We start from the raw sequence: 113,747 nt of genomic DNA, 5'->3' as shown, positions 1-113,747 counted from the left end.
GTCGGGTCCGTCGTGGTGTTCCCGGCAACGACAGCCATGGTTAGCGGCGGTTGGGGTGGTACGCAATGATGTGACGTACTACCCCACATAGGATGATTGCCTGACTTGCCCGCTTTTGACGCTTTCAGTCCCTGTTCAGGGCGTTCCGTTCCTACGATCCCGGATCGGATGTGATCTGGCTCCTATGGGTGGCGTCACGTATCCAGGGGCGAAATGAGGGACGTGCGGCCGCCGTGCCGTCCGAATCCGCGGGTGGCCGCTATGCGTCGGCGATCCCCGCGTCATGGGCGAGCAGGCCCGCCTGGGTGCGGTTGACGCAGCCCGGTTTGTCCAGCATCCGGGAGACATAGCCCTTGATCGTGGCCTCGGAGAGGTACAGGCGCGTCGCGATCTGCGCGTTCGACAGGCCCTCGCCGAGCCCGGCCAGCACCTGCACCTCGCGCTCGGTCAGCGAGGCGACCCGTTCGCGGGCGCGGTCGCGGGCCGAGAGGCTGTCCGTCGACGCGGCGATGAGCCGACGGGCGGCGGAGGGCGACAGCACGGTGTGCCCCTGGGCGGCGGCCCGTACGAGACCGATCAGCTCCTCCGGCGGCGTGGACTTCACCAGGAAGCCGCTCGCACCTGCCCGCAGCGCACGCAGCACATACTGGTCGGCGTCGAACGTGGTCAGCACCACGATGTGCGGCGGGTCGGCAAGCTCGTTGACGCGCTCGATCGCGGTCAGCCCGTCCATGCCCGGCATGCGCAGATCCATCAGGATGACGTCGGGACGGCTGCGCCGGACGGCCTCGACGCCGGCCACGCCGTCGTGCGCCTCGTCGACCACCTCGATGTCGGAGGCCGAGCCGAGAATGGTGCGCAGGAATCCGCACACCATGGGCTCGTCGTCCACCACCACTACGCGGGCCACGCTCACACCGCCGATTCGGAGGTCGGGACGAACGCGGGCAGCGTCGCCTCGACGCTGGATCCGCCGTCGCAGCAGGGTCCGGCACGCAGGGTGCCGTGCACCAGCTCGATGCGCTGCCGCAGATGGGCGATACCCAGACCGGAGCCGGTGCCGGCGAGGGCGCTGCGTGATGTGCCGTTCGGGGGCGCGTTGCGGACGGTCAGCCGCACCTGTGCGTGGTCGTACTCCACTCGTACGTTCACGCGGGCGCCGGGGGCGTGCTTGCGTACGTTCGTCAGGGCCTCGCGCAGCACGCGGTAGGCGGTGCGCCCGACCACCGGCGAGGCCAGCGCCGGGTCGCCCTCCTCGATCAGCTCGGTCGGTATCCCCACCGCGACGGACTCGGCGATCAGCTCGGCGAACCCCGCCGCCGAGGGGGTGTGGTCGCCTTCCGGGGCGGTGCGCAGAATGCCGACCAGGTCCCGGAGTTCGTCCAGCGCCTGGCAGCCCGCGGCGCGCAGTTCCTCTGCCGCTCGCCGGGTCGCGTCGTCGGCCGCCGTCACCTTCAGCGCCCCGCCTGCAGCACCATCAGGCTCACCCGGTGGGTGACCACGTCGTGCATCTCACCGGCGAGCCGGGCGCGTTCCTCGGCGCGGGCCTGCCCGGCCAGCAGATGACGCTCCCGCTCCGCGCGCTCGGCGCGCTCGACGAGTGCCTGCATCAGCCTGCGGCGGGTGTCGAAGTGCAGCGCCAGCAGCGGCCCGACCGCCGTACGCAGCAGCCCGACCGTCAGGTTCGTGACGGACGGCTCCCAGGGCCGCATGACGACCAGGGTGAAGGCGGCGAGCGCGAAGTACGCCGTCCTGCGGTTCTGTTGGTAGAAGAGCGGGCCGTAGGCGGCCAGCACGGTGGCGAGGGGTGCCCATGCGTTCCCCGGGTGGGCCGGCGTCAGCACACCCGCGGGTGAGATCAGCAGGGTCACCGCGAGGGTGAACGTGCCGAGCATGCCGACGACGGTCAGCGGCGCGATACGGCGGAACGCGACCGAGGCGCAGGCCGGCGCCTGCACGGTGAGCATGACCCAGGCGAACGTGCCCGGACGGTCGGGCCACCATGTGCCGCCGACCAGGGTCAGACCGGTGTCGAGCGACCCGAAGGCGGCCGCGATCGCCGCCTTCGTCGGGTGAGGAACCAACCGCTCGCCCTGCCGCACGGCATGCCCGCCGCCATGGAATGGAGGCATGGATACGACAGACGACACCGTCACGCCACTCCCCGGCTCGGTCGCTACACGATCGACGCGCACGATTCGTCCCTCTCCTTCACGAGCCGGCACCTCTTCGGTCTGCTGCCGGTGCGCGGTGCCTTCGCGATCCGTGGTGGCACGGTCGACGTGGCCGAGCCGCTCTCCGGGTCGCGCGTGCGCGCGGAGATCGACGCGGTGAGTTTTCGCACGGGCAACGCCCAGCGGGACGCCGCCGTACGGTCGGCGAAGTTCCTGGACACCGACCGGTATCCGCTGATGCTGTTCGTCTCCGACCAGCTGGACGCCACCGCGGTCACCGGCACGCTCACCGTGTGCGGCGTGTCCCGGCCGGCCCGGCTTTCGCTCGTGCACCGCGAGGTGCTGGCGGATGCCTTCACCGTCCGTGCCACCACGCGGGTCGACCGCACCGAGTTCGGTGTGACGGCGTCCCGTGGCATGGCCGGACGGCATCTCGATCTGACGTTGGAGATCCGTTGCCGCCGCGTCTGACCCCGGGCGCCGCCCACCGGACAACAGGGGTCTGCCGTGGCTGACGCGGTCGTGGGGAGGGACCCGCACAAGCGGTACGGCGCGGCGCGGGCGGTGTGAAGCATGGCCTGGGCGTGCGCGATCATGCACCCCGGCTGCCGGCCCGGGACCCGGAGCGGCGGACCGGCGGCACATCCGCGGGACCGCTCTCCTCCAGGCCGGACATCACCCGCACACGGTGTGGGGATCAGGGACGCTCTTCGGTCGGGAGTTGGACGGGGTAGGGCTCTTCGTGGTCGGCCGAGCGGCTCACCTTCTCCCACGCGGTCGCCTCCGCGAGCTGGCGGCGGGAGTGGTCCTGCGCCATGGTCACCGCGTTCACACCCAGCAGGAGATGGCCGGGGACCTCGTCGCGGCGTACGGTCCGCACGATGATCTCGGCCGCGCGGCGCGGGTCCCCCGCCGCCCCGGCCGTGTTCTGCCGCACGAGCCGGTTCATCGCGCCCACGGTCTCGTCGTAGGCGTCGGGGATCGAGTGGACCGTCATGGACGAGCCGGCCCAGTCCGTGGCGAAGCCGCTCGGTTCCACGACCATGACCCGTACACCGAAGGGTGCGGTCTCCACCGCCAGGACGCGACTGAAACCGTCGACCGCGAACTTGGCCGCCTGGTACGAGGCGATACCCGGTGATCCACCGACCCGGCCTCCGACGGAGGAGAACTGCACGATGGTTCCCGAACCCTGTCGGCGCAGGACGGGCAGCGCGGCCTTCGTGACGTTGTAGACGCCCCAGAAGTTCGTCTCGAACTGGGCGCGGAAGTCGTCCTCGTCCGCTGTCTCGATGGGCGACACGTTCGCGTACCCCGCGTTGTTCACGAGCACGTCGATGCGCCCGAAGTGCGCCAGAGCCCCCTCGACCGCCGTACGGGCGGCGTCCGGGCTGGTGACGTCCAGGGCGAGGGGGAGGACGCGGTCCCCGTACTCGCCGAAGGCTTCCGCGACCGTCTCGGGGCGCCGGGCGGTGGCGACGACGGGGTCGCCCGCGTCGAGGACGGCGGCGACCAGGGCGCGGCCGAGACCGCGCGACGAACCGGTGATGAACCAGACCTTGGAATCCTGTCGACTCATGCCATTAGTGCAACACCGTTCTCTTAATAGCGCAACACTGTTGCCTTATCGGTTTCTATGATGTCCCCCATGAATGAGCCCGCCTTCCTGCGCGCACGCAGCGCCGAGGCCAAGCAGGCACGCCAGGAGGCGATCCTGGACGCCGCCCGCACACTCGGCCGCCGCAACGGCATTCGCGAGGTGACCCTCACGGACATCGCGGCGGCCGTGGGCATGCACAAGTCGGCCCTGCTGCGCTACTTCGAGACGCGCGAGCAGATCTTCCTGGAGCTGACCGCGGAGGGCTGGCGTGAGTGGTCCGCCGCTCTGCGCGGCGATCTGGGGCGCAGGGAGCAGGCCACGCCCGCCGAGGTCGCCGCCGTCTTCGCGGGCACCCTCACCGCGCGCCCCATGTTCTGCGATCTGCTCGCCCAGGCACCCTTGAACCTGGAGCGGAACGTCTCGATCGAGTCGGTGCGCTCCTTCAAGCTCGCGACCCTGCACGAAGTCGGGCTGATCGGCGCGGAGCTGAGCCGGCTGCTTCGTCTGACCGAGCCCCAGATCCTCGACACGATCGCCACGGCGACCGGCATGGCCGGGGCACTGTGGCAGATGGCCACGCCCGGTCCGCGCCTGCGCGAGCTCTACACGAGCGACCCCCGGCTCGGCCACGCCGTCGTGGAGGTGGAACCCCGCCTGACCCGCGTCCTGACCGCGCTCCTCACCGGTCTCGACGCGCACCCCGCCACGGACACACAGGCGCCCAGCGACGACCGCAGGCCACCCGTCGGCCGCAGGCGCGGCTAGCCCGATCCTCCGCACATAGCCGAGTCGGATGAACTGCTGAGTTGACCGGTACTTCGGTAGGTGTGGGTCGTTGGACTGGACGTGCCGATATCTCGTTCGCGTCGTTCCCGGGTCCAGCGTCCCCGTATGAGGGTGGAGCTGGCTTCCGTGGTGGAGAGGCGTCTGGGCGCTCTGCCTGCCTCTGCCGAGTTTCTGCGCTGGCTGGACGTGGCCGGGATCATCGACGAACTGTGCCCCGTCCGTGAGGTGGCCCATCTGACGCACGGCCAGGTCGTCGAGGCCCTGGTCGCCAACCGCCGCTCTTCCTGGAGCACAACCGGCGCATCACGGCCCTGATCACCGTGATCTGCCTGGCCCTGCTGGTCTACTGCCTGATCGAACGCCAGGTCCGCCAAGCCCTGGGCCCCGACCAGACCATAGCCGGCCTCTACCCCGACAACCGCAAGGTCCGCCCCACCGGACGCATGATCCTCTACCACCTCGAAGACCTCATGCTCCGCCCCGGCACCGCCACCGACCCACCGGTCATCCTCGTCAGCCGAGGAGTCCAAGCACACCTGCTCGAACTCCTCGGCATCGACGAAACCAGACCCCGCTGGCTCCAGACCTAAAACCCCATGTGCGAAGTCACCGGCTAGCCACGACAGGCCGCCGAGATCTGGCCGGCGGGGACGGCGAAGGGCATGTCGAGGGTGGTGCGCACGGCTGACCGGGTCTCAGGCCCGCAGCCGTTCCCGGTCCCCCATCACCACGACGGGATGCCGCGCGGGATCCAGCACGCGCAGCAGGGTCTTCATGCCCGACACGGGGACGGTGACGCAGGCCGACGTGCCGTCACCATGGTCCATGTGGAGCCAGATCCCGCCCCCCTTGTCGGGACCCTCGGGGCGGTTCCAGTCGAAGGGCGGAACACCCTTGAGCCGGTTGTAGTCAATGGCGATGACGTAGTCGAAGTCGTGGTCGTGCGCCTTTTCCGGGATCTGCATGGACGGGAAGGCGTTGCCGTCCTGCCAGTACGTCAGCCGACTGCCGGGGTCTTCGAGCGAGCCGCCCGCATCGGTGAGGCTGAACACGCCGACGGGGCTCTGCTCGTCGTCCATGTGATGGTCCGTCGTCCAGCCCAGTCTGCCGTTGTGCCCCGGCCAGCTGGCCGTCCGCTCCCAGATCGTCCCCCGCTTCTGGTAGAGGACCACCACACTGTCGGGCGATTCCCGGTCCTCGCCGTAGACCACCACCACCTGCCCGGCGCCGGCCGGAACCCGTTTCCACATCCGCGTACCGACACCCGTGGGACGAGTCGGCAACGCCCGGCCGGAAGAGGCCGACGCCGCGCCCGGCGCACCGCCGGGAAGGCTCCGCTCGGTCGTGTGATCACACGCCGTGGCAGCTCCCAGCAGCGCGCTGGAGGCAACAGCCGCGCATATGGCACGCTGCGGGCCTTTCCGCCGCAGTCGCTGACGACTGGAATGGGTCATCATGAATTTCCACATGATCACGATCCTGCGGCCGGACCGACACCACCCGCATCCGGACGCGGCATCCGGCCCAACCCACAGGCCGTACGGCCCGACGGCCCGCACCGGCATGATTTCGGCGAGCCCCGCCCGGACCCGGCCCGTCCCCGTAACCCGCACCGCCGAGGCCCGTTGCGCCCGGCGTGAACGAACTCCTCCACGGCACACCCGACGCACCCGAACCACGCCTGCCCCTGCTCACCCTCTCCGAGGCACAGGAACTCCTCGACGTCCTCCGTCACTTCGGTTCGACCGACCATGACCGGGGCGCGCAGGCCCGCCATCCCGCGGCCGAACTCGCGGCCCGCGTCCCCGCGTACGACGCCTGAGACCGCCATCAGTGCAGCGCGTCGGAGCGCGCTTCACAGCACCCCCAGCGCGGGAACGGCGACATTGAGCGGACCGAACCCGATGGGGCTCACCGCGTTGTCCAGCAGTCCACCGGAGAGCGGCGCGGCAGAGCCGTCACCGGTGGTCGGGGGCGCGAACGGCCCGGGGCCGGGGACCAGGACACCTGCCGGAAGAGAACCGACACGTGGTACGGCGGCAAAGGCGCTGGGCGCGCAGACCGCCAGGCCACAGACGGCGACAAGGGTCACAGCCGCACTACGGCACGACTTCATCATTCGGTTCCTCGCAGCGTTTCGACTTTCCGACGACACAGCACACCTCCCTCCCCGGGAAGGGCCGCCGTGTCAACGCGCGAGCGGGCCCCGGGTGACGCCTCGCACACCTGACGTACGTCAATGTGGAGTAACCGCGCACCCGGGGACGACGGCAGCGAGCGGCTAGCCGGCGAACGCGTCGACGCCCGTCAGTTCCGCCGAGAGCTGCCACAGTCGAGCCGCCTGCTCCGGGTCGGTCGCCCAGTCCTTCACGCCGAAGCGCTCCTCGCCCTCCTGGGCGGGCTCGGCGACCTCGCAGTCCTCCAGATAGAGACCGCCCAGCCCCGCCAGCTGCGGCGAGGTCGCCGCCCACACCTGCGTGGCCGCCCCCTGCTGCGGCGTCTTGAAGCCCTCGGGGTTGAGCGGGTTGCCGTCCTCGTCGATCCAGCCGCGCTCGATCATCTCCGCCTTGGGCAGGTGCCGTTGGAGCGGGGTGATGATGCCGCCGGGGTGCAGGGCGAAGGCGCGGACGCCGGCGTCCCGGCCGAGCTTGTCGAGCTGGACGGCGAACAGGACGTTGGCGGTCTTGGCCTGGCCGTAGGCCTCCCACTTGTCGTAGCCCTGGCGCCAGTGGATGTCGTCCCAGCGGATGCCGGAGAAGTGATGGCCGCGGGAGGAGACGGAGACGACTCGGGCACCGCCCGGTGCGATCGTGGGCCACAGACGGTTGACGAGGGCGAAGTGACCGAGGTGGTTGGTGGCGAACTGGGCCTCCCAGCCGGGCCCCACCCGGGTCTCCGGGCACGCCATGATCCCGGCGCTGTCGATCACGATGTCGATGGTGCGCCCGGAGGCGAGGAACCGCTCGGCGAAGCCGCGCACGCTCTCCAGGTCACCGAGGTCCAGCTCGTCCAGCTCGACGCCGGGGATCTCGGCCAGCGCCTGCCGGGCGGTGTCCGGCCGGCGCGCGGGCACGACCACGTGGGCACCGGCCGTGACGAGCGAGCGGGTGGTCTCCAGGCCGATCCCCGAGTAGCCCCCGGTGACCAGGGCGAGCTTTCCGGTCAGATCGACGCCCTGGAGGACATCGTCGGCCGTGCTGGTGGCGCCGTAACCGGATCCGATCTTGTGCTGTGCAGTGCTCATGTCCGGAACGCTACGAATTGGAGTGCACTTGAAGTCAAGCCGAATCGCCTCCCTCCCCCGATGGCCCCCATGCCGGGGCCCGCCTTCCCGTCACCGGCACCTGACGGCTGCCGCTTCGCTCCTGCCGCTACTCGCCCTGCTCGTCCCGGAGACGTTCTTCGGGCGGCCGGCCGGTGGTCGGCGTACGTCCGTCCCGGCGGCGGTACTCAGTTCCGCTCGCCCAGGAGCCCTTCGAGTGCGGTGAGAACGTGGCCGCAGATCTCATCGGGTTCCGCGCTCGCCAGGGGTTCCTGGCCGACCACGACCCGCATCAGGCCGATGCCGAGCAGCCAGGCCATCGCCAACTGGGCACGCAGCTTGCTGTCGTCGGCCGAGGAGAGGGAGGCGAGCGCGGTGGCGTACTCCTCCCCCAGTGCGCGGACGGTCTCGGGGGCTGCGTCGGCGCTGCCGATGGAGCGCAGATAGACGGCCATCAGCCGGTCCGTGCCGGGTTTGCCGCCCTCCACGAGGACTCCGCGCAGCGCGGTCTCGAACAGCCGGTCCGCCGGCGTGTTGCTCAGCTGTTCCTTCCCGCCCTGCGCCATGACCTCGGTGAGCAGGGCTTTCTTGGAACCGAAGTAGCGGAATATGAGCGCCTGGTTCACCCCCGCGCGGCCGGCGATGTCCCGGACGGTGGCCGCCTCGTATCCACGCTCGGCGAAGACCGCGCCGGCCGCGTGGAGGATGCGTGCGCGGGTCCCCTGGGCGTCCCGCGGCCGTTGCGGGACGTCCTCGCTCGCCGGGCTGCCGCCGGGCCGGTCCTGATGCGCCGGGCTGCCGCCGGGCCGGTCCTTATGCCGCGTGTGCTCGCTGGTGTCCACCGTCTGCTCCCTTGCCGCCGTGAGCCCGCCCGCGCCTGCCGAGGAGCCGTAAGGGTAACGGCCGATTACCGCCGTTGACCGCCCGGTATGTGCGTCTTAGCATTGTAAGCGTCTGCTTACATAAGGGAGGCAGTAGTGACGGCAACAGATCACACCCCCCTCGCCTATCCCTTCAATTCCAGCCGGGACCTGGCCCTGGCCGATACGTACGAACTGGTCCGTGAGACCCCGGGGCTGCTGCGCGTGCAGCTGCCGTACGGGGAGCCGGCCTGGCTCGCCACCCGTTACGCGGACGCCCGGCTCGTCCTCGGCGACCAGCGTTTCAGCCGCGCCCTGGCCCTCGGACGCGACGAACCGCGCTCCTCCGAGGGCAAACGGGACAGCGGGATCCTCAGCATGGATCCGCCCGACCACACGCGGCTGCGCTCGCTGGTGGCCAAGGCCTTCACCGTCCGGCAGGTCGAGAAACTCCGGCCGCGGATCAGGGAGTTGACGTCCACGCTGCTGGACGAGATGGAGGCGGCGGGGCCGCCGGTCGACCTGGTCGACCGCTACGCCCTGCCCATCCCGGTCGCGGTGATCTGCCGGCTCCTCGGGGTGCCGCAGGAGGACCGCCCGAGATTTCGCGCATGGAGCGACGCGGCGCTGTCCACCAGCTCGCTGACCGCCGAGGAGTTCGACCGCAATCGCGACGAGCTGCGCGCGTACATGGCCCAGCTGATCACCGCGCATCGCGAGCAGCCCCAGGACGACCTGATGACCGCGCTGATCGAGGCACGCGATCACGACGACCGGCTGTCCGAGCTGGAGCTGGTCGATCTCTGCGTCGGCATTCTCGTCGCCGGCCATGAGACGACCGCCACCCAGATCCCGAACTTCGTGCTCACCCTTCTCGACCATCCGGGCGCACTGTCCCTGCTGTGTGCCGAGCCGACGCTGATCACGAACGCCGTCGAGGAACTGCTGCGCTTCGTGCCGCTGGGCAGCGGGGCGGGCCAGCCTCGCTACGCCAAGGAGGACATCGAGGTCGGTGGCACGCTGGTGCGGGCCGGGGAGCCGGTGCTGGTCGCCATCGGCGCCGCCAACCGTGACGCACTGCGCTTCACCGAGGCCGGCACACTCGACATCGCACGCAGCGGCAACGCCCATCTGGGCTTCGGCCATGGTGTCCACCACTGTCTGGGCGCTCCCCTGGCCCGCCTCGAACTCCAGGAGGCCATCGGCGCGCTCGTGGCCCGCTTCCCCGGGCTGCATGTCGCGGGTGACATCACCTGGAAGACCGAGATGCTGGTACGCGGCCCTCGTGTCATGCCGGTGGGGTGGTGAGCGGACCATGAGCTGGCAGCTGCACATCGACTCCGGCCGCTGTATCGGCTCCGGGATGTGCGCCGGAACCGCACCGGACCTGTTCGTCCTCGACGGCGACCACTCGCACCCGGTGAGCGAACAGATCGCGGAGGGCGACGAACGCGCCCTGGAAGCGGCCGGCATCTGCCCGATGGTGGCCATCACCGTCCGGGACGCCGACGGAAAGGAGATCGCTCCCCGCGACTGAGCCTGCGCCGGGGCCGGAGCCGGAGCCGGAGCCGGCCGACGGTGAGCACCATCCGGAAGCGGGCCTCCCCGGCCGGCATCTCCTGGCAGGCCTCGTCGTAGGCCTCGTCCGCGCGGTCGGACGCCGTCGGCTACACCGACCACCCGCCGCTGGAGGAGCGAGATCCGCGCCCCGCCAGCCGCACGTCGACCGCCGTGAGCGCCAGGGCCGACGGTCCGGGGGCGAGAACGGCGAGCGGCGGAAGTGCCCAGGCACAGACGGCGGCCGTGGCCAGGGCGCACAGGACCAGACCGGTGCCGCCGGGGTCGCGGACCGTGCCACGGGCGGCGGCACTCAGGGCCGCCCGCCAGTCGGTGAGGGACTCCGGGCAGGCGCACGCGCGCAGGCCCACCAGTACCGCACCGGCCGTGACGGCCATGGCGACCACGGCGAAGAACCGGCCGCTGGGCAGCCCCGTACGGGCCAGGGCGAGGTCGGCGGCGCACAGCAGCAGCACGGCCAGCTGGGCCGCCTGCGCGGGGTGCCCGGTATGGGCCCCGATGCCGAGGAACATCGACGGCTTGAAGTACTGGCCGGGAGTGCCGTCCGTGCCGGACGGCATCGGTGCGAGTGCCACCCCGCCGTCGACGAGGGCGCCGAATCCGCTGGCCGGGGCGTCCCAGTTGACGTCGGAGGCGGCCTCGCCACGGCCGAGCGGGGTGTTCTCGACGGATCCGTCGAGCTGGGTGGTCTGTTCGGCGGACGACACGGCGCCCTCGCGGGGCAGCCGGTCGGTGAAGCTCCACCAGCGGGTGAGGTCGGCGGCGGTGAAGCCGAGCCTGTGGTCCTCGGTGTACAGGGCCTTGCCCTGGCCGCGCAGCCAGACCTCGAAGGCGTCCTCGCTCTGTCCGGGGTCGGTGCCGCCCGGCTTCCCGGTCCTCCGTGCCAGTGCGCGCATCGCGTCGGCCCACTGGTCCCAGGTCCAGGTGCGGCCGGGCAGCGGCGCTCCGGAGCGCCGCCAGGCCCGGACGTCGTAGGCGACGGTCTCGGTGCCCCGGCCCTGCGGCACGGCGTACTGGGCGCCGCGCACCCGGCCGGTCGCCAGCAGTCCGGCGTCGATGCCGGCGGTGCGCAGCTCCCGCCGCTGCCGCCCGAGATCGAGCAGGACGCCGCCCGAGGCGTACTGGTCGATCTGCCGGTAGTCGAGCTGCATCACATCGGGTGCGTCGCCGCCGGCGGCCTGGGTGGCGAGCTTCTGTTTGTAGGCGTCGTAGCCGGAGAACGACGTCCGCACCCGTACGTCCGGATGCCGCTGTTCGAACAGGGCGACGGCCTTCTCGGTGCGCTCGGCGCGGTCGGGGTTGCCCCACCACGTGTAGCGCAGCACGATCGTGCGGCCGCCGGCCTGCTCCCCGGGTCCGCCGCAGCCGGCCAGCACCGCGCACAGGGCGAGTGCGCCGGCCGTCGCGCGGGACCCCTTGGCCGTCCCGCGGAACCCTCTTGTCCTGTGTCCGGGCATGCCGAGGTCACCTCTTCCTCATCACCGGTGTGCCGAAGGGGGCTTCTGGGCCGACAGAACCTAGGCCTGGCCTAGGCCGTCGGCTTGCCGTCGTGCGGCAGCGTCGTCCCGGGCAGCGCGTACTCGTCCCGGCGGCCACACATCCCGAAGCCGTTCAGGCGGCTCGGCTCGCTCTGGTACGCGGTCGCCTCGGCGAGGTAGGAGGGCTCGCCGGACTCCAGGGCGTCGAGCTGGGCGCCGGTGTGTTCGGCGGCGGCGAGGGCACCGGCCCGCCACAGCTCGCGCCAGGCGGGCACCCGGGCGCGCACCAGACGGGCGGCCGCCTGCTGGAAGGCGCGGTAGGGGCCGCCGTCCCCTGCGGTCATGGCCTCGCGCAGGGCGAGATAGCCCTCGACGGCGAGGTCCCGGCGGCGCCGGGCGGCGGTCTCGGTGTCCGCTCCGGTGCCCGGCGGGAGGGTGGCCGCGGCCGCGTACCGTTCGGGGTCGGCGAGCACCTCGGGCGGGAAGGTGAACACGGCGTCCCCGGCCTCGGGCAGACCGCTGTTCTGCATGAGTACGGTGATCCGCAGATCGCTGCCCTGCACCATACGGTGCACGGTGCCCGGCGTGAACCAGGCGAGGGAGCCGGCCCGCAGCGGAATGTCCCGGAAGCCGTCGGGGCTCAGGGTCTGCACCGAGCCGTGGCCACCGGTGACGACGTATGCCTCGGTGCACACCAGATGGAGATGGGGACTGCCGCCGCAGACGCCGTCGGCGGCCTCCCACCCGTAGGCACGCAGATGGGACAGGCCCACGGCGCCGGGCAGCGGATGGGACGGCGTGGACATGGCGTCGCTCACCACGGCAGAGCCTCCAGATGGCGGCCGGCCCGGTCGCGGTCCCAGGCGCCGTCGGCGATCACGACCCGGTAGCGATAGCCGAAGCTCTCGCCCGGCGGCAGGGCGAACTCCTCGAAGAAGGCCCAGGAGAACGCGACGGTGGGGATCGGCTCGGAGCGCACGAACCAGTGCGAGTCATGGATCGCGGACGACCCGTCCAGGTTCTCCGGGGCGTGCGCGAAGACGAGCGTGGAGTGGGCGTCGGTCCCGTCGTGCTCGGTGGTGAAGGCCAGCCACGGCCCCTGACTGCCCATCACCTTCTCGGCGCCGACGCCCGGCGCGGAGTCGGGGGTGAAGACCCCGCCGCCGGTGAAGTCGCGCGGTCCGCGCCACTGCAGCCCGGTGTAGCCGGCCATCTCACGGCCCTCGGTGGTCGGCGAGCCGAACAGCAGCGGCTCGTCACGGATGTTGGTGAGGCGGATGGACCAGTCCAGGGTCCAGGCACCGGCCTCCTCGTCCACTGTGTGCACGGCCAGGCCGCGCACCTCGCGGGCCCACTCCCGGCCGCCGTGCGCGATCCAGGTCAACTCCTCGGTGAGGTCGAGGCGTTCGCCGGTGACGGTGAGGTCGGTGAAGCCGTCGTGGCGCATCGAACCGACCCGCTCGGGCAGCCGGAGGTAGCCTTCGCCGTGCACATAGCAGTTGCCGCCCCAGAAGTTCTGTCCGGAGAGATGACTGGCCGTCATCTGCAGGCCCTTGTGTCAGCGGTGGTCGCTCGGCCGGTATCCGGTCACCGTGTTTCCGGAGAGGGTGCGCACGGGGTGGGCGTAGGGCTTGCGGGCCTCGAAGGCGTCCGGGTCGGGGCGGTAGACGTAGCGGAGGATCTCGGTGCCGTTCGGCGCCTCGACCGCGAGGTGCTCCCCGTGGACGTGGCTGACCCGGATGCTCATACGCGCTCCTTCGGGGCCCAGTCGGGGTGGTCGCCGTGCATGGCCGCGTAGTAGGGGTCGCCGGGGCCGATCTCGCCCGCCCGCACCGGCCGTCCGGTGAACGCCGCCTTGTACAGGGCGGCGGCGAACTCCAGGGTGGCGCGCGCGTCGGGGCCACTGCCCGGCGGCCGCTCACCGTGGTCGAACGCGTCGAGCAGGGCGCCGAGTTGGGCGGTGTGCGAGCTGGGCACGTCGGCGGCGGGGGCGCGCCAGGCCGCCGCGCGCCCGGGGTCGACGTGCGGTGCGGGGGTGTAGACCCAGTCGTCGTTGTCATGGCCGTACAGGTGGGTCAGTTCGAGCGTGGCGTCCGCGCAGTCGACGCGGATGCGGCTGACCTCGTGCGGGGACAGGACGCTGTTGACGACGGTGGCGAGCGCGCCGTCGCGGAAGCGGACCAGGGCCGTGGAGAGGTCCTCGCTCTCGACGTCGTGCACCAGCCGGGCCGCCATGGCCCGCACCTCCGACCACTCCCCCAGCAGGTGCAGCAGCAGGTCGTACTGGTGGATTCCGTGGCCCATGGTCGGCCCGCCGCCCTCGCTCGCCCAGCGGCCGCGCCACGGTACGGCGTAGTAGCCGGCGTCCCGGTGCCAGGTGGTCTGGCAGTGCGCCACCAGCGGGGTGCCCAGCTCGCCACGCGTGATCAGATCCCGGGCGTGTACGGCGCCCGAGCCGTAGCGGTGCTGGAAGACCACCGAGGCGTAGCCGCCGGAGGCCTCCTCGGCGGCGGCGATGTCGTCGTACTCGGCGAGCGACAGACACAGCGGCTTCTCGCACAGCACCCAGGCTCCCGCCTTGAGCGCGGCCACGGTCTGCGCACGGTGCAGTGCGGGCGGAGTGCCGATGAGGACCAGATCGGGGCGTACGGCGTCCAGCATGGCCTCGGTCGAGGTGAACCCGGCGACCCGCGCGCCCGCCACGGTCCGGAATGCGTCCAGTCCGCGCTCGTCCACATCGACGGCGGCGACGAGTTCGACGCGGTCCGCATGGGCGCCGAGCGCGGGGAGATGGCTGCCGGTGACGATGGCACCGGTGCCGACGACGGCGACGCGGCGGCGCGGCGCGGGCAGGGACATACCGCTCCCGGGGTTCGGCGGACGGAGTGCGAGCACACGCAGAAAGCGCTTGCCCCGTACGAGGTGACCCTAGGGGCGGGGGATTGTCAGGACAACCCCCGTGCAGGGAGATTCGCCGGTACGGGGGGCGATGAGGGGAAGACCGGCGCAACGTCACCGTCGGCGGCGTTGCGTGGAGTCACGTCCGGTCACCTTCGAGGATCTTCTTGAGGGTGGCCAGCTCCGTGTCGACCAGGTCGGACTGCTCACGGAAGACGGCTTCGGTCAGAGTCGGCGGCCGATGGAAAGTGATCATGAAATCGGCGCCGTCGCCGTTGGGGACCACGCGGGCCGGCACGCTCCAGGAGGCGGTGTCGTCGACGTAGTCGTGGTCGAGGACGCCGAACTCGGCATGAGCGCGCAGGCGTAGCCTGGCGGGGCCGAGCGGGGTGGACATGCGCCACCAGTCCGGGTCGTCCGTGGGCTCGATGGCGCGGATGTTGACCACGGCCCACCGGGGCCAGTTGGCCGGGTCGGCGAGGAAGGCGAAGACCTGCTCGCAGGGGCGGTCGATGCTGACGGTCTTGGTGACGGAGAGCGAGGTGCTCATCGTTCTCTTCTTTCAGAGGGGTTGTGCGGTGCGGGGCGGGCTTCGCCCACCAGGTTCCTGATCCACTCCTCCAACTGGCGACGCCGGCCGGCATCGAGCGAGCCGAAGTAGTGCGCGTCGTTGCGGTCGGCGAGCTCGGCCAGTTCCGGTACGAGGGTCCGGCCCCGCTCGGTCAGCACGAGCCGGACCGTGCGCCGGGAGGCCGGGTCCGGCTCACGACGGATCAGGCCCTTGCCGGCGAGGCGGTCGACCAGGCGGGAGACGGCCCCCGGGTCGATGTCCATGTGTGCGGCCACGGCCTTGGTGGTGTCATGGCCGTGGAACACACTGACCATCACGCCCCACTGGGAGACGGTGACGTCATGCCGGTCGAGTTCGGCCTCGAACCGGCCGTGGACCTCGTCGGACAGGCGACGGAGCCAGTACCCGAGGTGATCATGGAGTCCACTGGTGTCACTCACACATCCACTATTGTTGTCATGACAACACTTGTCAAGGCACTGGTGTGCGTGTCGGGGCGACGGCGAGTGCCCTCCGGCTCGGTGGTCACTGGTCTCCGGCGAGGCGCCGTTGTTCGAGGTAGATGCCGGTGAACACCGCGACTTTGGCACGCAGGACCCAGGGGTCGAAGGGTTTGCCGATGTAGTCCACCGCACCGGCGGCGTAACCGCGGGCGGAGTGTTCGGCGTCGGTGCCCATGGCGGTGAGGAAGATGATCGGGACGTCATGGGTGCGGGGGCGTCGCTTGATGTGGGCGGCGGTCTCGTAGCCGTCCATGTCGGGCATCTGGACGTCCATGATGATCACGGCGAAGTCGTCGTGGTCCAGCAGGGCCTTGAGGGCCTCGCGGCCGGAGGAGACGGCGACCAGCTCCTGGTCGAGGGTGGACAGGACGGCGGTCATGGCCATCAGGTTGTCCGGCTGGTCGTCGACGATCAGGACCTTGGGCATGACCCGCGGAGCCGCCCGGGTCACGGCGACCACGGGCTGGACCTGTTCGACCGCCTCCAGCTGCCGTTCCAGCAGAGTGCAGCGTTCCTCCGCTTCGTCGCGCAGTTTCTCCGCCTCGTGGAGCTGGGCGGACAGGCGGCTGACCTCGTCCTGCAGTTCGTCGCGTTCATGGAGCAGCTCGGTGACGTCGGTGTTGGCCGCGGCCAGGCGTTCGGCGCGTGCGCGTTCCGCGCTCCACTCGGCCTCCAGCTGGTTCAGGCGCACTTCCAGGTCGGCGATGCGGTGCTTGCGGTCCAGCAGCGCGTCGCTCAGCGCGTCGCCGCGGGCCGTGGAGCGGCGTGAGACCCGGTCGGCTTCGGCGAGTTGCTGCTCCAGCACCTCCACCGCGTGGCGGGGTGAGCTGCTGGTCTCGACGGCGGCCCGGTGCAGTCGGCGGACCAGCTCGATGGCGTCCGGGGTGGCCGCCATGCCGCGGTGCTCGGCGACGTCGGTGAACAGGTCCATCACGACTTCCCAGGGCGGGACACGGGTGCCGCTGAGATAGCGGGAGAAGGTGCCGGCGTCGCGCACACGGCGGGCCGCATAGCGGCGGACGGAGACTTCCAGACCTTCGAACAGCTCCCTCAGCGCCATGGCCAGCGCGCGGGATTCCGGTGTCAGATCCGGGGCGAGAGGGCGCAGCTCACCCACGGGAGCCACCTCCCTTCGCGCCCGCGCCCGCTCCGCCTCCGGGTACGGCCGGCCGGCTGGGGGTGGTGTCCGGGGCGATCGCCTGGTGGAACAGCGGCACGGCGCCGCCCGCGGCGGTGAGCCCGGCGAGCACGGCGCCGCCCGCGGCAGTGAGCCCGGCGAGCACGCCGCCCGCCGTTCCGTCACCGGCCTGCACGAACAGCAGGCCGGCGGCCGCACCGGCCGGCGCGGCGAGTAACAGCAGCGGTGCCGGCCTCACCGACGCCAGCGATCGATCCATCGGACCGTCCATCGGACCTTCCCTTCCTCACCCCACCGGATGCCGGGCGGGGCGGCGCGCCCCGGATGGACCCGCCTGTGCGAACGAGCCACACAATGACGACTGTTGAGACCGTTGCGCCGGGCAATCGGCAAACCGGCAACATCCAGGGTCCGTTGCCACCCCGACCCGGCGGTCCGCAACACTCCCCGTCGCAGGTCAGCACCGACGCGCGGGCAGATGTTGCGGCAACACCCGCATCAGGCCTAGAGGGTCCGTCCGTGCACAACCGCGCACCGTACGACGCGAACAGCGCTTCGCTCCGCGCGGTCGGACACCCGCACTTCGGCTTGCGGAAGCGCGACACTTCCGCGAGCGCAGCCCGCGGGACACCCTGATGTCCCAGACACGGGACGCCCTGATGTCCCAGACACGCGACCACGGCCCGCACACGGGCCAGTACACCGGTCCGGTGCCTCCGTCACCGGTGCAGGGCCGGGATCTCCTCGGCAGGCGTCTCCCCGGCCAATCACATCGACTTGTCGCCAGAACGCCGCCTGGTCGTCTGTGCGGCCTTCGGACCGGGGATGTTCTTCAGCCGGGGGCATGAGACGTACGTCGTGCTGCCGGGGTGCTCGCAGGAAGGGGCCCATGGTCATGCCGCAGGACATCGTGTTCCCTCTCCCCTTCGCGCCGGACGTCGGTGCGGACGTGGACGGCGCTCGGCGGCGCAGTCTCGACTGGTGCCGACGCCAGGGCCTGGTGACCCACCCCGTCGATCAGGAGCGGTTCCTGCGCTGGGACATCGCCGGGCTGATGGCGGCCTGGGTCCCACGGGCCGCCGGCGACCGGCTGGACCTGACGGTGGACGCCGTCGTCGTGGCCACGTTCCTCGACGACCAGTTCGACGGCCCCCTGGCCACCCAGCCACATCGCGTCGCCGCGTCCTGCCGGGCCTTCACCGACGTGATCGCCTCGGGCGGAGTGGCACCGGCCGGCGCGGGGCCGCTGATCGGCACGTTCGCGCAGGTGTGGCGCCGCCTGGCCGACCAGGCCTCGCCTGCCTGGCTGGAGGAGACCGGACGGCATTGGCGGTGGTATCTGAACGCCTACGCCCAAGAGGCGGGCAACCGCGCGCAGCGCCGCATCCCGACCCGCACCGAGCATTTCGCGCTGCGCCGCAGGTCGGGCTTCGTCTACGCGATGCTGGATCTGAGCCAGAAGGCATACGGTTTCGAAGTCCCGCCCCACCTCTACGGGGATCCGACGGTGCGCCGCATGCTCGACATCACCGCCGATGTCGTGGACACCCTCAACGACGTCCATTCCGTGGAGAAGGAGGAGTCCCGCGGCGATCTGCACAATCTGGTCCTGGTCATCGAGCATGAACTCGGCTGCGACCGCGACGCCTCGGTCACCGAGATCCAGCGGCTGATCCACGGCTGGTGCGAGGAGTTCGTCGCGCTGGAGGAGACCATGCGGGCCGGCCGGCCTCGGTGTGACGCCGCGGTCCTCGCACCGCTGGCCGCGTGCATGCGCAGCGCGATGAGCGGCTATCTGCTCTGGAGCCGGGCCTGTCTGCGCTACTCACGCCTGGTGCCTCCCGGTGAACCCGCTCTCGTCACCGATCTCCTGACGGAGCGCTGGTCATGAGCGCGCGGCTGCTCTCCCACCGTCACGGACGCTCCGGCCGGGCCCTGGTGATCGGCGCGGGGATCTCCGGTCTGCTGGCCGCCCGGGTGCTGGCCGATCACTTCTCCCAGGTCGAGATCCTCGAACAGGACACGCTGCCGAGCGAGCCCCGGCAGCGTCCCGGCGTGCCTCAGGGCCACCATGTGCACGGCCTGACCGCCCGTGGCGCGGAGGTGATGGAGCGTCTGTTCCCGGGATTGTGCGGTGAGTTGACGGATGCGGGTGCCCCGGGCGGGGACTTCGGGGAGATCGTGGCGTTCCGGTTCCCGACCTGCTGGTCGCCGCGTACCCCGACCGGAATCCCCCTGCAGACCTTCAGCCGGCCCCTGCTCGAGACACGCCTGCGCGAGCGCGTACTGAGCCTGCGCAACGTCCGCGTCCGTCCGGGGGTACGGATCACCGGCCTCACCGGCGGCCCCGGCCGGGTGACCGGGGTACGCGCACGCGGCGACCGGGGTGCCGGAACCGGCGCGCACGGGCGGCACGGCACCGGAGCCGTCCTGACCGCCGACCTGGTGGTGGACGCGAGCGGACGCAACTCCCGGCTGCCGCACTGGCTGACCGAACTGGGGCTGCCTCCGGTCACCTCGACGGTCATCGACGCGCACGTGGGCTATGCCTCCCGCCTGTACGCGGCCCCCGACCCGCACACGCCGCCGTGGGCCGCGGCCATGGAAGTCGTCCAGGCGCCTCGCGCCGGTCGAGGTTTCATGGCCACCCGCGTGGAGAACGGCCGCCTCCTGGTCACCCTGCAAGGCGCCGGTGGCGACCGTCCGCCCGATCACCCGGACGGTTTCACCGCCTTCGCGGAGAGCCTGCGCACGCCCCTCGCGGACCTTCTCGCCCGGCTCACACCGCTGTCCGCCATCCGCCCCTACGCCCACTGCGCCAACCGGCGCACCGACTACCACCGGCTGCCGGTCTGGCCCGACGGGCTGATCGCACTCGGCGACTCGGTCTGCGCCTTCAACCCTCTCTACGGCCAAGGGATGGGCGTCGCCGCCATGGAGGCCGAACTGCTGCAGACCATGATCGGCCGCGAGCGCGCGCTGCCCGGCCACGGATTCACCCGGACCTACCAGCACCGGGTGGCCGCCCTGACCCGCCGCCCCTGGATCATGTCGACGGTGCAGGACCGTGGCTGGCACCTCGGCCCCGACGCCCGCTCCACCCGCGTCACGCAGGCTCTGCTGACCTGTGCGCAACAGACCATGGCCGCCGACCCGGATGTGTTCCGGCGCTTTCTCGCCGCGATGCACATGACGCGAAGCTCCGCCGTGCTGCTGCATCCACGCGCCGTGCTCGCTCTCGCCACCACCGCGCTACGCCCCGACGCTTCTCTTCACGACGACACCCACCTGTGGTGGGGCGACACACCCCACACTGGGCGAGTCGACCTTGCCAATATGGGTAATCCACCCGTCATGACCGAAAACGCCAGGGACGACAGCAGCGCTCCGGACCATGAGGAGGCGACCCGCCGCTACTACGAGACCGGCGATGTCGACGCCTTCTACGACGCCGTCTGGGGCGGTGAGGACATTCACGTCGGCCAGTACGCCGATGCCCGGGAGGCCATCGCGGACGCCTCGCGCCGTACCGTGCAGCGCGCCGCGGACCGGGTCGTGGACCTGCTCGGCCCGGATGCCACGGTGCTCGACCTCGGCTCGGGGTACGGCGGTTCGGCCCGCGCGCTCGCCGAACGGTTCGGCTGCCGGGTGGTGGCCCTCGACCTCAGCGAGGAACACAACCGGCGGCACCGCGCGGCCAACGCCCGACGCGGGCTGGACGGCCTGATCGAGGTGGTCACCGGCACCCTGAACCACCTCCCCTACGAGGCGGAGCGCTTCGATGTGGTCTGGTCCCTGGAGGTCCTGTGCCATGTGACGGACCGGGACCAGGCCCTGGCCGAGGCGGTGCGCGTACTCAAACCGGGCGGCGCGCTGGTCTTCTCGGACATCATGGCGGCCGAGGAGACCCCGGCGCAGGCCCTGCGGCCGGCCCTGTCCCGGCTCGGCGTGGACACTCTGGCGACGCCGTCGTTCTACCTGGAGCACCTGGCCGGACTCGGACTGAAGACCGACTTCGAGGATCGCAGCCCGGACCTCGCCACCCACTACGCACGCCTCGACGAGGAGGTGCGCCGCCGCGCGGCCGAGCTGCGCGGCGTCATCAGCCCGGCCTACGTCGACGATCTGCTGGCCAACCTGCCCCTGTGGACGGACATCACGCGCCGCCGGCTGCTGCGCTGGGGTCTCTTCCACGCCCGCCGCACCACGGCCGGACCAGCCTCGTGACCCATGGCCGGCACCTTCTGCTCCGGGAACACACCGGCCGGCTCAGACGCCGGACGGAGCGGCGTAGCGAACAGTTCCGGCGGGAAGCGGGTAGTCGCCATCGAGGCTGAGCGCCATCAGGGCGGCGCGGATCGCCGCGGGCCACGAGAGAGAAGCCCTCGATCCAGGCGGTCGGGTCGGCGCGCAGGGCGTCGACGAGGTCGGCCTCCGCGGGCGTGGGGAAGGCGGCGAGGCCGATGTCGTGGATGGCGGGGATGTCGGCGCCGGTCTCGGCGCGCGTGATCCAGGTGTCGGCCATGAGGACGGTCGATCCGGGCCTATCCCTGGTCCGGCCAGACGGCCAGCACGCCGGCGGTGTCCTCGTCGATGAGGGTGACACGCGTGTCCGGCAGGCTGCCGTACTCACCGACCCAGCGCCGGAACTTGTCACGCGCGGTCTCCTCACGGCCCCACCAGCCATGCTGCCGCGGCCGGCCGCCGGAGGAGAGCAGCAGGTGGTAGCGGCCGCTGCCGATGGGGCGGGCGGATCCTTCTGCTCCTTCTGCTCCATGGCTCACCCATCGATTAGGCCACATGTTCGATTTTATGGGCAAGTGCCGACACCGAGGTGTCGCGCTGCCACGATCAATTGGGTTGCGACGGGACCGGTGAGCCCGGTGAGGTACTTCTATGGAAGGAGCCATCGAGCGGGCGCGTCGGGCGAGGACGGGGAGAAGCCGCGCGGTCACGGGGCGGACGGCTCGTCTGCGTGGACCGGCGGTGCTCGTGGCCCTGATGCTGGCCGCCTTCACCTTCAACACGGCGGAGAACCTGCCGGTCGGCCTCCTGAACCTCATCTCCGGCAGCCTTCGCGTGTCACTGCCGGCTGCCGGCCTCCTGATCACCGGTTACGGCCTGACGGTCGCGGTCGCGTCCGTGCCGCTCGCCCATGTCACACGGACCGTGCCCCGACGGCATGTGCTCACGGGAGTGCTGGCCGCGCTGGTCGTGTCCAGTCTGGTCGCGGCGCTGGCCACCTCCTACTGGGTGCTGTTCGCCGCACGCCTGCTGACCGCACTCGGCCAGGCGCTGTTCTGGGCGGTGATGGGTCCTGCGGCAGTGGGCCTGTTCGCCCCCGGGGTCCGCGGTCGCGTCATCGGGGCACTGTCCGTCGCTGGTTCACTCGCCCTCGTGCTCGGCATTCCCGCCGGCACCTGGCTGGGCCGGCACAGCGAGTGGCAGGTGCCCATCGCCGTGCCCGCGGCTCTGGGACTGGCCTCCCTGGTGACCGTCGCCGCTCTGCTGCCGACCTCACCTCCGGAGGAGGAGCCCGCCGCCTACGGGAGCGAACCCGACACCCGCCGGTTCGTGACCGTGCTCGCGACCGGCACCCTGTCCGCCACCGGGGCGTTCACGGGATACACCTACATCGTGACGTTCCTGGCCGATGTGAGCGGATTCTCCCCGGACACCGTCAGCATCCTGTTCGTGGCCTTCGGTGTCGCGTGTCTGGCCGGGGTGAGCATCACCGGGGCGCTGCTGGACCGCTTCGCCCGCTCGGCGCTGACCGTCGCCGTGGCCACGCAGGCGATGGGGATGCTCGGCCTGTACGCGGCCGGCAGCCATCCGGTGGCAGCGGTGGTCTTCCTGGGCTTGATGGGCAGTGCGCTCGGGCCGGTGTTCATGACCACCCAGAACGAGATGCTGAGGTGCGCGCCCGGCCGCACGGACATCGCACTCGCGGCGAACTCCGGTGGCTACAACGCCGGCATCGCGGCGGGCGCCGCGCTCGGTGGACTGATCCTGCCGCTGGCCGACGTGCGGGGCACCTTCCTCGCGGGCGGGCTGCTCACCGCCGGGGCGGGCGCGGTGCTCCTCTGCGGGCGCCTGCCGCGGCGCCACGCACCCCGGTCCCTCGCACAGAGCCGCCGCTGACCGAGGACGTACCCACGGCCGTCGGCTGCCACCGGGCGCACACTGGAAACACAAGGCCATACGCCATGAGCCGCACGCGGAGGTGAGCCATGAGCACCCTCGAACTGCACGTCGACGTCGGGGTTCCGGCCGACAAGGCCTGGGAGGGCCTGCACCAGGTGGAGAACTATCCCCGCTTCGTGGAAGGAGTACGGGGCGCGCATACCGACAAGGGAGGCCGGGCCCAGCTGCAGGTCGAGGCCGGGGGCCGGGCCCAGGAGGTCGAGGCCGAGGTCACCGATCGCGGTGAGCGCGTGATGGAGTGGCTCACCAGGGGCGCCCCCGAGCTGACGGGTTCCTTCTCCGTCCAGCCGGTCGACCAGGGTCACAGCCGGATCCAGGCCAGGCTGCGGTACGACCCCGACACCGTCCGGAACACCTTCGGCGGGCCGAAGGGCTTCGCCCAGACGACCGCGATCGAACGGCTCGTCCGCAGCGATCTGGAGCACTTCAAGGAGTACGTGGAACGCGGCTGAGCAGCGGGAACACGGTGGGCGCGGCACCGCCGGAGTGCGAAAGGCGGGCCGCTCAGCCCTCCATCACGGCATCGCAGTCCGTGCAGACCAGGGGCGCGTACTCCTCTGGGTACCAGCGTGCCCCGGGGTCGTCGGAGGGCGTCCAGTGGGCCGTCTCCATGGCGAAGGTGTCCTTGCCGCACAGGGTCCGCGGTCCCGCGGTGGTGTGTGACCCCGGTGCGGCGGGTGCCGCGTGCACCCGGCGGACTCGGTGTTCCGCCCCGCCGGGTGGCCCCGCGGAGCGCGCGGCCACCGGCTTGTCCACTTCGTAGACGACCATCTCGCTCATGCCTCCACCGTAGGCGCTCCTGCGGTCGGAACGCCCGCGCCCGAGCGGCCCTCAGTGGTGTCCGTGCTGCATATGGCCGCTGTGGCCGCTGTGATCGTGCCCGGTTTCGGGTGAGCCGCCCATCATGCGCAGCATGGCGGGCCCCCCGGTGCGCAGGAACCGCACCAGGAGCACGGCGGCGAGGACGAGGAAGGCGAGGTTGAGCCACGTGGTGTAGTTCCAGCTGATGCCTTCCATGGGGAGCCTGGCGTCGGCCTGGTCGGGGATCAGGCCGAGACCGCCGAAGGCGAACTCCACGACGTATCCCGCGACGACCATCGCGACGTAGAAGGTGCCGAGGAGGAAGGCGGCCGTCTTCGCTCCGTAGTACTTCCGGTAGATGTTGAGGATGGGCAGGATCAGCAGGTCGGCGAAGATGAACGCCACGACGCCGCCGAAGCTGATGCCTCCCTTCCACAGCACCACCGCCAGCGGCACATTGCCGATGGAACACACGAACGAGGCGATCGCCACCAGCGGTCCGACGACGGGCCCCCACAGCTTGGCGGCCAGCGGGTGGCCGTCGAAGAAGAAGGTGCGCCAGAACGAGTCCGGGACCCAGGCGGCGATGGCCCCGGCGATGAGCAGGCCGACGATCAGGTCGCGCAGGATCGCCGCCCATTCCATGACGAACACATGGCTGGTGGCGGTGAAGCCCTCCCGGGAGAACAGCCGGGCGGCGAAGGAGCCCTCGCGCCGCACGGACATATCCATCGCGGCATGGCCCTCCATCGACCCGGCGAGGCCTCGTTCCGCCTGTTCACGGGCCTGGCGCAGCAGCCCCGCGCGCAGGAACAGCCGGAACAGGACGGCCAGCACGACGATCATGACGGGGCCGCCGACGAACTCGGCCGCGGTGAACTGCCAGCCCATCAGCAGCGCCAGAATGACCCCGAGTTCGACGACGAGGTTGGTGGAGGCGATCTCGAAGGCCATGGCGGCGGTGAAGTTCGCGCCCTTGCGGAACAGGGAGCGGGCCAGTGCCACCGCGGCGTAGGAGCAGGACGAGGACGCCACGCCCAGGCCCGCGGCGACGGCGAGGGTGCGGGGCCGGTCGTCGCCGAGCAGGGAGACGACGGTGGACTTGCGGACCACGGCCTGTACGACGGCGGACAGGGCGAAACCCAGGATCAGGGCCCAGGTGATCTCCCAGGTCATGGCCCCGGTGATCGACAGTGCGTGCAGTACGGCGTGCATGTGTGAAGCCTTCCCTCCGGGGTGCGGCGTACGGCCGGCGGGCACGCCCTTTGCCGGGGTGCCCTGGTGCCGGACCGGGGGCGGGGCGCCGCCGCACGGGGCGGCGTCCCGCCCGGGATCAGCCGACGTGCAGGGTCAGGGCGGCGGTGTGCAGCCTGCCGCCGGTCTGGAACTGCAGGAACAGCCGCCAGTTGCCGCTCGTGGGCAGCAGGGCGTGGAAGGTCAGGTCAGGGCCTCCGTGGTCGCCGGTCACCTTGGTGGTCGGGTGGAGGTGGGCGAACGCGGTGTCGCCTTCGTGGAAGGCGGTCAGGTGGGCGTAGGTGTCCAGGTAGGGCTGCAGATCGGTGACGGGCTTGCCGTCCTTGGCGAGGGAGACGGTCAGCGGGTGCGCCATGCCCGCCATGGGCTCTCCCTTGACGGTGACGGTGTACCCGTCCACCTGAGTGCTGCCGGCGGGCGCGGGCAGCGGTGTCTTCGTGGCGTTGCCGGGCACGGTGAGGGTGCGCGACAGCACGAAGTCCTTGCCCTTGCCATCTCCGGTGGCGGGTGTGAAGGAGGCGAACAGCCGCCAGGAGCCCGCGCGGAGGGGGGCCAGGCCGGCACTCCAGGTGCCGTCGGCGGCCATCGTGGGGTGGATGTGCTGGAAGCCGGTCAGGTCGGAGCGGATGGCGTAGAAGTGCAGCCGCTTGGTCTGGTCGACGGCGAAGTCGGTGACCGGCTTGCCGTCCGGCCCCTTGACCGTGAACCGGTAGACGGCCCGCTTGCCCGCCGGCAGGGTCGCGTCGTCGGAGGTGAGGCGATAGCCGTCCTGGGTGTCGGACAGGCCGTTGCCGGTGGCCATGTGGTCCATGCCGGGCATGTCGCCGGATGTCTGCGATGCGCCGGGCGAGGTGGCCGGGGAGGACGTGGTGCCGTGGTCCATGCCGGGCATGGCCGAGGAGCCGCCGGAGGAGCCGCAGGCGGCCAGCGTCAGCGCGAGAGCGGCGGCGACACCGGCCGCGGCGAGCCCGCGACGGCGGACGGTGGGACGGGAGGAAGCGTTCATCGACGTGGGTCTTTCCGGGTGGGCGCACCACACCGGTGGTGCGCGGAGACGAGCAGGGCACGGTGCCGGGGCCGGCGTGGGCCTGGGTCCGGCGGGTGCCTGTCACGTCCGCGCGACGCACACCTGGAGCAGGAGATCTTGTCCGCGGGCCGGTGGCCCGCGCCGTCCCGTCCCGCCGGCCGCCGCCCGCCGCCGGGCCGACGCCCACAGGGCGAGACCCCCGGCACCTGCCACGGCGAGCAGGCTCGGGGCGGGCAGCGGGAACCGCTCGTGGGCCGGGGTGGAGACGCAGAGTGTCCCGCCCGTCCCGGAGGTGGCGGTGGCGGTGGCGGCCGCGGTGGCCGGGCCTACGACGCCGGCGCCGTGCGCGGGTGAGACGGCCATGCCGTTCATGGCGGCGTGGTGACCGTGGCCCGTCGGCGCGGCCACCGTCATGGGTGTGGCGTCGTGGCAGCCCTCCGCGGCCGTGGCCGGGGCGCCGTGCATGAGGAAGAGGCCGACCAGCACCGCGCACACGGCCAGCAGTCGGGCGATGCCTCGCCTGTCTGCCCGGGTGCTGTCCACGGCGCTTCCTCTCTCGCTCGTTCGCTGTCCGTCGCCGACTATACCCCGGGCGGGTATTTGGTGCCCGATCTCGGTTCAGCGCCTGCCGGCCGGGGCGGCCCGTGGACCATGGCCCGGCGCCCGCCGCTCCCCCACGCCCCGTTTCAGGCGAGGGGCGGTTTCAGGACCGCGGGGGTGGGGCCGTCGGGGCGGACGGTGATGCCGTACGCCGCCTTCGTGGGGATGGAGTGGAATACGGGGGTGTGGACCGGCAGCAGGTGTTCGAGCAGGACGGTCGTTTCGCGGACCGCGAATTGCAGACCGAGGCAGGCGCGGGGTCCGATGCCGAAGGGGAAGTAGGCTCCCGGCTGGGTGGGCCGGCCGTCGGGGGCGATGAAGCGCCGGGGGTCGAAGTGCTCGGGGTCCGGCCACAGTTCGGGGTCGCGGTGCGTGAGGTAGGGGCAGACCAGGAGGTCGGTGCCCGCCTCGATGGCGTGGCCGGCGAGGGTGTCGTCCTCGCTCGCATGGCGGGGCAGGATCCACGCGGGCGGGTAGAGCCGGAGTGTCTCGTGGACCAGCGCCTGGATGGCCTGACGGCGCTGCGCCGAGCCTTCCTCGCCGGCGGCGAGCGCTTCCTCGCGCGCGGCGGGGTACCGGTCGAGGAGCAGATGGAGCCAGGTCAGGGTCGTCGCGGTGGTCTCGTGGCCGGCTACGAGCAGCGTGACCAGTTCGTCGCGGATCAGCGGGTCGGTGTACTCGGGATGCTCGGCGGCGGCATCGATCAGCACGCGCAGCAGACCCGGACCGTCCGGGCCCGCGGCTCCACCGCGGGCCGCCTCGATGGCCCGGTGGGCGACCGCGTCGATCCGGGCGAGATCGGCGGCTACGGCCCCCCGGGCGTCGGCGGCATCGGTGGGCAGCGTCGGCAGGGCGGCCGCCACGGACTCCACGGCGGCCAGTTCCCGCTCGGTCTCGTCATCGAGGGGGTGCCCGGTCAGTGAGCGCCAGATGGCGTCCAGGGCGAAGCGGCGCATCTCCTGCCCGACGTCGAAGGTCTGCCCGGTGCGGGCGTAGCCGTCCCAACGCCCGGCGGTGGTCCGGGCGGCCTCGGTGATCCGCTGCTCGTAGCGGCGCATCCCGGTACCGGTGAACTGCGACTGCAGCAGGCGGCGTTGCCGCTTCCAGGCCGTTCCGGTGGCGGAAAGGACACCGTCGCCGATCAGGAGACGGGCGCGGTGGGAGCGCTTGACGTACAGCTCCGGATGGCGGGCGAGTACATGCTGGACCGCCTGCGGGTCCGTGACGAGAACGGTGGGGGTGGAGCCGAGCCGGAACGTGGCGACACCACCGGACCGCTCGCGCACCTGGGACAGCAGCTCGATCAGCTCACGTTCGATACCCATGCACGGACTGTACGGGAGTGTACGGGACCGGTGACAGCCCGCCTCGCCATATGCGACACACCCGGAAGACTCACACCGAATTACCAAGGTAAGGGCGCGCGAAGTAAACCGAACCCAGCTCTCCATTTCATGGAATTTTTATCCGCCGTTTATTCGTCACGGGCGCCACGACGGTTCCGCGACAATTCCAGGAAGACAAAAGTTGCAGGTCAGAGGCAATTGAATCTAAAATTCAACCCATCAAATGGCTTTTCACAGATTCCCACGCAGGGATCCACAGGTCGCCCCATCTATGGTTCTTTTGCAAACCGTATGAGCCCGACCTGAGGGGGATGACCAAAATTGACACCCGAGGTGGCAGCGAGGAAATACGAAGGTCTTGGAGGAGACCGGAGTCTGCCTCTCCTCACCAGCGAGCCGGCCGTGTACCGGTCCGCCCCCGCGCCGGCGGCGAGGATCCCGACGGGTACGGGTACGGGTACGGCGACAGGTACGACGTACGGGCCCGCCCGGCCATCGTCCCGCGCGGTCTGCTGGGCCGCCCGGAACCCGGCGACGACGCCTGGATCATCTTCACCTCCGGCTCGACCGGCAAGCCGAAGGGCGTCGCGATCAGCTATCGTTCGGCCGCCGCCTTCGTGGACGCGGAGGCCCGGCTGTTCCTGCCCCGGGCACCGATCGGCCCCGGCGACCGCGTACTGGCGGGCCTGTCCGTCGCCTTCGACGCCTCCTGCGAGGAGATGTGGCTGGCCTGGGGACATGGCGCCTGTCTGGTGCCCGCGCCCCGCGCCCTGGTGCGGACCGGCGCCGACCTCGGCCCGTGGCTGCGGGAACGCAAGATCAGCGTCGTCTCCACCGTCCCGACCCTGGCCGCGCTGTGGTCACGGGAGATGCTCGCCGCCGTACGGCTGCTGATCGTCGGCGGTGAGGCCTGCCCGCCGGAGGTGGTCAGGCGCTTCGCCTGCCACGGCCGCGAGGTGTGGAACACGTACGGCCCCACCGAGGCGACGGTCGTCTCCTGCGCCACCCGGCTCGTCGACGGCGAACCCGTACGCATCGGGCTGCCGCTGGCCGGCTGGGAACTCGCCGTCGTCGACCCGAGCGGCGAGCCCGTCGCCTGGGGCGAGACCGGTGAGCTGGTCATCGCGGGCGCCGGTCTCGGCCGCTACCTCGATCCCGTCAAGGACGCGGAGCGGTACCCGGCGCTGCCGTCCCTGCGCTGGGACCGCGCCTACCGCAGCGGCGACCTCGTCCGGGCCGGCCCCCAGGGCCTGGAGTTCATCGGCCGCGCCGACGACCAGGTCAAGATCGGTGGCCGACGCGTCGAACTCGGCGAGGTCGAGGTCGCGTTGCTCGGCCTGCCCTCCGTCGCCGCGGCCGCGGCGACGGTCCGGCGCACGGCCGGGGGCCTCGACGTCCTGGTCGGCTACGTCGTCCCGGCCGACGGCGACCCGGCCGCGTTCGACCGGACCGACGCGGCCCGGCGGCTGCGCGAACAACTGCCGGCGCCCCTCGTACCGAGGCTCGCGGTGCTCGCCGAGTTCCCGACCCCCGGCTCGGGCAAGGCCGACCGCGACGCACCGCCGTGGCCGCTGCCGGCACATCCCACCGTCCCGGAGCAACGCGCCGGCGCGGAGCAGGCCGCCGGTGTGGAGCAGGCCGCCGGTGTGGAGCAGAGCGCCGGCTCAGAAGTGAGCGCCGCCGAGGCCACGGTCGTCATCGACCCGGTCGTCACATGGATGCTCGGCGTCTGGAGCGACATGCTCGGCGCGGACGTGACGAGCGAGGACGACTTCTTCGACCTCGGCGGTACCAGTCTCGCCGCGGCCCGGCTCGTGTCCGTACTGCGCGAACGCTTCCCCGAAGTCTCCGTCGCCGACCTCTACCGCCATCCCACTCCCGCCGCACTGCACGCACGCATGATGTCCCTGGCCGTGGCCCCCGACCCCGGCACGCCACCGCGGCTCCAGCCGAGCGAGGACGACCGGGGCACGCATGACGACGAGATCGCGCGGGGAACGCCTTGGTGGACCGGCTGGGTCCAGACCGGGCTGCAGCCGCTGCTGCTCTGCGTTCCCGGGCTGCGCTGGGTGCTCTCCCTCGGACTCGCCGGCGACGTGCTCGCCGCAGCCGGCCGCACCTCCTGGCTGCCGACCGTGTCCTGGTGGCTGCTCGCCCCCGCCTGGCTGGTGATGTTCGCCTCCCCCAGCCGCGTCCTGCTGGCGGCCGGCGGCGCACGTCTGCTGCGCGGCCGGATCAGGCCGGGTGACCACCGGCGTGGCGGCCTGACCCAGCTGAACTGGTGGCTGCGCGGCATGGGCGCGAGGATCGGCCGGGGCGTGTGGTGCGAGACGCACTGGTTCCCCGAGCCGGATCTGATCAGCGTCGGCGACGGCGCGGTCGTGAACCGTGGCTGTGTTCTGCAGACGCACCTGTTCCACGACCGGGTCATGCGGCTGGAGCCGGTCGAGGTGCGCAGCCGGTCGGTGCTCGGCCCGCACAGCGTCGTCCTGCCGGGCAGCGCGCTGGGAGAGGCGGCACGGGTGGGCGCGAGCTCGCTGGTCATGGCGGCGGAGCGGGTTCCGGCGGGCGGCAGCTGGCAGGGCATGCCGATCACCCGAGTCGACTGAACGCCTCTGACCTCACCCGCCCCCGTACATCCCGTACATCCGTACATCCCGTACACAGGAACTGTCAGCTGTATCGGGGAAGCCAGACGGGGGCGCTGCTGCCGCGAGGCAGCAGGACGTCCCGGAAGCGGCCGGGAGTCCTGGACATGATGACCTGGTCGGTGACGCCCTGGTAGTGGCCGCAGGGGGTGTCCGCGGTGAAGGTGTCCGGGTCCAGGTAGGCGTGCGGGGAGTCGGGGTCGGGGTCGAGGGCGACCTCGTGGGCGTAGTCGCGGTCGAAGACGCCGAGGCTGAGGATCCAGGTGGCGATGCGGGTGAGGTTGAGGGTGACGCGATAGCTGCCGCCGTCGACGGCGCGGCGCATCAGCGCGGCGATCGCTCCGGTCGTGGCCAGCCAGGACAGGACGTAGTCGTTGACGACGCTGATGTACGGCAGGGTGGGCGTGCTGGTCGGCCGGGCGGCGACACCGTCCGCGCCCTCCATCAGCATGATGCCGCTGAGCGCGCCGGCCGTCTGGTCGAAGCCGACGCGGTGGGTCCATGGGCCGCTCTCGCCGGCGAGCGAGATGCTGAGGTGGATGATGCCGGGGTGGACTGCGGCGGCCTCTTCGGCGCTCAGGCCGATCTTCGCCAGGTAGCCGGGGCGGCGGTTGGCGTAGAAGACATCGGCGTCGCGCAGCAGTGTGTGGATCTTCGCCCGGCCCTCGGGGCCGTAGGGGTCGATGAAGGTGGAGCGGACGCCGACGTTGGCGGTGTTGTAGGTGGAGTCGTGCTCCAGTTCACCCGGCCGCCAGATGTTCAGCACATCGGCGCCGTGCTGGGCGAGGTCCCTGCCGACTCCGGCGCCGGCGATGATGTGGCCCATGCCCAGGGCGCGTACACCCGACAGCGGCTGGGCGGCCGCGCCGGCGAGCGGTTCGGGTGCGCTGTCGCCGATCTTCTCGATCTTGATGAGGGGTCCCTCGGCGATGTGCTCGTAGGCCGCTTCCCGGAGGAACTCCTCGGTGGTGCGCAGCATCGGCATGACGACGCCGGCCTCGTCGCCGGCCTGCTCCAGGTCGGCGGCGTTCCACTGGGCGACGGCGTCCGCGACGGCCTGCTTCTCGGGCCAGGTCCGCAGCAGTTTGTACACACCGTTCTTGATCTTCGGGTAGGGGTTGAGCGGCATGACCCAGCGGCCGTCGCGCGCCTGGTAGAAGTCGAAGCCGAGGGGATTGGCCGGATCCGCGGGCGTGCCGCCGGGGTAGCCGCCCAGGAGTTCCCACTTCTTGTCGTAGAAGGGGCACAGCCGGTGCGGGGCCTTGCGCAGGTCCATGGTGATGTCCTGGCCCTCGCCGCCGCGGTGTCGCCACAGGGCGGCCAGGGCGACGGACTTGGCGGTCATGCCCAGGGCGGGGACGGCGCCCAGGCGCATGATGCTCGGGACGACCGGGTCGCTGCCGATGAAGGTGATCTTCCCGCCGCTGTCGGCGGGGCACAGGCCGGCCGAGGCGAGGACGTCGCGCAGGGCTTCGTGGGTGTCGAAGCCGTCGTCGTGGGTGACCGGGTCGGCGAGGGCCTTCTGGACGCGGTCGGTGAGTTCGTCAGCGCTCATGGGAGGGGGGAGCCTTTGCGGTGTCGGGATCCCGTGGCGGGGCGGGGTGGGGGTGGGGTGCGGTGGGGTGGGGTGAAGGCAAGGGCGGGGCATGCGGTGTGGTGCGGGGCCGGGGCAGCTGTCGAAGCGGTCGCCGAGGGCGCGCATGACGGCGATCTGTCTGCGGTCGCGCTCGGCGGCGAGTTCGCCGACGGTGCCGCCGAAGTCCTGCGCCTGCTCGGTCAGCAGACGCCTGGTCGGCTCGTCGAAGGCGACCTGTTCCTGGGCCATGTCGGCCCAGCGGCGCTCCATGCCGATGCCGAGGTGGCTCATGAAGTGGGGCAGTCCGCCCTCGCCGCCACCGAGGTGGAAGGAGCGGAAGGGGCCGACGACGGCCCATCGCTGTCCGAGGGACGAGGTGACGATGTCGTCCAGTTCCTGCATCGTGACGACGCCTTCGCCCACCAGGTGCACGCACTCGCGGAAGAGGGCCGACTGCAGCCGGTTGGCGACGAATCCCGGCACTTCCTTGCGCAGCACCTGCGGGCGCTTGCCGAGTGCCCGGTAGAAGGCACGGGCGCGTTCGACCGTCTCGTACGAGGTGTGTTCCCCCGGTACGACCTCCACCAGGGGCATCAGGTGCGACGGGTTGAAGGGGTGGCCGACGACGAGCCGTCCCGGGTCCTTGAGGGCGGTGGCGATCTCGGTGGCGGGGATGCCGGAGGTGGAGGTGGCGAACAGGGCGTCGGCGGGGGCGTTCTCCTCGGTGGTGCGCCACATCGCGTGCTTGGCGGCGAGCCGCTCCGGGCCGTTCTCCTGCACCAGGTCCGCGGCGCGGACGGCGGTGGCCAGGTCCGGCTCGAAGCCGAGCCGGGCGGTCAGTTCGGAGGTGTCCAGCCCGAGCGCCCGCAGCGAGGGCGCGGCCTCGGCGAGGTGCCCGAGCACGGCCTCGTCGATGCCGGGCTGCGGGTCGCTGACGGTGACGGACAGGCCGCGGGCGAGGAACAGCGCCGCCCAGGAGGCGCCGATGACTCCTCCGCCGACCACGGTGACGTCGTGGATTCCGGCGATGCCGGCGTTCTCTGACATGCGGGATCACTTCTCTTCTCGACGTTCTCGGCGTTCTCGGCGGGCGGTCGGGCGGCGGGCCGTCGGCTCCCGAAGAGTCGATAACGGCATAAAACGTCGCACAGATCCCGGCGAGCCGCGTCGATGGACACCCGCCATCGCCGAGGAAACACCGCAGGAGCAGGTCTCCGCCCGAAGGACGGGGACCTGCTCCTGGAGAGGGAAGGAGTTCCCTCACATACAGGGAACCTCGCGGGTCAGCGGAGCGTCCGGGTGAACTGGTAGGCGCTCTGCGGGGTTCCGCTGCAGCTGTCGGAGAGCTGACCGTTCGTCGCACAGGCCTTGTCGCGCCCCAGGGACCAGAAGGACAGCTCCTGAATGCCCTTGGACGCCGCGAATTTGGCCAGTGTGGACGCGTTGGCGGTGCTGAAGACCTCGGACTTGGTGTCGTTCACCCCGATCATCGGGGTGTTCCCCTCCATGGCCCACAGCTGTGCGGAACTCTTGCTCGTCCAGATCCGGCCGAGCTGTGAGTGCAGGGCCGTCGCCGCATCGGTGGCGGCCTTGCCCATGTCCATGGCCGGCCCGTAGTCCATCGTCATGATGTTGACGAGGTTCACGTTCAGCCCGTTGCTCTTGGCGTTGTTGAGCAGGTTGATCGAGTTCTGCTCCAGGCCGGTGGGGTTGACCGGCAGGGTGTACTGGACGTCCAGATGGCGGCCCGCCGTCGCGTACTCGCTCTGCAGCTGCGCCAAGGCCTTGTCGCGCCGGTCGTTGGCAGCGGTGTTGTCGAGCGTCGAGCCCTCGATGTCGAGGTCGACGCGAGTGAGGTTGAGGCTGTCCACCACCCGCTTGTACTGGGCCTTGAGGGAGGAGACCGACGTACACGCGGCACCGAGTTCCGTCCCGGAGGCGCCGCCGAAGGACACGATGACGTCACCCCCCGCGGCGCGGAGCGAGTTGACGGCGGAGACCCACGAGGCATCGGTGACGGACGTGTCCCCGTTGAATGTCGCGTTGCAGCCGTTCCCCGCGATGACGAAGGCCAGGGTGAAGTACTTCTGCCCCGACGCGTTGCGGGCACCCGCGAGAGCCGAGGGGGAGTTCCATGTCTCCGCGTAGGGCGCGGAGTACCGGGCGGGGAAGCCGGGACCGGGATTGGCCGCCGCCGGGACGGCGGATGCCGCGGGGGCGAGGACGGGGGTCACCACGGTGCCGACCGTGGCGGCAATGCCCAGCATGTACCGGCTGATTCGACGCATGTGTCCTCCAGAGGCAGCGCGCGACGCACGCTGGTGGGGGGGGTAGAGGCATGACACACGGGTGTTCAGATGTTCAGATCTGCGAACACCCTTTGCTCACATGAACAAGCTGGTGTCATTAAGGCCTAGACCAATACCTCCGTCAAGCCCTCTCGCGGGAATACGCAGACCTTTACGTCGCCCCCGTCCCCTACCTGACGACCCGACAGAGGACCGAACAGGGTCGCCCTACGCCCAAAGACGCACTGTCAACGAACGTTTCCAGACTCCAAACGAGCGTTGACATCCAGTACCGGACTGCCGTCGGTACGCGTGCCGCACACCACTCTGAATCATCCGCGCAATCGCCTGTCGGACCTCGCCGGCAGCGTCTCCGGTCAGTTGGGCGTCTCGGCGTGCTGGGCCCGGAAGGTGTGCTCCGGCGAAAAGGCCCCCGGCATCGAGCTGTTGCACGGTCTGGTCGGCTTCGCTTCCTCGTCGACAAGGTCTCCGTACAGCTCGCCACGCCCGTGGCGGTTCTCGGCGCCATCGGGTTCGCCCTTCCGCCGGCGGGCCCCCGCGTGGCGGAGACCGCCCGTGTCGTACGGCAGTTGCGGCAGCTGACGCCACTGTGGCGCGCACCGCAGAACGTGCCCACTCCGGGCGCGCTGCGGGCCTCGGTGCCATGGTGGCGTACTCCCCCGGCCGTGCGCTCCTCACCGCACGCAAGACGTTCCTGTACGACGTGATCCTCGCGCTGGACCCCTACTGCGACCCCGCCACGCACGAGGCCGCCTACCAGGCGGCACTGCGCAACGGCGGGGACGAGCCGCGCGCCGCGGTCACCGCCGACGGGGTCATGATCCTCGCCGCGCGGGATCGGCAGCGTGCCCTCCCCGTGCCACCGCACGATGCCGGGCACCCGCCGGAGCGGCGCGCGAAGGATCTGATCCCCCTGTCCCTCGCCCTCGCCTCCCCCGAACTGGCCGACCTGTTGCCCCAGTTGACCCCTTGAGTGAAGGCGGTCCCTCACGACTGATGCCTCGCGCCGTGCCCCCGTCCGTGCGGTCGTCATCGGGGGGGGAGCATCGCCGGCACACTCGCCGCCGCCGCCCTCAAGGGCCGGTTCGATCACGTCGAGATCGTCGAGGCCCACGAACTGCCCGAGGGCCCCGCGCCGCGTACCGGTGTCCCCAGGCCGTCCACTGCCACTTCCTTCAGACCGGCGGCGCCGAGGCGATCGAGGACCTGCGTCCGGGCAGCACCGCCCTGCTGCCGGCCGCGGGCGCCCACCGCGTCCCGGTGACCACGAACATGGTCATCCGCTCTCCCGAGGGCACGCCCACTGACCACAGGGCCTTGTCGCGCTGGGTGACGCGGCCGCGGCCTTCAACCCTGTGTACGGTCAGGGCATCTCGGTGGCGGCCCAGGGCGCCGTCGCGCTGCGCGACCTGCTCGCCGACGGGCTCACGCCGGCGTTCGCCCGGCGGGCCCAGCGCGCCATCGCCCGTCCCATCGGCAGTGCCTGGGCCCTCGCCACCGGGCAGGACATCCACTTCCCCACCACGAAGGACAAGAGCCCCGGTCTCGCCGACCGTCTCCTGCTCCGCTATGTGGGCCGGCTGGCCCGGACCGCGACCGGGTCCTTCCACGCCGACACGGCCCTGACCGATGTGCTCTCCCTCCAGGCCGCCCCCGCGACCCTCGTCAGGCCCGCCGTCCTGCTGACAGCGCCCCTGGGTCCGCTGCGCACGCCCCACGAGCCCCCCCCGTTCACGCCGGCCGAACGCGCCCTCCTCGATACTCTCCAAAGTCTCCAAGAGCCCTCAAGTAACCAGAAGAAGACGACGACTTGATGACGCCTGCGCCTCTCTCGGCCGCCCACGCGGTTCCCGCCGCGACGCCCAACGAGCGGGATCTCGCTGGCCGGATTCCAGATGTGTCGGTAAAGGCGCTGCTGACACCCCCGGTGGCCGTACGCCAGCATGAGGACCATGCCCGAGACGCCGAGCACCGCACGCAGGATCGCCGACGAGCACGTCGCGCAGGTCGCCGCCCTCGACCCCGTGTTCTCGACCCGACTCGGGCTGCGCCCGGAGGACGACCGGCAGCCGGACCTGTCTCCGGAGGGGTTCGACGCGCTCGCCGAACGGGCCCGCCGCACGCTGTCCGCGCTCGACGCGAGCGAGCGCGAGGCGGAGAAGGAGGGCGCGGTGGCGGACGGCGAGGCGGTGTCACGTGGCGCGGTGGTGGAAGGTGGCGATGTGGGGGCGTGCGCCGAGGCGGTGGCGGGCGCCGAGCGCAACTGCGCCCGGCTGCTGCGGGAGCGGCTCACCGCACACCTCGCCCTGCACGAGGCGGGTGACCACTTCCGCGAGCTGCGCAATGTCGGCTCGCCCCTGCACCACGTGCGCGGCATCTTCACCCTGATGCCCACCGACACCGAGGACGACTGGGCTTCTGTCGCAGGGCGGCTGCGCAACGTGCCCGGTGCGCTGGACCGTTACCGGGCGACCCTGAGCGAGGGCATCGCCCGCGGGCTGCTGTGCGCGCCCCGGCAGGCCCGGGCCGTCATCGGTCAGCTCTCCGCCTGGACCGGCCAGGACACCGGCGGCGCGAGCTGGTTCGCGAGGTTCACGGCCGATGGTCCGGAGCGGCTCAGGCCCGAGCTGGACGCCGCCGCAGACCGGGCGACGGCCGCGGTGGCCGGCTTCGCCGACTGGCTGCGCGGTACCTATCTGCCCGCCGCCGAGGGCACCCCGGACGCGGTCGGCCGCGAACGCTATCTGCGCTCGGCCCGCTGGGCCATCGGCGCACAGCTGGACCCGGCCGAGGCGTACACCTGGGCCTGGGAGGAGTTCCACCGGACGGCCGCGGAGATGCAGGCCGAGGCCGCCCTGGTCCTGCCGGGCGCCACCGTCCGGGAGACCATGGACCATCTGAACCGGCACGGGCACGCCATCACCGGTGAGGAGAACATCCGGTCCTGGCTCCAGCAGATCATCGAGGAGGCGATCGACGCCCTCGACGGCACGCACTTCGACATCTCCGGCCCGCTGCGCCGGGTCGAGACGAGGATCGCGCCCCCGGGCAGCTCGGGCGCTCCTTACTACAACGGACCCAGCCTCGACTTCAGCCGCCCCGGACGCACCTATCTGCCGACGCTGGGCCAACAGACCTTCCCCACCTGGGAGATCGTCAGCACCTGGTATCACGAGGGCGTTCCCGGGCACCATCTGCAGACCGCTCTGTGGACCGCCGCGGCAGACCGGCTGAGCCGCTACCAGATCACCCTCGGCGCGGTCAGTGCCGACAAGGAGGGCTGGGCGCTGTACGCCGAGCGTCTGATGGACGAGCTGGGCTTTCTCACCGATCCCGCGCGGCGCCTCGGCTATCTGGACAAGCAGATGCTGCGGATCATCCGCGTGATCATCGACATCGGCATGCACCTGGAACTCGCCGTTCCCGCCGGCTCCGGCTTCCACCCCGGCGAACGCTGGACGCCTGAGCTGGCCACCGCGTTCATGGCCGCCCACCACGGCAGCGAGACCGCCCGCCGCACCAGCGAGATCGACCGCTACCTCGGCTGGCCCGGCCAGGCCATCGGCTACAAACTCGGGGAACGCGCCTGGCTGCAGGGCCGCGAGGCCGCCCGCCGCCGATGCGGCGCCGGCTTCGACCTGCGCACCTGGCACATGAACGCCCTCACCCAGGGCTCCCTCGGCCTCACCGACCTGGCCGACAACCTCGCGTCGCTGTAGCCACCGGCAAGGAACCGGCGCGGGGATGCGAACCCGCGTCACGCTCTTGGTGGCAGAAGGGGCCGCAGCCTGCGCACCTGCACACCATGACCGTGACGCGGACGCGGACGCGGTTCAGCGGACCGTCACGTTGAAGACCGGCGAGGCCGTGTTGCCGCTGACGATGCGCAGGTCGTTCTTGCCCTTCAGGCCGAGCTTGACGCCGAGCGAGTAGGAGCCGCTGCGCAGGACGGGCGTGGACGCGGGCAGGCTGACCCACTTGCCGTGCTGCTTCTGCTGCAGGGTCACCTTGGTCCCGGCCTTGATGCCGGTGGTCTTGCCCGTCACCCGGAACAGCTGCCAGGCACGGACCGAGGTCACCGACGGGGTGGCGGTGATGCCGGCCTTGGCGGCCGGCGCCTTCTGTACGACAGCGACGGGAGACGCGGCGGGGGTGGCCGGGGTCGCGGCCATCGCGGTGCCGGCGAGGGCGAGGGAGGCCGTACCGAGAGCACCGACAACGGCGATACGCAGGGAGCGTCGCTTCGAGACCAACACAGTTATGTCCCTTTCCATGGGAGATCACATTTTTACGCTGAAAGCGCACTACGTGATGATTGGCGTAGTCACTAGAAGTGACGTCACCTCGAAGCAGGGCGTTCATCGCGCTATGTCGCCGTCTTGTAACAGCAGAGCGCCCCCGCGCCGCCGGCAGATGCCAGTCGTCCGCCGTCAATCCGAGAGGAGAGCGTGAACGGTCATGCGCCGGGGTCGTTCGCGTCGGACGGATCCGGCTCGGTCCGCTGCGAGGAGGACGGCGGGAAGAGAAGATCCTCGTACAGGTCCAAGGCCAACAGTACGAAGAACAGCATCACCGGCACGAGCAGGGCGAGCACAACCATGATGCCTCCCGGCACGACAGTGACCACGGGAACGGCAACGGCAATCGGTCCGCTTCCAGCTTGAGCCGAATGGGGGTAAATGGCACGCCGAGCCGGAAAGGATGTAGGCCGGTCGGGTGAGATGTACGGGCCCCCGGGAGTAGGTCCCGCGCCCCATGCGCACTTCGATCATGGCGACTAGCGTCGGCGCCCATGGAATACACCGGGACCGCTCGCCGTCCGGCAGCGGAACGCAAGCGGGACACACTGAAGCGGCTCACCACCGAGCGCGACATATGGGTGTCGACAGCCCATCCGGATCATGGGCCGCATCAGGTGCCCCTGTGGTTCCTGTGGCACGGGCAGGCGGTGTGGATGTGTACCGGAGCCGACTCCGCAACCGCACGGAACGTCCGCGCAGAGCCGCGTGTGCGTCTGGGGCTGCCGGACACCTCCGACGTGGTACTGATCCAGGGTGCGGTGGACTGCTTCCCGGACGACGAGGTACCCGCCGAAGCGGCGGACGCCTACACCGAGAAGTTCGGATGGGACCCCCGCACGGAGGAGGGGGCCTTCCTGTACATCCGCGTGGCACCGAAGACCGTGCGCGCCTGGCACGGCGAACCGGAACTACGCGGCAGAGTCGTCATGCGCGACGGCGCATGGCTGACGTCACAGCCATCCACTGAATGACCGTCAGTTGTCTATTGCTCGCCGGACCTTGTGCACGAGCTTGACGATGCCCCAGACGGCCAGGCCTCCCAGGACGAGCAGCAGCAGGATCGCCTGCCAGAGCGGCATCTTCTTCGTCCCGGAGGACGAACTGCCGTAGCCGTGGCGGTAGGAGGAACCGCCGGAGCCCCTCGACCTCCGGTAGCCGCCGCTCTTGCTGACGCCGCCGCCCTTGCCGATGCCGCCGCTGATTCCGCGCTGCGACGACACCGCGAGATGTGACACGGAGTCACGCGCCGGCGCCGCCTGGGCTGTCGCGGGCGCCGCTCCGAAAAGGGCGCAGATCAGGAGGAGTACGGACGCACAGCGCATGGGGATCCCCGTGGTCGTGGTGGGTCGGGACGATGATCGCGCCGGGGCGCAGCGATGCACCCTAGACATGAACCGGTGCTTTCGTAAACCCGCGAACGCTTGGACGCGTCTGCGGCGGACGCGCCCTGGCTCTGCCGGACGCTGCGGCCCGGAGTCGGTCCGCGTCGCGCCCGGCCCTCGCCGGCGGGTTCTCCGGGCCCAGCGTGACGGGCCCGGGACCGGTCCCGATCGCCCGGTCCTACGGTGCCGCCGGACTCCGGCGGTCCGACCGGGGCGTGGACGGCGATGCAGGGCGGGCGAGGAACGATGACCATGGACGACGGCATGCACTTCCCGGAGTACCGGGCTCCCGGGGGATGCATGGGCGGGCCGGCCGTACCCACAGTGGGGTTGGCCGCGATCAGTGGTGCGCTGACGCAGATGTCCCGGGACGGCGACCCCGATTGGCTGCTCCTGGGGCCTCTCTGCTCCTGCTGTTGCTCCTGACGCGTATCGCCTCCGGTCATGTCGCGACGCTCACCGGGCCGGACGGCATCACGGTACGGCTGCCGGTCGGAGCGCGTCACACGGCATGGCCGGACATCCAGGCCATCGAGATCCAGGCCGATCCATCGGCCGTCGCGGACGCCGGCGTGATCGCGGAGTACGTGGTGATGTACGACCGCCACGGACGCCAGACGCTGCTCCCCCACCTCAACAGCAAGACGGTGTTCACGCTGCACGAGGACGTGACGGAGCTGCGCGCGCTGTGGGAGCGGCTGCGCGGCAAGGACTGGGTGGCGCTGCCGGAGGTCACGGAGAAGATGGCCAGGACACAGCGCCATATGAACCGGCACCGTGGGATCGTGGCCGGGGTGGCGGCCTGGGGGCGGTGTGATGGTGACCGACCTGGTGTTGATCCTCGTACTCCTGCCCACCGGGGCTCTCGACGATTCCGGGGAGAACACGCTCACCGTGGCGGCCTTGGGGTTCGCCGTGTTGGGCGGCGCGGTGGGTGTCGTACTCGGCCGCCGGCTGATGCGACAGGGGGCGAGCGGCCCGCGCCTGCCCGGACGCGCCGAAAGGGCCTGCACGAGTGAACTCCGGCCCCGACGTGGATGAACGGCCGTCGCCGAGCAGTTCCGCACACCGCCCGTACAGCAAAACCCGTTGCCCGCTGTCGAGCCCCGTGAGAGCATCCACCGACATCTGCGAATGACAGGTACCGTTCGATGTACACAACAGAGCTGACAGAAGCCTGCATCGAGGATGCGAGCAACGTCTTGGTTGCGCCTTCGACGTTGCAAGACAATGAACTGATCAGGGACTTCTTCGGGTCCACCATCACACCAGAGGACCTTGCTTCTGGTTCGCTCGACCTCGCGCAGAAGACGGTCTACCTGTGTGGTGATGTATCCGGGATCAGCGGCCGCCAACTGCATGCGGCTGCCCGGGTATTCGTCATCCGGGAGCTGTCACACGGCCACCATGAGGACGTCGACACGCTGTGGACCCTCGTCGACGTCGGCCGAGTTCCCATCCGCGTACATGGCGTCGGCGTGTACTACCGCCGATTTTTCGGACTCGGCGCCGATCATTTCGGACGGATCAGTGCGGAGCACGCGTTCCAGTCCCTGACGGAGTCCACCAAGCCTGGAACAGCCCATCGCAGCGGAATCTATCTGACGCCCGTCACACGAAACGGTGACGAACTACATTTCCGCCTGCTCCGGTGCTCCACGAATCTCTCGGGGCCGACCGAGAACTTTCGCCCGACAGACACGCGCATCGTCGAGGCTCTGAACCGCGAGGCCGGCGCCGTCTTCCGGAACCAGGCACCGCTCAATCACGTCCTCGCTCAGATCTATCACAACACCCTTGCCACGGCCGAGCGCAAGCAGTCCAAGGCCAAGATATCGGCCCATGCCGACAAGACCAAGGACATGCCCGTCAATGGCGTCATGGCCTTCTGCACCTTCTATGACCGCCTTGAGAAGCTGCAGCCCCTGGCCGAAGACGCCTTCGACTATGGCGTGAAGGGCGCCAGCGGGCTGACCAGACTCCACTTTCGCCTCAAGGAGCCGACCGGAGAACGCGACGGGGTCGCGCTCCCTCCGCAGTTCACCCTGACTCTCTACCCGGGCTCCGTGTTCTTCATGCCGCTGTCCACCAACCGCCTGTATACGCACGAAATCCGGCCCTCAATGTTGGACGCCGAGTTGCTCCCGACCCGCCTGGGATACGTGGTGCGCTGTTCGAGCGCCGAAGCCGTTCACAAGAACGATCGCACGTTCCTCAAAGTGGCCGGAGATCTGGTGGAGTTGGGGCCACTCACACCGGCCGGCATGGACAAGCTGCGCAGGCTGTACGCCGAGGAGAACAGGACCTCATCCTTCATCGACTACGGCGACGAATTTTTCTTCAGCATGAACATGGGAGACTACGTTGCCCCCCGAGTATAAGATCTCGGATGAGATCATCTCGTGCGCTTTGCCGACCGAGGGGAATCTCTTTGCGGAGCTGTCCGCGTCGGTTCGTTGGGAAGACGTAGGAAAAGGCCGACGAGGCGCCGTGCTCACCCAGCTCGACGAGGCGGGTGGTGTGCCTCTCGTACGTACCACCACTCGATACAGCAGCCCGGCGCAGCGTTTCGGGACGGTGCACGAACAGCTGGCGCAACAGATCCAAGAATGTGCGGCGCTTTCGGTCGACTTCAACAACGCTCTCATCGAGAGCTACACGAACGCTTACACAACCATGGGCAGCCATTCCGACCAAGCCCTTGATCTGGCCGACGGGTCATTTATCGCCGTCTTCTCCTGCTATCAACATCCCGAAGCGAACCCGCCGAGGAAGCTGATCTTCGAATCAAAGGGGTCCGGTGGCGAGAAGTTCGAGATCCCCCTCGCCCACAACAGTATCGTCGCGTTCTCTGTCGACTCGAATCGACGACTCAGGCACAAAATCGTATGGGACGCGCCCGTCCGGATGACGGACAACCAATGGCTGGGTGTCACGTTTCGAACGTCAAAGACCTTCGTCCGGTTTCGCGACGGACATGTATACCTCCCGCAGGGTGCGCGCCTCATGTCGGCCGACGATGAGCAGAGACGCGAGTTCTACCAACTACGGCGCCGTGAGAACAATGAAACGGACTTCATCTACCCCCTGCTGACGTACACCATCAGCGAGAGCGACCTCATGCCGCCCGTCTGACCTTGAGGGCTTTCGAATGACGACAAAGGCCGCAGCGCCGCCCCCGGCTCCGCCCTCCGCTCCCGGTGACACAGAGGCGCGTCACGGCGAGACGTCGCGTGCCCAGCCGTCCTGCCTCACCCGGTTGGGCGCCCGCGCCGGCCACGGTTGGCGCCGGCCGTGGCTCACGGACAGCGACACCTGCCGCCCAGCGGGTGTTGCCCCCTGCTCCGTGTCGGTTCTTCACCTAGCCTGACCGCGCGGTCGCGGTCCATGACGTGGACGCGGAGACAGGCAGGTGAGCGATGCAGTTCGAGGCCGTTCTCGATGTGCCGGTGCCGATGAAGGACGGCACGGAGTTGTCGACGAACGCTACGCGGTCGCGGTCCAGGACTGCCGCGGGACCTTCGGATCGGCCGGCGTGTTCGTGCCCCATGCGCACGGCGCGGCGGACGGCGCCGACACGGTGTCGTGGCTGGCCGCGCAGGAGTGGTGCGACGGCAGTGTCGGCATGCTGGGTGCCTCCTACCTCGGCATGGTTGCAGTGGCTGGCCGCCGCGTCCGGGGTGCCCGAGCTGAAGGCGATCGCACCCGCGGTGACGTCGGCGGACCTGTACCGGGCCCCCTGGTAGTCCCTCGGCGGCGCGTTGTCCCTGGACAGCATGCTCGGCTGGGCCACCACGATGGCGCTCAACGAGGCGCGGCGGGCGCTCGCCGACAGGCATGACGTCGCCGGGGACATCACCGCGCTCATGGCAGGTCTGGCCGATCGCTCCGTCCTCGCCGACGCCACCCCGGTCGCCGACCGGCCGCTGCTCTCCGCCCACCTGCCGTGGATGGTCGACGTCGCGATCGGGCACCCCGAGCGCGACCAGGTCTGACGAGACCTCTCCGCGCTCGACCGGGTCGACTCGCTCACCACGCCCGCACTGCACATCGGCGGCTGGTACGACATGTCCATCGGTCAGACGCTGCGCGCCTACGGCGAGATGAAGGCACGGCCCGGCACGGCGCGGGCGCGCGAGGGCCAGCGTCTGATCATCGGGCCGTGGAGTCATGATCTCAGCGGCTTCCTGGGCTATTTCCCCAACCGGGACTTCGGTGTCACGGCCGGTACGGACGCCGCGGCGCTGGCCGAGCCGCACCTCGCGTTCTTCGACCGCTGGCTGAAGGGCCGTCGGGACGCGTTGGACGGCCGCCGGCCGGTCCGGTTGTTCGTCATGAGGGTCGACCGGTGGCGGGACGAGCCGGACTGACCGTTGCCCGGCACCGCCTATACGGCTTACTACCTGACGGGCGAGGGCCCGGCGAACAGCGCGGCGGGAGCGGGGCGGCTGTCGATGACCGAGCCGGCCGTCGGTTTCGTCGACAGCTACCTCTACGACCCGCGTCGGCCGGTCCCCTCCCTCGGCGGCACCATGATGAACACCGGCGGCTACGACGGTCCGGCCGACCGGCGTCCGGTGCACGGCCGTGACGACGTGCTGCTCTTCACCACCGAGCCGCTGGAGCAGCCGGTGGAGGTGACGGGGCCCGTCACGGCGCGACTGTTCGTCAGTTCGTCGGCGGTGGACACGGACTTCACCGCGAAGCTGGTGGATGTCCACCCGGACGGCCGGGCGATCATCCTGTGCGAGGGGATCCAGCGGATGCACTACCGCCATTCCCTCACCGACCCCGAGCCGATGACCCCTGGGCATGTCTACGAGATCGCCATCGACCTCGTCGCCACCGCCAATGTCTTCCTGCCCGGCCACCGGATCATGGTCGAGGTCTCCAGCGGCAACTTCCCCCGCTACGACCGCAACTCCAACACCGGCGGTGTCATCGCCCAGGAACACCTGGCCGACATGGTGGCCGCCGTCAACCGGCTCCACCGCGGAGCCGAACACCCCAGCCGCATCGTCCCGCCGGTCGTCCCGCGCTGGGAGTTGGCCCGAACGGGCGGCGGAAGCCGTTGTCTGTCGGAGGCCGGGGAGGGGTTCCGACGAACATGGGCCGGCCGGCCGACGATCAGAGCGTGGTCGTAGGGAACGCCCGTCGCGTCAGAGGACGCCGCCCGCCTCGTCGTGGAAGACCTCCGGCCAGTACCGGTAGTCGTCCGGGCCCTCGGCGGGGCGGCAGGCTGTCGGGTCGACCGAGGCCAGCACCTCGATCATGGTGTCGGCGAGTTGGTGATAGAAGTCGCCGGTCATGTCGTGTTCCTCGTCGAGCGCCTTCTCCCGCTGGTGCAGCCAGAGCGTGAAGGCGAGTGTGGAGATGTCGGCGTTGACCGGGACCACGTGGTCGGCACCGGTCTCGGTGTAGGAGAGGGCGCCGGTCCGACCGTCGATCAGGACGTCGAGGTCGTGGACGAGTCCGCCGAGCACCACCAGGTGCTCCGCGTCGGGCGGCAACTGCCCGGTGCCGTCCCACAGGTGGGCGGGGCGGGGGTCACCCTGTGACGCGGCCCAGGCCTGCGGGAGCGTGGCCAGCGGTGCCGGTTCGAGGCCGTAGAACATGAAGCCGTCGCCGGGCAGGCCCACTTCGGTCAGGAAGCGCCGGGTCGGTGTGTGGACGAGGGCGGACGGCAGCTGATCATCCGTCAGCCGCACCATGTTCTCGGCTCCGAACACCCCGTCCAGCAGGCCTTGCGGCAACTGGAGCGCCACGTCCCGGCCCGGCCCGGCGATCAGGCCGAGCGGGCGTATCACCGCCGCGATCCGCCAGAACGCCGGGATCGGCTGCTCCCAGCCGGACCGTGGACCGGCCGGGCCCCAGCCTTCCTCGCCCCAGGCCTCCTCGGTGAACGCCGCGAGCAGCAGTCGCTCCCCCTCCCGCACAGCCTCGGGGCCGGTCCGCCCGGCCAGGCCGGCGAATCTGCCGCGCAGGCCACGGAAATCGTCCACCGTGGCGAGGAGGCGGGCCAGTGCGCCGACCGACGGGGCCAGCGGGAACAGCTCCGCGCCGCTCGGCCGCTTCTCGTAGAGCCACATGCTGAACACCCGGCCGGTGGCCCCGTCGAGGACGACCTCGTCGGCCTCCTCGTCCCCCTCGACGATCAGATGGCCGATCAGCAGCAGTTCGGCGAGATCCGGATCCAGCTCCGCCGGGTCACCGCCCCGTACGACCAGATGGTCACGGAGCGTCGACAGCGACGGGCCGGTGAGCGGACGGAGATTCACCAGGCCGTGCCCGTCCAGGTGTTCGCCCGGGGCCAGGACACGGCGGGTCGGCTCATGGACGATCGACGGATGCAACGCGTGCCCTGGCATGACGATGCTGGTAGCGACCATGACTCCCCCGTGCGTCGAGGTCGGACGATCAAGTGACTCCTCCACCATAGGGGCGCCCACTGACAATCCCGTCCACAGGGCGGACCGCGGCTCGCCACCGAGCCGGCGACGAGGGTCGTCGCGGACCGCTCAGCCAGTACCGCCGCTGTCGCGCAGCCGGGCGGTGAGCAGGGAGCGCTCGGCGGGGTTTGCGGTGAGGCGGAGGGCCTGCCGGTCGGCTTCGGCGGCCTCCGTGGCACGGCCGAGGTCACGCAGCAGCGAGGCGCGGGTGGCGTGGAAGAGGTGGTAGTGGCCGAGCCGGTCGGAGAGGTTCTCGACCTGGACCAGTGCGGCGGCCGGGCCGCGAGTGTGGCTGATCACGACGGCTCGGTTCAGACGGACCACCGGTGAGGGGTCGACGGCGAGCAGCATGTCGTAGAGCCGCAGCAGTTGGGGCCAGTCCGTCTCTTTCCAGCCGGGGGCCTCACAGTGCACGGCGGCGATGGCGGCCTCGATCTGGTACGGGCCGGTTCTGCCGAGCGAGGCGGCCCGCTCGATGAGGGCGACGGCGCTGCGGATGCGCGGGGCGTCCCACCGGGAGCGGTCCTGGTCGGCGAGGGGGACGAGCCGTCCGTCGGCGTTCAGGCGCGCGGGCCAGCGGGCCGCGTGCAGGCGGATCAGGGCCAGCAGCCCGAGGGGCTCCGGCTCCTGGGGCAGGGCGCCGGCCAGCAGTGCGGCGAGCCACTCCGCGTCGTCGACCAGTTCGCGGCGTACTCCGAGGTCTCCCCCGGTGGTGAAGCAGCCCTCGTTGAAGACCAGGTACACCACGCACATGACCTGGGGCAGCCGTTCGGCGCGCTCCTCGGGCTCCGGGGCGCGGTAGGGGATGCCGGCCGTCGCGATCTTCCGTTTGGCCCGGGTCACGCGCTTGGCGAGGGTGGCCTCGGGCACCAGGAACGCGCGCGCGATCTCGGCGGTGGTCAGGCCCACCACGGCGCGCAGGGTCAGCGCGACCTGGGCGTCGGGATCCAGCGCCGGATGGCAGCAGGTGAAGATGAGCCGCAGCCGGTCGTCGGGCTCGCGCTCGGCCGAGTCGGGTAGCGCCTCGATCCGGGCCGCGAGCTGGGGCAGCCGGTCCTGGAAGCGGGCCTCGCGGCGGATACGGTCGAGGGCCTTGTTGCGGGCGCAGGTCAACAGCCAGGCCCCGGGCCGCCGGGGCGGGCCGGTGCTCGGCCAGCGCCGCAGCGCTTCCACGACGGCCTCGCCGACCATCTCCTCGGCCAGGTCGAAGTCGCCGAGGAGGCGGACCAGGCTGGCGGTCAGCCGGCCCGCCTCCTCGCGGAAGACCCGTTCGATCAGCGACCGGGCGGCCTGGGCGCCGACCGGGTCAGCGCTCGACAATCGGACGCACCTCCACCTTGCCGTCGGGCACCGGGAAACTCGCCGCCAGCGCCAGGGCCGCGTCCAGGTCCGGTACCTCGACGATCGCGTAGCCGCCGATCGCCTCCTTGGCCTCCAGCAGCGGGCGGTCGATCATGGTGGAGCGGCCCTGCTCGACGACCACCGTGGTCGCGGTGTCGGGTTCGCGCAGCTGGTTGGCCTCGACGATCGTCCCGTCGGCGCGGTACTTCGTGAACCATTCCACGATCCCGCCGAACACCTGCGCGCGCTCCTGTTCGGAGCCCTCCTCCTGCCAGGCGCCACGGGTCAGCAGCAGTACGTACTTCATGGTGTCCTCCTTGGTCGTCGTGTCCGTCTACCTTCACGACGAACAAGCCGGCGCCGTCGGGACAGATCCGTCCCGGCGGTTTCAAGGAGACGCCTTCGCCGCGCGCTCCGCCGCCCCGGGCGGCACGGCGGTGGCGGACGGCACCCGGCGGACCGCCGAGAGCGGCGGCCGTTCCCGGAGCGCGCCGTAGCCGATGAAGTACGCGGGAACCCTGCGGACCCAGTGCGACTCGGCGAACAGGCGCGCCACGCGCCGGGCCCGGTCCGCGCTCCCGAGCGGTGGCCGGCCCTGCAGCAAGGGGGCGATGAAGCGGGCGTGGGCCATCCGCTGGAGGGTCTGTGTGGTGACCGTGGTGGGCCGGCGGCGGCGCTGGACCCGACGTACATCGCGCAGCGCCACGGTTCCCCGGCCGAGCGGCTCGATGAGATACCGGGCGGCGGCGACGGCGTCCTGGACCGCGAGGTTGATGCCGATGCCGAAGACCGGGGACATCGCGTGCGCGGCGTCGCCGATGCACAGCAGGCCGGGGCGGTGCCAGCGGCGCAGCCGGTCCAGGCGTACGTCGAGGAGCTTGACCTCGTCCCATGAGCGTAGGGCGTGCACCCGGTCGGCCATCCAGGGGACGGCGGCGGCGAACTCGGCCCGGAAGCGGTCGAGGCCGGCGGCGCGGCGCCGGCTGTCCGTGCCCTTGGGGATGAGTCCGGCGCACTGCCAGTAGTCGCCGCGGTCGATCATGGCGGTCAGGAAGCGGTCGCCGGCGCCGCCGACGAGTCCCTGCGGGTCGCCCTCGCGGCGCGGCAGCCGGAACCACCAGGCGTCCATCGGGCAGGGGAAGCGGCGCAGCCGCAGTTCCGGCCGGGAGCGGGCCAGTGATCCGCGGCCGTCGCAGGCGACGGTGAGCAGGGCGCGCAGCTCACCGGTGCGGCCGTCGGCGGTGCGGTAGCGCACGCCCTGCACGCGTCCGGACTCGACCAGGAAGGCGGTCGCTTCCGTGGTCATCCGCAGATGGAAGGACGGCTCGCGGCCGGCCTCGTCCGCGAGCAGGTCCAGCAGGTCCCACTGCGGCACCATCGCGACGTAGTTGTAGGGAGCGGGCAGCACCGAGAGGTCTCCGACCGTGACGTTCGAGCGGCCGGCTCCGACCGGCAGCTGCACGGTGCGCACCCGGCGCTGCGGCAGCCGGGCGAAGCGCTCGGCCAGCCCGAGGTCGTCCAGCAGCGCCAGGGTGGAGGGGTGGACGGTGTCGCCGCGGAAGTCGCGCAGGAAGTCGCCGTGCTTCTCCAGTACGGTCACGTCGATGCCGGAGCGGGCCAGCAGCAGGGCGAACACCATGCCGGCGGGGCCGCCGCCGACGACGCAGCACGTGGTGTGTTCCATGGCAGTCCTGCCCTTCACAAGAGCAGTAATTCATCGGTCGATGAATATTCTACCCCTTCAGGCGGCCACCGACCCCTCTTGTGGTGCGCTGTCCCGATGGATCGGCGTGTCGGACCCGGTCAGCGGGGCGCCCGTGCCGCCCCGCCGGACGGCGACGATCTCCGCCGCGATCGACAGGGCGGTCTCCTCCGGTGTGCGGGCGCCGAGGTCGAGCCCGATCGGCGAACGCAGCCGGGCCAGTTCCGCCTCGGTCACTCCTTCCGCCCGCAGCCGGCGGTCGCGGTCCTCGTGGGTACGGCGCCGAGCCCATGGCGCCGATGAACGCCGCCGGCATGCGCAGGGCCGCCTTCAGCAGGGGTACGTCGAACTTCGCGTCGTGGGTGAGCACGGCGAGGACCGTGCGGGCGTCGGTCCCGGTGCGCCGCAGATAGCGATGCGGCCAGTCGACGACGACCTCGTCGGCGTCGGGGAAACGGTCCTTCGTGGCGAACACCGGGCGGGCGTCGCAGACCGTCACGTGGTAGCCGAGGAACTTGCCGGCCCGCGCCAGGGCCGCCGCGAAGTCGACGGCACCGAAGACGATCATGCGCGGGGGCGGCACGTTCGACTCGACCAGCAGGGTGAGCCCGCCGGGACAGTGTGAGCCGTCCGCTGAGACTTCGACCGCTTTGGTGCGGCCCGCCTCCAGCAGGGCGCGGGCCTCGGCCGCCGCCGTACGGTCCAGATCCTGGTGGCCGCCGAGCCCGCCCTCGTGCGTGCCGTCGGGCCGGACCAGCAGGGCGCGCCCGAGGAGTTCGGCCGGGCCGCGGGCGACCCGGACGAGGGCCGCCGGCTCGTCACGGACGGCGGCCGAGAGCGCCGACGCCAGGACCGTGGCCGCCGCCGCGGCCACCGGTGTGATCAGCACCTCGATGGTCCCGCCGCAGGTCAGCCCTACGGCGAAGGCGTCCTCGTCGCTGTAGCCGAACCGTTCGACGACGCTCTGCCCGGTCCGCAGCGCCTGCTGGCACAGGTCGTACACCGCGCCCTCCACGCAGCCGCCGGAGACCGAGCCGATGACGGTGCCCGCGTTGTCGACGGCGAGGGCGGCGCCGGGACCGCGCGGCGCGCTGCCGCCGACCGCCAGCACCGTCGCGACGGCGAACTCCCGGCCCTCCTCGATCCAGCGGTGCAGCTCCTCGGCCAGGTCAAGCATCCGGCGCTCCGGCCGGGGCCGACAGGACACGGTCCGGTCGGATGGGCAGGCTGCGGTGCCGTACGCCGGTGGCGTGCCAGACCGCGTTGGCGAGGGCGGCCGCGGCGCCGACAATGCCGATCTCGCCGATGCCCTTGATGCCGACCGGGTCGGCGGGGTCGGGATCGTCGATCCAGTCGGCCTCGATGCGGGGCACGTCCGCGTGCGTCGCCACGTGGTAGCCCGCGAGGTCGGCGCCGACATGGCCGCCCGAGGCACGGTCCCGGACCGCCTCCTCGTGCAGGGCCATGGAGATGCCCCAGATCATGCCGCCCAGGAACTGGCCCCGCGCGGTGAGCGGGTTGACGATCCGGCCCGCCGCGAAGATGCCGAGCATGCGCCGTACACGCACCTCGCCGGTGGCGACGTCCACGGCGACCTCGGCGAACTGGGCGCCGAAGGAGTGCCGTTCGGCGGGCGTCAGCGCGCCGATGGCCGCGGCCGTGTCGGACCGTACGGTGATTCCCTCGGGCGGGATGTCGGCGCCGAGGGCCAGCCGTTCCAGCAGCTCACCGGCCGCGATCTGGACGGCCCAGGACCAGGAGCGGGTGCCCATGGAGCCGCCCGCGATCATCGCCGGTCCGAAGTCGCTGTCGCCGATGCGCACCTGGACGCGGTCCGGCGGCACCTGGAGCGCGTCCGCGGCGACCAGGGTCAGTGCGGTACGGGCCCCGGTGCCGATGTCGGCCGCGGAGATCCGGACGGTGAAGGTGCCGTCCGGGTGCGCGGTCGCGGTGGCGGTGGACGGTGCGGCGCCGGCGTGGAAGGAGGCCGCCGCCGTCCCCGTGCCGAGCAGCCAGCGGCCGTCCCGGCGCACTCCGGGGCGCGGGTCGCGGTCCGCCCAGCCGAACCTGCGGGCGCCCTCCCGGAAGCAGGCGGGCAGATTGCGGCCGGCGAACGGCAGCCCGGAGACCGGCCCCTTGTCGGGTTCGTTGCGCAGCCGCAGCTCGATCGGGTCGAGCCCGCACTTCTCGGCGAGTTCGTCCAGCGCCGCCTCCAGCGCGAACGACCCCGGTGCCTCGCCCGGGGCACGCATCCATGTCGGGGTCGGCACATCGAGCCGGACGATGCGGTTGGCGGTGTGGTGGGCCTCGGCGTCGTACATCACCCGGGCCACCGCGGCGCTCGGCTCGATGAACTCGTACACCGTGGAGCTGAGGCTGAGCGAGCGGTGCTCCAGCGCGCGCAGCCGTCCGTCGGCGTCGGCGCCGAGCCGGACCCGCTGGGAGGTGGGGCTGCGATAGCCGGCCAGCGAGAACATCTGACGCCGGGTCAGAACCACCCGTACCGGGCGCTGCAGGACGGTCGTGGCCATCACGGCGGCCACCTGGTGGGCGCGTACGCCCTTGCTGCCGAAGCCGCCGCCGACGTGCTCGGAACGTACCCGGATCGACGCCGGGTCGAGCGAGAAGAGGTTCGCCAGCTCACCGACGACCCAGGTGGCGCCCTGGTTGGAGTCGATCAGCTCCAGCCGGCCGCCGTCCCAGCGGGCGGTCGTCGCATGCGGCTCCATCGGGTTGTGATGCTCTTCGGGCGTGGTGTACTCGGCGTCCACGACGACGGCCGAGGAGGCCAGGGCGGCGTCGAGGTCGCCCTTCTCGGTCACGGCGGGCATGAAGCCGTCCGCCGGGTAGGCGTCCGGGTGCTCGCCGCCGAACCCGACGTCGTGGGGCTCCTGTTCGTAGTGCACCACGAGCGCCTCGGCGGCCTCCCTGGCCTGCTCGGAGGTCTCGGCGACGACCAACGCCACCGGCCAGCCCAGGTGGGGCACCCGGTCGTGCTGGAAGACGGCGCAGGTCGGGTCCGGCTTGCCCAGCAGGCCGGTGTACCCGGTCTCCACCCGTGGGGCGTTGCGGTGGTCCAGGACGGCGAGGACACCCGGCATCGCGAGGACCGGTTCGGTGTCGAGGGCGCGGATACGGCCGCGGGCGACGGTGGACAGCACCAGCCAGCCGTACGCGAGGTCGGCGAACGGCACCTCTCCGGCGTAGCGGGCCGCTCCGGTGACCTTGTCCCGGCCTTCGATACGGGTGTGCGCGGTGCCGACGGACGTCGTCCGCAGGGGGGCTCCGGGGGTGACGGTGGTCATCGGGCGGCCTCCTCGGCGAGTTCGGACAGGACGGCCACCACGAGATTGCGGATGAGGTCCACCTTGTATCCGTTGTGCGGCAGCGGCCGTGCCGCGGCCAGTTCGGCGTCCGCGGCGGCGGCGTAGGTCGCGGCGTCGGCGGGCGCGCCGACCAGGACCCGTTCGGCCGCGGCGGCCCGCCACGGACGGGAGGCGACGGCGCCGAGGGCGAGGCGCGCGTCCCGGACGACGCCGTCCTGGACGTCGAGCGCGGCCGCGAGGGAGCCGATGGCGAACGCGTACGAGGCGCGCTCGCGGACCTTGCGGTAGCGGGAGTGGGCGGCGACCGGGGCGGGCGGCAGGCTGACGCCGGTGATCAGCGCGCCCGCCGGCAGCGCGGTCTCACGGTGCGGGGTGTCCCCGACGGGGAGGTAGAAGTCCGCGAGCGGCAGCTCCCCCGGGCCGTCCGCGGTCGCGTAGTGGACGACGGCGTCGAAGGCGGTGAGCGCGACGCCCATGTCCGAGGGGTGTACGGCCACACAGTGGTCGGACGCGCCCAGGATGGCGTGGTTGTGGTGTTCGCCGGTGATGGCGGGGCAGCCGCTGCCGGGCGTCCGCTTGTTGCAGGGCTGGGTGACGTCGGTGAAGTAGCCGCAGCGGGTGCGCTGCAGCAGATTCCCGCCGACCGTGGCCATGTTCCGCAGTTGCCCGGACGCGCCGGCCAGCACCGCCTGCGCGAGCGCCGGGTAGCGGCGCCGGACCTCCGGATGGGCGGCCAGGTCGCCGTTGGTGACGGTGGCGCCGACGCGCAGGCCTCCGCCGGGGGTCGGCTCGATCTCGTCGAGCGGGAGTTCACGGATGTCGACGAGCCGGGCGGGGCGCTCGACACCGGATTTCATGAGGTCGACGAGGTTGGTGCCGCCGCCGAGGAAGCGGGTGTCCGGATCGGCGCCGAGCAGTGCCACGGCGCCGGCGACGTCGGACGCCCGCTGATAGTCGAACTCCCTCATGCCACGGCCTCCTTCGCACCCGCGACGGCACCGGCGGGCCGCTCGTCCACACGGACCTCCGCCGCGCGGGCCACCGCCTCGACGATCGAGACGTAGGCGCCGCAGCGGCACAGATTGCCGCTCATCCGCTCCCGGATCTCCTCCGGGGTGAGAGAGGGCGGTCCCGCCTCGGGGCGGACGTCCTCGGTGACGGCGCTCGGCCAGCCCGCCGCGTGTTCCTCGATCACCCCGATGGCCGAACAGATCTGGCCCGGAGTGCAGTAGCCGCACTGGAAGCCGTCCAGATCGAGGAAGGCCTGCTGCACGGGGTGCAGCCGGTCACCGTCGGCCACGCCCTCGATGGTGGTGATCTCGCGGCCCTCGGCCGCCACGGCCAGCTGGAGACAGGAAACGGCCCTGCGCCCGTCCAGCAGGACGGTACAGGCTCCGCATTGCCCCTGGTCACAGCCCTTCTTGGTGCCGATGAGGTCGAGGCGCTCACGCAGGGCGTCGAGCAGGGTGGTGCGGTGGTCGACGGGCAGTGTGTACTTCTCGCCGTTGATCTTCAAAGTGATGACACTGGACGTCGATGAGGCCATGAGTAGCTTCTTTCGCATTTCCAGGACAGCCAGGACAGACGGAAGGGGTCCGGCGGCCGGGTTCCGGGCCGCGCGGGGAGTGCGTCGTGCGGGTCTGTGCCGCGGGTGAGGCGCATATGCGGGATACGGGGGCCGAAAAAGGTGGCATCTGCGGGCTGCCGTAGGGTCGTGTCCACCGCTATCGTGGACGCATCCGGACAGCTGTCCGCTACCTCTGAAAACGTAACGGACAGCTGTCCGGTTAGCAAGGGCGAGGTTCGGCCACGAACCCTCGAGGAGGACGAGTGCCTCAGCAGCAGGACTCACCCCGGCGCTCGGACGCGCAGCGCAACCGCGAGCGCATCCTGGACGTGGCGCTCACCGAGCTGTCGCGGTGCGCGGACGCCCCGCTGAGCGTGATCGCGAAGAAGGCCGGCGTCGGTCAGGGGACGTTCTACCGCAACTTCCCCAACCGCGAATCGCTCGTCCTGGAGATCTACCGCCATGAGATGCAGCAGGTCGCCGACAGCGCGACACAGCTGCTCCGGACGCGGGCACCCGACGAGGCGCTGCGCGCCTGGATGGACCGGCTCGCCGAGTTCGCCATGGCGAAGGCCGGGCTGGCCGGCGCGATCCGGCAGGTCACCGGCGGCCCGGGCGGACCGGCGAAGCCGCCCCACACGCGGGTGACGGCGGCGGCGGAACTGCTCCTGCGGGCCAACGAGGAAGCCGGCACCATCCGGCCCGGAGTCACCGCGGACGACTTCTTCCTCGCCATCGCGGGCCTGTGGCAGCTCGACCCGGCCGAGGACTGGCGAACCCGCGCCACCCGGCTGCTCGACCTGGTGATGGCCGGCCTGCGCACGGGGGCACCCGGCGCCTGACCCTCCGGGTGCGGCGCGGCCGGGAGTCCTCGACCGGGGGCCTTGCCGCAGCCTCTCTGCGGGCGGGCCGAGGGGAAGCCGCCGGCCGGCGCTCAGCCCAGCCACATCGACAGCGCCGAGATCAGGGCCGCGGCGCCGGTCACCCGGAGCACCCCGACCGCCTGCGGATCCCACCAGCCCTGGCGCGGGGCGGTCTCGGAGCTGCCCCACGGACGGCGGGAGACGTCCTCGGTGCGGGTCGGCGCCGGGGCGGAGAACCGGGGGTCGACGGTCACGGTGGTGACACCGAGGGGAGCGGTCAGGGCGCGCAGCGCGGGCTCGGCGAGCCTGATCCATGCCTGACCGGGGCCGAGGGTGGCGGTGAGAGCGTGCTCGGAGGTGAAGGCCACGGCCGTACGCTCGCCGAGCGGGGTGCGGAACAGCCGGGTCGCGCACCCGGCGGGACCCGGCCGGACCGGAACGAACAGGGGGCGGCCGGGAACCGATCGGAAGGCTCCGGGTCTTCGCCGCACAGAAGTTCTGTCATGGGATGCCTCCTGGAGGATCCGGGGTCGTTCGCAGGGCGAGGTCGCGTGCCCCGGACGCGGGAAGGCGCTCGGGACTCGACGACGGTACGCCCGCGGCCCCCTGTCTCCGGACACCCCTGACGGGACGCTGACGGCGAGCGCAGCGACGCTGACGGGATGCTGACACCCCTGGTCACAGGCTCCGTGGGCCCCGTGTGCGGGGAGCGCCGAGCAGCGCTCCCCGCGGGGGTCAGCGGTCGGCGGTGCTGGTCGCGTCCCGGTCCGCCGCGGCGGCCGCGGACTCGGCCGCGTCCACCTTCCTCTGCATCTGGGCAAGTTGCGAGGGCTGGACGGAGGGCGATGCGCCGGACGGTGCGTTCGAGGAGGCACCGTCGTGGTGGGCACAGCCCGCGGTACACGCCACCAGCGCGGCGATCGCCGTCGCCGCGAGAGCCAGGCGCCCGGCCCGCATCAACTGGTCGCCTTCCCGCTGTCGTTGGCCCGGCACCAGGTCTTGACGGACGCCAGGTCCTTCTGGCGCTGCTCCAGATTCGTCCGCAGCGATGTGCGGAAGTCCAGCCGGTTCTGCAGATAGGCGGCGATCTCGCTGTGGCCGGCCTTCTTCGCGTTGTCGACGCGCTTCTGCAGCCGCGCCACCGAGCCACGCGTCCCGGCCCCGGCGTCGATCCGCTTCAGGGCCCGTGCGATACGGCGCTCGATCCTCGGTGCCCGCTTGCACAGCGCGTGCGCCCCGTCCCCGGCCGGCTTCGCGCCGGCCGTGCCGGCGGCCGGCGTGGCACCGGGTGTGGCGTCGGCCGCGGCGGCCGCCGCCGTCGTGCCGGCCAGGACCGCTGTCACGGCGAGCCCCGCGAACAGCGTGCGCGTCCCTCGTCGTACGTCCATCTGCCTCTCCGTTCACTTCCCCGGACGGCCAGGTCGTCCGTCCGTCGTGACGGAGGCTAGGGAGTGTCTTTGGGGAAACTCTGTGACCGGTTCGCCCCGGCTGTGCCGATCAGCCAGTCCCGTCGGTGCGGCAGCCCGCCGCCGTCCGAGGGCAGCCGTGCCTCGAAGCGGGCGCCGAGGCCGTCCGGTCCGTCCGTCACCGTGACGCTGCCCCGGTGCAGGGCCGCCTGCTGCGCGACAAGGGTGAGGCCGAGTCCCGAGCCCGCGCTGTCCGGGCCGCGCCGGAACCGCTCGAAGATCCTCTCCCGGGCCTCGGGCGGCACACCGGGCCCGTGGTCGGCCACGGTGATCAGCACATGGTCCGCCGTCGCGCGCACACCCACCCGGACCCTCGCCCGGCCGCGCGGATCCCGGCCGTGCGCCAGGGCGTTGCCGAGCAGGTTGTCCAGCAGCAGTCTCAGGCCCGGCTCCCAGCCGTGCACCGTGAGTCCGGGGGCGGCGTCCAGGGCGATCTCGGCGTCCGGGGCGCGGCGGCGGGCCTCGGCGACGGCCGCGTCCGCGACATCGGCCAGGTCGACCTGGCCGAACGCCTCCGCCTCCACCAGGTCCCCGCGGCCCAGCTCGCGCAGCATCACCAGCAGGCCCAGCAGCCGGGCGTGTTCGCGGCGCAGATCGTCGAGGACCTCGGTCCGGTCGGGTCCCGGCAGGTCCGGGTGGTCGGCGAGGATGTCGAGGTTGGTGCCCATGCTCATCAGCGGGGTGCGCAGTTCGTGCGCCGCGGCGGAGGAGAAGGACCGGGCGGTGTCGAGGGCCTCGGCGGTGCGGGCGGCCTGTTCGTCGTAGCGGGCGAGGACGGTTCGTACGGTGGCGGACAGTTCGTCGACCTCGGTCACCCCGCTGCGCCGGTCGTCCGGCCGGACGCTGCTGATGCGCGGGTCGAGGCCGGCGGTGCGGCGGGTCAGGCGCCGCAGCGGTGCGCTCACACCGGCGGCCATACCCCAGGCGAGCAGACCGGACAGGGGTGCGGCGAGCAACGCGGTCAGGTTCACCCGGCCGCGCACGAGCTGGAGCTGGGTGCGATCGGCGGTGTCGGGCGAGAAGACCCACAGGGTGCCGGTGGTGCCCCGCAGAGGCCGGGCCAGGGCCCGCCAGCTGCGGGCGCCGTCACGGACGGTGACCGGACCGGCGGTCCGTGCCGGGAGCGTCACGGACGGGCCGGGCTGAGGGCCGCCGCTGAAGTCGGCGTCCGGTGCGACCACGCGTACGCCGACGTCGAGGGCCGCGCTGAACAGCCGGCGTTCCCTGGTGTCGGCGACCTTGGGCCGGCCGTTCTCGGAGGCTCGCAGCAGCGACCGGGCGTCCTTGGCGACGGCGGTGGCCCGCTGCCGCAGATGCTGGTCCTCTGCGCGGTGCAGGTCACGGGCGACCAGATGCAGCAGCAGCCAGCCGGAGCCCAGCACCAGCAGCGGCACGGTGCAGCCGACGGCGAGGCCGATACGGGTGGAGAGTCTCACGGCGTGTCCCGGGGTTCCCTGAGCACGAAGCCGACCCCGCGCACGGTGTGGATCAGCCGGGCCTGTCCGTCCGCCTCCAGTTTGCGCCGTAGATAGCTGACGAATGTGTCGACGGCGTCGGTGCGCACGTCGAAGTCGTAGCCCCAGACGCGTTCGAGGAGCTGGTCGCGGGTGAGGACCAGTCCGGTGTTACGGGCGAGCACCTGGAGGAGTTCGAACTCACGGCGGGTCAGCTCCAGCGGGCGGCCGGCCCGCTCGGCGGTGCGCGCCGCCGGGTCGATCACCAGGTCCGCGACCCGCAGCACCGCTCGGTCGGCGGGTGGCCTGCGGCGCAGCAGCGCGTGCAGCCGCAGCACCAGCTCCTGCAGCGCGAACGGTTTGACCAGGTAGTCGTCGCCGCCCGCCTGGAGTCCGGCGATACGGTCGGCGGTCTCGTCCAGGGCGGAGAGCATGAGCACCGGCAGGTCGCGGCCGGCGCCGCGCAGCCGGGCGCACACCTCGATTCCGCTCATGGCGGGCATCGACACGTCGAGCACCAGGACGTCGGGCGGGGTCCGCTCGATCGCGGCGAGCGCCTCGGGTCCGTCGGCGGCGGTCCGCACCACGAAGCCGTTCAGTCTCAGGCCACGCTCCAGCGAGCGCCGGATCGCCGCGTCGTCGTCGACGACCAGCACCGCCCCAGGGCACGCGGTGTCCTTCATGCGCCCTCCCACCCTCCTCATCGCCCGGTCAGAGTACGTCCCGTCCGGTCCCGGCCCGGGCGTGGCGGGAGCGCGGTGTGCCGGTCACTTCTCCCGGTGCTGGCTCCGGATCCGTGCCGCCACCTCGTTCTGCTCGGTCTCCCACCAGGGCCGTACGCGTTCGGGCGCCGGATCCTGGCCGTGGTCCGGCGCGGGCGTCACGACGGGGGCGAGTTCGGCGTCGAGGCGGCGGTCGAGGGCCGCGGTCTGCACGCGCTCCGCGCGCGCCCACTGGAAGAGCAGGGCCAGCAGGAAGGGCAGCGCGACCAGTTCGGCGATGCTGAGCATCGCCCCGCCGCCGAGCTGCTGGTCGTGCCGGACGTCCGGGGACCAGGTGGGCGCGTGATGCAGGTACCAGGCGCCCGCGATCAGGGTGCCGTGGGTCATCACCACCACTCCCGGGACGGCGTCGACGATGCCGTCCAGGAAGACCAGCGCCGCCCGCACCGGGTGGGTGCACCAGCGGGGCAGCGCCTCTTCATGGGTCAGCATCGGTACGACGAAGAGACAGCCGGCCACGAGCAGGTGCAGATACATCAGCTCGTGCAGCCAGCCCACGCGCAGGGCGGTCTCGAAGTACGGCGTGAAGTACACCGTCAGCTCGGTGGCGAGCACCAGGGCCGTACTGACCAGGGGAAACGTCAGGATCCGCACCGGCCGCCCGGTCATGGCCCGGCGCACCCGCCCCGCGGCCCGTTCCGGCAGCGCCTCGACCGCGAGCCGGAGCGGGTCACCGAGGGCCAGGCCCAGGGGGGCGACGAGGTCGAGGAGGATGTTCTGCACGGCCGCCGGCCAGAACAGCTCATGGTCGTAGACGGCCAGGGCGGACATCGTGGCCACCACGAGCCCGCCCAGCCCGAGCAGCGCGAACGCGAGGACCCGGGCGGGCGGCCAGGGCTCGCCGCGTCGGCGCAGCCGCGCGACGCCCCAGCCGTAGAGCGCGCCCAGGGCGATGACCAGCAGCAGCGCGGGGACGTCCAGGTGCCATGTGGTCAGCAGACGTCCCGTGGTCAGCTCCGGTAGCCGGCCGGCCGACAGTTCGGTCATCGCGCGACCATCCATGCAATCGTCCTCCTTCGGCCCGACACGGAAGAACCCGTTCGGATCCACAACGGGACGACGCTAGTCCCCCGCGTCCCGGAGCCGGGCATCGGGGTGCCGCGCGGGTCGGTCAGTACACGTCGCGCACGTAGCGTTTGTCGGCCGCGAGCTGTTCGACATAGGCGGCCGCCTCGGCCTCGTCCAGGCCGCCGTGCACGGTGACGATGTCCCGCAGGGCCCGGTCGACATCCTTGGCCATGCGGGAGGCGTCGCCGCAGACGTAGAAGTGGGCGCCGTCGCGCAGCCAGGACCACAGCTGGGGACCGTGTTCGCGCATCCGGTCCTGGACGTAGACCTTGGCGCGCTGGTCGCGGGAGAAGGCGGTGTCCAGGCGGGTGAGTGTGCCCTCGGCGAGGAACGCGGTCAGCTCCTCCTCGTAGTAGAAGTCGCTCGCGCGGTGCTGTTCGCCGAAGAACAGCCAGTTCGGTGCGCGGTGGCCGCGGGCCCGGCGTTCCTCCAGGAAGCCCATGAAGGGTGCGATGCCGGTGCCGGGGCCGATCATCACGGCCGGTGTGGCCGGGTCGGCGGGCGGGCGGAAGTGCGGCGCCCGCTGGACGCGGACGGGCACCGGGGTGCCGGGCTCGGCATCGGCGAGGAAGGGGGAGCACACACCGTGACGGGGCCGGCCGGCCGGGTTCTCGTAGCGGACGACGGAGACCGTCAGTGACACCAGGTGGGGGTCGGTCAGCGGGCTGGAGCATATGGAGTACAGGCGGGGCTGGAGCCGCCCCAGCAGGTCGGTCCACTCCTGGGCCCCGGCCCGGATGCCGAACTCGGCCAGTACGTCGACGGCCTGGCGTCCCCAGGACCAGCGCGCCAGCTCGCCCTTGTTGTCCGGCCGCAGCAGCTTGCGCAGCTCGCGCGGGTCCCGGGTGCGGTCGGCGGCGAAGCGCAGCAGGCCGGGGGCGACGCGGGTGATGTCCAGGTGGCGCAGCAGGGCCTCGGCGAACGGTACGGCGCCGGGGCCCAGGACCTGAACGGTCGCGTCGGCGTCCAGGCCGGTCACGGCGAGCCACTCCGTGACCAGCTCGGGCCGGTTCACCGGGTGTACGGCCAGGGCGTCCCCGGCCTCGTAGACCAGTGGCGTGTCGCTGTCGCGGGTGTCGAAGGTGAAGCGCCGGACCTCCTTGCCTGCGCCGGGCAGACTCAGCAGGCGATTGCCGGTGAGCCGGGCGGTGACCGGGGCCGGCCGGCTCGGCCGGGCGGCGGCAGCGGGTGCGGGGACGGTGGCGTGGGGTGCGGCGGCGGGAACGGCGGTGGCGGGCGTCGGCTGCCCGGTGTCTTTGAGCGTGGTGAGTATCTGGTCGAGCCAGGCTCCCGCCGCGGTCTCGTAGTCCGGCTCGCAGTCGGTGCGCGGGGCCAGCGGTACCGCGTCCAGCTCTGCCATGCGCCGGTCCAGGCGGCGGCCGTGGCCGCAGAAGTCGTCGTAGGAGGAGTCACCGAAGGCCAGTACGGCGTAGCGCCTGCCCTGCAGGCGTGGGGCGTCCGGCGAGGCGAGGGCGTCCCAGAATCCGGAGCCGTTGTCCGGGGCGTCGCCGTCGCCGAAGGTGCTCGTGATCAGCAGCAGATCGGATGCGGACGGCAGTGTGCGCACGTCCGCCTCCGCCATGGGCAGGAGGGAGGCGCGATGGCCGTGCGCGCCGATCCGCTCCGCCGCCGCGGCCGCGAACTCCTCCGCGTTTCCGGTCTGCGACGCCCACAGGATCACGACCTGGCGGCCGGGGGCGTCCATGAGCGGGACGGATGGCTGCGGGGAGCCGCCGGCGCCCGGCGCGATGGCGGGGGACGTCTCGGACCTAGAGTACATCCCGGCCAGTACGCCGTTCACCCACAGGGCGTGCTCGGGGCTGAACGGGGCGTCGGGCGGCAGCACCGGTACGCCGGGGGCGCCGGACGGGATGCCGGCGAGGAAGCCGACCAGATACCGGCGTTCATGTGCGGCGAGGACCGGCGGTGACACGGGATCCAGCCCGAACGGCGCGAGAGTGGACGCGTCGGCGGACGGGGTGACCTCGGTGGCCGTGTCCGCCGGAGCCGCGATGCTCACCGGAGCCGCGATGCTTTCCGAAGCCGCCGTGCTCACCGGAGCCGCGGTGCGGACCGTCACCGGGGTGGCGACCTTGGTCAGCGCGACCGCGCACACCTTGAACTCGGGCTGGAACGACAGCGGGTCGACGGCGTCGCTGGTCACCGCGTTGACGCTCAGATACTCCCCGAACAGGTCGTTCCAGTGGAACGGCGCGAAACAGCAGCCCGGCCGCACCCGGTCGGTGACGACCGCGGGCAGCACGGCCCGCCCGCGCCGGGAGGCGACCTCCACCGAGTCGCCCTCACTGAGGCCCAGGGCGGCCGCGTCCTGCGGGTGCACCTCCACGAAGGGGCCGGGGTCGAGCTTGTTCAGCTTGGCCACCTTGGCCGTCTTGGTCAGCGTGTGCCACTGGTGCTGGAGCCGGCCGGTGTTGAGGACGTACGGGAAGTCGTCGTCGGGCAGCTCCGCCGCCGGGAGGTGCGGACGCGCGTGGAAGACCGCGCGTCCGCTCGGGGTCGGGAAGACGGGCGAGCCGTCGTCCGTGACATACCGGATCGGATTGCGGTCGGGTCCGTCCTGGGTCGCCGCCGGCCACTGCACCGGGGTGGCACGCAGCCTCTCGTAGGTCACACCGCGCAGGTCCCAGCCGGTCGCCGGGTTCCAGGCGCGTTTGATCTCCTCGAAGACCTCCTCGGCGCTGTCGTACGCGAAGCCCTGCTCGTACCCCATGGCACGGGCCACGGCGGCGATGATCCGCCAGTCCGCCGTCGCCTCGCCGGGCGGATCGGCGGCCGGCCGGGCGAGGGTCACATTGCGCTCGCTGTTGATCAGGACGCCCTCGGTCTCGGTCCACAGCGCGCCGGGCAGGACGACGTCGGCGTACGCGTTGGTCTCCGTCTCGGCGAACACATCCTGGGTGACGACGAACTCGGCGGCCTCCAGGCCCTCGATGACCGTCTTGCGGTTCGCCACGGAGGCGACCGGGTTGGTGCAGATGATCCAGCACGCCTTGATGTCGCCGTCGGCCAGCTTCCGGAACATCTCGACCGTGCCCTTGCCGACACCGTCGGCGCGTAGCGCGCCCGGCTCCAGCTCCCACAGCTCCTCGACGAAGGCGCGGTCGGCGTCGGCGAGGACGGAGCGCTGCCCGGGCAGTCCCGGCCCCATGTAACCCATCTCCCGGCCGCCCATGGCGTTGGGCTGCCCGGTGAGGGAGAAGGGGCCGCTGCCGGGACGGCAGATCGCGCCGGTGGCCAGATGCAGGTTGACCAGGGCGTTGGTGTTCCAGGTGCCGTGTGTGGACTGGTTCAGGCCCATCGTCCAGCAGCTCGTCCACTCCTTCGCCTCGCCGATCAGCCGTGCCGCTTCCCGGATGTCGTCCTCGGGGATGCCGGTGATCTCCGCGACGGTGGCGGGCGGGTAGTCGGCGAGGAAGGCGGGCATCGCCTCCCAGCCCTCGGTGTGCGCGGCGACGAAGCCGGGGTCGATGTGGCCGTCCGCGTGCAGCAGGTGCAGCAGTCCGTTGAGCAGCGCGAGGTCCGTGCCCGGCTTGAGCTGCAGGAACAGATCGGCCTTGGCGGCGGTGGCGGTGCGCCGCGGATCCACGACGATCAGCCTGGCGCCCGCCGACTTCACCCGGTCCATCATCCGCAGGAAGAGGATGGGATGGCAGTCGGCCATGTTGGAGCCGATGACGAGGAACACGTCGGCCTTGTCGAGGTCCTGGTAGGACCCGGGCGGCCCGTCCGCGCCCAGCGACAGTTTGTAGCCGGTGCCGGCGCTCGCCATGCACAGCCGGGAGTTGGACTCGATCTGATTGGTGCGGAGGAAGCCCTTGGCCAGTTTGTTCGCCAGGTACTGCGCCTCCAGGCTCATCTGTCCGGAGACATAGAGGGCGACCGCGTCGGGCCCGTGCTCGTCGACGATCGCGCGCAGGCGACGGGCGGTCTCGGCGACGGCGGCCGCGAGGGGCTCGGGCCGGGGCTCTTCTCCACGGTCCGGCCGGACGAGAGCGGTGGTCAGCCGGCCCGGGGCGGCCAGCATGTCCGCGGTGGTCGCGCCCTTGGTGCACAGCCGCCCGAAGTTCGCCGGGTGCTCTTTGTCGCCGCTCGCCTTCAGCACCGTACGCCGTCCGTCCGGTCCCCTGCCGATGTCGAGGACCATGCCGCAGCCCACCCCGCAGTACGAGCAGACCGTTCGCACCTTCGTCGTGCCCTCGCTCCGCGAGCCCGGCGCGGCCACGGGCGCCTCCCTGTGCTGTGCTCGACCTGATCTGACCCTTCGTGACGGTACGAAGCGCTCATTACGCCGGTGTCTCCGCACCTGATCATCAGGGGTTACGCCCACCGCACAGGGACCGGGAGGCGGGTGTGAGCACGACGACGGCTGTCAGGTGGAGGGAGCGGAAGAACCTCTGGACCATGTCATGAGGTAGGGACGGTAGCCGTTGGCCACGACGACCGAGGCGACGCTTCCCGTCTCCGTCCGCCCCAGCCAGACGACGGCATTCCCTTCGGCGATGAAGGTCACGAGGTCCGCTTCGAGCACGTCGTCGCCGACCCGCTCGAAGTCGCCGTCGAAGAGGTCCTCGGTGTCGCGGCCGTTCTGTCTGCCTGCCTCGGCGTCCTGCCAGAACGCACGGAACGGCTGGGTCAGCGGCGCCCAGGCCGTGGCATCGGCGAAGCACCCCATGTTCTGCTCGGAGTAGAACTGGATCCGCTCCCCCGGGCTGATCCGTTCGATGTCCTCCCCGACGCCCAGAGCCATCTCCCAGCAGGTCACGGGGGCGTCGCGGATGCGCAGCCGTATCGCGGCGACTTCCCTGCCGTCGAACTGCTCGCCCCCGTACTCGTACGGCGCCTCGGTCCACGCCGCCTCCGCCGGGAACGCGCCGGACGGGAGCCGTTCCTTCAACTCCCTCCCGGCGCGCAGGCTCAGCTCGGGATCGTCGTCGTCCGGCCATGGTGAGTCCACGATGAGCCGACCGCTCGGCACGCGGACGGTGGTCACCTCTCTCACCTCGACCACCCGGACGACCGTCGCCGGTTCGTGGGTGTGCGCTCCCAGTCGGGTCCCCGGAGTGAACACCGTGTCCAGGAACCAGCTCTCCTCCGGCGTGGCCACCGTGCGTTCATCCGCTGCGTATCCCATGCCCCGAAGGCTATAGAGCCCCACTGACATCGCCGCCGGTCTCCCCGGCCCGCGCCGGCGGGCGGGCCGAAGAGATGCGCGGCCGGCGGGCCTGGGGCCTGTCCGGCGGAGGAGGGAGTCGACGATGGGGGCGCCCCCGCGCAAGCGCAGCCGAGCGTGGGGGGGCGTCGGCGACCGACGACAACGCCACAGATGGGCGTGCCATGCCCCGCGACTCCGGCATGATCCGCCGGACAGGCCCTGGGACGCGTGGGTCAGCGCCCCGAGCGGCCCGCTGTGAAAGCGCTGTTCACGGTGCCGAAGTCGGCGGCTCCCTCCATCGCGTCGTAGGTGCCCGCGCCCAGCACCTCGGCGGCCGCACGCTGGGCGGCACCGTACGCGGTCTGGGCGAGCGCGGTGCCCACGCTGACGCGGCGCACGCCGACCGCTTCGAACGCCTTCACCGGTGGCGCGCCCGGACCCGCCATCACATTGACGGGCAGCGGGCTGCGGCGGACCAGTTCGGCCACCGTGTCCACGTCCACGAGCCCGGGCACGAAGAGGCTGTCGGCGCCAGCGTCGGCGTAGGCCGCCGCCCGGGACAGCAGGTTCGCCATGCGCTGCTCGGGAGCGCCGATACCGAACAGGAACACGTCCGTGCGCGCGTTGATCCACAGGCCGGGCAGCCCCGCTTCCGCGGCGGCGGAACGGGCCGCGCGCAGCCGTACGGCCTGGGCGGGCAGGTCGTGCAGCGGGCCGCCCGGCGCGAGCGAGTCCTCAAGATTGACACCGACCGCGCCCGCGCCGATCACCGCGCGGACGGTGGCCGCGACATCGTCGGCCCCGGGTCCGTAACCACCCTCGATGTCGGCGCTCACCGGCACCTCGACGGCGTCGGCGATACGCCGCACGGCCTCGGCCATCTCCTGCCGGGTCAGGCCGTGGCCGTCGGGACGTCCCGCGGACCAGGCGACGCCTCCGCTGGTCGTCGCGATCGCCCGGGCGCCCGCCCGCGCGATGAGTGCCGCGCTCGCCGCGTCCCACGCGTTGGGCAGCACCAGCGCGCGGCCGTCGGCGGGCGTGTGCAACGCACGCAGGGTGTCGGCCAGTTCTCGCTGGGCGGTGTCCATGTTCGGTCCCCTTCGGTAGTGATGGGATTCGGTGGTGATGGGGTTCGGTAGTGATGGGATGCCGGCACGGAGACGTCGACGGAGGTCGGGCCGTGTCCGGTCAGGCTGTCAGCGCGGCGAGGTCGGCCGCGGCCAGGTGGGTCGCCGCGAAGGCGCGCCAGGGTCGCCACGCGGCGCCGGCCTCGGTGCCCGGGGCGAGACGGAGGCCGGTCCCCGCGTCGTTGCCGGTCTCGGCGCCCGGCTCGCCGCGGGTCCGCGCGTCGGCGCGGTCCACGACTGGGAAGGCGTCGTCGTAGCCCAGTCGTAGCGCGATCCGCTGGGCCGTGTCCCGCGTGACGCCGGGCACGGCGGTCACCTCGCGCAGGAAGTCCGTCAGTGGTGAGCCGCCGTCGAACAGCGTGTCGTCCCGGGCGGCGGCGAGGGCCAGGGCCCTGAGGGTGTCGGCCGTGTCGGCCGGCAGTCCGACGCCGCGCAGATCGGCGGCGGCCACCGTCGCGGCGGACGGGAAGAGGTGGGTCAGGCCGTGGTCGAGCCCGGGGACCGGCTGTCCGATGGCCTCGACGAGGGCGGCCAGCCGGCCGCGCGCCCGTGGCCGGGCGGTGTACTGGGCGAGGACGGCGTCCACGGCGATCTCGAAGGCTCCCCAGGCGCCTGGCACCCGGAGCCCCGGTCGGGCCGCGATGAGGGGGCCGACCAGCGGATCACGGGCGAGGGCGGCCTCCGCCGGGGCGAGGTCCGCGTCCACGCCGAAGATCCGGCCGACGCGCTCCACGACATGGATCAGCCCTTCCCAGAAGGGCAGATGGGCCCGCAGCAGCAGATGGTCCGGGCCACCCGCGAGCACCTCCAGCAGCCCGGCCGCACCGTCCAGGCTGATGGTGCGTCGGTACACGCCGTCCCGCACCGACTCCACACCCGGTACGGCCCGCTCGCCCAGAAACGTCAGCAGTGCAGGCCAGTTGAGCGGCGGGGCGAACGGCAGGCGCATCACCAGTCCGCCGTCCGCCACGAGGCGGTCCGCTCGCCGGCGCCGGTTGCGCAGTTCCACCGGCGAGGCCCGGAACACCAGCCGCATGTCCCGGTTGAACTGCCGCACGCTGCCGAACCCGGACGCGAACGCCACATCGGCCACCGGCAGATCGCTGTCGTCCAGCAGCCGGCGGGCGAAGTGCGCGCGCCGCGAGCGGGCGAGCTGGTCCGGGGTCACCCCGAGGTGCTGCGTGAACAGCCGCCGCAGATGCCGGGGCGAGACGGCGAGCCGGGCGCCGAGCGCGGCCTCGGTACCGCTGTCCAGCGCCCCGGCGACGATCAACTGCACGGCCCTGCAGAGCAGTTCGGGGACATCGGCGGCGATCGGCCCGGCCACCCGGTACGGACGACAGCGCAGACACGCCCGGAATCCGTGCGCCTCGGCCGCCGCCGGGTGCTCGAACGTGCGCACGTTCTCCGCGAGCGGCTGTGACCCGCAGCCCGGCCGGCAGTAGATGCCGGTGGTGACCACGGCCGAGTAAGTCGTCATGTCCCCAGTTCTAGGCCATCGACCGCCCCCGATGCTGGCCAGATTCGGACATGACCGTGAGCATCGCGGGAACCGCCCGGATCACTCGCCTCCGGTCGCCCGTACCGCGGCCTCCGTCAGGGTCGACGCGGTGCGTACGGCGCTGGCGACCGCCTCGTCGGGAGTGAGGCCGCACAGGTCGGTGAGGGAGAACAGGGCCTCCGCGCTGACGACCACCGCGAGATCCCGCTCCAGCTGGGTGAGGGCATCCGGATCCGTCGTCCCGAGGGTGTCCTTGAGGGGTTCGAGCGCGTGGTCGATGAGGCCGAAGCGGACGCCCGGACGCGTCTTCGCCGACTCGGGGTGGGTGATGGTCGCGGCGATCATCGCGCGCACCGCGCCCTGACGCGCGAGTATCCCCCGCAGCAGGAACTCACAGGCGTAGGAGACACGGGCGACGGGGTCGGGCGAGTCGGCGACCGGCCGCAGCGCCTCGGCCGGGGCCGGCCAGGAGCCGGCCAGGGCCTCGCTGATCAAGGACGGGAGATCCGGGAAGTACCGGTAGGCGGTCGCCTCGGACACCAGGGCGGTGCGGGCGATCGCGGGCATGGTCACATCGGCGCCCGTGGCGATGAGTTCGCGGGCGGCCTCGACGATCGCCGTCCGCGTGCGTTTCTTCTGGTTGCTGCGGCCCGCGTCGAGCTGCGCCGTCATCGTTGAGCCTCCTCCGTCGGATCCAGACCCATGATACCGGTCAACTCTCTTCATGAGAGTGCTCTTGCATAAAGAGAGCCGATGACCTAGATTCATGAGAGCCAGCTCTCACGAAGGAGGCCGACATGGCCGAGCTTTCCCTGGTCGGCCCGCAGGACGGCGAGACGATCCGTCTGGGCCCCACGCTGATGCGCATCCTCGAAGACGGCAGCACGACCCAGCACCGGCTCGGAATCGGCGAGATCACCCTCGCGCCGCACACCCAAGGCCCCCCGCAACACCGTCACGCCCAGCACGACGAGGGTTTCTATGTCGTCTCCGGCACCGTGCACTTCACCGTCGGCGACACCACCCACGCCGCCCCGGCCGGCACGCTCGCCATGATCCCGCCCGGCGTCCCGCACACCTTCGCCAACCTCGGCGACGAGCCCGCGCTGCTGCTGAACACCTTCACGCCCGACCTCTATGTGCAGTACTTCCGCGATCTGCGGGACATGATCGCCGGAGGCCAGGAGCTGACCCCCGAGTCGACCATCGGCGTCATGAGCCGCTACGCCACGGTCCCCGCCACCGACTTCGCCTGACGACAGGCACACCCACCCCTCACGACGGCACCTACGGAGTCCTCCGATGACCAACACCGTCCACACCCTCGCCCTCGACTCCGGCGGTCTCGACGTCACCGTCGACGACCGGGGAGAGGGCCGCCCCTTCCTCCTGCTGCACGGGGGCGCCGGTCCGCAGACCGTCGGCCCGTTCGGCGGCCGGCTCGCCGACGAGCGACCGGCCAGAGTCCTCACTCCCGTCCATCCCGGCTTCGACGGCACGGCCAGGCCCGACTGGATCACGGACATCCCCGCCCTCGCCCGGGTCTACGGCCACCTGCTCGACGCACTCGGACTCACCGACGTCACCGTGGTCGGCAACTCCATCGGCGGCTGGATCGCCGCCGAACTGGCCCTGCTCGGCAGCGACCGCATCAGCGGCGTCGTCCTCGTCAACGCCGCCGGAATCCAGGTCCCCGGCCATCCTGTGGCGGACCCTTTCGCACTCACCCCGGCCGAGCTGTCCGCTCTCGCCTTCCACGACGCCGCGCGGTACGCCGTCGACCCCACCGCCCTCCCGGAGGCCGCCCGAGCGGCGATGGCCGCCAACCGCGCCGCTCTGCGGGTCTACTCCGGCGACCACGCCATGCAGGACCCCACCCTCCGCGAGCGCCTGGCCAAGGCCACCCATCCGGTGCTCGTCGTCTGGGGCGAGAGCGACCAGGTCGTCGACGTCGACTACGGCCGCGCCTATGCGGCGGCCTTCCCGGACGCCCGCTTCGAACTCCTCCGGCACAGCGGCCATATGCCCCAGATCGAGGCCCCTGCAGAACTGCTCGATCTGATCTGGGAGTTCGCGACCGGACCCGGGCACGAGGGACGGGGTATACCGGGGCGATGAGCGCAGGACCGCCCGCGAGGGGCCGGCGACCCGCGTGCCGCTCAGCTGGTGACCATGCCCGCGACCAGGTTGAGGGTGGTGGCAAGGATGCCGGTACCGAAGACGTACGACAGCAGTGTGTGCCGTAGCACCATCGCGCGGATGACGGAGCTGGAGACATCGGTGTCGGAGACCTGGTAGGTCATGCCGAGGTTGTAGCTGAAGTACAGGAAGTCCCGGTACGCGGGCGGCTGATCGGAGTTGAAGTCGATGCCGCCGGCCGCGCCCTCGTAGTACAGGTAGGCATAGCGGGTGGCGTACATCAGATGCAGCGCCGCCCAGGCCAGGAACACACCGGCCAGTGCGGTCAGGGCCGCTGCGTGGCCGGTGTCGGAGCCGTTCAGGAGGAGCAGCAGCACGATCCCGATCAGTCCGCACAGCGAGGCGGCCACCACCACCAGTTCCTCGAGGACCGGCCGCAGGTCCTCGCGCCGGGCGTTGTCGTGGGTGGCGGCGGCGTCCAGCGGCCAGAGCACCAGCCAGCCCGTGACGACGAAGACGGCTCCCGTCATCGCCGTTCCGGCGAGAATCCCGAGCGGCGGGCCCGCCGCCATCCCGACGCCCACACCGACGGCCGCTCCGACGGCCACCGCGCCGGTCAGCCTGGGGACCGCGGACAGCGGCAGCCAGTTGCTCATACGACGCAACGGTAGTGCGCGCCCCCCTGGTCAGCCCGGTACGGCGTGCTGGGAAGCGGCAAGGAGCGGCCTCATGGGCGGGCGCGCGCCTCTTCCGCGCGTGTGCGCGCCCGCCGGGTGCGCCTACATCCGCTGCGGTGCCGAGACCCCGAGCAGGCACAGGCCGTTGCGCAGGACCAGGCCGGCGGCCTCCGCCAGCCACAGCCGGGCGCGGGTGAGGTCGTCCGGGGCCTCGTCGGCCCGGGGCAGGATCCGGCAGGCGTCGTAGAAGCGGTGGTACGTGGCGGCCAGCGACTCCAGGTAGTACGCCACCCGGTGGGGCTCGCGGAGTGCGGCCGCCACCGCCACGACCTGCGGGAACTCGGCGAGCGTGGCCAGCAGGTCCACTTCCCGCCCGTGCGTGAGCAGGGCGGGGTCGAAGTCCTCCGGACGGCCCTTGGCGATCCCGGCTTCCGCCGCCCTGCGCAGCACGGAACAGAGCCGGGTGTGCGCGTACTGGACGTAGTAGACCGGGTTGTCGTTCGACTGCCGGGTCAGCAGGTCGATGTCGAGGTCGATCATCACGTCCACGCTGGCCCGCGCCAGCGCGTACCGTGCCGCGTCGACACCGACCGCCTCGGTCAGGTCGTCGAGGGTGAGGACCGTACCCGCCCGCTTGCTCATCCGCACCGGGGTGCCGTCCTTGACCAGATTGACCAGCTGGCCGAGGAGGATCTCCAGATGCCGGTCCGGGTCGTCGCCGAAGCAGGCGGCCATGGCCCGCATCCGGCCCACATAGCCGGCGTGGTCGGCGCCGAGCATGATGACGACCCGTTCGAAGCCCCGGGACCGTTTGTTCAGGTAGTACGCGCAGTCCGCGGTGAAGTACGTCCAGGATCCGTCGCTCTTGACCAGGACCCGGTCCTTGTCGTCGCCGAAGTCCGTGGTGCGCAGCCAGACCGCGCCCTGGTCCTCGAAGACATGGCCGCCCTCGCGCAGGCGGCTGACGGCGGCGGTCAGATCGCCCCGGTCGTGCAGGTCCTTCTCGTTGAAGTAGGTGTCGAAGTGGGTTCCGAACGCGGCGAGGGACGTCTTGATCTCGTCGAACATCAGCTCCGTGCCCACCGACCGGAACACGGCGTGGCACTCGGTCTCCGGCAGGTCCAGGGCGTCGGGCCGCCGGCGCAGCACGGCTGCCGCGATCTCCTCGATGTACGCGCCGCTGTAGCCGTCCTCGGGCACCGGCGCGCCGTGGGCCGCGGCGAGCAGCGAGCGGACGAAACGGTCGATCTGTACGCCGGCGTCGTTGAAGTAGTACTCCCTCGACACCTCCGCGCCCGCGGCCTGGAGGAGCCGGGCGAGCACATCGCCGACGACCGCCCAGCGGGCTCCGCCGATATGGACCGGGCCGGTGGGGTTGGCCGAGACGAATTCCAGATTGAGCCGCAGGCCGCCGAGCCGGTCGGTGCGGCCGTAGGCGTCGCCGGCCTGGACGATGTCCCGGGCCAGGGCGCCGATCGCCGCGTTCTCCAGCGTGATGTTCACAAATCCGGGGCCCGCGACCTCGGCCTTCGCGACTCCGTCGGCCGCGCTCACCAGCGGTGCCAGCACCTCGGCGACGGTGCGGGCGGACAGACCGGCCGACTTGGCCAGTTGCAGGGCGACGTTGGTGGAGTAGTCGCCGTGGCCGCGGTGCCGGGGGCGCTCCACGCGGATCTCCTCGGGCACCTGTGCCGAGAGCTGTCCTGTCCGGATGGCCGTGTGAATGCCGTCGGAGACGACGGCCACGAGGTCTGCGGGAGTCATGGCGCCGACGTTAGCGGAGCCGCCGACGTCGCTGACATCGAATTTCGCCGGGCCCGGTGGCATGCGCCGCTCGCCGGGCGGCGGTTGAGAGGCCGATGCTCACCAGCCGCTGACGCGCTCCCAGAACGCCTCGGTCGCCGGTCCAGGGCCGCCGAGCAACCGGGTGCCGTCGATGACGTGGTAGCCGCGGTGCTGGGCGGCGGTGGCGCAGGCGTGGTTGGGCAGGATGCGCAGCCGGGTGCCCACCGGAAGCTCGGGCAGGACAGCGCCGTCGCGGGCTGTCAGGGTGCCGTGCTCCTGGCTCGCGGCCGTCATGACCAGGCCCGGGAGCAGGTTGCCGGCGAGGTCGGTGACCAGGCCGTAGCCCTGGTCCTGTACCTGTGCGGCGGTGCCGCGGTCTCGTGACATGGCCATCCAGCCGCCGTCGGTCATGATCCAGCCGTGTTCGGGGCGGTGTCCGATGACGGTCACGACCACCGAGAGGGCGATGTCCTCGACCCGGCAGACTCCCAGACCGGCCATGACCAGGTCGAAGAAGACGTAGTTCCCCGCCCGCAGTTCGGTGACGCCGGTGAGGTCCTCGGCCGCGTGGGCGGTGGGGGTGGAGCCCACGCTGACGACGTTCACCGGCAGGCCGGCCCCGCGCAGTCGCTCGGCGGCGGCGACGGCGGTGTCGCGTTCGTTCTTCGCGGCCAGGCGCTGTTCCTCGGCGGTGCGGGCGAAGTAGGACTCGCCGGCGTGGGTCAGGACGCCGTCCAGACAGCGCGCGTCGTGCAGGATGCGGCCGATCTCGACGAGCCCGGGGGCGTCGGGTTTCAGTCCGCCGCGGTGGCCGTCGCAGTCGATCTCGATCTGGGCGGGCAAGGGGATGCCCGCCTCGCGGGAGGCTTCGGCGACGAACGACGCCTGTTCGTAGCTGTCGAGGAGGAGGCGCAGGGTGACACCGCGCCGCGACAGCGCGATGACGCGGGGGAGTTTGTACGGCTCGATACCGACGGCGTAGGTGATGTCGGTGTAGCCGCCGTCGGCGAAGGCCTCGGCCTCCGCCAGCGTGGAGACGGTGACCGGGCCGGGCGCGCCGGGGTGCAGGAAGGCGGCGACGTCGAGGCTCTTGGTGGTCTTGACATGCGGGCGCAGGGTGACCGCGAGCCGGTCGGCGCGGTCCGCGAGGCGGGCGATGTTGCGCCGCATCGTGGCGACGTCGACGACGGCGCACGGGGTGTCGACGTCGGCCAGGGTGCCTGCGACGGGGGCGCAGACGCTGCTCTCCCCGGTGTTCACGGGCGGGTTCGCGGAAGCGTTCACAGCGGGAGGTCCGTCTTCTTCACAAGGGTGGGAGCCATGACGTGGTGTCGTCACTTGGCGTAGTTGTAGACGGTCGCCCGGGACACACCGAGCAGGTCCGCGATGGTCTGGGCGGCATCGCGGGAGGCGAAGTACCCGTCCCGCTGCAACTGCCGTACCAGTGCCCTCTTGTCCTCCCGGCTCAGCGAGCGGGGGGTCGCCGCGCGCTCGGCGGCATGGGTCTCGACCGCCTCGCGCAGTTCGCGCGCGTTGCGGTCCTTGAGGGTCTCCAGGGGCTGTTCGCGGTGCTCGGTGTCCGTGGCCACCAGGTTGGACAGCGCCAGAGTGACCGGTGACAGGACAGACACGTCCAGGTTGAGGCAGAGGGCAGCGATGTACTCCCCCGCGGCGTTCTTGATGCCGATGGATGTGCTCTTCGCCGGGCGGCCGTCGGGGAACTGGTTGGGGTAGTTCTGGATGACGCTGGGGTAGTCGGGGTCCCCGATGCGGGCCAGGCCCAGCTCGGTGGCGGAGTCGCCGACCTGCCGACCGGAGAGGTTGTTCTCGATCACCCGGATCGCGTGGTCCGGGTCGCGCAGGTCGTGCAGCACCACTTCGCACAGTCCCGGGAACATGCGCCCCAGCGCTACGGCGATCTTCTCCGCCTCGTGGATGAGGTGCTCGTCGGTCTCGCCCACGGGAAACCTCTCCCCACTCCATGACCATTGGATTGACTGTCCAACTCTGGATTTACAGTCTAGAGGGGGGTGCGTGTTTGTCCAGCAGGTCACGAGGCTGTGGGCCCGCGGGTCACCTCCCGGGGTGGGCCCGCCCAGCTCCTGAGATGTGGTCGGCCGGTGACGACGCGCACACGCAGGGCTGGGCGGGGCCGGGCTACAGCGCGCGTTCCAGGCGATCCGCCATGAGCTTGACGAAGCGGGACGGATCCTTGGGCTGGCCGCCCTCGGCCAGCACCGCCAGGCCGTGCAGGAGTTCCGCGGTCTCGGTCAGCGCCGTACGGTCCTCGCGCTCCTTGTAGGCCTGGTTGAGGCCCTTGACCAGCTGGTGGCCCGGGTTGAGTTCCAGGATCCGCTTGGCCCGGGGCACCTCCTGGCCCATCGCCCGGTACATGTTCTCCAACGCCGGCGTCAGGTCACCCGCGTCGGAGACCACGCAGGCCGGGGAGACGGTCAGCCGGGAGGACAGACGCACTTCCTTGATGTCCTCGTCCAGCTGCTCGGTCATCCAGCCGAGCAGGGCGGCGTACTCCTCGGTCTGCTTCTCCCGCTCGGCCTCGGCGGTGTCGTCCTCCTCGGCGCCGAGGTCGATCTGTCCCTTGGCGACGGACCGCAGCTTCTTGCCCTCGTACTCGCCGACGGCATCGGTCCACACCTCGTCGACGGGGTCGGTGAGCAGCAGCACCTCGATGCCCCGGTCCCGGAAGGCCTCCATGTGCGGGGAGTTCTCGATGCTCTGCCGGGACTCGCCGGTCAGGTAGTAGATGTCGTCCTGGCCGTCCTTCATCCGCTCCACATAGCCCTTGAGCGTGGTCGGCTCGGTGTCGTGGCGGGTACTCGCGAACGACGCGATACCGAGAACGGCGTCGCGGTTCTCCGCGTCGGTGACCAGCCCCTCCTTCACGACGGTGCCGAACTCCCGCCAGAACGTGGCGTAGCGGTCCTGGTCCTTGGCCATCATGTCCTTGACCGTGGACAGGACCTTCTTCGTCAGCCGGCGCCGCATCATCTCGATGTGGCGGTCCTGCTGGAGGATCTCCCGGGAGACGTTGAGCGAGAGGTCGGCCGCGTCGACGACACCCTTGACGAAGCGGAGGAACGGCGGCAGCAGCGCCTCGCAGTCGTCCATGATGAACACGCGCTTGACGTACAGCTGCACACCGCGCCTGGAGTCCCTGGTGAACAGGTCGTGGGGGGCGTGTGCGGGCAGGAACAGCAGGGCCTGGTACTCGAAGGTGCCCTCCGCCTGGAGCCGGATCGTCTCCAAGGGGTCGCGCCAGTCATGGCCGATGTGCTTGTACAGCTCGTGGTACTCGTCGTCGGTCACCTCCTCGCGCGACCGTGCCCACAGTGCCTTCATCGAGTTGAGCGTCTCGGGCCCGGGTGCCTCGTCGCTCTCGGCGGCTGCGGCGGGGGCCTCGGGGGCCATCCGGATGGGCCAGGTGATGAAGTCCGAGTATCGCTTGATGATCTCCCTGATCTTCCAGGGGGAGGTGTAGTCGTGGAGTTGGTTCTCCGGGTCGGCCGGCTTCAGGTGGAGTGTCACCGAGGTGCCCTGCGGCGCGTCGCCGACCGGCTCCAGCGTGTACGTGTCCTCGCCCCGCGATGTCCAGCGGGTGCCCCGGCTCTCGCCCGCGCGCCGGGTCACCAGGGTGACCTCGTCCGCCACCATGAAGCCGGAGTAGAACCCGACGCCGAACTGGCCGATGAGCCCTTCCTCCCCGGCCGCGTCCTTGGCCTCCCGCAGCTCCTGGAGGAACGTCGCGGTACCGGAGTTGGCGATGGTGCCGATGAGCTGCCCGACCTCGTCGTACGACATCCCGATGCCGTTGTCCCGCACGGTGAGGGTGCGGGCGTCGCTGTCGACGTCGATCTCGATGTGCGGATCGGACACATCGGCGTCCAGCGCGTCGTCCCGCAGCTTCTCCAGACGCAGCTTGTCCAGCGCGTCGGAGGCGTTGGAGACCAGCTCGCGCAGGAAGACGTCCTTGTTCGAGTAGACCGAGTGGATCATCAGCTGCAGCAGCTGACGCGCCTCCACCTGAAACTCGAGCGTTTCAGTCGGCATGTTCGCGTATTCCTCACAGGTGTTTGCATCGGAACTGATGCCAGCCACTGTAAAACACCATGTCAGGGCACCGGCCGGGATACGCCGGTGGTGGCTGGATCCAGACCCTGCGGGCCCTGGGCGCCGTACGACGCCCAGGGCCCGGTCCCGGTTCAGCAGCCCATGGTCCAGGTGTGGGAGCCTCCCGCGTCATTGGCCGCGGCGTTGTAGCCGACCTCCTGGCCCGGGGCCAGGCAGATGGTCACATGCCCCAGCAGTTCGCGCGCGGAGTAGACCTGGACATGGTCCTTGACTCCGGGTCCCGAGATTCCGTGGTTGGCCCAGGAGGAGTCGTGCCAGGCCATGTCGCCCTCCCACCAGTGGTCGTCACCGCTGTGCTCGATCTTCAGTCCCGTGAAATCGGCGTCCGTCCATACGCAGAAGTTCCCGCTGCCGCACGGCACCGCCTGCGCGGAGGCGGAAGTGGCGAGCACGGCCCCGGCGGACAGGGCGGTGGCGGCGAGCAGGGCGGCGAGGCGCTTGATCATGACAGTGGTTTCCTTTCGATGTGGTTGTCACCGGGCGCGGCGCGCCGATGTCATCGGTGACGGGTGAGGAGGAGGGTGGCCTGGCCGACGGCGTGTGTCCGCAGCCGCTGCCACTCGGTGATCTCGGCGTGGTGCCGGGCGCGGACTTCGGCCAGGGACCGGTGGGTCGCGGTGGCTTCCGGACCCAGGTTGTCCACGACCACCGAGGTGCGGAACCAGCGGACCTGGTCGCCGTACAGCCTTCGTTGGGCCGCCGCGAGACAGCCGTCGGTGTGGGCGCGCACGACATAGCCGGTGGGCAGACGAAGAGACAGTTGCGGACGGCCGGCCCCGAACAGGGCTGCGGCGACCCGCTGTTGCCCGGCGATGGAGGGGGTGGGGCCGCCGGGTCGGGGCGGGGTGAGACCTCGGTGCATGAGGCAGTCGTCGGTGAGCTGCCGGGTGGCGGCCTTGACCACGTCGTCGGGGGACAGTCGGTGGGCTGTGTCCGCCCTCGCCGTGCAGGCGGTCAGGGCGAGGCCGAGCAGCAGGAGCGCGGCACCGGCCGTCGTGAGCGGTCGCATCGGCGGGTCAGCCCCGCTCGCATCCCATCGCGGTGTCACTGACTCCGTCGAACCTCTGTGCCCACTCCCAGGAGTCGGAGTAGTCGTCGGGGTAGATCGCGCGGTACAGGCAGTTGCCGCCCGGCTGATAGCTGATCGCGTAGACGGTGACGGACGCGTGTGAGTCGAAGGAGTACGCGTGCCGCTTCACCCGGGGGTCGGCCTCCCTGTATCCCGGCGGCACGTAGTCCCAGGCGCCTCCGGATCCCATCTGGTTCGGCTCGGGCCAGACATACACATGCCCCGCAGGCACTGCGGCGGCGGTATGTGTGGCGGGGGCGGCGGCCGGGGCGAGGGCAGCGGCCAGCGCGGACCTGATCAGGAGGGAACGCATGGGCAGGGCATGCCCGAGCGGTGGTGACCACATGCGGCTGCCGGGTCCGGTTCACCTCTTCCGGCGATCATGGAGTGAAGCCCGGCGGGCAATGCGCCTGCGCGCGCTGCCGGAGCAGTGGCCGCGCAAGCCGAACTCGCCGCGCTTTGAAGGGCGTTCACGCCATGCGCACGCCCCGGACCGCGCTGCGGCGAAGGCCGCCTCCTCCCGGATGCCGGTCACTTACCTCGACGCCATGTGCGGTTCTCCAACCATGTTTCACGCGCCCTTACTTCACCTCTTGACGCAAGTGGTCCATACCTTTAGGTTCACCGATGAGCGGCGCCCCTGTCCGGCGCGCTCGCCCTTCATGAGGTGAACGCGCACCGCTGCTCCCCCGACCTCCGCGTGAAAGGCCACCCCCCACTCATGGCCAAATCCCTCTCCCCCGCCGTCTTCACCGCTGCGATCGCCCTGTCCGCCTGTCTGTTCACCGGCTCCCCCGCTCATGCCGCCCCACACGCCGTCGTCGCCCGGCAGAGCGCCTCCGCGCATGCCGGCCAGGCGATCCAGGCCGATTTCGTGGTGAGCGAGGCGCAGTTCGACCAGATGTTCCCGAACCGGAACAGCTTCTACACCTACGGCGGGCTCGTGGAGGCGCTGAACGCCTACCCCGGCTTCGCGAACACCGGCAGCGACACCGTCAGGAAGCAGGAAGCCGCCGCCTTCCTCGCCAACGTCAGCCACGAGACCGGCGGACTGGTCTACATCGTCGAGCAGAACACCGCCAACTACCCCACCTACTGCGACTGGAGCCAGTCCTACGGCTGCCCCGCCGGACAAGCCGCCTACTACGGACGCGGTCCGCTCCAGCTCTCCTGGAACTTCAACTACAAGGCCGCCGGCGACGCCCTCGGCATCGACCTCCTCGACAACCCCTGGCAGGTGGAGAGCGACGCCGCCATCGCCTGGAAGACCGGCCTGTGGTACTGGAACACACAGTCCGGACCGGGCACCATGACCGCGCACGACGCCATGGTCGACGGCGCCGGCTTCGGCCAGACCATCCGCTCCATCAACGGCTCCCTCGAATGCGACGGCAAGAACCCCGCCCAGGTGCAGAGCCGCATCGACGCCTACCAGCGCTTCACCCAGATCCTCGGCGTCGCGCCGGGCGACAACCTCTCCTGCTGACGCGAACCGCTCGACAAGGAGCCGTCATGCGCACTGTGAAGTCCCTTGCCAAGGTCCTCCTCGGGGCGCTCGGGGCGATGACGCTCGTCGTGGCGGTCCCGGCGAGCGCCCACGCGAACGTCCTCACCCTGCTCCCCCAGAACGCCGACGGCCTGGAACAGACCTTCTCCCCCGCGTACGACTACGACCGAGACGGCTGCTACGCCACGGCCGCCATCGGGGCGGACGGCACGATCAATCCCGGCCTGAGGCTCGGCGGCGACGTCAACGGCCACTGCCACGACTACGCCCAGCTCGCCAACGCCAACACCTACTCACGCGAGAAGTGCAACAACGGCTGGTGTGCGGTCATGTACGCCAGCTACTTCGAGAAGGACCAGGCGACCTACGGTCCCGCCGCCATCGGGCACACCCACGACTGGGAGCACGTGGTCGTGTGGATCAACGGCGACGAGGCCACGTACGTCTCGGTGTCCCAGCACACCGGCTACCAGGTGGCCGACCGCTCGGCGGTCCGCTTCGACGGCACCCACCCGAAGATCGTCTACCACAAGGACGGCCTGTCCACGCACGACTTCCGCTTCGCCAACACCGACGACGAGCCCCCCGAGAACGTGACCGGCGGCTGGTTCTACCCCCGGCTGGTGGGCTGGGACGGCTACCCTCCGGGCTTCCGTGACAGGTTGCTGAGCGCCGACTTCGGAGCAGCCACCATCAAGATCAAGGACGGTGACTTCGCCTACGCGCTGGCCCGCTCCATGCCCTCGGGAATCCCCTTCGACCCCAACGCCTGACCGGGCCGATCCACGGCGCGTAGCCTGGGGTCGTGACAGTCACCTATGTGCTGGACGGCGCGCGGATCGCGACCCTTGAGGACTTCTGGAGCGTCATCGGTGAAGCGGTCAACGGACCCGAGGGCTACTTCGGCAGGAACCTCGACGGTTTCGCCGACTGCCTCAGCGGCGGCTTCGGAACGCCGGACGACCGCGACTTCGTGGTGGAGTGGCGGGACCATCAGCTCTCCCGGGAACACCTGGGACATGCGGAGACGGCCCGCCAGCTGGAGATCCGGCTGACGCGCTGCCACCCCGACAACCGGCCTCATGTGCGGGCCGATCTGGCCGAGGCCCGCGACGGGCGCGGACCGACCGTCTTCGACTGGCTGACCGAGATCTTCGAGCAGCGCGCACCGGGTGTGCTGCGGCTGCGCTGATATCCCGTTGAGGGTCCGCGGGCGGACACATAGGGTCGACCGCATGTCTCTCCGTCTCCAGCTGCGTCAAGCCCTCCGGGACGCCATGCGCGCCCGCGACAAGGTCGCGACGAGCGCCCTGCGTTCCGCGCTCGCCGTGCTCGACAACGCCGAGGCGGTGCCGGTGGGGGCGGCGGAGCTGCGCGGTGCGGCCATCGAGGAGGCACCGGTCGGCGTCGGCGTCACCGAGGCCGCCCGGCGCGAGCTGAGCGAGGAGCACATCACCGATCTCGTGCGCGCCGAGGCCGAGGAACGGCTCGCGCTCGCGGCGAGGTTCACCGCCCCCGCCCAGGCCGACCGGGCGGCCCTGCTCCGCGAGGAGGCCGCCGTACTGCTGCGACTGCTGGACCAGCCCGGCACCGCGTAGCGACGACGAGGGACCCTAGGGCGTGTTGCGAAAGTCCCGTCGTCCGCCCGGAGGGCGGGCCGAGCGGCGTCTGGTGCGTGCTCTGGGGGTCCCCCCGGCCGGAGGCTGGGGGAGTGCCGGGCGGAAGCCCTCGTACTGGTTGTACGTGGGTTTTCGCCCGGTGCGGCGAGAGTGCGTGCCAGGCGTCGGGCGGCAGGCGGGACTTTCGCAACACGCCCTAGGACAGGCCCTGAGGCTTGTCGAGACCGGTGAGGGAGGCGCGGGCCTGCTCGACCCAGCGGGTGGCGTGACGGCGGTCGTGGCGTCGTGCCTGTTCCTCCAGCGTGCGCAGCGCCCCCTGCACCGACTCCGCGTCGCCGCGCACACCGTGGAGCACGACCGGTGCGGACAGCGCCCGCAGATAGCGGTCCACGAGGTCTTTGCGCCGGTGGTCGACGACCAGGGTGCGGTAGGCCTCGATCCCCTGGGCGAGGCCGCTCAGGGCGGCCGCGTCCCGGCCGCACATCATGGCGAACGTGCCGAGGCGCAGTGCGGCCTCCCCGTACAGCTGCTCCGCGCCGGCACCGGGGTGTCTGGCGGTGAGCCACCGGAGCTTGCCGACGAGTTGTTCGAGCAGGACAGAGGCCTGCCTTCGCTCTCCCTGGGCTCCGATGTCGCCGGCGGAGCGCATGTCCCGCTCGTATGCGGCGAGTTGACCGCGCAGGCCGGCGGGTGTGACGGCGAGCAGCTGCTGCAGCTCCTGATGCCGGCCGCCGAGCGCCTCGCGCAGGAAGGCGTGCAGTTCGCCGCCCCTGTTGTGGCTCGCCTCCGCCGAGTCGGGCAGCCATCGGCGGGCGTGGCGGACGGCGCGGCCCAGAGCGGGATCGTCGGCGGCCAGGGCCGCGTGCTGGGACAGCATCCGTGCCAGGGCGTGCTCGGCGCCTTCGATGTCGCCGAGGGCCGTCAGTGCGGTGGCGAGCACACCGGTCACCCGGGACGCCTCCATGGCGAGGTCGTCCCGGCCCTCGGCGATCAGCGCGGTGTACTGGTCGATGGCGGTGCGCGCCGCCTCGGCCGCGCCGGCCGCCAGGCCGTACTGCAGCCGGGCATTGGCCACCCGCTGTGCGGCCTGCGCGAGCAGTGCCGACGGCGCCGGGCGACCGGCGGACCGGGCGAGCGCGTCGTACGACTCCTCCTGTGCGGCCAGGGCCCGTTCATATGCTCCGAGGTCCCCGTACACGGCGGACACGGTCTCCAGGATCAGCACATACACATCGGTCGTCCCCGGTCCCGGACCGGTCTCGTGGTCGCCCGTCCCGCCCGCCCCGTCGCCGGGTGCACGCAGGGCGTCGAGGGCCCGACGGCATGCGTCCAGCGCCTCCTCCGGCCGGGACGTGCGGCGCAGCCAGACGGCCCGGCTGCGATGGACGAGCGCGGCTTCCAGGTCGGGCGCCGGCGCGCTTCCGGCGTACTCGGGCGCGGCGAGGATCCCGAGCGCCTCGGTGAGAGAGCGCTCGGCCTCTTCCGTCGCGTCGGCGTCGAGCGCGATCTGGGCGAGTTTGGACAGAGCGTGCAGGAACCTGCTGCCCCAGGCGGCCAGGCCGTCCGCCGCGACGAGCCGGCGCCACAGGTCGAGCGAGGTGCGCCCGTGTGCCAGGCCGCGCTCCGGATCCTCCAGGACGCCGATGAGATTGGCCAGGTTGTCCATGGCCCTGGCCAGGTGGTCGGCATCGGCGGCGGCGCCGCCCCGCAGTACCGCCTGCTCCAGGTGGTGCACGGCCTCGGCGTAGCTGTCGCGGGCGGCCCGGACCCGGCCGGTGCGTTCCTCGTCCCGGCCGCGCAGGATCAGCGCCTCGCCCAGGCGCCCGGCCAGTTGGTGGACACCCTCGTCACGGACCAGCGGGGTGAGCGCCGCGACGGCGTCTGCCGCATGTCCCGGCGCTCCAGACTGGGCCCGCTGGAGGAACAGGGTGGCTCGCGTCTCGCGGGCGTGCCGGTCGCCCGGCGCCCGCTCCAGCCGCACGTCGAGGGCGGTGTGGGCGCGGTGCCACAGGTCGGCGGCACGCTGCTCGTTGCCGCGCCGGTACTCGACGGCGGCGAGGTTCATCAGGGTGGGTACGACGTCGAGCGGGTCGTCGGACCGCGCGAACTCCTCCGCGGAGGCCTCGTACAGCCGCACGGCCCGCTCCGCCACGGTGGCGCGGCTCGGTCCGGAGTCCGCATGGCTCATGTCGCCGAGGACGTTGGCCTCCAGCAGCAGGGCGTGGGCCAGGATGTTCCGCTCCTGCGGCCCGTCCGGCAGGTCCTGGGCGAGGGCGACGGCGCGTTCGGCGCTGTCGAGGGCGGCGGGCAGGTCGCCGGTGCGGCGCTGCAGGCGGCATAAGGAGCCGAGGACGGCGCACAGCAGGTGGACATGGTCGTCGCAGAGGCCCGCGGCCGTGCGGTACTGCGCGAGGGCGCCGTCCATGTCGCCGAGCGCTTCGAGCACGCGGCCGGTCTCCGACACGCACCGTGCGCGCGCGAATCCCGTTTCCGCGGTGTCCCGTTGCTGTCCGGGCAGGCCGTCGAGGACCCGCCGGGTCTCCCGCAACGCCCCGAGATCGCCGAGGAGCTGGGCGCGCGGGCCACCGGCGTCGGGCGGCCAGAAGGCCACGGCGTCACGTTCGTCCAGACCCGCCGTCCGGTAGGCGTAGTGCAGCAGCCCGCGCGGGTCGTGCCACGGGCCGCCGCCGGGGACCCGCCGCTCGTACAGCGGCTCCCGTCGGTCCGCCTCGGCCGTGGTCCGCGCAGACGGGGGCGGGGGCGCCGCGAGGGGCTCGCCGGTCTCCTCCTCCGCGATCCGCAGCACCGTCTCGGCGATCTCGCCCAGCGCGTACGGGCGTTCGCCGGGCTCCTTGTCGAAGCAGCGTTCCAGCAGGTCGGCCAGTGCGGGCGGCATCCGCAGCGACGTCGGGGTCAGCGACTGGGTGCGGGCGGCCCGCAGGACCAGGCCTGCCACGGTTCCCGACGGCCAGGTCCGCTCGCCCACCAGCAGTTCCAGTACGGTGACCGCCCAGCTCCACACGTCCGCCGGAACACCGACCCGCCGTCCCTCGGCCTGCTCTGGGCACGCGTAGGCGGGTGTACCGGGGGCGGCGCCGGAGACCTGCAGGGAGGCTTCGGAGCCGGGCCGGGGCGGATGCAGCTCCTGGCGCAGGATGCCGCGCATCAGCTCGCGGTCCTCCTCCGTGGTGCCCGGGACATCGGTGATGTACCGGATCACCGCTTCGAGTTGCCCGCGCTTGTCCCGACCCCATCCCGGTGCCGCGGCCAGTCCGAAGTCGGTCAGCCGTACCCTGTCGTCGGCGTCGACGAGCAGGTTGGCCGGCTTGATGTCGAGGTGCAGCAGGCCGGCCCCGTGTGCGGCCGCGAGTCCCCAGGCGGACTGGGCCGCGGCCCGCAGGACGCGGCGCAGCGCGGCCCGGGTACCGCCCGCGTACAGCTCGCCGGAGCGGAGCCGGTCGGCCAGCGAGCCGCCGGGGGCGTACTCGCTGAAGACGACGACCTCGTCCCCGAGGCTGCGGGCGAACCGGCAGGGCGTGATGTGCGGGTGGTCCGGCAGGTCGATCCAGCGCTGGACCTCGGCGAGGAGTCTCGCCTGATGTGCCGGGTCGGCGCGGTGCAGCCGCTTGACCGCGTACCGCTCGCCGGTGCGCCGGGAGCGCACCAGGACGACACCGGCGAACCCGCCGCTGCCCAGCGGCCGTTCGACCGTGAACTCCTCCAGGAAGGTGCTGCCCGCCTCCATCTCAGCTCCCGTCCAGCGCGGCGCGCAGTTCCTCGGCGGTGCGGAAGCCGACGCCGGGTTCGTCGCTGAGTGCCCGGTCGAGGACCTCGCACAGCCCCGACGGTAGAGCGGTCCCGCGCTTGCCTGCCGGTACGACGGGGCTGGTGGCGACGGCCAGCCAGGGGTCCTGGCCGGGCGGCAGGTCACGGGGCGTCGTACCGGTGAGGACGAAATAGAGTGAGGCGGCGGTGGACCACACGTCGACCTCGGGGGTCGCGTACTTGTAGTTGATCAGTTGCGCTCGCGGCATGAAGGCGGGCGTGCCCATGACGACGCCGGTGCGGGTCAGTCCGCTCAGCCCCGCGCCGTCGTACGCCTTGGCCAGGCCGAAGTCCGCGAGTTTGGCCGTGACGCGGCCGTCGGAGCCTTGGCTCAGCAGGATGTTGTGGGGCTTGATGTCACGGTGGACGAAGCCGTGTTCCTGGTGCACATGGCCGAGTCCGGCGAGGACACCGTCGAAGAGTTCCACCGCCCGGTGCGGCGGAAGCGGGCCGTCGCGGCGCACCCGGTCCGCGAGACTGCCGCCGTCGCACAGCTCCAGGACCAGGCAGCAGGGTTCTGTGTGCGCGCGTGCGCCGCCGTCCTCCGGTCCGGTGCGCTCCACGCCCAGTACCCGCACCACATGCGGGTGGCTGAGCGCCATGCACACCTGGACCTCGCGGGAGAAGCGGGCCACCGCCTCCTCGGCGCCGTCGGGAGCGCGGATCACCTTGAGGGCGCGGCGCTCGCCGCTCTCGTCGTGAACGGCCGCGTACACCACGCCCATCCCACCGCGTCCCAGCTCGCCCTCCACGACCCACGCGCCGAACCGCACCCGGACATCCCCTCCCGACCGGCCGGCCCCATCGCCCGCCCATCACTCGATTCAGGCTACTGGCAAGGGAGTTCGGGTGCAGCCCCGCGAGTCTCGGGCGCGGTCACCTCAGGATGTTGACCGCACGGGCGACCACGAGGACCACGGTCACCAGGGACACCGCGGACTGCAGCATCATCAGCATCTTCGACCACCGCGACAGCGGCATCACGTCGGTCGGGCTGAAGGCGGTGGCGTTGGTGAAGGAGAGATAGAGGTAGTCCAGGAACGCCGGTTCCCAGTCCTGCGGGGCGAACTCCGGGTTCTGCATCTGTACGAAGAGAAAGTCGGCGTACTGACGTTGTCCCCGGACCCGGGCCATGGGGCCGCCGCGGTCCCACTCCCAGTACCACAGGGCGAAGACGATGACGTTCGTCAGCCAGATGGCACCGCCGGTCAGCAGCAGCGGGACCGCGCCGTGTTCCCCTCCGCCGTTCAGCAGATCGCCGACCAGCCGGACCGCCGCCCAGCCGTTGGCCACCGTGATGACACCGGCCAGGACCAGGCCCAGATACCGCATGAGCCGGGTATGAGGCTCCACACGCCGGGGATTGGCCACGAACAGTGCCGTCAGCAGTGCCAGCTCCAGTGCGGGCAGGGCCCAGGCGGGGTGCAGCAGGATGAGCCGGTGCGGCAGGGTCAGCTGCAGGGCGACGGCCATGAGGATCACGGCGGTCACCGTCCAGCGCGGCTCGCCCCGGGTCGCCCTGCGCCAGGCGGGGACCAGTTCGCGCTCGCCGGTCTCCAACAGCCGCTCGATCCTGGCCAGCCGGCTCCGGGCGTCATCCATGTCGTCGTTCATGTCGAGGATTGTCCCGGCCGGATGTCCAGCGATGAGAGCGGGGACCGGGCGAAGGACGCGGAGGGGGTGGGGACACGTCGGTGACCTGCGCACTGGGGCCGGTCCGGCGCGGGGCGGGTCCACGGCGGCCTGAGCGGGGGCGCCGACGTGGGCCCGCGGCTTCGGGCGGCGGCCGGGCCTGCCTCAGGCGGGTCGCTCCTCGGGAGCCTTCGGGGCCGTGCCGGGCGGTCGCGGGCCCACGGGGAGCACGGTGCGGTCGTGTGTGTCGTTGATGACGGTCGCCGCCGACGCGTACCAGGCGGCGAGCCCCGTCGCGATGCCGAACCATCCGCCCGCCTGGGTCATGGCGTGCGGCTCCGCCCCGGTCTGGAAGGCGCCGATCGCCAGGAAGAGGAAGGTGAGCGTGAGCAGTTGTTCCGGTCAGGGCTCGCGGTGTTCATGTGCCGCCTGTTCCAGCGCCGCCGCCTCGGCCTCGGCCAGGCGTGTCTCGGCCGCGACGTCGATCGAGCGGGTCAGCCACCAGTAGAGCAACGCGGAGACCGGCAGCCCGATGAACAGCGAGATGTCGGCGCCGCCGAGGGCCCTGGCGGCGGGGCCGACGTACAGGGTGCCGACGGAGAAGAAGGGGATCATGACGGCGAAGCCGACCAGGTAGGCGATGATGCCGTGCCAGCCCCAACGGCCGTAGATGCCGTGCGGGTTGAAGATCTCCGCGATGGCGTAGTGCCCGCGGCGTACGACGTAGTAGTCCATCAGGTTCACCGCGGTCCACGGGATGAACAGGTAGAGCACCAGCAGCAGGAAGTTGTTGAAGTTCTCAAGGAAGTTGGAGGTCGCCGCCAGTGCGCCGATCAGGGAGAGCGCGGCGGTCAGACCGATGGTCAGCAGACGTACGCCCAGTGTCGGCCGCACCCGCTTGAAGGAGTCGATGCCGCTGATGAGCGTCAGCGAACCGCCGTACATGTTCAGTGCGGTGACGGACACCAGGCCCAGGGCGGCGAAGAGCAGCACGACGGCGCCGAAGCCGTCGAAGATCTTGTCGCCGGCGGCGTCGATCGACTTGATGGTGTCGAAGTCCTGGCCCGCCCAGGCGGCGAGCAGCGTGCCCAGCACCATCAGCCAGATACCGCCGAGCGCGGAGCCGAAGTACGTCCAGTAGAAGGTCTTGCGGACCGTCACGTCCGGCGGGAGGTAGCGCGAGTAGTCGGAGACGTAGATGGCCCAGCTGATCTGGTACCCGGCGACCACGCCGAACTGGGCGAGGAACGGGGTCCACTTGAAGGCACCGAGGTCGAAGGAGCCCGCCGGATAGTGCAGGGTCACGAGGACTCCGACGGTGAAGACGCCGAAGACGACCAGGAAGGTGTACGTCAGGATCCGCTCCGCCTTGTGGATGATGTCGTAGCCCACCAGCGCGATGACGAGCGCGACCACGGTGACCACGACCACCCACAGCTTCACGGAACCGTGCAGGGTGGCGTGCAGGGAGTCGGCCGCGAGGACGCTGTTGAAGACGTTGAACCCCGCGTACTGCACATAGGCGAAGAACCACACCAGCAGGGCGCCGACGTAACCGAACTGGGGGCGCGACTGGATCATCTGCGGCAGGCCCAGCTGAGGTCCCTGCGCCGAGTGGAAGGCCATGAAGAAGGTGCCGATGACGGTGCCGGCGACGATGGCCAGCAGGGACCAGATCAGATTGCCGCCCTCGGTGATGCTGATCAGCCCCACGGCCAGGGTCGCGATCTGGGCGTTGGACATGAACCACAGCGGGCCCAGATGCCAGAGCTTGCCGTGCCGCTCGTCCAGGGGGACGTAGTCGATGGACCGGACCTCCAGGCCGGACACTCTTGGCTCCGCTGATGTGCTCATCACGCCTCCCGGCGGCCGGCCTGCCTGTGGGACACATTGTTCTCCGAGGCGGGCGGGGTGACGAGCGCTGAGACACAGGTGAGACACAAATGCCGTGAGTGCCGCCGCCGGGGAGGCGCTCAGGCGCGGTGCAGGGCGTCCGAGAGGCGGACGAAGCGGTGGCCTCGGGCCAGGAGGCGGGGGACGGCACCGGCGATGCCCCGGGCGGTGCCGCCTTCGGGGTGGTTCATGTGGCACAGGACGATGGAGCCGGCCCGTGCCGCGGCGACGGTGGTGTGGACCTGCTCGGCGGTGAAGGTGGCGCCGCCGTCGCCGTTGACGGAGAAGCTCACGAAGCGTTCGCCGAGGTCGGTGACGATCCGCGCCGCGACGTCGTCGCAGTAGGCGGTGCCGGATCGGAAGAAGCGCGGCGGGGTGCCCAGCAGCCGGGTCAGTTCGGCCCGGTTGCCGGCGATCTCGTCGTACACCTCGCCCGCGCCTCGGGTGCCGGGGATGCCGTAGGCGGAGCGGCCGGTGACCGACAGCGGACGGTGCCGGGTGCCATGGTTGGCGATCTCGAACAGCGGATCGGCGGCCAGCCGGTGGAACACCGCCGGGTTGGCATCGATCCAGCGGGAATTGATGAACAGTGTCGCCGGGATGTGCCGGGCGCGGAGGAAGTCGAGGAGCGCCCGGTCGTAGCCGTCGCCGCCGCGGCCGCCGCATGCGTCGAAGGTCAGGGCGATGTCGCGGGTCGTACGCGGCAGGGAGTGCACCACTCCCGGGGCGTCGAAGCCCCAGGAGTGCGGCACGCTACGCCCGTAACGGGCCACGATCTCCTCGCGGGTGACGGGCGGCAGGGTGCCGGACGCCGTCGGCGCAGGCGGCGCCGTGCGGGTCGGCGCGCCCGCGTCCGCGCCCGGATCCGGCGCGCCAGGTGAGGCGGGGGTGCCGCGGTCCCTGTCCGGGCCCGCGCAGCCGGCGAGCAGTCCTGTGGCCATGGCGGCCAGCACCGCACGGCGACCAGCCGTCATCCGCTTCCCCACGCTCGGTCGAGGGCCGCCACGGCCGACGACCGCCCAGGACGGCAACCGTACGCAGCGCACCTCCGACGACCGTGAAGACAGCGGTAAGAGGACGTCCAGAATCCGCCTGTGTTCCCGGCGCCGGGTGGGATGAGCGGCACGGGCGAGCCCACGAATGTGTCGGGCCCCTGGCGCGCAGAACCGCCGCGGTCAGGGAAGTGAGAGGGAAGCGACCGTCACGAACAGGGAAGCAGGAGCGATGAGCGAACCCACCCACCACGACCCCCTCCACTTCGACGCGGAGCGTTCCGCGGAGATCGTCACCGCGAGTTTCGCCGGCGCGACGGACGAACGTCTCCAGGAGATCCTCGCCTCCCTGGTGCGGCACGCGCACGCGTTCGTCAAGGACGTCGGGCTCACCGTCGAGGAGTGGGCGGCGGGTATCCGCTTCCTCACCGAGACCGGACACGCGTGCGACGACACCCGGCAGGAGTTCATCCTGCTGTCCGATGTGCTGGGGGTGTCGATGCTGGTGGATTCCGTGAACCGGCCGTCCGACGGCCGGTTCACGGAATCCACCGTGGAAGGCCCCTTCCATCTGGTCGACTCGCCGGCGCGGGCCCTCGGCGACAGCATCGATGAGGCCGGGCGGGGCGGTGAGCCCTGTCTGGTCACCGGCCGGGTCACCGACGGCGACGGCCGGCCCGTGGCGGGCGCGAGCGTCGATGTGTGGCAGGCCGACGCGGAGGGTTTCTACGACGTGCAGCGGCCCGGTGAGGTCCCGGAACGCAATCTGCGGGGCCTGTTCACCGCCGACGAGGACGGCCGATTCCGATTCCGCACCATCGTGCCCCGGTACTACCCCATCCCCTCCGACGGGCCGGTCGGCGCCCTGCTCAAGACCACCGGACGCCATGCGAACCGGGCCGCGCACATCCACCTCGAAGTGTCGGCGCCGGGCATCCGCACCCTGACCACACATCTCTTCGTCGAGGGCTCGCCGTTCCTGGACTCCGACGCCGTGTTCGGCGTGAAGGAGAGCCTGATCCGGAGCTTCGCCGAGGTGGACGATCCGGCCCGCGCCACCGAGCACGGGCTGCCCAACCCCTTCCGCCATGTCGACTTCCCCATCACCGTGCGGCGCGGGGCACAGCCGTGATCGAGCGAGCGGGGCGCGACGTGCGCGGGCCCGGACTTGGGCCTGGGCCTGGGCCTGGGCCTGGGCTCGGGCCTGGGCCTGGGCTCGTCAGGTGTGCGAGAAGCGGGACGGTGGCATGCCGAAGGCGCGGGTGAAGGCGGCGGTCAGCGCGGCGGGCGAGGCATAGCCGAGGCGGCCGGAGACCTCGGTGACCGACGCCGTGCGCAGCAGCGGCACGGCGGCCAGCAGCCGCGCCCGGGTGCGCCAGACGGCCGGGCTCTCCCCCGTCTCGGCACGGAACCGCCGGGTGAAGGCCCGTTCGCTCATGGCCGTCCGCGCGGCCCATACGGCATTGGTGACGCCGGCGTCCGGGGCGGCCAGGTAGGCACGGCAGAGCGAGGCGAGATCCGCGGCGGCGGGGATCGCGACATGGAACGGGAGCGGGGTGCGCGCGGCGATCTCGTGCAGGAGGAGCGCCACGACACAGCCCTCGCGGCCGGAGAGACTGTAGTCGGCCTCGAACTCGACCGCCGCCAGCAGCAGTTCACGCAGCAGCGGCGGAACGTCCACGACCGTACAGGCCGCGGGCCACCACGGCACGGCGTCCGGCTCGATGTACAGGCTACGGGTGCTCACCCCCAGCATGCGGACCCGGTGCCGGATGGCCGCCGGGATCAGGACGGCCCGCTCGGGCGGCACGGTCCAGGTGCCCTCGGGGGTGTCGACGACCATGACGCCGGTGGCGCCGTAGAGGAACTGCGCGCGCCGGTGCCGGTGCCAGTCGAGCACCAGGCCGGACGGATAGTCGGTGCCGATGGGCAGGACGGCCCGGTCCACATGGTCGACCTCGTCCAGCGAGACGTTCTTCACGCGCCCACGGTAGTGGCCGGGTCTCGAAAGAATGGTGCCGGGCATCGCATGCGAGCCGCTCGCTGTGGCTGATGGGGTGTCCCTGTGAACGATGTGGCACTTCTCGGCATGGCACTTCTCGGCATCGGAGTCCTCACCGGGGTGACGACCGTCCTGTTCGGCTTCGGCGGCGGGTTCGTGGCGGTCCCGGTGGTGATGTGGGCGAACACCGCCCTCGGCGCGGACGCGATACGGGTGGCGACGGCCACCTCGGCCCTCGTCATGCTGGTGAACGCGGCGTTCGCCACCGCCGTCACGCCCCGGCGCGTCCTCGCCGCCCTGCGCGGCAGCGGTCCGCTGCTGGTCCTGCTGGCGGCCGGCGGGGCGGCTGGCGCGCTCGCCTCCCGCCACGCCCCGGCCGCCCAGGCCCACTGGGGCTTCGTCGGGTACGTCGCGCTCACCCTCGTCGATCTGCTGCTGCGTCCCGGATTCCTGCGGCCGCACGGGCCGGGCGGACCAGGCGGGCCGGACGGACCGGGAGGACCGGGAGGACCGGGAGGACCGGGAGGGCAGCGCCGCGCGGGACAGGGGGTGCGGACGCGAGAGGGACAGCGCGACGTCCCCCGTCCCCTGCCGGCCGTGCTCGGCGCGCCGATCGGTGCCCTCGCGGCATTCCTCGGCGTGGGCGGCAGCGTCCTGACCGTTCCCGCGCTGCGCCGCGCCGGGCATCCGATGCGCAGGGCGACGGCGCTGGCCAATCCCCTCACCCTCGCCATCACCCTGCCCGCCGCCGCGCTGTCCCTGAACGCCACGGGCGTCACCGTCGCCCACGCTCACCCGCAGCTGGCCGGGCTCGTCGACCTCCGTGCCGCCGGGGCGCTGCTCCTCGGCGCCCTGCCCGTGATCGCGGTACTGCGGCGGCGCCCGCCCCGGATCCCGGACCGCGCCTACGCCTGGTCGTATCTCGCGCTGCTCGGCGTCGTGGAGGTCGCGATGCTGCTGGTGGGCTGAGGCGGGCTCCGCGGGCCCTCAGGACACGGTCAGGAGGCCCGGCGCCGGCGCCGGATCGGTTCTCCCACCCGGTGCATATGGGTGAGGGCCTCGCGGTAGGACTGGATCAGTCCGGTCTCGTGGTAGGGCACGCCGACCTCCGCGCAGTACGCGCGCACGACGGCCTGAGCACGCCGCAGATGAGGGGTGGGCATGCTCGGGAACAGGTGGTGCTCGATCTGGTAGTTGAGCCCGCCGAGCATCACATCGGTGAGCCGGCCGCCGCGTACGTTGCGGGAGGTGAGGACCTGACGACGCAGGAAGTCGGGGCGTTCGTCACCGGTGAACGTGGGCATGCCCTTGTGGTTCGGTGCGAAGGTGCAGCCGAGGTAGACGCCGAACAGGCACTGGTGCACGAAGAGGAACGCGACCGCCTTGCCGGGCGAGAGCACCAGGAACAGCGCGGCGGCATAGCCGGCGAGATGGAGGAAGAGCAGCCCGGCTTCCAGCAGGCGGTGTTTCATGGCCGGCGAGCGCAGCGCCCGGACGCTGGAGACGTGCAGGTTGAAGCCCTCCAGCGTCAGCAGCGGGAAGAACAGCCACGCCTGGTGGCCGCCGATCAGACGGGCCAGGCCACGGCTCTCACTGGCCTGCGCGGTGGACCACACCAGGATGTCCGGGGCGACATCCGGGTCGAGTTCCTCGTGGTTGGGATTGGCGTGGTGGCGGGTGTGCTTGTTCATCCACCAGCCGTAGCTCATGCCGATCCCGAGGTTCCCGAAGAGCCGGCCCCACGTCTCGCTCGGCCGGCCGCGCCGGAAGACCTGACGGTGCGCCAGATCATGGGCGACGAGGGCGACTTGACCGAACATCAACGCCAGGAAGGCGGCCACGGCAAGCTGCCACCAGGTGTCGCCGAGCGCGAGGAAGGCCCCCCAGCCGGCCGCCAGCAGCCCGGTGACCAGAGTGAGCCGTGCCGTGTAGTAGCCGGGGCGCCGGTCGAGAAGCCCAGCCTCGGCGATACGCCGGGACAGCCGGGCGAAGTCACTGCCGGCTCCGGAACCGGACGTACGGGAACGGGCGTCGTCCGGTGCCCCGGCGGACGCCCCGGCGGCGACCGAGGCTTGCGTGGAAATCGTCATGCCGTCGAGTCTCGGCATGGCCGCGGCGCGGCAACAGCCAGCCAGTCACCGGTCCCGACGGGGGGATTTCCCTACGGCGCCCCGGGGTGCTTTCACCACTCCGAGGCGCCGGCCTCCCTCTTCCCTGCCGTGCGCGCCCGCTGGTCCGGCTACGCCCGGCGTCCGGCGAGGAGTTCGAGCGTGTCGATCACCCGGTGGGAGAAGCCCCACTCGTTGTCGTACCAGGCGACCACCTTGACGTGCCGGCCGTCGTCGACGCGGGTGAGGGCCGAGTCGAAGACCGACGAGGCCGGGTTGCCGGTGATGTCGGACGACACAAGCGGGTCGTCCGAGTACTCCAGGATGCCGGCGAGCGGCCCCTCGGCCGCGGCGCGGTAGGCCGCCAGTACCTCGTCGCGGGTCACCTCGCGTGCGACGGTCGTGTTGAGTTCGACGATCGAGCCCACCGGCACGGGCACCCGGATGGAGTCACCGGACAGCCTCCCGTCGAGGTTCGGCAGGACGAGGCCGATCGCCTTCGCCGCGCCGGTCGTGGTCGGCACGATGTTGACGGCGGCGGCGCGGGCCCGGCGGGCGTCACGGTGCGGGCCGTCCTGCAGGTTCTGCTCCTGGGTATAGGCGTGCACCGTCGTCATGAACCCGTGCTCGATCCCGGCGAGTTCGTCCAGTACGGCGGCGAGCGGCGCGAGCGCGTTGGTGGTGCAGGAGGCGTTCGAGACGATGGTGTGCAGGGCCGGGTCGTAGGCGTCGGTGTTGACGCCGTAGGCGAGGGTGACGTCCGCGCCGTCGGACGGCGCGCTCACGAGGACCTTCCCGGCGCCCGCGTCGAGATGTGCGCGGGCGGCTTTCGCCGAGGTGAAGCGGCCGGTCGCCTCCAGCACGACGTCCACACCGAGTTCGGCCCACGGCAGCCGGGCCGGCTCGCGCTCGGCGAGGACCGTGATGCGCCGGCCGTCGACGACGAGGGCGTCTCCGTCGACGGTGACGGGACGGCCGAGCCGGCCGGCCGTGGTGTCGAAGGCGAGCAGCCGTGCGAGGGTGGCGGGCTCCGTGAGGTCGTTCACGGCGACGACGTCGAGGGCGCTGTCCCGCTCCAGCAGCGCGCGCAGCACATTGCGTCCGATACGGCCGAATCCATTGATGGCGACGCGAGTCATGCGTGGTGCCCCTTCGGTGACTTCGGTGAGTTCGGTGAGTTCGGTGAGTTCGAATTCCTTGGGTTCCCCACCAGCGTCGCGTGCCGACTTCGTTCATGGCCGTGTCGAGAGCGCCATGGTTCGCAAGGATCGCGCCAACGCGCCTCGGCTGCTCGTCCGTGGTGCCTGCCGGCTATTCGCCCTGGGTGAAGGTGCGCCGGTATTCGCTCGGGGTGGTGCCGAGGATCCGCTGGAAGTGGGTCCGCAGATTCGTACCGGTGCCGAGGCCGACGTCGGCGGCGATCTGCTCGATGCTCCGTTCCGAGCGTTCGAGCAGCTCACGGGCCAGGTCGATACGGGCGCGCATCACCCACTGCATCGGCGTGTACCCGGTGTCCTCGGCGAAGCGCCGGGAGAACGTGCGCGCCGAGACCGCCGCATGCCGGGCGAGCACCGTGAGGGTGAGGGGCTCGCCGAGGCGGTGCAGCGCCCACTCCCGAGTCGCGGCGAACCGCTCGCCCAGTGGCTCGGGTACACTGCGGGGCACGTACTGGGCCTGGCCTCCGCTGCGGTAGGGGGCGGCGACCAGGCGCCGCGCCGCGTGGTTCGACACGGCCACGCCGAGGTCCGTGCGCAGGATGTGCAGACACAGATCGATGCCGGACGCGGCACCGGCCGACGTCAGCACACTGCCCTCGTCCACGAAGAGCACGTCCTCGTCGACCTGGACGAGCGGGTGCTTCGCCGCGAGGGCACGCGAGTAGTGCCAGTGGGTCGTCGCGCGCCTGCCGTCGAGGAGCCCGGTGGCCGCGAGCGCGAAGGCCCCCGTCGAGATGGCGGCGAGCCGGGCACCGCGGGCGTGGGCGGCGCGCAGCGCGGCCACGACGGACGGGGGCGGGTCCTCGCGGTCCGGATGGCGATATCCGGGGAGGAAGACGATGTCCGCCCAGGCGAGCGCGTCCAGGCCATGGGCGACGTGGTACGACAGCCCGTCACCGCCCGCCACGAGTCCGGGCGCGGCCCCGCACACCCTCACCTCGTACGGCATGCTCGCGCGGGTCGTGAACACCTGCGCGGGAATGCCGACGTCGAGCGGTTTCGCGCCGTCGAGGACCAGGACGGCGACGCGTTGCGGACGGGGGGACGGCACGGGACTCAGGGTACGAGAGCCGGTCCGGGCGGCGTACGACGGCGGGCCCCGCCGGTGGGTACCGACGGGGCCCGCTGCCCGAGGTGGACGGCCGGTGCGCGGCGTCAGTCCGTACCGGACTCCATCGCGGCGCGGTCCAGCAGCTCGTCCTCCTCCGAGACCTCGCCGCGGGAGGCGATCGCCTCGGCGCCGCCCTGGGGCATCGCGCCGATCAGGCCCGTGGAGGCGGCCTGGGCCGCGCCGATCAGAGCCGGGTGCTCGGTGCCGACCATGCCGAGGTCCGCGTACTGCTCCAGGCGTGCCCGGGAGTCGGCGATGTCGAGGTTGCGCATGGTGAGCTGGCCGATGCGGTCCGAGGGGCCGAACGCGGAGTCCTCGGTCCGCTCCATGGACAGCTTGTCCGGGTGGTAGCTGAAGGCCGGGCCCGTGGTGTCGAGGATCGAGTAGTCCTCACCGCGCCGCAGCCGCAGCGTGACCTCGCCGGTGACCGCGGCGCCGACCCAGCGCTGCAGCGACTCGCGGATCATCAGCGCCTGCGGGTCCAGCCAGCGGCCCTCGTACATGAGGCGGCCGAGGCGGCGGCCCTCGTTGTGGTACTGGGCGAGGGTGTCCTCGTTGTGGATCGCGTTGACCAGGCGCTCGTACGCGGCGTGCAGCAGCGCCATACCGGGGGCTTCGTAGATGCCGCGGCTCTTGGCCTCGATGATCCGGTTCTCGATCTGGTCCGACATGCCGAGGCCGTGCCGGCCGCCGACTGCGTTCGCCTCCATGACGAGGTCGACCGGCGAGGCGAACTCCTTGCCGTTGACCGTCACCGGGCGGCCCTGGTCGAAGCCGATCGTCACGTCCTCGGCGGGGATCTCGACCTCGGGGTCCCAGAACCGCACGCCCATGATCGGCTCGACGGTCTCGACGCCGGTGTCCAGGTGCTCCAGGGTCTTGGCCTCGTGGGTGGCGCCCCAGATGTTGGCGTCGGTGGAGTACGCCTTCTCCGTGCTGTCGCGGTACGGCAGCCCGTGTGCGAGCAGCCACTCGGACATCTCCTTGCGACCGCCGAGCTCGGTCACGAAGTCGGAGTCCAGCCAGGGCTTGTAGATCCGCAGGTGCGGATTGGCCAGCAGGCCGTAGCGGTAGAACCGCTCGATGTCGTTGCCCTTGAAGGTGGAGCCGTCGCCCCAGATCTGTACGTCGTCCTCGAGCATGGCCCGGACCAGCAGGGTGCCGGTGACGGCGCGGCCGAGGGGCGTGGTGTTGAAGTAGACACGCCCGCCGGTGCGGATGTGGAACGCGCCGCAGGCGAGCGCGGCCAGCCCTTCCTCGACGAGCGCCGCACGGCAGTCGACCAGGCGCGCGATCTCGGCACCGTAGGCCGTCGCGCGGCCGGGCACGGAGGCGATGTCGGGCTCGTCGTACTGGCCGATGTCAGCGGTGTAGGTGCACGGGACGGCGCTCTTGTCGCGCATCCACGCGACGGCGACCGACGTGTCGAGGCCGCCGGAGAAGGCGATGCCGACGCGCTCGCCGACCGGAAGGGAAGTGAGGACCTTGGACATAGGAAGAGTATGCATCATTCCGCATGGCCATGCATAGCCCCGGTGGCAAAAGAGCTCTCGTGCGCGCCGGCACGGAGCCTGGAGACGGAGCCTGGAGGTGGAGACCCGGACATGACCGGAGGTCCGTGCGGATCCCCTGCGCCCGGCGGCGAACCCGCCGGCCGGGGCCTGGACGCCCGGCCCGGCAGCCGGCACGTCGCCGTCGAGATCGACCACCACACCGGATGCCCCTGCACAGGCACCGCCGCGTACTGGTCCCGGCGCGGCGAGCCCGGTGGGCAGGGCACGACGGACGTCCCGTGGCCCTCGGGCCGGCCGGCTCAGCCGTCGGCCAGCTCGCCGAGCAGCTTCCAGGTGCGGCGCCGATCCGCCTCGCCGCCCAGGTCGGTCGAGATGAGCACCACCTCGGTCGCGCCGGCGTCCCGGTAGCGGCGCACCTCGGCGGCGACGGTCTCCTCGTCGCCGATGACGGCGAGGTCGACGGCCCGGGTGCCGCCGGACTGCGCGATGACGCGCTGATAGGACGGGAACCGCTCGTAGAAGGAGAGCGAGTCGGTGGCGGTCCGCCGCACCGCCTCGACGTCGGCGGTGACCACGCCGGGAACGAAGGCGACGATCCTCGGTGCCGGCCGGCCCGCCGCCTCGGCCGCCGCGGTGACGACGGGAACGATGTGGTCGGCCAGGGCGCGCGGTCCCGCCAGAAGCGGAAGGATGCCGTCCGCGAGTGCGCCGGAGACGCGCAGGGCCTGTGGCCCCATGGCGGCGACCAGGATCGGCACAGGTGGTTCGGCGCCCGGCACGGCCGCCGGCAGCGGGGTGGTGACCGTCAGCAGTTCGCCGTGGAAATCGACGCTGCCCGTCTCCACGAGGGGACGCAGGGCGGTGAGGAACTCGCGGAGCCGCGCGACGGGACGCTCATGGGGAATGCCGAAGCCGGTTTCGGTCAGGTGTTTGGTGCCGAGCGCGAGCCCCAGGTGGTAGCGGCCGCCGGTGGCGGCCTGGGCGGTCTGGGCCTGCGCGGCGACGAGCAGCGGGTGCCGGCCGAACACCGGGATCGCCGCGGTGCCGACGTGCAGGCCGGGGACCTCACGGCCGACGATCGCGGCCAGCGTCGGGGAGTCGTAGGAGAAGGTCTGCCCGAACCACGCGGCGCGCAGCCCGGCCTCCCGGGCCTCTCTCGCGAGCCGCACCAGGGTGTCGATCGGCTGATGTAAGGGGAGTGCTACTCCGATGGTCATACCGGAGCAACCGGCGACGGCCGAACGGCATTCCGGCTCCCGCGCACCGGCCCTGTCGTCAGCGCCTGCCGCCGAACGTCCAGGCGTGGACCTCGATGTGCGCATACCGGTCCGGGGTGAGGACGGCTCGTGCCGTCTTCGGGTCCGGCGCCCGCAGCAGCGCGGCCGTGCCGAGCCAGCGGGCGCCGTCGTCGGACAGCAGCGGACCGTACGCGATCAGCTCGTCCCGCTCCGGCGGCAGCGCGTCGAGGTCGGCCTCGGCCGTCGGTCCGCCGCCGAGACCGAGCACCAGATACCGGTCGCCCTCGGTCGGGCCGCCGGGGAACTCCCACATGGTGCGTCCCAGCGCGTTGTGCCACCGGCGCAGCATCACGTCCCGGTACACGCCCGCCTGGTAGGTGGGTTCGTCGAAGGCGAAGGCCCGCGCGGCGGCGGAGTCCGGCAGATCCACGATGTGCACGCTGCCGGTGGGTGTCTCCGCGTCGTCGGCCAGGGTCGGGCCGCGGGCGATCATCTCCTCGGCGTACTGGTCCATATAGCCCCAGTGCCGTTCCAGCATCTCGTCCCGCAGACTCAGGGAGCCGGGCCGGTCACGGTGGTAGCAGAAGAACTCCATGATCCCAGACCCTCCCGGATCACGGCCCGACGCCTCAACTCCTTTTGTCCGGCGGAGCGGACACCTCGGCCGGCGGCGCCCAGGCGGGCGCTCAGCCGCCCGTGAGCAGCTGTCGTACGACGTATCCCGCCGAGTCCACGCCCGAGCTGCCTCCCTCGACGAGTGCCGCCACCGAGACCCGGGAGCCGTAGGCCGTCAGCCAGCCGTTGGTGTGGTCCCCCTCCTCGGCGGTGCCGGTCTTGGCGCCGACGCCCGCCAGTCCGCCCAGCCGTGGCGCGGCCGTACCGCTGGTGGCCGCACCGCGCATCATCGACTGCAGATAGCCGGCCGTGCGGGCGGAGATGGGCCGCGGCGCGGTGTCCTGGTGCTGCCCCGGCAGGATGACCGGTTGCTCGAAGCCGGCGTTGCGCACGGTGGCCGCGACGGACGCCATGAACAGCGGCGTGGCGGTGACCTTGCCCTGGCCGATGAACTGGGCCGCCTGGTCGCCGCCCTGGACGTCCGGCGGGATGCTCGGGTCGGTGGTGGAGACCCCGCCGCCGATGGACCAGCTGCCCATGCCGAAGACGTTCACCGCCTCGTCGTTGAGCGCGGAGGCGTCGCCGTCGTGCACCAGGTGGTGGAAACCGTCCTTGATGAAGGCGGTGTTGCACGACACCGTGAACGCCCGGGCGAGGGAGGAGCCGGGTTCGGCGGGTACGCCGGAGTCGTTGTGGAACAGCTGGCTGTTGGCCACCAGCGAGTCCGTGCACGGCGCCGGGCTGTCCGGGGTGAGGCCCGCCTTGTCGAAGAGGGCCGCCGCGGTGATGATCTTCATCGTGGAGCCGGGGGACTTGATGCCGTTGACGGCGATGTCGCCGTCGCCGCCCGTGTGCGCGATCGCGAGGATGTGACCGTTGCGCCAGTCGAGCGCCACCGTCCCCGCGGGCTTCTGCTGCAGGTGGGCGTCGCGCACCGCGCGTTCGGCCACCCGTTGGAGGCCGGCGTCGATGGTGGTCCGCACGACCGCCGGCTTGCCCTTGGCGAAGACCTTCAGGGTCTCCACGCCCGCGCCGCCGGCGTCGACCACGGCCACCCCCGTGCCGGGGCTGCCGCCCGTGGGCTCGGCGTTCTTGGCGATCGTCCCCGCGATGTCCCGCAGCGACGAGAACGCGGCCAGGTCGGTCCTGCCGTCGCTCGCGACGACCTTCGTGTCCCCGGCGCCGGCCGGGAGGCTGCCCGCGGTCAGCGACTGGTCGTCGCCCAGGCCCGGATGGAGGACCGAGTTGTTCCAGTGGACGGCCAGATGGCCGTTGGTGCTCTTGCGCACCGCCACCGCGCTGGGGTAGTTCCAGGTGCCGCCCGCGACCTGGGCGGACACGTCGAAGGTGACCTTGGCGGCGCCCGGTGTCACCGACGAGGGCCCCGCGGACAGGATGTGATCGAAGGTCAGCTTCTTCAGGTGCAGGCCGTCGGCGTAGCCGCGCAGTGCCCGCTGGGCGGCGTCCGGGGTGTCGGTGTCGCGCGCCGCGCCGTCCAGGTGGCGCTGGGACCAGCTGTCCAGGAACGCGCGGACCAGCTTCGTCGCCTCTGCCTCCGAGGGGGGCGTGCTCGATACCGCGGAGGGGTCGAAACCGCGCGCGTCCTGGGACGAACCGTCGCCCGACGAACCCGAGGCCAGGCCGTGCACGATGTTGTAGGTGCCGATTCCCCCGAGGACGAGCAGCGCGGTGCAGGTACCGGCGAGGCCGATCTTCACTGCTCTGTTCATGTGCATGATCGTATGTACGTTCCATGAAGACGGGCACACATCGTCAGCAGATCGTTACCGGAACGTACGGCCGAGTCCCTGGCAGCTCCGCGACACCATGCAGGAGCCGGGCACCGGCCGGATCCGCTTCACCGTGCCGCACGGCCGGGTCCAGGACCATCGCCCGGAGTTCGGCTGGGGGTGCCCCCACGCCCTCAAGGCAGTGGGGGAGGCTGGGGCACCTGCCGGCTGCCGGCTGCCGGCTGCCGGCTGCCGGCTGCCGGCTGCCGGTCGGGCATCTCACCCGGGATCCGGTCGGCACCGTCACCGCCGTCGACTGGCGGCTGAGTCTGTGGAACGCCGAACTCACCGGCACCGTCACCACCACCGCCGGCACCCTCACCCTGTCCGCGCTGATCCACGACGAGGTCTTCGCGGCCCGGGTGACCGCGGCCGGCGGCGAGAAGGTCACCTGGACGTTCCACCCCGAGGAGGCCGTCAGCCCCCGGCACATCAGCGAGGCCCCACCCGCCGGCTGCTACGCCAACCCGCCCTGGTCCACCCGCGCCCTCGCCGACGGCACCGCGCAGGTGCTCCAGCCCCTCACCGGCGGCGGCCAGACCGCGACCTCCTGCCGCCGCGGCGGCGACGGCCTCCTGCTCGGCGTCGGGCACAGCTTTCCCTCCGCCACCGCCGGCGCGGCCGACTCGCTGCGCCACCTCCGGCGCGCACCGTCGTACGACGTCCTACGGCGACGGCACACGGGCTGGTGGCGCGCGTTCCACCGGAAGAGCTTCGTGTCGTTCCCCGACCAGCGGCTGCAGAGCTTCCACCGGATCCAGCTCTACAAGGTCGCCTCGGCCAGCCGCGCGGGCGGCCCCGTGATGGCCACGACCGGGCCCTGGCTCGAGCCCACGCCCTGGCCCGCGGTCTGGTGGAACCTCAACGTCCAGCCGGAGTACTGGCTCATCCAGGGCTCCAGCCACCCGGCTGGACTCGCCCGCCACCACGGTGCGCCAGAACCAGGAGCAGCTCGCCGCCAATGGGGCCGGCCGCCTACCGCGCGGACGGCTCCGGCATCGGCCGCAGCTCCGGCATGTTCGCCGACCGCGGTGTGGGAGAACCGGGCACCGGCGCCGGGACCGGCGACCTCACCTGGGCGCTGCACAACGTGTGGCTGTCGTACCGGCACTCCATGGACAAGGCGCTGCTGCGCGACACCGTCCACCCGGTGCTGCGCCGTGCCCTCTCCGCCTACCTGCACTTCCTCACCCCGGGCAGCGACGGCAAGCTCCATCTGCCGAGCACGCTCTCGCCCGAATATCCCGTCGTGCCGCCGCGGGACACCACCCACGACCTCGCCCTGATCCGCTGGGGCTGCCAGACACTCGTCGAGTCGGCCGAACTGCTCGGCATCGACGACGCGTTGACACCACGCTGGCAGGAGGTGCCGGCCAGGCTCACACCGTGCCCGGCCGACCACAACGGCGACCTGATCACGAAGTCGGTGACCCGCCGACACGCGCTGACCGGGGCGCACCGGGGGTACAGCTACACCGGCGCCGCCTCGGTCTGCGCGACGACCGGCGACGGCGACACCGCGATCGGCTATCTGCGGAAGTTCTTCGACCCGAGCACCCGCTTCCCCTGCCGCGCCAACACGCATCACACCGAGGCCGGACCGGTCATCGAGACGCCGCTGTCCGCCTCGCAGTCCCTGCACGACATGTTCTGCCAGAGCCGGGGAGGTGTCGTCCGGGTGTTCCCGGCGTTCCGTCCGCCTGGGCCGACGTGACCCTGCACAACTTCCGTACGCAGGGCGCCTTCCTGATCAGTGCCGTCCGCAAGGCGGGAGCCACCCGGTTCATCCGGATCAGGAGCCTGGCCGGCGAGCCACTGAAGCTCCGGCACGGTCTGACCGGTTCTCTCACCGTGCTGCTCGACGACGGCACCCCGGCCCGCACCCGGGACCTGGGCGACGGCACCCTCGCCATCGACCTGCCCGAGAACCGAGAGGTCCTCGTCCACTGCGGCGCCCGGCCCGACCTCGTCATCCCTCCCGTCACCGTGAGCGAGCCGGGCCGGGCCCGGCGTGGGGCCTGCCGTAGCGACCGCACCACACCGCCCGGTACGGGGGAACCGCCCTGCGGCGACAGGGCAGTTCAGTCCATCGAGGGCACCCTGCCAGAACGCTGCCGACGCATCCGTGCCGCGTCCGCCGCGCGCGTTCTACGCGCCCGAGGTGACGGCCTTGAGTTCGGCCAGTGACTCCCGGATCAGCTCCCGCATCGGGCGTTCCTCGGCCGGGACGATCCAGCGCTCGAAGGCGATCTTGAAGACGGCGACCGCCGCCTCGGCGGCCAGGCCGGCGGCCGGCTGGGCGACACCGCGGCCGCGCAGGGTGCCGGTGAGTGCGGCGGCGAGCGAGGCGAGCTTGATCAGTTCGCGCTCCCGCAGTTCCGCGTTGGCCGTGATCACGGCCTGCCGTCGGCACGCGAACTCCCGCCGGTCGGCGAACATCTCGGCGACGGCGTCCAGCCCGAGGGTGAGCGCGTCCAGCGGCGCCGCGGACTCCGGCGCGCCGGCCACCGCGCCGACGAACAGGCCTTCCAGCTCACCGGCGCCGGCGAACAGCACCTCGCGCTTGTCGGCGTAGTGCCGGAAGAACGTCCGCTCCGTGAGTCCGGCCCGCTTGGCGATCTCCGCCACGGTCGTCTGCTCGTACCCACGCTCGGCATAGAGCGCCAGTGCGGCCTTGGCCAGGCGTCCGCGCGCGTCCGGCTCCCATCTACCCATGCGGAGATCCTACGTGATGACAGGAGCTGACATCAGGTGTAGCGTCAACGACAGTCACTGACATCGATTCTTTGGGGTCTCCCATGCGCTTCTTCGTCACCGGTGCCTCCGGCTGGATCGGATCCGCCCTCGTACCCGAACTGATCGAGGCGGGACACCAGGTCGCCGGGCTGGCCCGCTCCGACGCCTCCGCCGCCGCGCTCACCGCGGCGGGCGCGGCCGTCGTCCGCGGCACCGTCGACGACCTCGACGTCCTGCAGGAGGCGGCCGCCGCATCGGACGGCGTGATCCACCTCGCCTTCAAGCACGACATCGCCTTCACCGGCGACTTCCAGGGCGCCGCCGAGGCCGACCGCCGCGCCGTCGACGCCTTCGGCGAGGCGCTCGCCGGCACCGACCGTCCCTTCGTCCTCGCCTCCGGGCTGGCCGGCCTCGCCCCCGGGCGGGTTTCGACCGAACTGGACACACCCGTCGTCAACGACTCGCCGGTCACGCTCCGCGCGATCACCGCGCGGGCGGTGCTCGGCCTCGCCTCGCGGGGCGTGCGCTCGTCCGTGGTGCGGCTCTCGCCGACCTGCCACGGCGACGGGGACAAGGGATTCATGGCGACGCTGGTCGCCATCGCCCGTGACACGGGCGTCTCCGGCTACCTCGGCGAAGGCGTCAACCGCTGGCCGGCCGTTCACCGCCGCGACGCCGCGCACCTGTTCCGGCTGGCGGCCGAGCAGGCGCCGGCCGGCTCGGTGCTGCACGGAATCGCGGAGGAGGGCGTCGTGATCCGTGACGTGGCCGAAGTGATCGGCCGGCACCTCGATATGCCGGTGGTCCCGGTGGCGCCCGACGCCGCGGCCGAGCACTTCGGCTGGCTGGCCCCCTTCATCGGCCTCGACACCCCCGCGTCGAGCACCATGACCCGTGAACTGCTGGGCTGGAAGCCCACCCGCGCGGGACTCCTCGAGGACATGGACGAGGGGCACTACTTCACCGCCCCTGCCGCCGGCGCCTGACGGGGCGCCCGGCCGGAGGCCCGGCGGGAGGCCCGGCGGGAGGCCCGGCGGGAGGCCCGGCGGGAGGCCCGGCGCGACGCGGCGTCTCCGGCCGGGTCCGACGGCACGCCCACGGGCAACTGCGGGCTGCCTGCCCGGGAGAGAAGCGGATGCTCTACGGCCGTACGCCGCCGGACACGGACGATTGCCGCGTCGCCGGCCTCACCGCCCCGGCCGCGCGGTGTCAGACGTCCCGTGGCGGAAGCCCGGCCAGCCCGGTGTCACGCATGATGCGCGCGACCGTCTCCGCCAGCGAGCTGTCGGCCCCGATGACCGTCTCCACTCCCCCGGGCAGCAGGTCACGCCCCCGGTACCAGTCCCGCAGCTCGGCCTCGCCGACCTCGCCGGCGATCGGCTTGGTCGCATGCCGGGCCAGGGTCTCGCCGAACGGCACATCGAGGTAGTAGCCGTGGGTCGGCCCCCGGTGGTCGGCACGCAGCCCGGTAAGCATGTCGCCATAGCGGTCGGCGTACAGAATGCCCTCGACCACCACGTGATAGCCGGCGTCGAGGGCATACCGGGCGACGGTGTCGATCAGGCCGATATTGGCCGCACCCGGCCGGTCCCGCTCCCGCAGGACGATCCGGCGGAGCTGATCCTGTTCCACCAGGGCGAGTCCGCGGCCGAAGCGGTCGCGCATGCCGGCCGCGACGGACGACTTGCCCGAGGCGCTGTTGCCGCGCAGCACCACCAGCCGGGTCTGTTCGGTACCGACACTCATCGCTCTCCCCTGCTCTCCGGCACGCGCCGGTCAGCGGACCTGGGACAACTCGCCTGTCAAAGGTTCCAGTACACGGGGTGAGCGGGGCAAACGGAGGTGGACGACCGTGCCGAGCCCGCCGCGGCGCCGTCGGGCCGCACAGGTGACCGACGCCGCAAGCCTGCCGGGCGGGCGGCCCGGTGGTCCGTAGGGTGGGGCCATGACCGGCGAGACTGATCTGCGCACCCTGCTCGACGACATGCGTCCGGAGCTCAATCCGGGCCGCTATGTGTTCACCATGGCGGAGGGCGGCGTGCCGTCCGGTGTCACTCCCGTGGTCATGGTCGCCGAGCAGGAGGGCCTGACCCTCGTCGTACCGCAGGCGGAGGCGGACTCGGCGGGGATGGCGTACGACTACGTCGCCGGATGGATCACTCTGCGGGTGCACTCCGCGCCGGCCGCGGTCGGACTGACCGCCGCGGTCTCCCGCGCGCTGGCCGACGCGGACCTGAGCTGCAACGTCGTCGCCGGCTTCCATCATGACCACCTCTTCGTGCCCCACGAGCACACCGAGCGGGCCATGGAGGTCCTGCGGCGACTGGCGCGAGACGCTTCCTGACCCCGCGGGGCCCGACCGGGACCGGGCACACCTCGACGCGGCCCGGGCCGGCTTGACCTTGCCCCGGGGGGCAAGGTCTGGCGTGTGAGCGAGGTGAACGGCCTGAAGATCGGTGAACTCAGGTCCTGACCCGGCTGCGCGACAACCCTCTTCAGCCGCGGGACCGGTCCGCGTCGCCCAGCCGGGGGAAGTGTCCGGCGGCCGGTTGTCGAACTGCTCGTCCTCCGCCGCCCTGTAGGCCTCGGCCACCTCTTCCCAACGGCCGTGGGAGAACGGTGCGATGGCCCGCCACGTCAGCCTCCGGTGCGCCGTCAACCCTTCCAGGTCACCCAGACAGGTCGACTGTCCGAGGCGGGGCCGAACACGGAGCGGGATACGGGAATTCACCGGATCCGCTGCCTCTTCTCACGTCCTGAACCGCGCAACGCACAGGATTCACTGAGTAGAAACAGACCGGGCCATCCGTATCATCCATGTGTCGGGACATCCCGCCGGACAACCTCCACACTGCGGGGAACCCGCGCCACAACTCCCGCCCACCGCTTGCCGCAACCGCAGGCCGTGGGGCACTTCATCTTCACGAACGGAGCGACAGATGCCCGAGCCCAGCGCACCCGTCACCGAGTTGACCTCGCAATACGTCAGCCAGGTGACCAACGATCTCGAGCGCAACGTCAAGGAACAGGAACGCATCACCCAGGAAATCGCCTCGCTGCAAGAGCAGTTGGCCGCGCTGCAGCACGATCACACCATTCTGGTGAGCATGCAGGAGGCGCTCGGCGTCGTGACCTCGGTGGGCGCACCCACCGCCACCACCGAGGCCCCCGTCGTACCCGCTCCGCGGCAGCAGACCACCACCACGCCCAGCACGCGCCGCGCCCCCAAGAAGGTGGTGACGGAGCCGTCCGAGCCGAGGAAGCGGGCCGCCAGGAAGCCCGCGACGGCCAAGCCCGCGGCGAAGAAGGCCACCGGCCCGACGGCTCAGCCCACTCTCGTCGAACTCGTCCGCCGCCATCTCACGGAACAGCAGGAGCCCCGCTCCGCGGCGGAGGTCACCGAGGCCCTGGGCAAGGCACATCCCGACCGGGAGATCCAGACCAAGGTCATCCGCACCACGCTGGAGAACCTCGTGGCCCGCAACAACGCCCAGCGCTCCAAGCAGGGCTCGTCCGTCTTCTACACCGTTCCCGTCCCCTCGGTGCCCGCACCGGCGACCGCGGAGGAGTCCCGGCCGGGCGCCGGCGAGTGAGTCATGACCGCATGGCCCCGTCCTGGCCGTGCCTGGGGACACCAGGACTGACACGGTCCGCTCGGGGCCGGTGCCGGCCGGCCCGACCGGGCGCCGCCGCGTTCCGGACGGGGCTGATGTGTTCCTCGTGGCGGGGACCGCGATCAGCTGAATTGATGATGTGTCTGACCCGGCCGCCCACGCTCACCTGCCGACAGTCGCCTTCTGCCGCGCCTGGTCGAACTCCGTCACCGGGTCACCGCCGGTCTGCCAGGGCCAGGCGGTGACGATGCCGCCGACCGTCTCGAAGACGGCACGCGCCTCGCCACGCCGGTCCGCGGCCATCAGCGCGTAGGCCAGGAGGTTGAGGTCGGCGAGCGCCCTGGCGTGCCGGAGGAAGCCGGGCTGGCCCCAGGTGTGCGCCGCGCGGTCGAGGGCCTGTGCGGCCATGGCCTGGGACCAGTGGTTGCGCGCGACCAGCGCCTCGAATCCACCGCGGTCGAGGATGGCGTGGTACTGGAGGACCTGGGCGGTGAGTTCGGTCGCCGCGCACGGCGCGTTGGCGGGCATACGGGCACGCAGGCTGTCCACGAAATCCAGGACCTGGACGCGTGAGCCCGCCTCCTTGGGGCTGAGGTAGGTCAGCATGCTCAGGTATGCCTCGCGGTTCCAGCGATCGCGTGCGAGCACCTCGTTCCACACCCCGAAGATCTGGGACTGCTCCCGGCGTTCCAGGCGTGCCACTGCGAGGAGGGCCACCCAGGGGGTGGGATCCTCCGGGGCGAGTTCGGCGGCCCGCAGACAGGTCTCGATGGCGGCGTCCGGGTCTTCCAGGCGCCCCTGGGCGCGGCCCTGTGCGAGCTGGGTCCAGGCGTGCAGGACGAGTGCGTCCGCGCTGCGAGGCTCTCGCGTGGCCCAGGAGCGCGGCAGATGGGAGCCGGCGAGGTAGCCGGCGAGGACGTCCACACGATGCGTACGGCGGTCCCAGTCGCCCGGGTCCTGCTCCAGGAGGCGGGACATCTGCGCCACACACAGCTCGGTGGTCGCGATGGTGCCCGTCCTGGTCGTCGCCACGAGCGACTTCAGCAGCCTGCCCAGGTCCTGGTCGTCGAGCTCCGAGGCAAGGCGGGCCCGTCTGCGGCGACTTGAAAGAAATGCCATGGCCGGAGGCTAGGGCAGTTCGGCGGGGACACAAGGGCTGGGATGAGATCGTTATGGATTACACGCATCATCCGACATCTGTCCGATCCTCCGGTATGCGGCTCTCGGGCCGCCGATCCTCCGGTATGGGGCCGTCAGGCCGCCGATCCTCCGGTATGCCGCCGTCGGGTCGCTGATCCTCCGGTATGTGTCAGTGCCGTCCGACGGCGCCCAGCGGTACGGCGAAGAAGGCCGGTACCGCGAGCGCCGCGACAGCCGCCGCCACGGCCAGGGTGCCGGGCAGGGTCCAGGTGGCGAGCGGGCCGGCGAGGGCCGCGCCCGCCGCGAATCCGGTGATCTTCAGGCTGGCGCCCGTGGTGAAGATCTGGCCGCGCAGCTGATCCGGGGCCTCTCGGTGCCGTATCGCGAACAAGGCCGTGAGCTGGGGTCCTTCGCCGATTCCGGCCAGCAGCAGGGCCAGGACGAGCGTGGCCGGGCGTCCGGTCGCCGCCAGGGCGAGGGCTCCGGCCTGGACCAGGGCGGCGGCCCAGATGACCGAGTCGGGGGTGAGGGCCTGCGGAAAGCGTGCCAGTACGGCGTTGGCCGCCAGCGCGGAGACGGCCGCGCAGGACAGCAGGAGCGCGCCGCGGCCCGCTCCGCCGAGGACGCGTGCGCCGAGCGGCGGGACACACGCCGTCAGCATGCCCTGTGCCGCACAGCAGACGACCGAGGCCAGGGTCGCCCGCGCCAGCCGGGGCCTTTTGACGATGACCCGTGTCCCGGCGGCGAGCTCGCCGATCAGCGAAGTCCGCCGGGCTTCCCGCGCCCGCGCGGTGCGCCCCGGCAGGGTCCACGCGGCGGGTGCCGCCGAGCCGATGAGCGCCGCCGAGACCACGACGGCCGTCGACGCGCCCAGCGCCTGGGTCAGACCGCCGGCGAGGACCGGGCCGGTCAGGCTCGCCATGCCGAAGGTCATGGCGTCGAGCGCGGTGGCCCGTGGCAGCCGCTCGCCCGGCACCACCCGAGGCAGTTGCCCGGTCCAGCCGCCCGACAGCGCCGGTCCCAGCAGCCCGGTCAGTACGGCGATCAGGAGGGTGACGGTGAACGGAAGCCGGCCGAGGCCCATGAGGATCGCCACCAGGCCCGTCGCGTACAGGACCAGCGCCGCGGCCAGCAGCCGCCCCGGCCGCCGCTGCCGGTCCAGCACCGCCCCGAGCACCGGGCCTCCGGCCGCCGCCGCGGCCATGACGGCCGCGAGCAGCGCCGACGCCCTGGACGCCGACCCTGCGACGGCGTAGCCCGCCAGCATGAGCGCCGGTCCCGACATCTCGTCCCCGGCACGGGCCGCCACCGCGCCGGCGGCATACGAGGCCATCGCGTAACGCCTTCTCATCTGAGTGACGTTACGCAGGTAACTCAATCCTTCACAATATGCGTTACATTGCGGTGGTGTCCTCCAGCAACGACGCCTCCGGCGACTGGTCCACCCGGCACTCCGTCCTGACCATGGCACGCCGCACCGCCGCGCTGGTCAACGTCCTCGCCGAGGGCCCGCAGGGACACGCCGAGCCCGGCCGTGTGGCGGAGGTGCTGCGGGCCTACGGCGAGCGTGGCCCCCTCGACCTCGCCTGCCTCGATGTCACGCGGATGCGGGACGCCGCCGACCGGCTGCGGGAGGTCTTCGCCGCCGAGCACGCCGACGAGGCCGCCGCCGTCCTCAACCGCCTGTTGCAGGCCCACACCGGACCGCTCCGCCTCAGCTCGCACGGCGGAGGCACGCCCTGGCACCCGCACGTCGACCGTGATGACGACGCCCCCTGGGACGAGTGGTTCCTCGCCTCGTCCTGCCTGGCTCTGACCGTTCTCCTCTGGGACCGCCAGCTCCCGCCCGGAAGGGTCTGCGCGTCGGCCGCGTGCCCGAATGTGTTCATCACCCAAGGGCCGGGCCCCGAACGCCGCTACTGCTCCCGGCGCTGCGCGACCCGTGAGCGGGTCGCAGCCCATCGGCGGGCCCACACCCGCGGATGACCGGCCGAGCGGCCTCGTGGGCGGGCGGCGGGGACAGCTGAGGCGCCAGGCTGTCGGCGTACCACGTGCGGATGAGAGTGAACCCGTGCAGTGCGGAAAGACCGGCGGCACGCCATGGGCCGTTCTTCCGTGCCCGGCGGACTGAGGCGGCGTTCAGTGGCGCCGCAGTGATCGGGCGATGGTCCGGCTTGTCTGCCGGATCCTCCGGCACCCAGGGAATCCGAGGAGGCGCGATGTCCGATGCCGCAGCGCCGGTGCAGCCCGTCCTGGAACCCGCGGCGGCCGAGTTCGCGAAGGCGACCGCCAACCCGCCGTACCTCGTCGATCTGCCTCCCGCGGAGGGCCGTAAGGCGCTCGACGAGCTGCAGTCCGGCGACATCGACAAGCCCGCCGTCGACGAGGAGTGGATCACCGTCTCGGGCGGTCCGACCGGCAGCGTCCAGGCCCTGATCGTCAAGCCCGCCGGAGCCGACAGGACCCTTCCGGTGATCCTCTACATCCACGGCGCCGGCTGGGTCTTCGGCAACGCCCACACCCATGACCGCCTCGTAAGGGAACTGGCCGTCGGCGCGGACGCCGCCGTCGTGTTCCCCGAGTACGACCTCTCCCCCGAGGCCCACTATCCGGTCGCCGTCGAGCAGAGCTTCGCCGTCGCCCAGTGGGTCGTCGAGCAGGGCGCCACCAGGAACCTGGACGGCGCGCGGCTGGCCGTGGCCGGGGACTCCGTCGGCGGGAACATGGCGGCCGCGCTGACGCTGACGGCCAAGGAGCGCGGCGGCCCCGCGCTGGTGCAGCAGGTGTTGTTCCATCCCGTCACCGACGCCGCCTTCGACACGCCGTCGTACCAGCAGTTCGCCACCGGCTACTACCTGCGCCGCGACAGCATGCGGTGGTTCTGGGACGAGTACACCACCGACGAGGACGAGCGGGCCCGGATCACCGCCTCCCCCCTGCGCGCCACCACCGAGCAGCTGTCCGGTCTGCCGCCGGCGCTGGTCATCATCGGCGAGGCCGATGTGCTGCGCGACGAGGGCGAGGCCTACGCCAACAAGCTGCGCCGGGCCGGTGTGCCGGTGACGGCCGTGCGTTTCCAGGGCATCATCCACGACTTCGTGATGCTCGACGATCTGCGCGGCACTCATGCGGCCCGGACCGCGACCGACCTGGCCGTGCGAACCCTGCGAGCGGCCCTGCACGCCACCTGAGAGCACGGGCCCCGGCGGCCGGCCCGCTACGAGCGGCTGCCGTCGCACACCGACCACACCTCCCGCAGCAGGCTCGGGTAGGCCTCGCCGTACGTGTGGATGCCCGCGTACACGGCGTCCAGAGCCGCCTGCAGCGGGTCGGGGGCGGCGGCTCCGAGCAACGCGGGGACGGCCATGTGCGGCTGGGATACGGGCAAGGAGCGGTCCGGCTCGCCGATCGTGGCACTCAGGATGCGTTCCGCCCCTGCGCCGGCCTCGGGTGCCGGCGGCTCGGTGGGTGTCAGCCCCTGGGCCCACGCGGTCGCGGGGCCCACGATCAGTGCGGTCGGACCGGCTTCGGGTATCGGCAGCGACACCTCCTCCCAGGCGCGCGGTGCCTGGAAAGGCGGGCGCTCGGGAGGCACCGCACGGCCGACGGTCCGGTCCGGGACCCGCGGATCGGCTGCGAGGGCCTGCCACACACGGTCCTCGGCGTCGAGCGGCGGCGGCAGCGGCCGTCTCTCGGTGACGGCGGTGAGTGCCGCGGCGATCCAGTCCAGCTCTGCCAGACCTGCCTCCTCGCAGGCGCGGCGCGCGGCCAGCAGGGCCACCGCCCGCTGTACTTCGGGACCGGCGGCGTCGATGGCGTGTACGAGCGCCGCGTCGAAGTCGAGCACACCCCGCACATTTCCATCGACGTCGCGCAGCGCCTGGCTCGGGGGCCGCCCGCCCCATTCCCAGAGTTCGCAGGCCAGTGCGCGTTCGGTTTCCGCCGCTTCCTCCGCGAGGCGGGCCTGGCGCAGGGCCTCGGCGCGCTCGGCCGGTGTGGGAGGCGGGGGCAGCCGACGGGCGTAGTCATGCCAGTACGCCGCCATCGCCGAGGTCTGTTTCACGAACCGGTCGGGTGCGGGTGGTGCCGGCCAGAACTGCAGGAGGTAGCAGTCCAGTCGAGGCTCGCCGTCCAGCCGGGTGTCGCCCTCGTGCGCGGCGTCCATGCCCGTGGCGCAGTACCGCACCCGGTAGTCGGTCTCCGCCAGACCCAGCTCCCAGGAGCCGTCGCCTCCCCACAGCACCAGCTCGGCGTTGCCCGAGACAGGACGGAAGGACACTTCCACGACGTCCTCCCAGCTCGGCTCCAGCGGTGGAGCCTCGTCGTGCACTTCGACCGTGAACCCCACGTCTCCGGTGTGCAGCCCGGTGGAGAGCCACAGTGTTCCGGGGCTCGCCGCGCCGCACAGTCCGCTGGACTGCCCGGCGAACGCCTCCGCGAGGTCCGGGCCGTAGCTGTCCGGATCGCTCTCGACGTACAGCTGACCGTAATGGACGTGGACTTCCCCCTCGACCGGCCTGCGCACCCTCACCACCCCCATCGATTCCCGGACCCCATCGATTTCCGGAACGGGCCATGCTCGGCCGAATTCCGGAACGGGCCATGCTCGGCACACTACGGCCCGGCACTGACAACACCCCGTTCCACGCCCTCCGCGCTCGCTCCCGCCGCTCGGCGAACGTGGTTTCACCCCTGGGGTGGAGACCATTTCCACCCGTGGGTGCGTGCCTTCCGGGCCGGTGACGGGCCATCGTGGGTGCTGACATCGCCGAAGGTGAGGAGCGTGCGCGATGGCTCTCCCCAGTCTGTTCTCCGTGCTCGGCATCCTGTGCTGGGTCGGGTACGAGGTGCTGTTGCGCCGCCGGGGTCGTGGTGTCCTTCGGTCAGGCCTCGGTCGGCCCGCTACCCCCGGCGGCGCGCTGGCTCGGGGTCGCCGTGCTGGCCGGCGGTCTGGCGCTGCGCGCCTGGGGCATGCGCACGCTGGCCCAGTACTACACACGTACGTTGCGTACGGTCACGGATCAACGTGTGGTCCAGGAGGGGCCGTACAGACTGATCCGGCATCCCGGGTACTGCGGCAGTCTGCTGGTGTGGATCGGATACGCGCTGGGCCTGGGCAGCTGGCCGGCGACCCTGATCGTCACAGCGCTGCTCACGGCCGCCTATGTCTGGCGTATCACCGCGGAGGAACGGCTGCTCATAGCCGCGTTCGGCTCCGCGTACACGGACTATCGCGCGAGAACGAAGCGTCTGGTGCCGT

105 protein-coding genes and 7 pseudogenes (1 of these 112 running past the window's edge) are annotated in these 113,747 nt (G+C 71.5%); 38 read left to right on the top strand and 74 right to left on the bottom strand.

Annotated elements, in window-relative coordinates:
* Positions 1-259 precede the first annotated feature (259 nt).
* From IE277_RS28185 to IE277_RS47540, 3 genes are read right to left on the bottom strand one after another with little or no spacing between them, the layout of a single operon-like run.
* Positions 260-916: a response regulator gene (locus IE277_RS28185; RefSeq protein WP_229882007.1), complete on the bottom strand. Its 657-nt coding sequence runs from the start codon at positions 914-916 to the stop codon at positions 260-262.
* Entirely contained in the window at positions 913-1,452 is a 540-nt protein-coding gene (locus IE277_RS47545) for a sensor histidine kinase (RefSeq protein WP_229882006.1), read from the bottom strand. The genes IE277_RS28185 and IE277_RS47545 overlap by 4 nt, the downstream gene beginning before the upstream one ends.
* 2 nt (positions 1,453-1,454) lie before the next feature.
* Positions 1,455-2,132: a histidine kinase gene (locus tag IE277_RS47540; RefSeq protein WP_229882005.1), complete on the bottom strand. Its 678-nt coding sequence runs from the start codon at positions 2,130-2,132 to the stop codon at positions 1,455-1,457.
* Here IE277_RS47540 and IE277_RS28175 point away from each other — a divergent pair.
* Complete coding sequence (locus IE277_RS28175; RefSeq protein ID WP_189956508.1) at positions 2,118-2,645, top strand: YceI family protein; 528 nt, start codon at positions 2,118-2,120, stop codon at positions 2,643-2,645. The genes IE277_RS47540 and IE277_RS28175 overlap by 15 nt on opposite strands.
* A gap of 226 nt (positions 2,646-2,871) precedes the next feature.
* Here IE277_RS28175 and IE277_RS28170 read toward each other — a convergent pair whose 3' ends face one another.
* The gene (locus tag IE277_RS28170) at positions 2,872-3,753 is read right to left on the bottom strand and encodes an SDR family NAD(P)-dependent oxidoreductase (RefSeq protein WP_189956507.1); all 882 of its coding nucleotides are present in this window, start codon (positions 3,751-3,753) and stop codon (positions 2,872-2,874) included.
* Positions 3,754-3,822: 69 nt separating this feature from the next.
* Here IE277_RS28170 and IE277_RS28165 point away from each other — a divergent pair, with 69 nt between their 5' ends.
* The 3 genes from IE277_RS28165 to IE277_RS28155 all read left to right on the top strand — a co-directional run bounded on the left by IE277_RS28165 (position 3,823) and on the right by IE277_RS28155 (position 5,150).
* Positions 3,823-4,539 carry a TetR/AcrR family transcriptional regulator gene (locus IE277_RS28165; RefSeq protein WP_189956506.1) on the top strand — a complete coding sequence of 239 codons (717 nt, stop codon included), beginning with the start codon at positions 3,823-3,825 and terminating at the stop codon, positions 4,537-4,539.
* 126 nt (positions 4,540-4,665) lie between these two features.
* Positions 4,666-4,875, top strand: a complete 210-nt coding sequence (locus tag IE277_RS28160; RefSeq protein WP_189956505.1) for a hypothetical protein — start codon at positions 4,666-4,668, stop codon at positions 4,873-4,875.
* A 5-nt stretch (positions 4,876-4,880) separates the two neighbouring features.
* Positions 4,881-5,150, top strand: a complete 270-nt coding sequence (locus IE277_RS28155; protein ID WP_229882004.1) for a hypothetical protein — start codon at positions 4,881-4,883, stop codon at positions 5,148-5,150.
* 105 nt (positions 5,151-5,255) lie between these two features.
* On the opposite strand, the gene IE277_RS28150 is transcribed toward IE277_RS28155, so the two are convergent.
* Positions 5,256-5,810, bottom strand: a complete 555-nt coding sequence (locus IE277_RS28150) for a hypothetical protein (protein ID WP_308433431.1) — start codon at positions 5,808-5,810, stop codon at positions 5,256-5,258.
* Positions 5,811-6,196: 386 nt separating this feature from the next.
* Between IE277_RS28150 and IE277_RS28145 the strand changes: the two genes are divergently transcribed.
* Positions 6,197-6,382: a hypothetical protein gene (locus IE277_RS28145; protein WP_189956503.1), complete on the top strand. Its 186-nt coding sequence runs from the start codon at positions 6,197-6,199 to the stop codon at positions 6,380-6,382.
* Positions 6,383-6,415: 33 nt separating this feature from the next.
* Here the strand turns inward: IE277_RS28145 and IE277_RS28140 are convergent, their stop codons facing one another.
* The 3 genes from IE277_RS28140 to IE277_RS28130 form a co-directional block, all read right to left on the bottom strand.
* Positions 6,416-6,652 (bottom strand): hypothetical protein, encoded by a 237-nt coding sequence (locus IE277_RS28140; RefSeq protein WP_189956502.1) that lies wholly within the window; start codon positions 6,650-6,652, stop codon positions 6,416-6,418.
* 189 nt (positions 6,653-6,841) lie between these two features.
* Positions 6,842-7,804, bottom strand: a complete 963-nt coding sequence (locus IE277_RS28135; RefSeq protein WP_189956501.1) for an SDR family NAD(P)-dependent oxidoreductase — start codon at positions 7,802-7,804, stop codon at positions 6,842-6,844.
* A 206-nt stretch (positions 7,805-8,010) separates the two neighbouring features.
* The gene (locus IE277_RS28130) at positions 8,011-8,664 is read right to left on the bottom strand and encodes a TetR/AcrR family transcriptional regulator (protein ID WP_373310891.1); all 654 of its coding nucleotides are present in this window, start codon (positions 8,662-8,664) and stop codon (positions 8,011-8,013) included.
* A 135-nt stretch (positions 8,665-8,799) separates the two neighbouring features.
* Here IE277_RS28130 and IE277_RS28125 point away from each other — a divergent pair, with 135 nt between their 5' ends.
* Together IE277_RS28125 and IE277_RS28120 are read left to right on the top strand one after the other, a co-directional pair.
* The gene (locus tag IE277_RS28125) at positions 8,800-9,990 is read left to right on the top strand and encodes a cytochrome P450 (RefSeq protein ID WP_189956500.1); all 1,191 of its coding nucleotides are present in this window, start codon (positions 8,800-8,802) and stop codon (positions 9,988-9,990) included.
* A gap of 7 nt (positions 9,991-9,997) precedes the next feature.
* Positions 9,998-10,219 carry a ferredoxin gene (locus tag IE277_RS28120; RefSeq protein ID WP_189956499.1) on the top strand — a complete coding sequence of 74 codons (222 nt, stop codon included), beginning with the start codon at positions 9,998-10,000 and terminating at the stop codon, positions 10,217-10,219.
* 130 nt (positions 10,220-10,349) lie between these two features.
* On the opposite strand, the gene IE277_RS28115 is transcribed toward IE277_RS28120, so the two are convergent.
* The 8 genes and pseudogenes from IE277_RS28115 to IE277_RS28080 all read right to left on the bottom strand — a co-directional run bounded on the left by IE277_RS28115 (position 10,350) and on the right by IE277_RS28080 (position 17,107).
* Positions 10,350-11,717, bottom strand: coding sequence for an ABC transporter substrate-binding protein (locus IE277_RS28115; RefSeq protein ID WP_229882003.1), 1,368 nt, complete (start codon positions 11,715-11,717; stop codon positions 10,350-10,352).
* A gap of 71 nt (positions 11,718-11,788) precedes the next feature.
* Positions 11,789-12,544 carry a cupin domain-containing protein gene (locus IE277_RS28110; protein ID WP_189956523.1) on the bottom strand — a complete coding sequence of 252 codons (756 nt, stop codon included), beginning with the start codon at positions 12,542-12,544 and terminating at the stop codon, positions 11,789-11,791.
* Between the two features lie 8 nt (positions 12,545-12,552).
* Positions 12,553-13,485, bottom strand: a pseudogene (locus IE277_RS28105) (DUF6807 domain-containing protein).
* Entirely contained in the window at positions 13,482-14,597 is a 1,116-nt protein-coding gene (locus tag IE277_RS28100; protein ID WP_189956498.1) for a Gfo/Idh/MocA family protein, read from the bottom strand. The pseudogene IE277_RS28105 and the gene IE277_RS28100 overlap by 4 nt, the downstream one beginning before the upstream one ends.
* Positions 14,598-14,775: 178 nt before the next feature.
* Positions 14,776-15,186 carry an SRPBCC family protein gene (locus IE277_RS28095; protein ID WP_189956497.1) on the bottom strand — a complete coding sequence of 137 codons (411 nt, stop codon included), beginning with the start codon at positions 15,184-15,186 and terminating at the stop codon, positions 14,776-14,778.
* A complete protein-coding gene (locus tag IE277_RS28090; protein WP_189956496.1) occupies positions 15,183-15,647 on the bottom strand; it encodes a MarR family winged helix-turn-helix transcriptional regulator in 465 nt (154 codons plus the stop codon). Before IE277_RS28090 ends, IE277_RS28095 begins: the two co-directional genes overlap by 4 nt.
* 85 nt (positions 15,648-15,732) lie before the next feature.
* Positions 15,733-16,827 carry a response regulator gene (locus IE277_RS28085; protein ID WP_189956495.1) on the bottom strand — a complete coding sequence of 365 codons (1,095 nt, stop codon included), beginning with the start codon at positions 16,825-16,827 and terminating at the stop codon, positions 15,733-15,735.
* A complete protein-coding gene (locus tag IE277_RS28080) occupies positions 16,820-17,107 on the bottom strand; it encodes a hypothetical protein (RefSeq protein WP_189956494.1) in 288 nt (95 codons plus the stop codon). Before IE277_RS28080 ends, IE277_RS28085 begins: the two co-directional genes overlap by 8 nt.
* Before the next feature lie 636 nt (positions 17,108-17,743).
* Here IE277_RS28080 and IE277_RS28075 point away from each other — a divergent pair.
* Together IE277_RS28075 and IE277_RS47535 are read left to right on the top strand one after the other, a co-directional pair.
* Positions 17,744-18,739 carry a terpene synthase family protein gene (locus IE277_RS28075; protein ID WP_189956493.1) on the top strand — a complete coding sequence of 332 codons (996 nt, stop codon included), beginning with the start codon at positions 17,744-17,746 and terminating at the stop codon, positions 18,737-18,739.
* A complete protein-coding gene (locus tag IE277_RS47535; protein WP_229882002.1) occupies positions 18,736-21,075 on the top strand; it encodes a methyltransferase domain-containing protein in 2,340 nt (779 codons plus the stop codon). Before IE277_RS28075 ends, IE277_RS47535 begins: the two co-directional genes overlap by 4 nt.
* A gap of 112 nt (positions 21,076-21,187) precedes the next feature.
* Here the strand turns inward: IE277_RS47535 and IE277_RS49640 are convergent.
* Both IE277_RS49640 and IE277_RS28065 read right to left on the bottom strand, forming a co-directional pair.
* A pseudogene (locus IE277_RS49640) lies at positions 21,188-21,373 on the bottom strand (GNAT family N-acetyltransferase); the annotation flags it as partial.
* A gap of 19 nt (positions 21,374-21,392) precedes the next feature.
* On the bottom strand, positions 21,393-21,632 hold the full coding sequence (locus tag IE277_RS28065) for a hypothetical protein (protein WP_189956492.1): 240 nt from the start codon (positions 21,630-21,632) through the stop codon (positions 21,393-21,395).
* Positions 21,633-21,849: 217 nt separating this feature from the next.
* Here IE277_RS28065 and IE277_RS28060 point away from each other — a divergent pair, with 217 nt between their 5' ends.
* Both IE277_RS28060 and IE277_RS28055 read left to right on the top strand, forming a co-directional pair.
* Entirely contained in the window at positions 21,850-22,989 is a 1,140-nt protein-coding gene (locus IE277_RS28060; protein ID WP_229882012.1) for an MFS transporter, read from the top strand.
* An 89-nt stretch (positions 22,990-23,078) separates the two neighbouring features.
* Entirely contained in the window at positions 23,079-23,504 is a 426-nt protein-coding gene (locus IE277_RS28055; RefSeq protein WP_189956490.1) for an SRPBCC family protein, read from the top strand.
* 52 nt (positions 23,505-23,556) lie between these two features.
* Here IE277_RS28055 and IE277_RS28050 read toward each other — a convergent pair whose 3' ends face one another.
* From IE277_RS28050 to IE277_RS28030, 5 genes are all read right to left on the bottom strand, one after another.
* On the bottom strand, positions 23,557-23,832 hold the full coding sequence (locus IE277_RS28050; RefSeq protein WP_189956489.1) for a hypothetical protein: 276 nt from the start codon (positions 23,830-23,832) through the stop codon (positions 23,557-23,559).
* 51 nt (positions 23,833-23,883) lie between these two features.
* Complete coding sequence (locus tag IE277_RS28045) at positions 23,884-25,068, bottom strand: permease (RefSeq protein ID WP_189956488.1); 1,185 nt, start codon at positions 25,066-25,068, stop codon at positions 23,884-23,886.
* Positions 25,069-25,186: 118 nt separating this feature from the next.
* Positions 25,187-26,113: a DUF8832 domain-containing protein gene (locus tag IE277_RS28040; RefSeq protein WP_189956487.1), complete on the bottom strand. Its 927-nt coding sequence runs from the start codon at positions 26,111-26,113 to the stop codon at positions 25,187-25,189.
* Positions 26,114-26,215: 102 nt separating this feature from the next.
* The gene (locus IE277_RS28035; RefSeq protein ID WP_189956486.1) at positions 26,216-26,677 is read right to left on the bottom strand and encodes a hypothetical protein; all 462 of its coding nucleotides are present in this window, start codon (positions 26,675-26,677) and stop codon (positions 26,216-26,218) included.
* 143 nt (positions 26,678-26,820) lie between these two features.
* The gene (locus tag IE277_RS28030) at positions 26,821-28,059 is read right to left on the bottom strand and encodes a cytochrome P450 (RefSeq protein WP_189956485.1); all 1,239 of its coding nucleotides are present in this window, start codon (positions 28,057-28,059) and stop codon (positions 26,821-26,823) included.
* A gap of 521 nt (positions 28,060-28,580) precedes the next feature.
* On the opposite strand from IE277_RS28030, the pseudogene IE277_RS50110 reads away from it, so the two are divergent.
* Positions 28,581-29,957 (top strand): annotated as a pseudogene (locus tag IE277_RS50110) (non-ribosomal peptide synthetase); the annotation flags it as partial.
* A 796-nt stretch (positions 29,958-30,753) separates the two neighbouring features.
* On the opposite strand, the gene IE277_RS49270 reads toward IE277_RS50110, so the two are convergent.
* Together IE277_RS49270 and IE277_RS28010 are read right to left on the bottom strand one after the other, a co-directional pair.
* Entirely contained in the window at positions 30,754-33,351 is a 2,598-nt protein-coding gene (locus IE277_RS49270; protein WP_308433430.1) for a 3-hydroxyacyl-CoA dehydrogenase NAD-binding domain-containing protein, read from the bottom strand.
* 236 nt (positions 33,352-33,587) lie between these two features.
* Positions 33,588-34,592, bottom strand: a complete 1,005-nt coding sequence (locus tag IE277_RS28010) for a chitinase (RefSeq protein WP_189956483.1) — start codon at positions 34,590-34,592, stop codon at positions 33,588-33,590.
* 664 nt (positions 34,593-35,256) lie between these two features.
* Between IE277_RS28010 and IE277_RS28005 the strand changes: the two genes are divergently transcribed.
* The 3 genes from IE277_RS28005 to IE277_RS27995 all read left to right on the top strand — a co-directional run bounded on the left by IE277_RS28005 (position 35,257) and on the right by IE277_RS27995 (position 38,332).
* Complete coding sequence (locus IE277_RS28005; protein ID WP_189956482.1) at positions 35,257-35,586, top strand: DUF6545 domain-containing protein; 330 nt, start codon at positions 35,257-35,259, stop codon at positions 35,584-35,586.
* Between the two features lie 382 nt (positions 35,587-35,968).
* On the top strand, positions 35,969-36,427 hold the full coding sequence (locus IE277_RS28000) for a hypothetical protein (RefSeq protein ID WP_189956481.1): 459 nt from the start codon (positions 35,969-35,971) through the stop codon (positions 36,425-36,427).
* Between the two features lie 138 nt (positions 36,428-36,565).
* Positions 36,566-38,332 (top strand): DUF885 domain-containing protein, encoded by a 1,767-nt coding sequence (locus IE277_RS27995; RefSeq protein ID WP_189956480.1) that lies wholly within the window; start codon positions 36,566-36,568, stop codon positions 38,330-38,332.
* A gap of 114 nt (positions 38,333-38,446) precedes the next feature.
* Here the strand turns inward: IE277_RS27995 and IE277_RS27990 are convergent, their stop codons facing one another.
* A complete protein-coding gene (locus IE277_RS27990; RefSeq protein WP_373310893.1) occupies positions 38,447-38,866 on the bottom strand; it encodes a hypothetical protein in 420 nt (139 codons plus the stop codon).
* 203 nt (positions 38,867-39,069) lie between these two features.
* Entirely contained in the window at positions 39,070-39,213 is a 144-nt protein-coding gene (locus IE277_RS27985) for a hypothetical protein (protein ID WP_189956478.1), read from the bottom strand.
* Positions 39,214-39,405: 192 nt separating this feature from the next.
* Between IE277_RS27985 and IE277_RS27980 the strand changes: the two genes are divergently transcribed.
* Positions 39,406-39,885, top strand: coding sequence for a pyridoxamine 5'-phosphate oxidase family protein (locus IE277_RS27980; protein WP_189956477.1), 480 nt, complete (start codon positions 39,406-39,408; stop codon positions 39,883-39,885).
* Between the two features lie 3 nt (positions 39,886-39,888).
* Here IE277_RS27980 and IE277_RS27975 read toward each other — a convergent pair whose 3' ends face one another.
* On the bottom strand, positions 39,889-40,134 hold the full coding sequence (locus IE277_RS27975) for a hypothetical protein (RefSeq protein ID WP_189956476.1): 246 nt from the start codon (positions 40,132-40,134) through the stop codon (positions 39,889-39,891).
* Between the two features lie 578 nt (positions 40,135-40,712).
* On the opposite strand from IE277_RS27975, the gene IE277_RS27970 reads away from it, so the two are divergent.
* From IE277_RS27970 to IE277_RS47510, 6 genes and pseudogenes are all read left to right on the top strand, one after another.
* Positions 40,713-41,315: a hypothetical protein gene (locus IE277_RS27970; protein ID WP_189956475.1), complete on the top strand. Its 603-nt coding sequence runs from the start codon at positions 40,713-40,715 to the stop codon at positions 41,313-41,315.
* A 132-nt stretch (positions 41,316-41,447) separates the two neighbouring features.
* A complete protein-coding gene (locus IE277_RS27965; RefSeq protein WP_189956474.1) occupies positions 41,448-42,677 on the top strand; it encodes a hypothetical protein in 1,230 nt (409 codons plus the stop codon).
* Positions 42,661-43,431, top strand: coding sequence for a hypothetical protein (locus IE277_RS27960; protein ID WP_189956473.1), 771 nt, complete (start codon positions 42,661-42,663; stop codon positions 43,429-43,431). Before IE277_RS27965 ends, IE277_RS27960 begins: the two co-directional genes overlap by 17 nt.
* 277 nt (positions 43,432-43,708) lie before the next feature.
* Positions 43,709-43,900 (top strand): annotated as a pseudogene (locus IE277_RS47520) (CocE/NonD family hydrolase); the annotation flags it as partial.
* Between the two features lie 157 nt (positions 43,901-44,057).
* Positions 44,058-44,291, top strand: coding sequence for a hypothetical protein (locus tag IE277_RS47515; protein ID WP_229882014.1), 234 nt, complete (start codon positions 44,058-44,060; stop codon positions 44,289-44,291).
* A 21-nt stretch (positions 44,292-44,312) separates the two neighbouring features.
* Positions 44,313-45,440 (top strand): annotated as a pseudogene (locus IE277_RS47510) (CocE/NonD family hydrolase); the annotation flags it as partial.
* A gap of 15 nt (positions 45,441-45,455) precedes the next feature.
* On the opposite strand, the gene IE277_RS27950 reads toward IE277_RS47510, so the two are convergent.
* The 8 genes and pseudogenes from IE277_RS27950 to IE277_RS27915 form a co-directional block, all read right to left on the bottom strand.
* Positions 45,456-46,685, bottom strand: coding sequence for an SUKH-4 family immunity protein (locus tag IE277_RS27950; RefSeq protein ID WP_189956472.1), 1,230 nt, complete (start codon positions 46,683-46,685; stop codon positions 45,456-45,458).
* 129 nt (positions 46,686-46,814) lie between these two features.
* On the bottom strand, positions 46,815-48,065 hold the full coding sequence (locus tag IE277_RS27945) for an RNA polymerase sigma factor (protein WP_189956471.1): 1,251 nt from the start codon (positions 48,063-48,065) through the stop codon (positions 46,815-46,817).
* Positions 48,052-48,393, bottom strand: a complete 342-nt coding sequence (locus IE277_RS27940; protein ID WP_189956470.1) for a YciI family protein — start codon at positions 48,391-48,393, stop codon at positions 48,052-48,054. The genes IE277_RS27945 and IE277_RS27940 overlap by 14 nt, the downstream gene beginning before the upstream one ends.
* Before the next feature lie 81 nt (positions 48,394-48,474).
* Positions 48,475-49,770 carry an FAD-dependent oxidoreductase gene (locus IE277_RS27935; RefSeq protein ID WP_189956469.1) on the bottom strand — a complete coding sequence of 432 codons (1,296 nt, stop codon included), beginning with the start codon at positions 49,768-49,770 and terminating at the stop codon, positions 48,475-48,477.
* A 57-nt stretch (positions 49,771-49,827) separates the two neighbouring features.
* Positions 49,828-50,965 (bottom strand): annotated as a pseudogene (locus IE277_RS27930) (XdhC family protein).
* Positions 50,958-53,093, bottom strand: coding sequence for a xanthine dehydrogenase family protein molybdopterin-binding subunit (locus IE277_RS27925; RefSeq protein ID WP_189956468.1), 2,136 nt, complete (start codon positions 53,091-53,093; stop codon positions 50,958-50,960). The pseudogene IE277_RS27930 and the gene IE277_RS27925 overlap by 8 nt, the downstream one beginning before the upstream one ends.
* A complete protein-coding gene (locus tag IE277_RS27920) occupies positions 53,090-54,082 on the bottom strand; it encodes an FAD binding domain-containing protein (RefSeq protein WP_189956467.1) in 993 nt (330 codons plus the stop codon). The genes IE277_RS27925 and IE277_RS27920 overlap by 4 nt, the downstream gene beginning before the upstream one ends.
* Positions 54,079-54,660 (bottom strand): (2Fe-2S)-binding protein, encoded by a 582-nt coding sequence (locus tag IE277_RS27915; protein ID WP_189956466.1) that lies wholly within the window; start codon positions 54,658-54,660, stop codon positions 54,079-54,081. Before IE277_RS27915 ends, IE277_RS27920 begins: the two co-directional genes overlap by 4 nt.
* A 284-nt stretch (positions 54,661-54,944) precedes the next feature.
* Here IE277_RS27915 and IE277_RS27910 point away from each other — a divergent pair, with 284 nt between their 5' ends.
* A complete protein-coding gene (locus IE277_RS27910; RefSeq protein WP_189956465.1) occupies positions 54,945-55,523 on the top strand; it encodes a TetR/AcrR family transcriptional regulator in 579 nt (192 codons plus the stop codon).
* Between the two features lie 92 nt (positions 55,524-55,615).
* Here the strand turns inward: IE277_RS27910 and IE277_RS49635 are convergent, their stop codons facing one another.
* The 11 genes from IE277_RS49635 to IE277_RS27855 form a co-directional block, all read right to left on the bottom strand.
* Positions 55,616-55,912, bottom strand: a complete 297-nt coding sequence (locus tag IE277_RS49635) for an SAV_915 family protein (protein WP_373310887.1) — start codon at positions 55,910-55,912, stop codon at positions 55,616-55,618.
* A gap of 367 nt (positions 55,913-56,279) precedes the next feature.
* Positions 56,280-56,501 (bottom strand): hypothetical protein, encoded by a 222-nt coding sequence (locus IE277_RS27900; protein WP_189956464.1) that lies wholly within the window; start codon positions 56,499-56,501, stop codon positions 56,280-56,282.
* Positions 56,501-56,932 carry a hypothetical protein gene (locus IE277_RS27895; RefSeq protein WP_189956463.1) on the bottom strand — a complete coding sequence of 144 codons (432 nt, stop codon included), beginning with the start codon at positions 56,930-56,932 and terminating at the stop codon, positions 56,501-56,503. Before IE277_RS27895 ends, IE277_RS27900 begins: the two co-directional genes overlap by 1 nt.
* A gap of 56 nt (positions 56,933-56,988) precedes the next feature.
* A complete protein-coding gene (locus IE277_RS48910) occupies positions 56,989-58,446 on the bottom strand; it encodes a sensor histidine kinase (RefSeq protein ID WP_189956462.1) in 1,458 nt (485 codons plus the stop codon).
* A complete protein-coding gene (locus IE277_RS27885) occupies positions 58,443-59,147 on the bottom strand; it encodes a response regulator transcription factor (protein ID WP_189956461.1) in 705 nt (234 codons plus the stop codon). The genes IE277_RS48910 and IE277_RS27885 overlap by 4 nt, the downstream gene beginning before the upstream one ends.
* Positions 59,148-59,231: 84 nt before the next feature.
* Complete coding sequence (locus IE277_RS27880) at positions 59,232-60,248, bottom strand: cytochrome c oxidase assembly protein (RefSeq protein WP_229882001.1); 1,017 nt, start codon at positions 60,246-60,248, stop codon at positions 59,232-59,234.
* Between the two features lie 109 nt (positions 60,249-60,357).
* Positions 60,358-64,557 carry a bifunctional nitrate reductase/sulfite reductase flavoprotein subunit alpha gene (locus IE277_RS27875; protein ID WP_189956460.1) on the bottom strand — a complete coding sequence of 1,400 codons (4,200 nt, stop codon included), beginning with the start codon at positions 64,555-64,557 and terminating at the stop codon, positions 60,358-60,360.
* 147 nt (positions 64,558-64,704) lie between these two features.
* On the bottom strand, positions 64,705-65,466 hold the full coding sequence (locus tag IE277_RS27870) for a DUF4241 domain-containing protein (RefSeq protein WP_189956459.1): 762 nt from the start codon (positions 65,464-65,466) through the stop codon (positions 64,705-64,707).
* A 254-nt stretch (positions 65,467-65,720) separates the two neighbouring features.
* On the bottom strand, positions 65,721-66,575 hold the full coding sequence (locus IE277_RS27865; protein WP_189956458.1) for an isocitrate lyase/PEP mutase family protein: 855 nt from the start codon (positions 66,573-66,575) through the stop codon (positions 65,721-65,723).
* Between the two features lie 100 nt (positions 66,576-66,675).
* Complete coding sequence (locus IE277_RS27860; RefSeq protein WP_189956457.1) at positions 66,676-68,094, bottom strand: bifunctional transcriptional activator/DNA repair enzyme AdaA; 1,419 nt, start codon at positions 68,092-68,094, stop codon at positions 66,676-66,678.
* 81 nt (positions 68,095-68,175) lie between these two features.
* Positions 68,176-68,787, bottom strand: a complete 612-nt coding sequence (locus IE277_RS27855; protein ID WP_189956456.1) for a TetR/AcrR family transcriptional regulator — start codon at positions 68,785-68,787, stop codon at positions 68,176-68,178.
* A gap of 125 nt (positions 68,788-68,912) precedes the next feature.
* Here IE277_RS27855 and IE277_RS27850 point away from each other — a divergent pair, with 125 nt between their 5' ends.
* The gene (locus IE277_RS27850; protein ID WP_189956455.1) at positions 68,913-69,371 is read left to right on the top strand and encodes a cupin domain-containing protein; all 459 of its coding nucleotides are present in this window, start codon (positions 68,913-68,915) and stop codon (positions 69,369-69,371) included.
* A 46-nt stretch (positions 69,372-69,417) separates the two neighbouring features.
* Positions 69,418-70,233 carry an alpha/beta fold hydrolase gene (locus IE277_RS27845; protein ID WP_189956454.1) on the top strand — a complete coding sequence of 272 codons (816 nt, stop codon included), beginning with the start codon at positions 69,418-69,420 and terminating at the stop codon, positions 70,231-70,233.
* 41 nt (positions 70,234-70,274) lie between these two features.
* On the opposite strand, the gene IE277_RS27840 is transcribed toward IE277_RS27845, so the two are convergent.
* The 8 genes from IE277_RS27840 to IE277_RS27805 all read right to left on the bottom strand — a co-directional run bounded on the left by IE277_RS27840 (position 70,275) and on the right by IE277_RS27805 (position 78,247).
* Positions 70,275-70,910 (bottom strand): DUF1345 domain-containing protein, encoded by a 636-nt coding sequence (locus IE277_RS27840; RefSeq protein WP_189956453.1) that lies wholly within the window; start codon positions 70,908-70,910, stop codon positions 70,275-70,277.
* Between the two features lie 123 nt (positions 70,911-71,033).
* Positions 71,034-72,695, bottom strand: a complete 1,662-nt coding sequence (argS, locus tag IE277_RS27835; RefSeq protein ID WP_189956452.1) for an arginine--tRNA ligase — start codon at positions 72,693-72,695, stop codon at positions 71,034-71,036.
* Between the two features lie 99 nt (positions 72,696-72,794).
* The gene (locus tag IE277_RS27830; protein ID WP_268252660.1) at positions 72,795-73,976 is read right to left on the bottom strand and encodes a DSD1 family PLP-dependent enzyme; all 1,182 of its coding nucleotides are present in this window, start codon (positions 73,974-73,976) and stop codon (positions 72,795-72,797) included.
* Positions 73,977-74,050: 74 nt separating this feature from the next.
* Positions 74,051-74,677, bottom strand: coding sequence for a helix-turn-helix transcriptional regulator (locus tag IE277_RS27825; RefSeq protein WP_189956451.1), 627 nt, complete (start codon positions 74,675-74,677; stop codon positions 74,051-74,053).
* A 196-nt stretch (positions 74,678-74,873) separates the two neighbouring features.
* Entirely contained in the window at positions 74,874-76,784 is a 1,911-nt protein-coding gene (gene htpG, locus IE277_RS27820; protein ID WP_189956450.1) for a molecular chaperone HtpG, read from the bottom strand.
* 152 nt (positions 76,785-76,936) lie between these two features.
* Positions 76,937-77,308 (bottom strand): peptidase inhibitor family I36 protein, encoded by a 372-nt coding sequence (locus IE277_RS27815; protein WP_189956518.1) that lies wholly within the window; start codon positions 77,306-77,308, stop codon positions 76,937-76,939.
* Positions 77,309-77,361: 53 nt separating this feature from the next.
* On the bottom strand, positions 77,362-77,874 hold the full coding sequence (locus IE277_RS27810; protein ID WP_229882000.1) for a hypothetical protein: 513 nt from the start codon (positions 77,872-77,874) through the stop codon (positions 77,362-77,364).
* Between the two features lie 7 nt (positions 77,875-77,881).
* Positions 77,882-78,247, bottom strand: coding sequence for a hypothetical protein (locus IE277_RS27805; protein WP_189956449.1), 366 nt, complete (start codon positions 78,245-78,247; stop codon positions 77,882-77,884).
* A gap of 408 nt (positions 78,248-78,655) precedes the next feature.
* On the opposite strand from IE277_RS27805, the gene IE277_RS27800 reads away from it, so the two are divergent.
* The 4 genes from IE277_RS27800 (at position 78,656) to IE277_RS27785 (ending at position 81,039) form a co-directional block, all read left to right on the top strand.
* Entirely contained in the window at positions 78,656-79,420 is a 765-nt protein-coding gene (locus tag IE277_RS27800) for a chitinase (protein ID WP_189956448.1), read from the top strand.
* 26 nt (positions 79,421-79,446) lie between these two features.
* Complete coding sequence (locus IE277_RS27795) at positions 79,447-80,214, top strand: NPP1 family protein (RefSeq protein ID WP_189956447.1); 768 nt, start codon at positions 79,447-79,449, stop codon at positions 80,212-80,214.
* Positions 80,215-80,246: 32 nt separating this feature from the next.
* Positions 80,247-80,633, top strand: coding sequence for a barstar family protein (locus IE277_RS27790; protein WP_189956446.1), 387 nt, complete (start codon positions 80,247-80,249; stop codon positions 80,631-80,633).
* 85 nt (positions 80,634-80,718) lie between these two features.
* A complete protein-coding gene (locus IE277_RS27785) occupies positions 80,719-81,039 on the top strand; it encodes a GatB/YqeY domain-containing protein (RefSeq protein WP_189956516.1) in 321 nt (106 codons plus the stop codon).
* Between the two features lie 217 nt (positions 81,040-81,256).
* Here IE277_RS27785 and IE277_RS27780 read toward each other — a convergent pair whose 3' ends face one another.
* From IE277_RS27780 to IE277_RS27755, 6 genes are all read right to left on the bottom strand, one after another.
* Complete coding sequence (locus IE277_RS27780; protein ID WP_189956445.1) at positions 81,257-84,805, bottom strand: serine/threonine-protein kinase; 3,549 nt, start codon at positions 84,803-84,805, stop codon at positions 81,257-81,259.
* Between the two features lies 1 nt (position 84,806).
* Positions 84,807-85,658, bottom strand: coding sequence for a serine/threonine-protein kinase (locus IE277_RS27775; protein WP_189956444.1), 852 nt, complete (start codon positions 85,656-85,658; stop codon positions 84,807-84,809).
* Positions 85,659-85,761: 103 nt separating this feature from the next.
* Positions 85,762-86,499 (bottom strand): DUF1345 domain-containing protein, encoded by a 738-nt coding sequence (locus tag IE277_RS27770; protein WP_189956443.1) that lies wholly within the window; start codon positions 86,497-86,499, stop codon positions 85,762-85,764.
* A gap of 183 nt (positions 86,500-86,682) precedes the next feature.
* Positions 86,683-86,910 (bottom strand): GPR1/FUN34/YaaH family transporter, encoded by a 228-nt coding sequence (locus IE277_RS27765; protein ID WP_189956515.1) that lies wholly within the window; start codon positions 86,908-86,910, stop codon positions 86,683-86,685.
* Positions 86,911-86,919: 9 nt separating this feature from the next.
* The gene (locus IE277_RS27760) at positions 86,920-88,371 is read right to left on the bottom strand and encodes a purine-cytosine permease family protein (protein WP_189956442.1); all 1,452 of its coding nucleotides are present in this window, start codon (positions 88,369-88,371) and stop codon (positions 86,920-86,922) included.
* A 119-nt stretch (positions 88,372-88,490) separates the two neighbouring features.
* Positions 88,491-89,384: a polysaccharide deacetylase family protein gene (locus tag IE277_RS27755; RefSeq protein ID WP_189956441.1), complete on the bottom strand. Its 894-nt coding sequence runs from the start codon at positions 89,382-89,384 to the stop codon at positions 88,491-88,493.
* Between the two features lie 250 nt (positions 89,385-89,634).
* Here IE277_RS27755 and IE277_RS27750 point away from each other — a divergent pair, with 250 nt between their 5' ends.
* A complete protein-coding gene (locus tag IE277_RS27750) occupies positions 89,635-90,534 on the top strand; it encodes a dioxygenase family protein (RefSeq protein WP_189956440.1) in 900 nt (299 codons plus the stop codon).
* An 87-nt stretch (positions 90,535-90,621) separates the two neighbouring features.
* Here IE277_RS27750 and IE277_RS27745 read toward each other — a convergent pair whose 3' ends face one another.
* Complete coding sequence (locus IE277_RS27745) at positions 90,622-91,383, bottom strand: AraC family transcriptional regulator (protein ID WP_189956439.1); 762 nt, start codon at positions 91,381-91,383, stop codon at positions 90,622-90,624.
* Between the two features lie 108 nt (positions 91,384-91,491).
* On the opposite strand from IE277_RS27745, the gene IE277_RS27740 reads away from it, so the two are divergent.
* Positions 91,492-92,373: a sulfite exporter TauE/SafE family protein gene (locus IE277_RS27740; RefSeq protein WP_189956438.1), complete on the top strand. Its 882-nt coding sequence runs from the start codon at positions 91,492-91,494 to the stop codon at positions 92,371-92,373.
* A 29-nt stretch (positions 92,374-92,402) separates the two neighbouring features.
* On the opposite strand, the gene IE277_RS27735 is transcribed toward IE277_RS27740, so the two are convergent.
* From IE277_RS27735 to IE277_RS27705, 7 genes are all read right to left on the bottom strand, one after another.
* Positions 92,403-93,494: a fatty acid desaturase family protein gene (locus IE277_RS27735; protein ID WP_189956437.1), complete on the bottom strand. Its 1,092-nt coding sequence runs from the start codon at positions 93,492-93,494 to the stop codon at positions 92,403-92,405.
* Positions 93,495-93,643: 149 nt separating this feature from the next.
* Positions 93,644-94,651 (bottom strand): type I glyceraldehyde-3-phosphate dehydrogenase, encoded by a 1,008-nt coding sequence (gap, locus tag IE277_RS27730; protein ID WP_189956436.1) that lies wholly within the window; start codon positions 94,649-94,651, stop codon positions 93,644-93,646.
* Positions 94,652-94,823: 172 nt separating this feature from the next.
* On the bottom strand, positions 94,824-95,780 hold the full coding sequence (locus tag IE277_RS27725; RefSeq protein ID WP_189956435.1) for a GlxA family transcriptional regulator: 957 nt from the start codon (positions 95,778-95,780) through the stop codon (positions 94,824-94,826).
* Positions 95,781-95,884: 104 nt separating this feature from the next.
* Positions 95,885-97,333 (bottom strand): argininosuccinate synthase, encoded by a 1,449-nt coding sequence (argG, locus tag IE277_RS27720; protein ID WP_189956434.1) that lies wholly within the window; start codon positions 97,331-97,333, stop codon positions 95,885-95,887.
* Positions 97,334-97,653: 320 nt separating this feature from the next.
* Positions 97,654-98,571, bottom strand: a complete 918-nt coding sequence (locus tag IE277_RS27715) for a TIGR03564 family F420-dependent LLM class oxidoreductase (protein WP_189956433.1) — start codon at positions 98,569-98,571, stop codon at positions 97,654-97,656.
* Positions 98,572-98,629: 58 nt separating this feature from the next.
* Positions 98,630-99,187 carry a YciI family protein gene (locus IE277_RS27710; RefSeq protein ID WP_189956432.1) on the bottom strand — a complete coding sequence of 186 codons (558 nt, stop codon included), beginning with the start codon at positions 99,185-99,187 and terminating at the stop codon, positions 98,630-98,632.
* A gap of 91 nt (positions 99,188-99,278) precedes the next feature.
* Positions 99,279-100,937, bottom strand: a complete 1,659-nt coding sequence (locus IE277_RS27705) for a penicillin-binding transpeptidase domain-containing protein (RefSeq protein ID WP_189956431.1) — start codon at positions 100,935-100,937, stop codon at positions 99,279-99,281.
* Between the two features lie 100 nt (positions 100,938-101,037).
* Between IE277_RS27705 and IE277_RS27700 the strand changes: the two are divergent.
* A pseudogene (locus IE277_RS27700) lies at positions 101,038-103,024 on the top strand (glycosyl hydrolase family 95 catalytic domain-containing protein); the annotation flags it as partial.
* A gap of 121 nt (positions 103,025-103,145) precedes the next feature.
* Here the strand turns inward: IE277_RS27700 and IE277_RS27695 are convergent.
* Complete coding sequence (locus tag IE277_RS27695; RefSeq protein WP_189956430.1) at positions 103,146-103,712, bottom strand: TetR/AcrR family transcriptional regulator; 567 nt, start codon at positions 103,710-103,712, stop codon at positions 103,146-103,148.
* A gap of 83 nt (positions 103,713-103,795) precedes the next feature.
* On the opposite strand from IE277_RS27695, the gene IE277_RS27690 reads away from it, so the two are divergent.
* A complete protein-coding gene (locus IE277_RS27690) occupies positions 103,796-104,719 on the top strand; it encodes an SDR family oxidoreductase (RefSeq protein ID WP_189956429.1) in 924 nt (307 codons plus the stop codon).
* Positions 104,720-104,942: 223 nt separating this feature from the next.
* Here IE277_RS27690 and IE277_RS27685 read toward each other — a convergent pair whose 3' ends face one another.
* Positions 104,943-105,479 (bottom strand): P-loop NTPase family protein, encoded by a 537-nt coding sequence (locus IE277_RS27685; protein WP_189956428.1) that lies wholly within the window; start codon positions 105,477-105,479, stop codon positions 104,943-104,945.
* Between the two features lie 199 nt (positions 105,480-105,678).
* Here IE277_RS27685 and IE277_RS27680 point away from each other — a divergent pair, with 199 nt between their 5' ends.
* On the top strand, positions 105,679-106,077 hold the full coding sequence (locus tag IE277_RS27680) for an ACT domain-containing protein (RefSeq protein WP_189956427.1): 399 nt from the start codon (positions 105,679-105,681) through the stop codon (positions 106,075-106,077).
* A 595-nt stretch (positions 106,078-106,672) separates the two neighbouring features.
* Positions 106,673-107,326 carry a hypothetical protein gene (locus IE277_RS27675; RefSeq protein WP_189956426.1) on the top strand — a complete coding sequence of 218 codons (654 nt, stop codon included), beginning with the start codon at positions 106,673-106,675 and terminating at the stop codon, positions 107,324-107,326.
* Positions 107,327-107,509: 183 nt separating this feature from the next.
* On the opposite strand, the gene IE277_RS27670 is transcribed toward IE277_RS27675, so the two are convergent.
* Together IE277_RS27670 and IE277_RS27665 are read right to left on the bottom strand one after the other, a co-directional pair.
* The gene (locus tag IE277_RS27670) at positions 107,510-108,466 is read right to left on the bottom strand and encodes a hypothetical protein (protein WP_229881999.1); all 957 of its coding nucleotides are present in this window, start codon (positions 108,464-108,466) and stop codon (positions 107,510-107,512) included.
* Positions 108,467-108,656: 190 nt separating this feature from the next.
* Entirely contained in the window at positions 108,657-109,838 is a 1,182-nt protein-coding gene (locus tag IE277_RS27665) for an MFS transporter (protein WP_189956425.1), read from the bottom strand.
* 38 nt (positions 109,839-109,876) lie between these two features.
* Between IE277_RS27665 and IE277_RS27660 the strand changes: the two genes are divergently transcribed.
* Both IE277_RS27660 and IE277_RS27655 read left to right on the top strand, forming a co-directional pair.
* Complete coding sequence (locus tag IE277_RS27660; protein WP_189956424.1) at positions 109,877-110,473, top strand: CGNR zinc finger domain-containing protein; 597 nt, start codon at positions 109,877-109,879, stop codon at positions 110,471-110,473.
* Between the two features lie 233 nt (positions 110,474-110,706).
* Positions 110,707-111,678: an alpha/beta hydrolase gene (locus tag IE277_RS27655; protein WP_189956423.1), complete on the top strand. Its 972-nt coding sequence runs from the start codon at positions 110,707-110,709 to the stop codon at positions 111,676-111,678.
* A gap of 26 nt (positions 111,679-111,704) precedes the next feature.
* Here IE277_RS27655 and IE277_RS27650 read toward each other — a convergent pair whose 3' ends face one another.
* Entirely contained in the window at positions 111,705-113,012 is a 1,308-nt protein-coding gene (locus IE277_RS27650) for a hypothetical protein (RefSeq protein ID WP_229881998.1), read from the bottom strand.
* A 347-nt stretch (positions 113,013-113,359) separates the two neighbouring features.
* On the opposite strand from IE277_RS27650, the gene IE277_RS27645 reads away from it, so the two are divergent.
* Positions 113,360-113,747 carry the 5' portion of a methyltransferase family protein gene (locus IE277_RS27645; protein ID WP_229881997.1) on the top strand. 11 nt of this gene lie beyond the right edge of the window, so 388 of the gene's 399 nt are visible here — the first part of the coding sequence; the start codon lies at positions 113,360-113,362; the stop codon falls past the right edge of the window.

The sequence above is a fragment of the Streptomyces alanosinicus genome, assembly GCF_014650595.1.
Lineage (GTDB): Bacteria > Actinomycetota > Actinomycetes > Streptomycetales > Streptomycetaceae > Streptomyces > Streptomyces alanosinicus.
The sequence above is the reverse complement of the archived record's forward strand: the minus strand, read 5'-3'. Positions and strand labels throughout refer to the sequence as shown.

Coding starts and splice junctions, on each gene's coding strand:
- IE277_RS28175 (WP_189956508.1), top strand. CDS start 2,118: ATGGAATGGAGGCATGGATACGACAGACGACACCGTCACGCCACTCCC.
- IE277_RS47540 (WP_229882005.1), bottom strand. CDS start 2,132: ATGCCTCCATTCCATGGCGGCGGGCATGCCGTGCGGCAGGGCGAGCGG.
- IE277_RS28170 (WP_189956507.1), bottom strand. CDS start 3,753: ATGAGTCGACAGGATTCCAAGGTCTGGTTCATCACCGGTTCGTCGCGC.
- IE277_RS28165 (WP_189956506.1), top strand. CDS start 3,823: ATGAATGAGCCCGCCTTCCTGCGCGCACGCAGCGCCGAGGCCAAGCAG.
- IE277_RS28160 (WP_189956505.1), top strand. CDS start 4,666: ATGAGGGTGGAGCTGGCTTCCGTGGTGGAGAGGCGTCTGGGCGCTCTG.
- IE277_RS28150 (WP_308433431.1), bottom strand. CDS start 5,810: ATGTGGAAACGGGTTCCGGCCGGCGCCGGGCAGGTGGTGGTGGTCTAC.
- IE277_RS28135 (WP_189956501.1), bottom strand. CDS start 7,804: ATGAGCACTGCACAGCACAAGATCGGATCCGGTTACGGCGCCACCAGC.
- IE277_RS28120 (WP_189956499.1), top strand. CDS start 9,998: ATGAGCTGGCAGCTGCACATCGACTCCGGCCGCTGTATCGGCTCCGGG.
- IE277_RS28115 (WP_229882003.1), bottom strand. CDS start 11,717: ATGCCCGGACACAGGACAAGAGGGTTCCGCGGGACGGCCAAGGGGTCC.
- IE277_RS28110 (WP_189956523.1), bottom strand. CDS start 12,544: ATGTCCACGCCGTCCCATCCGCTGCCCGGCGCCGTGGGCCTGTCCCAT.
- IE277_RS28100 (WP_189956498.1), bottom strand. CDS start 14,597: ATGTCCCTGCCCGCGCCGCGCCGCCGCGTCGCCGTCGTCGGCACCGGT.
- IE277_RS28095 (WP_189956497.1), bottom strand. CDS start 15,186: ATGAGCACCTCGCTCTCCGTCACCAAGACCGTCAGCATCGACCGCCCC.
- IE277_RS28080 (WP_189956494.1), bottom strand. CDS start 17,107: ATGGATCGATCGCTGGCGTCGGTGAGGCCGGCACCGCTGCTGTTACTC.
- IE277_RS28075 (WP_189956493.1), top strand. CDS start 17,744: ATGCCGCAGGACATCGTGTTCCCTCTCCCCTTCGCGCCGGACGTCGGT.
- IE277_RS47535 (WP_229882002.1), top strand. CDS start 18,736: ATGAGCGCGCGGCTGCTCTCCCACCGTCACGGACGCTCCGGCCGGGCC.
- IE277_RS28060 (WP_229882012.1), top strand. CDS start 21,850: ATGCTGGCCGCCTTCACCTTCAACACGGCGGAGAACCTGCCGGTCGGC.
- IE277_RS28055 (WP_189956490.1), top strand. CDS start 23,079: ATGAGCACCCTCGAACTGCACGTCGACGTCGGGGTTCCGGCCGACAAG.
- IE277_RS28050 (WP_189956489.1), bottom strand. CDS start 23,832: ATGAGCGAGATGGTCGTCTACGAAGTGGACAAGCCGGTGGCCGCGCGC.
- IE277_RS28045 (WP_189956488.1), bottom strand. CDS start 25,068: ATGCACGCCGTACTGCACGCACTGTCGATCACCGGGGCCATGACCTGG.
- IE277_RS28040 (WP_189956487.1), bottom strand. CDS start 26,113: ATGAACGCTTCCTCCCGTCCCACCGTCCGCCGTCGCGGGCTCGCCGCG.
- IE277_RS28030 (WP_189956485.1), bottom strand. CDS start 28,059: ATGGGTATCGAACGTGAGCTGATCGAGCTGCTGTCCCAGGTGCGCGAG.
- IE277_RS49270 (WP_308433430.1), bottom strand. CDS start 33,351: ATGTCAGAGAACGCCGGCATCGCCGGAATCCACGACGTCACCGTGGTC.
- IE277_RS28010 (WP_189956483.1), bottom strand. CDS start 34,592: ATGCGTCGAATCAGCCGGTACATGCTGGGCATTGCCGCCACGGTCGGC.
- IE277_RS28005 (WP_189956482.1), top strand. CDS start 35,257: ATGGTGGCGTACTCCCCCGGCCGTGCGCTCCTCACCGCACGCAAGACG.
- IE277_RS27995 (WP_189956480.1), top strand. CDS start 36,566: ATGCCCGAGACGCCGAGCACCGCACGCAGGATCGCCGACGAGCACGTC.
- IE277_RS27985 (WP_189956478.1), bottom strand. CDS start 39,213: ATGGTTGTGCTCGCCCTGCTCGTGCCGGTGATGCTGTTCTTCGTACTG.
- IE277_RS27980 (WP_189956477.1), top strand. CDS start 39,406: ATGGAATACACCGGGACCGCTCGCCGTCCGGCAGCGGAACGCAAGCGG.
- IE277_RS27965 (WP_189956474.1), top strand. CDS start 41,448: ATGTACACAACAGAGCTGACAGAAGCCTGCATCGAGGATGCGAGCAAC.
- IE277_RS27950 (WP_189956472.1), bottom strand. CDS start 46,685: ATGGTCGCTACCAGCATCGTCATGCCAGGGCACGCGTTGCATCCGTCG.
- IE277_RS27940 (WP_189956470.1), bottom strand. CDS start 48,393: ATGAAGTACGTACTGCTGCTGACCCGTGGCGCCTGGCAGGAGGAGGGC.
- IE277_RS27935 (WP_189956469.1), bottom strand. CDS start 49,770: ATGGAACACACCACGTGCTGCGTCGTCGGCGGCGGCCCCGCCGGCATG.
- IE277_RS27925 (WP_189956468.1), bottom strand. CDS start 53,093: ATGACCACCGTCACCCCCGGAGCCCCCCTGCGGACGACGTCCGTCGGC.
- IE277_RS27920 (WP_189956467.1), bottom strand. CDS start 54,082: ATGAGGGAGTTCGACTATCAGCGGGCGTCCGACGTCGCCGGCGCCGTG.
- IE277_RS27915 (WP_189956466.1), bottom strand. CDS start 54,660: ATGGCCTCATCGACGTCCAGTGTCATCACTTTGAAGATCAACGGCGAG.
- IE277_RS27900 (WP_189956464.1), bottom strand. CDS start 56,501: ATGCGGGCCGGGCGCCTGGCTCTCGCGGCGACGGCGATCGCCGCGCTG.
- IE277_RS27895 (WP_189956463.1), bottom strand. CDS start 56,932: ATGGACGTACGACGAGGGACGCGCACGCTGTTCGCGGGGCTCGCCGTG.
- IE277_RS27885 (WP_189956461.1), bottom strand. CDS start 59,147: ATGAAGGACACCGCGTGCCCTGGGGCGGTGCTGGTCGTCGACGACGAC.
- IE277_RS27880 (WP_229882001.1), bottom strand. CDS start 60,248: ATGGATGGTCGCGCGATGACCGAACTGTCGGCCGGCCGGCTACCGGAG.
- IE277_RS27870 (WP_189956459.1), bottom strand. CDS start 65,466: ATGGGATACGCAGCGGATGAACGCACGGTGGCCACGCCGGAGGAGAGC.
- IE277_RS27865 (WP_189956458.1), bottom strand. CDS start 66,575: ATGGACACCGCCCAGCGAGAACTGGCCGACACCCTGCGTGCGTTGCAC.
- IE277_RS27860 (WP_189956457.1), bottom strand. CDS start 68,094: ATGACGACTTACTCGGCCGTGGTCACCACCGGCATCTACTGCCGGCCG.
- IE277_RS27855 (WP_189956456.1), bottom strand. CDS start 68,787: ATGACGGCGCAGCTCGACGCGGGCCGCAGCAACCAGAAGAAACGCACG.
- IE277_RS27850 (WP_189956455.1), top strand. CDS start 68,913: ATGGCCGAGCTTTCCCTGGTCGGCCCGCAGGACGGCGAGACGATCCGT.
- IE277_RS27845 (WP_189956454.1), top strand. CDS start 69,418: ATGACCAACACCGTCCACACCCTCGCCCTCGACTCCGGCGGTCTCGAC.
- IE277_RS27840 (WP_189956453.1), bottom strand. CDS start 70,910: ATGAGCAACTGGCTGCCGCTGTCCGCGGTCCCCAGGCTGACCGGCGCG.
- argS (WP_189956452.1), bottom strand. CDS start 72,695: ATGACTCCCGCAGACCTCGTGGCCGTCGTCTCCGACGGCATTCACACG.
- htpG (WP_189956450.1), bottom strand. CDS start 76,784: ATGCCGACTGAAACGCTCGAGTTTCAGGTGGAGGCGCGTCAGCTGCTG.
- IE277_RS27810 (WP_229882000.1), bottom strand. CDS start 77,874: ATGCGACCGCTCACGACGGCCGGTGCCGCGCTCCTGCTGCTCGGCCTC.
- IE277_RS27805 (WP_189956449.1), bottom strand. CDS start 78,247: ATGCGTTCCCTCCTGATCAGGTCCGCGCTGGCCGCTGCCCTCGCCCCG.
- IE277_RS27800 (WP_189956448.1), top strand. CDS start 78,656: ATGGCCAAATCCCTCTCCCCCGCCGTCTTCACCGCTGCGATCGCCCTG.
- IE277_RS27795 (WP_189956447.1), top strand. CDS start 79,447: ATGCGCACTGTGAAGTCCCTTGCCAAGGTCCTCCTCGGGGCGCTCGGG.
- IE277_RS27785 (WP_189956516.1), top strand. CDS start 80,719: ATGCGCGCCCGCGACAAGGTCGCGACGAGCGCCCTGCGTTCCGCGCTC.
- IE277_RS27780 (WP_189956445.1), bottom strand. CDS start 84,805: ATGGAGGCGGGCAGCACCTTCCTGGAGGAGTTCACGGTCGAACGGCCG.
- IE277_RS27770 (WP_189956443.1), bottom strand. CDS start 86,499: ATGAACGACGACATGGATGACGCCCGGAGCCGGCTGGCCAGGATCGAG.
- IE277_RS27760 (WP_189956442.1), bottom strand. CDS start 88,371: ATGAGCACATCAGCGGAGCCAAGAGTGTCCGGCCTGGAGGTCCGGTCC.
- IE277_RS27755 (WP_189956441.1), bottom strand. CDS start 89,384: ATGACGGCTGGTCGCCGTGCGGTGCTGGCCGCCATGGCCACAGGACTG.
- IE277_RS27750 (WP_189956440.1), top strand. CDS start 89,635: ATGAGCGAACCCACCCACCACGACCCCCTCCACTTCGACGCGGAGCGT.
- IE277_RS27740 (WP_189956438.1), top strand. CDS start 91,492: ATGGCACTTCTCGGCATCGGAGTCCTCACCGGGGTGACGACCGTCCTG.
- IE277_RS27735 (WP_189956437.1), bottom strand. CDS start 93,494: ATGACGATTTCCACGCAAGCCTCGGTCGCCGCCGGGGCGTCCGCCGGG.
- gap (WP_189956436.1), bottom strand. CDS start 94,651: ATGACTCGCGTCGCCATCAATGGATTCGGCCGTATCGGACGCAATGTG.
- argG (WP_189956434.1), bottom strand. CDS start 97,333: ATGTCCAAGGTCCTCACTTCCCTTCCGGTCGGCGAGCGCGTCGGCATC.
- IE277_RS27715 (WP_189956433.1), bottom strand. CDS start 98,571: ATGACCATCGGAGTAGCACTCCCCTTACATCAGCCGATCGACACCCTG.
- IE277_RS27710 (WP_189956432.1), bottom strand. CDS start 99,187: ATGGAGTTCTTCTGCTACCACCGTGACCGGCCCGGCTCCCTGAGTCTG.
- IE277_RS27705 (WP_189956431.1), bottom strand. CDS start 100,937: ATGAACAGAGCAGTGAAGATCGGCCTCGCCGGTACCTGCACCGCGCTG.
- IE277_RS27695 (WP_189956430.1), bottom strand. CDS start 103,712: ATGGGTAGATGGGAGCCGGACGCGCGCGGACGCCTGGCCAAGGCCGCA.
- IE277_RS27690 (WP_189956429.1), top strand. CDS start 103,796: ATGCGCTTCTTCGTCACCGGTGCCTCCGGCTGGATCGGATCCGCCCTC.
- IE277_RS27685 (WP_189956428.1), bottom strand. CDS start 105,479: ATGAGTGTCGGTACCGAACAGACCCGGCTGGTGGTGCTGCGCGGCAAC.
- IE277_RS27680 (WP_189956427.1), top strand. CDS start 105,679: ATGACCGGCGAGACTGATCTGCGCACCCTGCTCGACGACATGCGTCCG.
- IE277_RS27675 (WP_189956426.1), top strand. CDS start 106,673: ATGCCCGAGCCCAGCGCACCCGTCACCGAGTTGACCTCGCAATACGTC.
- IE277_RS27670 (WP_229881999.1), bottom strand. CDS start 108,466: ATGGCATTTCTTTCAAGTCGCCGCAGACGGGCCCGCCTTGCCTCGGAG.
- IE277_RS27665 (WP_189956425.1), bottom strand. CDS start 109,838: ATGAGAAGGCGTTACGCGATGGCCTCGTATGCCGCCGGCGCGGTGGCG.
- IE277_RS27660 (WP_189956424.1), top strand. CDS start 109,877: ATGCGTTACATTGCGGTGGTGTCCTCCAGCAACGACGCCTCCGGCGAC.
- IE277_RS27655 (WP_189956423.1), top strand. CDS start 110,707: ATGTCCGATGCCGCAGCGCCGGTGCAGCCCGTCCTGGAACCCGCGGCG.